The following is an 82,157-nucleotide window of genomic DNA, read 5'->3' on the forward strand; positions in this document are numbered from 1 at the left end:
GGCCCGCAGGGGCTCTGCCAGTTCCTCCACTCCGGGCTGTTCATCGGCGTCCTGCGCTACCTCGCCCCGCTGCTGGAGGCGCAGACCGGGCTGCCCGAGGCCGAGTTCTGGGCCCTGCTGCGGGCCGAGATCCGCCGCTACCAGGAGCGTTTCCCCGGCCTGGGCGAGCGCTTCGAGCTGTTCGACCTGTTCCGGCCGCGGATCGACCGGCTCTGCCTCAACCGCAACCGGCTGCTGCTCGACGGCTACCAGGACCGCCCGCACCGCCCGCACGCCGCCCGCTACGGGACCGTCCCCAACGCCCTGGTGACCCTGGAGGCGGATCTTCCCGGGCGACGGAGCCGGATTGTCACCCCCGCCCCGTAGGCTGGGAGGGTCATGACGAACGACTCCGAAACCCAGCTCCCCGGCGAGACCGAGCTCCCTGGCGAGGACGGCGGCGCCGCCGCCGACGTCGAGGAAGCCGTCGCCGTTCCGCGCTCCCGCATCCCTGACCTGCTGCACGCCGCGGTGGCGGCCGTCGGCGGCGTCGAGCGCCCCGGTCAGGTCCGGATGGCCGAGGCCGTCGCCGACGCCGTCGACAACGCCGAGCACCTGCTCGTCCAGGCCGGCACCGGCACCGGGAAGTCCCTCGCCTACCTGGTGCCCGCGCTCGCCCACGGGGACCGCGTGGTGGTCGCGACCGCCACCCTGGCGCTGCAACGCCAGCTCGTCGAACGGGACTTGCCGCGTACGGTCGAGGCGCTGCACCCGGTGCTGCGCCGCCGCCCGCTGTTCGCGATGCTCAAGGGCCGCTCCAACTACCTGTGCCTGCACCGGGCCAACGAGGGCACCCCGAGCGACGAGGGCGAGGGCCTGTTCGACGCGGCCGAGGCGCTCGGCGGGCCCGCCAGCAAGCTCGGGCAGGACGTGCTGCGGCTGCGCGAGTGGGCCGACGAGACCGACACCGGGGACCGGGACGACCTCAGCCCCGGCGTCTCCGACAAGGCCTGGGCCCAGCTGGCGGTCACCTCCAAGGAGTGCCTGGGCGCCACCCGCTGCGCGTACGGGCAGGAGTGCTTCGCCGAGAAGGCCCGGGAGCGGGCCAAGCTGGCCGACGTCGTGGTCACCAACCACGCGATGCTCGCGATCGACGCGATCGAGGGCGCGCCGGTGCTGCCCGAGCACGGGCTGCTGATCGTCGACGAGGCGCACGAACTGGTCAACCGGGTCACCGGCGCGGCCACCGCCGAGCTGACCGTCGGCGCGGTCAACCGGGCGGTCAAGCGGGCCGCCCGGCTCGCCAACGAGAAGGCCGTGGACGCCTTGCAGGCCGCCGCCGAGAACTACCACGGCCTGATGGAGACCGCCCAGCCCGGCCGGGTCGAGGAACTGCCCGAGTACCTGGCGTACGCGGTCACCTCGATCCGGGACGCCGCCCGCCAGGTGATCAGCTCGCTCGGCGAGACCCGCGACAAGGGGCTCAGCGACGAGGACGCCGTCCGCAAGCAGGCGATGGCCTCCGCCGAGTCGTTGCACGAGACCGCCGAGCGGCTGCTGGAGGACTCCGAGTACGACGTGGTCTGGATCGAGCGCAGCGACCGCTTCGGCATGGGCACCGGCTCGCTGCGGGTCGCGCCGCTCAGCGTGTCCGGGCTGCTGCGCGAGGGCCTCTACAAGGAGCGCTCGGTGGTGCTCACCTCGGCCACCCTCAAGCTCGGCGGGGACTTCAACGGCGTCGCCGCCTCCGTCGGCCTGCCCTCGGACTCCCGGCTGCCGGACCAGCGCACCCCCGGGGACAATCCTTCGGCCGGTTCCGGTTCCGGTTCCGGTTCCGGCTCCGGCTCCGGGTTCGGGTTCGGCGAGGACGCGGTGCCGCACTGGCGCGGCATCGACGTGGGCTCGCCGTTCAAGTACCCCAAGCAGGGCATCCTGTACGTCGCCCGGCATCTCACGGATCCCGGCCGCGACCCCGAACGGCCGGACATGCTGGACGAGTTGGCGGAGCTGATCGGCGCGGCCGGTGGGCGCACGCTGGGCCTGTTCTCCTCGATGCGCGGCGCCCAGACGGCCGCCGAGGCGCTGCGGGAGCGGCTGGACAACCGGATCCTGCTCCAGGGGGAGGACACCCTGGGCGAGTTGATCCGGGAGTTCGCCTCGGACGCGTCCACCTGCCTGTTCGGCACGCTCTCGCTCTGGCAGGGCGTGGACGTGCCCGGCTCGGCCTGCCAGCTGGTCGTGATGGACCGCATCCCGTTCCCCCGGCCGGACGACCCGCTGATGAGCGCCCGCCAGAAGGACGTCGAACAGCGCGGCGGGAACGGCTTCATGGCCGTCGCGGCGACGCACGCGGCGCTGCTGATGGCGCAGGGCGCCGGCCGGCTGGTGCGCGCGGCCGAGGACCGGGGCGTGGTCGCGGTGCTCGACCCGCGGGTGGAGACCAAGCGGTACGGGAGCTTCTTCCGCTCCTCGATGCCGGAGTTCTGGTACACCACGGACCGCAACCAGGTGCGCCGCTCGCTGGCGGCGATCGACGCCTCGGCGCCGCCGGTCAAGCCGGTGGTGAAGCGGGGCTGAGCGGTGCGGTGATCCGGGGTTCCGTCCGGCCCCCTGGGGCCGCCGGGGCGGGCCCGGAAGCCCCCCGGAGACGCCGGAGGGGCTCCCCGCGACCGCGCGGTGGAGCCCCTTCCCGCTGGGTGCGCGCGAGGCGTCAGAGGCGGCGCAGGACCGCGACGACCTTGCCCAGGATGGTGGCGTTGTCGCCGTTGATCGGCTCGTACGCCGGGTTGTGCGGCATCAGCCAGATCCGGCCGTCCTCGCGCTTGAGCCGCTTGACCGTGGCCTCGCCGTCGATCATCGCGGCCACGATGTCTCCGTTCTCGGCGACCGGCTGGCGGCGCACGGTGACCCAGTCGCCGTCGCAGATGGCCGCCTCGATCATCGAGTCGCCGCGCACGGTGAGCGCGAACAGCTCGCCCTCGCCGACCAGCTGGCGGGGCAGCGGGAAGACGTCCTCGACCGTCTGCTCGGCCAGGATCGGGCCGCCGGCGGCGATCCGACCGACCAGCGGCACGTACGAGGTGGACGGCCTGCCGGCCGTCTCGGCGGTGTTCGGGCGGGCGACCTCGACGCCGCGGACCTCGTAGGCGCGCGGGCGGTGCGGGTCGCGGCGCAGGAAGCCCTTGCGCTCCAGGGCCATCAGCTGGTGGGCGACCGAGGAGGTGCTGGACAGGCCGACGGCCTGGCCGATCTCGCGCATGGACGGCGGGTATCCGCGACGCTGGACGGAGTCCCGGATGACCTCGATCACGCGGCGCTGGCGCTCGGTGAGACCGGCCTCGTCGGTACGGATGCCGGGGGGGCGGCCGGGCAGTGCGCGGGTGGGCGCCTGGTGGGCGTCGTCGATCGCGGGGGAGTGTTCGATCGGCTGGTCGGGAACGCGGCCCGTGCTGGAAAGGGCCGGGCCGGAGAGGCGCTGGTCTTCGCTACGGTCCATGCTGATGTCCACGCTCTGCTGATTCGTGGTGCGCTGCCCCACCTTGAACTGGGAGTGTTCCTGCACCGGGATGGTGTTGCTTTCGATGGTGTTCACGGCGGCCCCTCTCGACGGCTGTCCTCTCCCCTTTTCCAGCCCAACGCCCCTCCTATCGAAAGGTTGCGCCAAACACACGTTCGAGTGAATTATTCGAGAGTTGGCTGACTCGATCAAGGCTTTGCTGTACATCGAGACCGTGCATCGAGTAAATGTTCGATCGGATCTCGACTCCGGCAGTCTAATCGGTGCCGACACGCCAGGGGTGTCGCTTCCCCCGGAGACCTACATCTAGTGGCTACAGTCCTCTCCGTGCCCAGTACTAGTGGTTACGGCGCATGATCAGCTTGCCGAGGCCGGGGTCGCATCGCATAGACTCAACAGGTCCGCACGTCCTGCCAGGGAGGGATCCTCAGGTGCACTGCCCCTTCTGCCGGCATTCCGACAGCCGTGTTGTCGACAGCCGGACCAATGAGGACGGCAGCTCGATCCGCCGTCGTCGGCAGTGCCCGGACTGCGGCCGCCGCTTCACCACCGTGGAGACGGCCGCGCTGATGGTCATCAAGCGCAGCGGGGTCACCGAGCCCTTCTCCCGGGAGAAGGTCATCACCGGCGTCCGCAAGGCCTGTCAGGGCCGCCCGGTCACCGAGGACGCCCTCGCCCAGCTCGGCCAGCGGGTCGAGGAGTGCGTGCGCGCCACCGGCAACGCCGAGCTGACCACCCACGACGTCGGGCTGGCCATACTCGGCCCGCTCAAGGAACTCGACGTGGTCGCCTTCCTGCGCTTCGCCAGCGTGTACCAGGCGTACGACGGACTGGAAGACTTCGAGGCCGCCATCGCGGAACTCCGCGCCGAACGGCCCGTCCCCGAGGCGGACGGCACCTGCGTGCCCGTCGCCGCCGCCGCGCCCTAGGAGGCGCCGGCACCCGGCCCCCTGGCGGGCCTTGCTGCACCACGGGTCCCACGGGGCCCACGCATGCCCGGAAAAAGGGCACAGAACACAACAAACCGTGCGCAAGCAGGCGAGGTCTCCGCCTGCCCGCACACCGGAAGAACGAACCAGCGGTGCCCGGACTTTTCAGGGCACTTCGGGCGTTTGCCCAGGAGGAGGAAGAAGTGACAGACACCACGAGCGGTTCCGCACGCGGGTCGAAGTCCGACAAGACCACGGCCAAGGGCGGCGGCAAGGCCCCCAAGGGCGGTCTGCCGATCGGGCGCATCTACACCACTCCTGGCGTGCACCCGTACGACGAGGTCCGCTGGGAGCGCCGCGACGTCGTCATGACCAACTGGCGTGACGGGTCCATCAACTTCGAGCAGCGCGGCGTCGAGTTCCCCGAGTTCTGGTCGGTCAACGCCGTCAACATCGTCACGTCCAAGTACTTCCGCGGCGCCGTCGGCACTCCCCAGCGCGAGTGGAGCCTCAAGCAGATCATCGACCGCGTGGTGCTCACCTACCGCGCCGCCGGCGAGAAGCACGGCTACTTCGCCACCAAGGACGACGCCGAGATCTTCGAGCACGAGCTGACGCACGCCCTCCTCCACCAGGTGTTCAGCTTCAACTCGCCGGTCTGGTTCAACGTCGGCACCAAGCAGCCCCAGCAGGTCAGCGCCTGCTTCATCCTGTCCGTCGACGACTCCATGGAGTCGATCCTCGACTGGTACAAGGAAGAGGGCATGATCTTCAAGGGCGGCTCCGGCGCCGGCCTCAACCTCTCCCGCATCCGCTCCTCGAAGGAACTGCTGTCCTCCGGCGGCAACGCCTCCGGTCCGGTCTCCTTCATGCGCGGCGCCGACGCCTCCGCCGGCACCATCAAGTCCGGTGGTGCCACCCGCCGCGCGGCCAAGATGGTCGTGCTCGACGTCGACCACCCCGACGTCGAGGCCTTCATCGAGACCAAGGTGAAGGAGGAGGAGAAGATCCGCGCCCTGCGCGACGCCGGCTTCGACATGGACCTCGGCGGCGACGACATCACCTCCGTCCAGTACCAGAACGCCAACAACTCCGTCCGCGTCTCCGACGAATTCATGACCGCCGTCGAGAACGGCACCGAATTCGGCCTGCGCGCCCGGATGACCGGCGAGGTCATCGAGACCGTCGACGCCAAGAAGCTGTTCCGCAAGATGGCCGAGGCCGCCTGGGCCTGCGCCGACCCGGGGATCCAGTACGACTCCACCATCAACCACTGGCACACCTGCCCGGAGTCCGGCCGCATCAACGCGTCCAACCCCTGCTCCGAGTACATGCACCTGGACAACTCCAGCTGCAACCTCGCCTCGCTGAACCTGATGAAGTTCCTGCGCGACGACGACTCGTTCGACGCGGAGACCTTCGCCAAGGTCGTCGAGCTGGTCATCACCGCGATGGACATCTCCATCTGCTTCGCCGACTTCCCCACCGAGAAGATCGGCGAGACCACCCGCGCCTACCGCCAGCTCGGCATCGGCTACGCCAACCTCGGCGCCCTGCTGATGGCCACCGGCCACGCCTACGACAGCGAGGGCGGCCGCGCCCTGGCCGGCGCCATCACCTCGCTGATGACCGGCACCGCCTACCGCCGCGGCGCCGAACTCGCCGGCGTCGTCGGCCCGTACGACGGCTACGCCCGCAACGCCGCCCCGCACCAGCTGGTCATGAAGCAGCACGCGGACGCCTCGCTCGCCGCCGTCTCGCTCGACGACCTGGACGCCCCGGTCTGGGCCGTGGCCAACGACACCTGGCAGGACGTCCTGCGGATCGGCGCGCAGAACGGCTTCCGCAACGCCCAGGCCTCGGTGCTCGCCCCCACCGGCACCATCGGCCTGATGATGGACTGCGACACCACCGGCGTCGAGCCGGACCTGGCGCTCGTCAAGTTCAAGAAGCTCGTCGGCGGCGGCTCGATGCAGATCGTCAACGGCACCGTCCCGCGCGCCCTCAAGCGCCTCGGCTACCAGGACGAGCAGATCGAGGCGGTCGTCGCCCACATCGCCGAGCACGGCAACGTGGTGGACGCCCCGGGCCTCAAGGCCGAGCACTACGAGGTCTTCGACTGCGCGATGGGCGAGCGGGTCATCTCGGCCATGGGCCACGTCCGGATGATGGCCGCGATCCAGCCCTGGATCTCCGGCGCGATCTCCAAGACCGTGAACATGCCCGAGTCCGCCACCGTCGAGGAGATCGAGGAGATCTACTTCGAGGCGTGGAAGATGGGCGTCAAGGCGCTCGCCATCTACCGCGACAACTGCAAGGTCGGCCAGCCGCTTTCGGCGAAGAAGAAGGACTCCGAGCCCAAGCTCGCCCCGGCCACCGCGACCTCCCCGGCCGCCGCGGTCGAGAAGGTCGTCGAGTACCGGCCGGTCCGCAAGCGCCTGCCCAAGGGCCGCCCGGGCATCACCACCTCCTTCACGGTCGGTGGCGCCGAGGGCTACATGACCGCCAACTCCTACCCGGACGACGGCCTCGGCGAGGTCTTCCTCAAGATGTCCAAGCAGGGCTCGACCCTCGCGGGCATGATGGACGCCTTCTCCATCGCCGTCTCGGTCGGCCTGCAGTACGGCGTGCCGCTGGAGACCTACGTCTCGAAGTTCACCAACATGCGCTTCGAGCCGGCCGGTCTGACCGACGACCCGGACGTGCGGATGGCGCAGTCGATCGTCGACTACATCTTCCGCCGCCTGGCGCTCGACTTCCTGCCGTTCGAGACCCGGTCGGCGCTCGGCATCCACTCCGTCGAGGAGCGCCAGCGCCACCTGGACACGGGCTCCTACGAGCCGCTGGAGGCCGAGGAGCTCGACACCGAGTCGCTCGCCCAGTCCGCCCCGGTGGTCGCCGCCCCGGCCCCCGCCGTGGAGGCGCCCAAGGCCCCCAAGGCCTCCCCGGCGCAGGCCCACAACTCCACGGAGCTGATCGAGATCCAGCTCGGCCTCAACGCCGACGCCCCGCTCTGCTTCTCCTGCGGCACCAAGATGCGCCGCGCCGGCAGCTGCTACCTCTGCGAGGGCTGCGGCTCCACCAGCGGCTGCAGCTGACCGCCGCTACTGACCCCGCGCGGGTGAGCCACCGCTGAGGCGGGGCGAGGACTTCACGTCCTCGCCCCGCCTCTTCTCGTTGTCCGGGCACTTCGCGGACGCCGATGTCACGGATGGGGGCGGTGGGCGGTCGGTAGGGGTGACGGTGTTCGGCGGGAGGAGTGGTGTGGTGATGGGGACGGTGCTGGTGACCGGGGCGACGGGGGTTCTGGGGCGGGAGGTGGTGCGGCTGCTGGTCGCGCGCGGGGTGGCGGTGCGGGGGTTGAGCCGGCGGGTGCGGAGCGGGGGCGAGGGGGTCGAGTGGGTGGTCGGGGACCTGGTGACCGGGGAGGGGATCGCCGGGGCGGTGGCGGGGGTCGAGGCGGTGGTGGACTGCGCGACCACGGTGGGGCGCAAGGACGTGGCCGCGGTCCGGACGCTGGTGGCGGAGGCCGGGAGGGCGGGGGTGCGGCACCTGCTGTACGTGTCGATCGTCGGGGTCGACCGGGTGCCGATCCCGTACTACCGGGCGAAGCTCGCCTGTGAGCGGGTGGTGCGGGAGTCGGGGCTCGGGTGGACGGTGCTGCGGGCGACGCAGTTCCACGACCTGCTGCTGAGGATCTTCGACGTGTCGGCGCGGCTGCCGGTGTTCCCGGTGCCGGGCGGGGCGCGGGTCCAGCCGGTGGACGTGCGGGAGGTGGCCGCGCGGGTGGCGGAGCTGGTGGGGGAGGGGCCGGCCGGGTACGCGCCGGAGGTGGGCGGGCCGCGGGTGCGGCCGTACCGGGAGCTGGCCGAGGCGTACCTGCGGGCGTCGGGTCGGCGGCGGGTGCTGCTGCCGGTGCGGGTGCCGGGGGCTTCGGGGCGGGCGCTGCGGGCGGGCGGGAACCTCGCGCCGGAGCGGGCGGTGGGCCGGGGGAGCTTCGAGGAGGTGCTGGCGGAGCGGTTCGGCGACCGCTGATGTCAACCAGGGTTGACGGCGCCGCAACTGTCAACCATAGTTGACAGCATGAGTGAGAGCGGAGAACTCGCGGCCGCGGCGAGCAGCCGTGACCCCGCGGTCGGGCTCCGGGCGGTCCGCGCGCTGCGCGACCTGGCGGACCGCCTGGAAGGCCTACAGGTGGGCAACGCCCGGTCGCAGGGCTGGTCCTGGCAGGACATCGCGGTTTGCCTCGGGGTCACCAGGCAGGCGGTGCACAAGAAGTACGCCCGGCGCGGGCCCGGCAAGGACCAGGACGGAGGCTGAACGATGTTCGAGCGTTTCACCGAGCCGGCACGGCAGGTGGTGGCCGGGGCCCAGCAGGAGGCCGGGGAACTGCGGCACGGCCACATCGGGACGGAGCACCTGCTGCTGGCGATCCTGGCCCGGTCGGACGACCCGGCCGCCGGCGTCCTGATCGGGCTGGGCCTGGACCACGGGGCCGCCCGGCGGGCAGTGGTCCGACTGCTCGGGCCGGGGGACGACGCACAGGCGCTGGCCTCGATCGGGGTGGACCTGGACGCCGTCCGGACCGCGGTCGAATCGGCCTTCGGCGAGGGCGCGCTGGACGCGCCGGCCGAGGAGGAACCGAAGCGGCGGGGCTGGTTCAGGCTGGAGTCGAGGGCGGGCCGCAACCCGTTCAGTGCCCGGGCGAAGAAGGCGCTGGAGCTGTCGCTGCGCGAATCGCTGCGGCTGAAGTCCGGCCAGATCGCGGTCGGGCACCTGCTGCTGGGGGTCCTCCGGGAGGGGGAAGGCTTCGGCGCCCGGGTGATCGTCGATCACGGGCTGGATCCGCAGGCCGTCCGGCGGGCCGTCGAGGAGGTGCTGGCGTGAACCGGCGGGTCCGGCGGGTCCGGCGGTGCGTCGGTTGCGTCGCTGATCGGTGTGGATGACGCAATGCGGCCCCGTCCGGGTTTCCGGGCGGGGCCGTCGTACCGCCGGGCGGAGGTCTCGGTCGGGGTGTCGACGGATGAAGGTCGACGTGGACCTTGGCGGCGGCTGGCGGCTGCGTTAACGTCATCGGATCGGTTCGTCCGTCGCCCGCTCGCGATCTCTGCAGGCCCGTCTCCGGTACAGCGCGATGTCGTTCAGCCCACCGTCGGCAGCACGCCCTGGCGAGGAGGACCGCATTGACCCTCAACCCGACCGCGCCGTCCAGGAGTTCCGGTCACCGCGGTTCCGGCCGCCGCTTGGCCGTCGTACCCGCCCTGCTCGCGGCGCTGGCCCTGACCGCGGCCTGTTCCAACAGCTCCGGCGGTTCGGGCGGCGGGGGTGACGCGGCGCCCCCGTCGCTGTCCGGCGACTGCGCCAAGTACCAGCCGTACGCCGGGCATTCGGGCACCACGGTGACGATGTTCGCCTCGATCCTCAGCCCGGAGTCGGACAACCTGGAGAAGTCCTGGGCCGAGTTCGCCAAGTGCACCGGCATCAAGATCAGTTACGAGGGCTCGAACGACTTCGAGTCCCAGCTGCCGGTCCGGGTGGCCGGCGGCAACGCCCCGGACTTCGCGATCATCCCGCAGCCGGGCCTGCTGGCGCAGATGGTGAAGAGCGGCAAGGTGGTGAAGCCGCCCGCCCAGACGGTCACCAACGAGGACCGGTGGAGTCCGATCTGGAAGACCTACGGCTCGGTCAACGGCACCTTCTACGCGGCGCCGATGAGCGCCAACATGAAGTCGCTGGTCTGGTACTCGCCGAAGGCCTTCAAGGCGGGCGGCTTCGAGGTGCCGAAGACCTGGGCGGACCTGATGGCGCTCAGCGACCGGATCGCCAAGTCCGGTGGCGCCAAGCCCTGGTGCGGCGGCATCGCCTCGGGCACGGCCACCGGCTGGCCGGCCACCGACTGGCTGGAGGAGGTGGTGCTCGGCACGTACGGCGGTGACGTGTACGACCAGTGGGTCGGCCACCAGGTGAAGTTCTCCGACGAGAAGATCACCACGGCGATGAAGACCGTCGCCGGCTGGATGCAGAACCCGGCCTGGGTCAACGGCGGTTACGGCGACGTCAAGTCGATCGCCACCACCACCTTCCAGGACGCGGGCGCGCCGATCCTCACCGGCAAGTGCGCCATGCTCCAGCAGGCGTCGTTCTACGAGGCGCAGTGGCCCAAGGGCACCACGGTCGGCCCGGACGGCGACGTGTTCGCCTTCCACCTGCCCGCGGTGAACCCGGCGATCCCCAACCCGGTCGAGGGCGGCGGCGAGTTCCTGGCCGCCTTCTCCGGCCGGCCCGAGGTGCAGGCGGTGCAGAACTACCTGTCCAGCTCGGACTGGGCGAGCAGCCGGGTGAAGACCGCGACGGGCTGGGTCTCGGCCAACCAGGGCGTGGACAAGAGCCTGTACACCGACCCGATCGACCGGCTGTCGGCGGACGCGCTGACCGACCCGGCGGCGACCTTCCGCTTCGACGGCTCCGACCTGATGCCGGCCGCCATCGGTTCCGGGCAGGAGTGGAAGTCGCTGACCGCCTGGTTCGCCGAGGGGCAGTCGATCCAGAAGACCGCCGCCGACATCGACGCCGCCTGGCCTCAGTAGCCGCACGCCCGCAGTAGCCGCACGCCCGCAGTGGGCGCCCGGCTGCAGTGGGCAGACGCCCGCAGTGGGCGGACGCCCGCAGCAGGCGCCCGGCCGTGGTGGGCGTCGGGCCGGACTCGGGCCGGGCCCGGCCGGGCGCCGTTCAGGACCACCTGTCGAGGGCGGTGCGGGGCCACCCACCCGCACCGCCCGCCCCTTCCCACCAGAACAGGAGGGACGCACCGTCATGTCCGTACCCGGGACCCCTTCACCGGTCACCGCGCTCGCCACCGGCTCCTGGGGTGACGCGGCGGTCAAGTTCGGCAACAGCCTCGGCGCCGTCGCGGGCTTCCTCGGCATCCTGCTGCTGGTCTTCTTCGCGGCGGGCCGGGCCCGGGGCCGGCTCTCCCGCCCGCTGTCGGTGGTGGTGTTCCTCGGCCCGGCCGCGGTGCTGCTGCTGGTGGGCCTGGTCGTGCCGCTGATCCGCACGGTTTATCTGAGCCTGCAGAACGCCGACGGCAGCGGGTTCGTCGGCGGCGAGAACTTCGGCTGGGCGTTCACCACCGACTCGGTGCAGAAGGTGCTGGTCAACACGTTGCTCTGGCTGGTGGTCGCGCCGTTGGCGGCGACCGGCCTGGGCCTGGTGCTGGCGCTGCTGGTGGACCGGATGCGCGGTCAGGCGGTGTACAAGTCGCTGATCTTCATGCCGATGGCGATCTCGCTGGTCGGCGCCTCGATCATCTTCAAGTTCGTCTACGAGTCGCGCGGACCGGGCCAGTCGCAGATCGGCCTGCTGAGCCAACTCGCCATCGCGGTGGGCTGGGACGACCCGCCGAACTGGATGCTCTCGCAGCCGCTGAACACCTTCCTGCTGATGGCGGTGATGGTCTGGGTGCAGACGGGCTTCGCGCTGGTGGTGCTGTCGGCGGCGATCAAGGCGATCCCCGACGAGGTCACCGAGGCGGCCCGGCTGGACGGCGCGCAGGGGGTGCGGCTGTTCTGGTACGTCACGGTGCCGATGATCCGCACCACGGTGGTGGTGGTGCTGACCACCATCATGATCATCACGCTGAAGGCCTTCGACATCGTCCGCACCATGACCGGCGGCAACTTCGGCACCCAGGTGCTGGCCAACGAGATGTACTCGCAGTCCTTCGTGCAGTTCGACACCGGGCGGGGCAGTGCCCTCGCGGTGATCCTCTTCCTCGCCGTGCTGCCGTTGGTGGCCTACAACATCGTCCAGCTGCGGAAGGAGCGTGGGGTCCGATGAGCGCACCGCACGACAGGCCGGCCCGCGCGATGAGCGCGCCGCACGGAAGCCCGGTCCGGAAGGCCTTCAGCAGCCCGCTGGCCTCGGTCTTCGTGATCGCGGTGACCGTCCTGTGGACGATCCCGACGGTGGGCCTGCTGGTGACCTCGCTGCGCCCCAAGCAGGACGTGACGGCGAACGGCTGGTGGAACGCCTTCCTCCACCCGGACCTGGGCCTGGGCAACTACCACACGGTGCTGTTCGAGGGCGGCTCCGGCGTCTCCACCGGGCTGATGCCGTTCCTGGTGAACTCGCTGGCGATCAGCGTCCCGGCCACCCTGTTCCCGCTGGTGCTGGCGGCGATGGCGGCGTACGGGCTGGCCTGGGTGCGGTTCCGGGGGAGCGACACGGTGTTCTTCGGGGTGTTCGCGCTCCAGGTGGTGCCGATCCAGATGGCGCTGATCCCGCTGCTGCGGCTCTTCTCCGGCGGCGCGCACCTGGGCTCGCTGACGCTGATCCCGGCGGTGGACCTGAAGGGCAGCTACGCGCCGGTGTGGCTGGCGCACACCATGTTCGCGCTGCCGCTGGCGGTGTTCCTGCTGCACAACTTCATCGCCCAGTTGCCGCGGGACCTGATGGAGGCGGCGGTGGTGGACGGGGCCTCGCACTTCAAGATCTTCCGTTCGATCGTGCTGCCGCTGTGCACCCCGGCGCTGGCCTCGTTCGCGATCTTCCAGTTCCTGTGGGTCTGGAACGACCTGCTGGTCGCGCTGACCTTCGCGGGCGGTACGCCGGAGGTGGCGCCGATGACGGTCCGGCTGGCGCAGCTGTCCGGGTCCTTCGGCGGACGGTGGGAGCTGCTGACGGCCGGGGCGTTCCTGTCGATCATCGTCCCGCTGATCGTCTTCTTCAGCTTGCAGCGGTACTTCGTCCGGGGCCTGCTGGCGGGGTCGGTGAAGGGGTGACGGAGGGGTGGTGGAGGGGCTGCGGGAGCGGTGCGGGAGGGCTGCGGGAGCGGTGGCGGGGAGGCGGGCCGAATTTTCTGAACTTGTTCAGAACTGATTTTTGAACCTGTTCAGAATGCTCTACAGTCGGCTGCAGCCGCGGCGCCGAGCGCGCCCGACGACGGACTGCCCCAAGGGCGGCTTCCGCATGCCCGCCGACCATCGAGGGGGACTCATGTCCGGCCCGTCCACGCCCGCCCCGGCCGACCTGCCACCGGCGCCCGGACCCGCGACGCCTTGGGGGTCCGGCGTGTCCGCGCCGCCGCCGCACGGGTGGCTGCGCCCGAGTGACCCCGAGCGCAGGGCGGCCGCCACGCCCCGGGTCCTCCTCCTGGCGCTACTCACCGGCCTGCTGACGGCCTGGCTGCTGTTCGACGGCGTGGGCGTCAACCTGCTGATCTGCGCCGGGGCCACCGCTGCCGCGGCCGGTCTCGCCGCCCGGTCGGCGGGCCGCCGGATCCGGCCCTGGACGGTGGTGTGGAGCCTGCTCGCCGTCGCCCTGCTCGCCGTCCCGGCGCTCTGGGAGGCGGGCTGGCCGGTGACGCTGTCCATCGGGTGCGCGCTCGGCCTGGCCTCGCTCGCGCTGCACGGCGGCCGCCGCTGGGCGGGCGTCCTCCTCCCCCTGCCCGCCGTCCTCTGGCAGCTGCCGCCCGGCGCGCTCTGGCTGAGGGACGGGCTGCGCGGCCGGAGCCTGCCCCACCGGGGCCGGATCGTCCCGGTGCTCAAGGCGCTCGCGGTCGCCGCCGTCCTGCTGACCGTCTTCGGCCTGCTGTTCGCCGGTGCGGACGCCGCCATGGCGGACCTGCTGGGCAGCCTCAGCCCCAGTCTCGACCTCGGCGGGCTCCCGCTGCGCGCGGTGCTGTTCGTCCTGGGGGCGTTCACCGCCCTGGGCTTCGCCCACATCGCAGCCGGGCCCCGGCGCTGGGACCGTACGGTCGTCCGGCCGGGCCGGGCCCGCCGCCGACTGGAGTGGGCGCTGCCGCTGGTCGCGCTCAACCTGATGTTCGGCGCCTTCGCGGTGATCCAGGCACTGGTGGTGCTCGGTGGTGCCGACGCCGTCCTGCGCAACACCGGGATGAGCCGCTCCGAGTACGCCCGGCAGGGCTTCTGGCAGCTGAGCGCGATCACCGCGCTCACCCTGGTCGTGGTGGCGGTCGCCAAGCGCTGGGCCCCGCGCAGCACGCCCGCCGACCGCCGGGTGGCGCGGACCCTGCTCGGTGCGCTCTGCGTGCTCGCCCTGGTCGTGGTCGCCTCGGCGCTCGGCCGGATGTGGTTCTACGTCGACGCCTCCGGACTGACCAGGCTGCGGCTCTGGGTGCTGGTGGTCGAGGGCTGGCTCGGCATCGTCCTGCTGCTGCTGATCACCGCCGGGCTGACCCGCTCGGCGGGCTGGCTGCCCCGCGTCGTCGTCCTCAGCGGCATGCTCACGGCGGCGGTGTACGGGCTGATGGGCCCGGACGCGATCATCGCCGAGCAGAACGTCGCCCGCTTCGAGCGGACCTCCCGGATCGACCTGCGCAACGTCCGGGACCTCTCGCCGGACGCCGCCCCCGCCCTGGACCGGCTCCCCGCCGCCCAGCGGACCTGCGCGCTGCAGCTGATCCGCGCCGGACTGGAGAGCCACCCGGGGCAGCCCTGGTACGCGACCAGCGCCTCCGCCGCCCGGGCCCGGGAGATCCTGGCGCAACGGCCGCTGGTGGACCAGCTGGAGGAGGGGCGCACCTCCTGTGAGCGGGCCGGGATGAGGTACCAGGACCTCTGGCCCTGACGCCGGGCCTGACGCCTGCGTCCGTCTCGGGGGCCTTCGTTCGGGGCGGGGCCGGTGCGGAGCCGGTGCGAGGCCGGTACGAGGCCGGTACGAGGCCGGTGCGAGGCCGGGAAACGCGGCCGGGCCGGCCGGGAGCGTGCTGCTCCCGGCCGGCCCGGTCTGGTGTGCCCTGGTCGGGCTCAGTGCATCGCGACGCCGGAGGCCCCGCTCGGCAGGTCGCTGGCCTTGGCCTTGATCACGAAGACCGAGACCACCAGGGCCAGCCCGGCGAGCACGGCGCCCACGATGAAGCCGTGCGAAATCCCCTGGGTGAGGACCGAGTTGGCGGCGTCGGTGCCCTTCGGGAACTCGTGGTGCTGCTGGAGGTAGGCCAGCTGGTCCGGAGTGGCCGACTGGAGGAACTTCGGCTGCTGGAGCTTGCCCTCGGCGGTGGCGTAGTGCGCGAAGACCGTGGTCAGGATCGACAGCCCGAGCGAACCACCGATCTGCTGCATGGAGTTCAGCAGGCCGGATGCGGCGCCGGTCTCCTGACCGGGGACGCCCGCGACCGCGAGCAGCATCACCGGGACGAAGATCAGGCCCATGCCGAAGCCGAAGATGACCGTGGGGCCGAGCACCCCGTCCAGGTAGCCGCTGTCCTTGCTCATCTGGGTCAGCCAGGTGAGGCCGACGGTGACCAGCAGGGCGCCGCCCGCCATGAACGGCTTCGGGCCGTACTTGGCCTGGAGGCTGGAGGCGAGCTGCGCGGCGATGATGATCGACACGCTGATCGGGAGGAAGGAGACGCCGGCCTTCAGCGGGCTGTAGCCGAGCGGGCCCTGCACGAAGAGCGTGATGTAGAAGAAGATGCCGAACATGGCCGCGGCCAGGCAGAGCATCATCACCAGGCCGCCGGTGCGGTTGCGGTTGGCGAGCAGGTGCAGCGGGGTGATCGGCTGGTCGGTGCGGTTCTCGATCACGACGAACGCGGCGAGCAGCAGCACACCGCCGGCGAAGGAACCGAGAGTGATGCTGTCCGACCAGCCGTCCGAGGCGGCCCGGATGAACCCGTAGACCAGGCCGACCAGGCCGAGCGTCGAGGTGAGTGCGCCCGGCAGGTCGAAGCGGCCCGCGTGGCGCTCGGACTCGGCGATGTAGCGCGGTGCGGCGAGCGCGATCAGCGCCGCGATCGGCACGTTGACGAAGAAGACCCAGCGCCAGTCCAGGTACTCGGTGAGCAGGCCGCCGGCCAGCAGGCCGATCGCGGCACCGGACCCGGCCACCGCCGAGAAGACGCCGAACGCCTTGTTGCGTTCCGGCCCTTCCTCGAAGTTGGTGGCGATCAGGGCGAATGCCGTCGGTGAGCAGATCGCGCCGCCGATGCCCTGGAGCGCGCGGGCGGCCAGCAACATCCCGCCGTCCTGGGCGAAGCCGCCCAGCAGGGAGGCGAAGCCGAACAGCAGGGTTCCGAAGATGAACACCCTGCGGCGGCCGAGGATGTCGCCCGCGCGCCCGCCGAGCAGCAGCAGCCCGCCGAAGGTCAGCGTGTAGGCGTTGATGACCCACGACAGGTTGGTGGTCGAGAAGTTCAGCGCGTCCCTGATCTGCGGCAACGCGATGTTCACGATGGTGGCGTCGAGCACCACCATCAACTGCGTGGCCGCGATGACGGTCAGGGTGATGCCCTTGCCCCGGCCCTTACTGCTCTGTGGTGGTGAGTTCTTGGTGATCGTGTCGGAGATAGCCACGATTGTGCCCCCTGCTGGCTATGTGCCTGGCTGCGTGCTTCGTACGCTGCGGACCGACTGGTCCGGCGTGAGCCCACGGTCTGGCGCGGGCTAGGAAGGAACGGGATCGTTCACTAATGTGGACGATATCCTGGGCCTGATTGTGAACGCAAGCGTTCCCTAAGGATGGTGGCGATGGATCGGTTGGTGCGGCGCCTCACGGCGGACCGGGCGGCCGGGCGGGCGGGCGCCCGACCGCTTGAGGCGGTGGACGTGCCCCCGTCACCCCCAGCGCCACCGGGGGCGGCGCCCGAGCCGGCGGCTCACTGCCCGATGCGGGTCGCCCGCGCGGCCCTCGCGCGGCCGGTGCGGCGCCGGGGGAAGGAACTGGAGGACGCGATCTTCGCGGCCACGATCGACCAGCTCACCTCCGGCGGATACGCGCGGCTCACGATGGAAGGCGTCGCCGGCGCGGCGCGGACCGGGAAGGCCGCGCTCTACCGGCGCTGGGCATCCAAGGACGAACTGGTCATCGACGCCCTGGACGCCACTCTCCCACGCCCCTACGACACCCCCGACCTCGGGTCCGCGGATCTCGAATTGCGGCAGCTCATCGAGCTGTTCATGGGCGCGATGAACTCCCCGACGGGCGCCGCGATCCAGACGCTGATGGGCGAGATCGACCATGAACGGGCCGAGGTGTTCAAGGACTTCATCGGCCAGCGGGTGATCGAGCCGACCAAGGAGACCATCCTGGCGATCCTGCGCCGCGGCGCCGACCGGGGCGATGTCCGGCCTGGCGCGGCCACCGCGCTGGTCGCGGACGTCGTCCCGGCGATGCTGCTGTACCAGGTGAAGATCTGCGGCCGGGAGAACATGGGGCCGGACTTCGGGGCCCGGCTGCTGGACGAGGTGCTGTACCCGCTGATCCGCGCCTGAGAGCGGCTGCGGCTGCGGTTGCGGCTCCGCAGGCGGGGCTGCCGGCGGCCGGCCCGGAAGGCTGGGCGGCGGGGCTTAGGCTGGATGCTGCCCGGCTGAACGGGCTGCCCCTCCGCCGAACGGAACTCGCGATGCCCATCGTCCCGCCGACGCACTCCGTCGAGCGCTCGCTCCGCCGGGCCGGCGCCAAGATCGTCGTCGGCCTGGACGAGGTCGGGCGCGGCGCCTGGGCCGGCCCGGTCACCGTGGGCGCGGCCGTCACCGGCCTGCGCAGGGCCCCGGAGGGGCTGACCGACTCCAAGCTGCTCACCGAACTGCGCCGCCGCGCGCTCGCCCCGCTCCTCGCCGACTGGGTCACCGCCTACGCGCTCGGCCATGCCTCGCCGCAGGAGTGCGACGAACTCGGCATGACGGCGGCGCTGCGGCTGGCCGCCGTCCGCGCGCTGGAGGCGCTGCCGGTCGAGCCCGACGCGGTGATCCTGGACGGCAAGCACGACTACCTGGGCGGCCCCTGGCGGGTGCGCACGGTGATCAAGGGCGACCAGTCCTGCATCTGCGTCTCCGCCGCCTCGGTGCTCGCCAAGGTCCACCGCGACGGGCTGATGGCCGAACTCGGCGAGGAATGCCCGGAATACGGCTTCGCGGACAACGCCGGCTACCCGTCCCCGGTGCACCGCGCCGCGCTGGAGGAGTTCGGACCCACCGGGCATCACCGGCTCTCCTGGGCATACCTGGACGCGCTGCCGAAGTGGCGGCACCTGAAGCGCGTCCGGGACGTCGCGGGTGCGGCCGAAGGCTCCGCCGACGAACAGTTGACGCTCGGTTTCTGACGGTCCGTCTGGAATTGCCTGGGTGGGGCGGTGGGTGTGCGGTGCCCAATGGGTGGGGTGCGCGTGCGTGTTCGAGCGGCATTTGATAGATATCCGGGTATGCCTGTCTTCCCCGAGGAGTCGGAGATTCACGAGAGCCTCCCGGGCCCCGGCGTTCCCTTCCCCCGCGAGTCGGACGCACAAGCCCTCCGCGCGCCTGCCAACGGCGGCGCTTCTTCCACCGCACCCACCACCGTCGCCGCCGCTCCGGTGCCCGGGCCCCGTCCGGCACCGCCGCGTCCGGCACCCCCGCGCGCCGACCGCTCCGGTCCGCCGCGCCTGATCCCCAAGCCCTCGCCGGCGCAGCGCCGTTCGGGCGGCGCCGAACCACAGGTCGAGATCCAGCGCCTCGCCGCCACCCCGGCGCAGGCGCTGGAACGCGCGGACGACGCGGTCGACCGGCTGCTGGACGCCGGCCGCAATCCGGGCGACATCCTGGTGCTGACGGTCGGCGAGGCGCACCCCTGGCAGCAGCACGAACTCTCCTTCGGTGAGGAGCGCTACTGGGCGCAGCTCGCCGAGGGCGGGGACGTGTTCTACGCGGACGTCGCGCTGACCCGCCCGGTGCGCCGGGAGGTGGTCGTCCTGGTGGTCAATGGCGGGACGGCCGCCCGGGCCGCCGAGGCCCACGCCAAGGCGCTCGGCCACACGACCGCGTTGCTCGTGGTCTGCGGCGACGCAGGCCCGGTCGTCACCGGGGCCGCCGGAACCACGCCCGGCCGTTCGATCGGCGCCTGACCACGACCGAGCCACCCCGGGCCCGGCGCCGCACGGTGCCGGGCCCGGGGTCCGTCGTACCCCGGTGGCGGCGAGAGCGTACGGTCCGGGGCGCGGGCCGGCCCGTGGGTGTCGGCGGGTTCAGCGGGTTCAGCGGGTGCCGGTGCGCCGGGCCGGCTGGACGGCGGCGACCCGCGCCGGGGGCCACGGGTGCTCGGACTGCCGGGCGTGCTGGGCCCGTTCGGCCGCCTGGTGCCGGGCGCGCTGGCCGCGCGGGGCGTCCAGCGCCGAGCGCGGTGGCAGTTCCGTGACGGTGTGCACCACCCCGTCCGCCCACGAGCCCGCGTGCGGATCGCGCCCGCTCCGGCCGTCCCCGAGGACGTGCCAGCCCGCCGGGGTGAGCCCGATGTACGAGCCGCAGCGCAGACCGTGCAGGCCGGCCGCGTCCCGCAGCGCCCACATCCAGGCGCCGTCCTGCTCGGTCCAGCCGGGCGCGCCCTCGCGGCAGCGCAACAGCACGGCCGTGCGGGTCGGTTCGGCCAGCCGCAGGTCGTGCGGGGTGATCTGGCGCAGGTGCGTGAGCAGGGCGTTGCGGTGCTGCCAGCCGTCGGTGTCGTGTGGCCAGGGCGTGAACGAGGCCGAGGCGGACACGTGGTGCAGCGCGTTGAGGACGGCGATCACGACCGTGCCCGGCTGGGGCAGGTGGCGCTGGTGCAGTTCCACGACGAACTCGCGCGGGTCGCGCAGCAACGGGATCCCCGAGGCGGTCCAGGTCTCCAGGTCCAGCAGCCGTCTGGGCGCCGAACTCCGGGCGAGGGGATGCTGACCTCGGCCGATACCGTTGATCACGATCCTCCTTCCTGACCCACTGGCACGCGGGTACGTGGGTACGCCGAAGGCCGGGTCCAGCGGACAGGGTTTCGGGTACGCGCCAATTCTCGCGGTATCCGGGGTGGAGCGGCAACGATGAAACGATGAACGCCACCCGAAAGCCCACGTTCCGCCGGATATGTTCCACCGCGCTCCGAGCGTCGTTCGGGCGGCGTCGGACCTTGATCCAGACCGTGTGCGGGGTCAGGTGAACCGCCATCGCCACGGTGACCACTCCTTTCCCCGCTCCGGCGTCCCGCGTGTTCGCGAGTGGGCTGCTTTCTCCCTTCGTTAGGCCATTCGAGTGATGGGTGGAATGGCGGCCCACTGCCGCCCGGTCACCCCTGCACGGCCAGCACCAGGGGCAACACCGCGCTCGCCCCGGCACGGCGCAGCAGCCTGGCGGCCACGGTGACCGTCCAGCCCGAGTCGACGAGGTCGTCCACCAGCAGCACCGGCCCGCCGGCCTCGGCCACCGCCTGCGCCACCTCCGGCGGCAGCGTCAGCGCGCCGGCCAGCGAGTGCAGTCGCTGGGCGCTGTTGCTGCGCGCGCCGTGCGGGGGCCGACCGTCGGCGTACTCGATCCGGCCGAGCAGCGGCAGCCGGCCGATCTCGGCGATCCGCGCACCGAGGCTGCCCACCAGCTGGGGGCGGGTCGAGGAGGCCATGGCCACCACGCCGACCGGCCGCTCCAGTCGGGCGCCGTCCGCCGTCGCGGGCCCGGCCCAGCCGCCGGGGCCGCGGGCCCAGTCGGCGAGCACCGCGACCAGGGCGTCCACGGCCTCGCCGGGGACCGGTACGTCCGGGGCCTGCTCGGCCAGCAGGGCGCGCAGCCGGTTGCCCCAGCCGATGTCGGACAGCCGGCCGAGCGCCCGCCCGTTCTCGGCCTGCTCGCCCGCCGGGATCCGGCCCTTGAGGGGCACGCCGAGGGAGTCCATCCCGGTGGGCCAGAGCCGGCGCGGCTCGAAGCTGATGCCCGGGCGGCCGAGGGCGGCCCGGGCCGCTTCCAGCGCCTCGGCGGAGACCTCGGCGGTGTGCAGCGGCCCCGCGCAGTTGTCGCACCGGCCGCACGGACGGGCCTGCTCGTCGTCCAGCTGGCGGCGCAGGAACTCCATCCGGCAGCCGGTGGTCGCCGCGTACTCGCGCATCGCCCGCTGCTCGGCCTCGCGGGAGGCCGCGACCTTGGCGTACCGGGCGGTGTCGTACGCCCAGCTCTGCCCGGTGGCCGTCCAGCCGCCCTTGACCCGGCGGACGGCGCCGTCCACGTCGAGCACCTTGAGCATGGTCTCCAGCCGGGTGCGGCGCAGGTCCACCCGGGGCTCCAGCGCGGCGGTGGACAGCGGGCGGCCGGCCTCGGCCAGCGCGTCGATGGTGCGGCGGACCTGCTCCTCCGGCGGGAAGGCCAGCGAGGCGAAGTAGCGCCAGATCGCCTCGTCCTCGCGCCCGGGCAGCAGCAGCACCTCGGCCCGGTCGACGCCGCGCCCGGCCCGGCCGACCTGCTGGTAGTAGGCGATCGGCGAGCTGGGCGAGCCGAGGTGCACGACGAAGCCCAGGTCGGGCTTGTCGAAGCCCATGCCCAGCGCGGAGGTGGCGACCAGCGCCTTGACCCGGTTGGCCAGCAGGTCGGCCTCGGCGGTGCGGCGCTCGGCGTCCTCGGTGCGGCCGGAGTAGGAGGCCACCGGGAAGCCCCGCTCGCGCAGGAAGGTCGTCACCTCCTCGGTGGCGGCCACCGTCAGGGTGTAGACGATGCCCGAGCCCGGCAGCCGGTCGAGGTGGTCGGCGAGCCAGGCCAGCCGGTGCGCCGGGTCGGGCAGGGGCAGCACGCCCAGGGTGAGGCTCTCCCGGTCGAGGGGCCCGCGCAGCACCAGGGCGTGCTCGTCGGTGCTGCCGGTGCCGAGTTGCTCGGCGACGTCCGCGGTGACCCGGGCGTTGGCGGTGGCGGTGGTGGCCAGCACCGGGACGCCGGGCGGGAGCTCGGCGAGCATTGTGCGCAGTCGGCGGTAGTCGGGGCGGAAGTCGTGGCCCCAGTCCGAGATGCAGTGGGCCTCGTCGACCACGAGCAGGCCGGTGGAGGCGGCGAGCTTGGGCAGCACCTGGTCGCGGAAGTCGGGGTTGTTCAGCCGCTCGGGGCTGACCAGCAGGACGTCGACCTTCCCGGCGGAGACCTCGGCCTGGATCTCGTCCCACTCGTCGGTGTTGGCCGAGTTGATGGTCCGGGCGTGGATGCCGGCCCGGGCCGCCGACTCGACCTGGTTGCGCATCAGGGCGAGCAGCGGGGAGACGATCACCGTCGGCCCGGCGCCCCGGGCCCGGAGCAGGGCGGTGGAGATGAAGTAGACCGCGGACTTCCCCCAGCCGGTGCGCTGCACGACCAGGGCGCGGCGGTGGTCGACCACGAGGGCCTCGATGGCCGTCCACTGGTCCTCGCGCAGGGCGGCACCTGGCCCGGCGAGCTCGCGCAGGACGGCCTCGGCCCGCGCCCGGACCTCGGCGCGGTCGGCGGTGGCGGTGGTGTGGTTCTCGGGCTGCTGCATGGCGTCCATGTAACCCCGAGCCGCTGACATGGGGCGAATGCCGGGGCTGCGGAGAGGTGGAGGCCGGATGTATTTCATCAGCTCCTCAGCTGAACGGCCGCCGACTAATCACCCGGAGGAGTGGGCACGGCGTGCTCCGAATGAGGGAAGCGGAAAACGAGGGCGGAGTTATCCACAGGAAAAGAGAAAAATCCGGTGCGTCTCTCGGATTGCGTCACGCTTCCGGTCATGAACGCCGCTGACAACCGGAGCGTCATGAACAACGGGAGCGTCATGAACCACGAGCGCGTCACCCTGTCCCTCGGCCCGTCCTCCGGCCACCGGCCGGTCACCATGCGCGGCCCGGCCGACATGGCCGAACTGCTGCCCTACCTCCTGGGGTTCTACCCGGACGACAGCATCGTCGCGGTCGGCCTCCAGGGCCCCGACCTGCACCAGGGCGGAGTGATCCGGGCGGACGTCCCGGAGTCGCCCGAACAGTGGCCGGCTGCGGCGGAGGAGACGGCCGCCCTGCTGGTCGCCCTCTCCGAGCGCCACGGCGAGCGGCCGGTCCAGGTGCTCCTCTACCTCTGCCAGGATCCGACCACGGCGCACGCCCCTCCGGTGGTGGACGGTCTGCGGCCGCTGGCGGGCGACCTCCGCACGGCCTTCGGGCGCAGGGGGGTGGCCGTCAAGGAGTCGCTCTGCGTCTCGGACGGCCACTGGTGGTCCTTCCTCTGCCGCCGCGCCGGGTGCTGCGATCCGGCGGGCAACCCGATCCGCCGTGCTCTCGGTCCGGGCCCGGCGGCCGCCGCCGCGGCGTTCGCCGGTCTCGCGCCGCGTGGCAGCCGGAAGGCGATCATCGGCGGGCTGGCCCCGATCGGCCCGCCGGGGGCGGACACCCAGCGTGCGGCGCTCGCCCGGGCCGAGGCGGCCGAGGCCGCCAACGGTGCTGACGGCTCCGGGGGCGCGGTCGTCCAGGAGCAGGGCGCCGACTTGCTCGACCAGGCCTTCGCCGAGTTCGCGGCCGGGGCCCGGGAGCTCGACGAGGAGCGGGCGGCCCGGCTGCTGGTCGCCCTGCGGGACCGCCTCACCCGGGATCGCGGAGTCGAGTACACCCGGCCCGCCGAGCTCGCGCCCGCCGAGCGGCTCTGGCGCTTCCTCGCCCGGCGCGCCGTGCCGCCCTACGAGGGCTGCGCGGTGGCCCCGCTCACCCTGCTGGCCTGGGCCTCCTGGGTGGCGGGGGACACTGCGACGGCCCGCGTCGTGCTGGGCCGCGTCCTCCGACTCGACCCGTCCTACCTGCTGGCCGAGCTGCTGTACGAGTCGTTGAACGACGGCATGACGCCCGACGCGCTGCTCGCGGCGGTCGAGGCGCAGCGTCGGCGGCGCGAGGCGGGCGGGCCCGTGCCGGCGCCCGGCGGCGAACCGGGTCCGGCGCCCACGGAGGGCCCGGGTGGCGGCCAGGCGGGCCGCGGTGGGCCGTCGGGGCTGCCCGGGCCGGCAGGGGCCTCACGCCGCCGCCGGCCCGCCCGTCGGAAGGCCTCGGAGGCGGCTCAGGCCACGGCGGCGGCCGAGCGAGGCCCGGTCGGCCCCGACGAGCCGGCGCCGCGTCCGGACGGTCCGGGCCCGCTCGCCCTGCTGCCGGTGCCCGGGTGCGCTCCGGTGCCCCGGCAGCGGTCCGCCCGGGGTCTGCGGCTCGGTCGGGCGGTGGTGTCCCGGGCCGCCGCCGCACCGTCGGCCGCCGGGCGCCACCGGTGCCGGGGCATCCGGCGGGCGGCGAGGGGAGCCCACCATGCGCGCTGACCTCTCCGGGCGTCCTCCAGGGGCCGTCCGGAGCCTCGCCGCCCGGCCCGGGCGGGCTTCGCTAGGCCTCGCCGTGCGCCAGCTTGATCAGGCGGTCGAGCACCTTGCCGCCGCTCGCCCGAACGCCGTCGTGCTCCCACTCGTTGGTGATCCAGGTCCGCAGACCGCGTACCGCGCGGGCGGTCGCCAGCGAGTCGGCGGTGTCCACGTACATGTCGTCGTGGTAGACCGCCGCCACGACGGGGACGGTGTTGGCGGCCAGTCGTGCCGGGTCGTACAGGTCGGGCCAGTCGGTGCGGGCGGCCAGCAGGTCCGCGGTCTCCTTCAGCGGACGCAGCGCCGGGTCGGTGTCGAACATCCAGGGGTAGATCATCTCCCCGGTGAACAGCACCGGTGCGTCGGAGTCCAGCGCCGCCCGGGCGTCGAACTGCGGGAACTCCTTGCGGACCCGCTCGGCCGACCAGGCGGTGCCGCCCTGGTCCACCGAGCGCTGGCCGTAGATCGACTCGTGCAGCACGGCGTACAGGGGGCCCTCCGCGAAGGAGAGCTTGGCCTGGACACCGGCCAGGAAGGTGTCGGACAGCTCGGGGCCGGCCGCGCCGTCCACCCAGGCCTCCTCCAGCAGGTAGTGCAGGGTGCCGGAGCCGCTGCCGCCGCCGAGCATCAGCCCGAGGGCCTGGAACGCCTCGACGGTCAGCAGTCCGCCGTCGGGCAGCGTCGCGGGGGCGGCGGCGAGGTGCGCGGCGATCCGCCGTACCGCCTCGACGTCCTGCGGGAACCTGGCGTAGTGGTCCTCGTTCTTGTGGACCACCCGCGGGTAGGCGGCGCGGTAGACGTCGTCCGCCGAGCTGCCGAGGCCGGACAGGCCTCCGGTGATGAAGGCCTCGGCCAGGCCCTCGGGGGCGAAGGAGAGGTAGGTGAGGGTGCAGAAGCCGCCGAAGCTCTGGCCGAGCACGCTCCAGCGTCGGTCCGCGCCGAGCAACTGGTGGCGGATCAGCTCGGCGTCCCGCACGATCGAGTCCGCACGGAAGTGCGCCAGGTAGTCAGCCTGCTCCTGGGCACCGCCGCGCCGGGCGAGGGTCTGCCGGGTCGCGGGTGTGGAGCGACCGGTGCCGCGCTGGTCGAGCAGGAGCACTCGGTAGTCGTCGAGGGCGCGTTCCAGCCAGGCGTCGCGGCCGAGCGGGCGGGCGGCCTTGCCGCCGGGCCCGCCCTGGAGGAAGACCAGCCAGGGCAGGTCGGCCTGCTCGCGGCCGGCGGCCACCACCTCGCGGGCGTACACCTCGATCTGCTCGCCCTGCGGGTCGGCGTGGTCGAGAGGGGCCTGGAAGACGTGGTCGGTCGTAACAATCCCGGGCAGCCGGCTGACGGTGGACATGCAACTCCTCGGTCTCTGCTGGTCACAGCGGTCAGGTCGCGGCTCACGGGGTCACCGGGTGCGGGCGCCGCGACCCCCGCACCGTATCCTGACCGCGGTCGGGCACCGGTTCGACGGCCACCGCCCACTCGACCAGGCATACGATGCCGGGCCGGGGCGGGTTGCACGGCAGGCCGCGGGCCGGGACGCAGCCGCCACCACCCGACGGCGAGACCGCGCCGCCCTGGTGGCAGCCCGGTGACGGCCCGACCGTGACGGCTCGACGGCTGCGGCACGACCGCCCGGCGGGCCGGGCTCGACGGGCCGCACCCGTCGCCGGGCGTGACCTGGAGGCGGTGCGCGGCGTTCACCCCGGGGGGCCGGCGACCGGCCGACGGCCGTCCGGCGGCAGGTTCCGGGCGGACCGTTCGCCGAGCGGGGTGGCCACAGCGCCGGGGCGCCGGAGCCTGCGGGGCCCGCCCGGGCCACCTGGCCCGGCCGCCGCCGCAGGCCCACGGGCCGGGCGTCACCGGCACTCAGGGCCACCGGACCTGACGACGTACCGGGCGCCGTGGCGGGCCCGACGCGAAGGCGCGGCGCGCCGGTACCGGCCCGGTACCGCGCACCGCATGGCACGGCCCGGCACCGGGTACGGCCAGACACGGCACACCCGCCGACGGGGCACCCCGCCGGCCCGGCACCATCAGCACGCGATCGAGCGTGCTCGCGGCCCACCGGCCTGACCAGGCCACCGGACCGCCGAGGGGAGGAGAGTCCGGTGACCGCCATGAGGCCACCACAGGCCATGCCGGCCGAGAGCGTGGTCGGCGCGCCGAGACCGGTCGGCCGTCCCGACCAGGTCCAGACGGCCGGACCGACGGGGGCGCCCGTCGGCCCGAGTCGGCTCGCGGCCCCGCCAAGGCCGCAGCCCCCCGCCGTCCACCACGCGGTGCTCTGCGTCAACGCCCCTGCGATGGCCGCTTCCGGACCGGACGGCCAGCTGCGCGGCCACGGCCTGCACGGCTTCTACCGCAACGGCGTCCGGGTGCTCGCCCGGATGGAACTGCGTCTGGGCGGCATGGAGCCGCTGCCGCTCCAGGGCGCCCTGACCAGCACCGCGCAGGCCCGCTTCCTCGGCGCCGTCCGGCTCCCCGGCGACCTCGACCCGGACCCGGCGCTCACCGTCGAGCGGCTGCGCCACGCGGACGGGGTGGAGACCGTCATCGTGCGCAACACCGGCGGCCGGCCCGCCCGGCTGCCGATGGAGATCGCCCTCGGTACCGACCTCGGCCCGGTCGCCGAGATCGCCGCCGGGCACCGCCCGGCCGACCTGCCGGGCCAGGTGCAGTCCGCCGGGCTGCGCTGGGCCGGCCCAGCGCACAGCGCGGTGGTCAGCGCCAAGCCCTCCCCGCACGCGGTGCTGGCCGGGGCCGGGGTGCTCCGGTGGGACCTGGAGGTGCAACCCGGCGCCCGCTGGTCGGTCGAGCTGCGCGCCGAACTGGAGGGCACCGCCCCCGGCCCGCGGCCGCCCGGCGGGCGGGGCACGGGCGTGCCGCTGCCCTGGGCCGAACCGGAGGTCCGCAGCGACGATGCCCGGGCCGCCCTGCTGGTCACCCGCTCCCTGGACGCCCTCGGCGGGCTGCTGTTCGCCGACCCGGACCGCCCGACCGACCTCTACCCGGCCTCCGGCGCGCCCTGGCGCTTCGGCCTCGCCCCGGCCGACGCGCTCTGGGCCGCCCGGCTCACCCTGCCGCTCGGCACCCGGCTCGCCGCCGGCACCCTGCGGGCGCTGGCCCGCCGTCAGCAGCCCGCCGCCGCCCCGGGCCGCACCGAGGGCCTGCTGCCGGGCGTCCTTCGGCACGGCGGCCCCGAGCTGCCGCCCACCTGCACCGCCACCGAGGCCACCCTGCTGTTCGTCACCGTGCTGGCCGAGGCCTGGCGCTGGGGCCTGCCCCGCACGGAGACCGCCGACCTGCTCCCGGCCGCCGAGCGGGCCCTGACCGCCCTCCGCGAGGGCCTGGTCGACGGTTTCGTCACCGACCTCAGCCGCCCGGCGGAGGACCGCGCCGCCCACCCGGTGGCCGCCCGGGCCGAGGTCCAGGCGCAGGCCCACCGCGCCGCCCTGCACGGCGCCGAACTGCTGGAGGCCTTCGGCCGCCCCGGCGCCGGGGAGTGGCGCGGCTGGGCCGCCGAACTGCGCGGGCGCTTCCGCGAGCGGTTCTGGATCGACGACCTCTCCGGCGGCCGCCCCGCCGCCGCGCTGGCGCCGGGCGGCCAGCCGTTGCCGGCCGTCGCCTCCTGCCTGGTGCACCTGCTGGACACCGGGCTCGCCGCCGACGGCGGTCGGCACGAGAGCCTGCTGGACCGGGAACAGACCCGGCTGCTGGCCCAGCGCCTGGCCGCGCCGGAGCTGGACAGCGGCTGGGGCCTGCGCACGCTCAGCGCCAAGTCCCCCCGATTCAACCCGCTGGGCCACCGCGGCGGCGCGGTACGCGTCCACGAGACCGCGCTGGCGATCGCCGGGCTGGCCGAAGCCGGCCACGAGAACGAGGCCGGCGCCCTGCTGGAGGGCCTGCTCGCCGCGGCCGCCCACTACGAGGGGCGGCTGCCGGAGATGTACGCGGGGGAGCAGCGCATCCCCGGCTGCCCGCCGGTGCCGCACCCGGCCGCCTGCCGCCCGGCGGCGGTCTCGGCGGCCGGCGCCGCGCACGCGGTGTTCGCGCTCGCCGGGGTCCGCCCCGACGTGCCGGGCGGCCGGGTCCTGGTCCGCCCGGCCAGCACCGCTCCGCTCGGCGAGCTGGAGCTGACCGGCCTGCGGGTCGCGGGCGAGCCCTTCTCGGTCCGGGTGAGCCGGATCGGCGTGGCGATGGTCGAGGAGGCCTCCGCGGAGCTGCAACTGGTCGCCCGCTGATACCCCTGCCCGGGCCCGCCCGGCTCCGGCGACACCTCAGGCGGGCCGTGCGCGGTCCGTGTACGGGCCTGTGCTTATCGTCAGAGAGACGACTATGATCGTCGCCATGTCGCGCTACGATCCGTCGGCCTTCCCCCCGTTCGCTGTCACGGTTGACCTGGTGGTGCTGACGGTGCGCGACCACGCGCTCTGCGCCCTGCTGGTCAGACGCGGTGAGCCGCCGTTCCAGGGGTACTGGGCACTGCCCGGCGGCTTCGTCCGCCCGGACGAGGGCCTGGCCGAGGCCGCCTCCCGGGAGCTGGCCGAGGAGACCGGCCTGCGCGCGCACTCCGCCCCGGGCCACGAGGCGGTCGGCCCCGGCGCGGCCGGTGCCCACCTGGAGCAGCTCGCCACCTACGGCCACCCGCAGCGCGACCCCCGGATGCGGGTGGTCAGCGTCGCCTACCTGGTCCTCGCCCCCGACCTGCCGACCCCCCGGGCCGGCGGCGACGCCAGCAGCGCCCGCTGGGCCCCGGTCGGCGAACTGCTCGGCCGGAGCCCGGTCGACGGCGTCCCGCTCGCCTTCGACCACGGGCTGATCCTCGCCGACGGCGTGGAACGCGCCCGCTCCAAGATCGAGTACTCCTCCCTCGCCACCGCCTTCTGCCCCACCGAGTTCACCGTCGGCGAGCTGCGCCGGGTCTACGAAGCGGTCTGGGGCGTGGTCCTGGACCCGCGGAACTTCCACCGCAAGGTCACCGGCACCCCCGGCTTCCTGCTGCCCTCCGGCGGCACGACGACCCGTCAGGGCGGCCGCCCCGCCCAGCTGTTCACCGCGGGCGGCGCGACCGTCCTCAACCCGCCCATGCTGCGCCCGGAGTCCTGACCCGGCCCCGGCCCGCCGCCGGCTCCCCCCGACCCGGGAATCGCAGGATCGGATTGTCCCCTGATCGGGTGAGGTGGGTGGCCGACGGGCCCGCGCCGCTCCCGTAATGCCCGGAATCTCCGTCACCGGCCCCTAATGTGCTGGCGCGGGGCCGTGTTGGCACGCGCCAACACACCAGGGGGCGCCCCGCGTCGGGCAGGTCGGCCGAGGGCATGGGAGCAGGCAGCGATGATCCAGATCACCGGACTGACCAAGGTCTACCGCAAGGGCGCGCCGCCCGCGGTGCTCGATCTGACCTTCGACGCCAGGCCCGGCATGGTGACCGCGCTGCTCGGCGCCGAGGGCGCAGGCAAGTCCACCGCGCTGCGGCTGATGCTCGAACTCGAACGCGGCCAGGGCATCACGCTCTTCGACGGCCGCACCTACCGCCGGCTGCGCCGCCCCGAGCGCGAGGTCGGCGTGCTGCTGCCCGGCCCCGGGCCGGGCGCGGCCGCCGTGGCGGGCCATCCGGGCCGCAAGGCTCACGGCCACCTGCGGATGCTGGCCGCAGCGGTCGGCGCCTCCGCACGGCGGGCCGACGAACTGCTGGAGCAGACCCGGCTGGCCGCCGTCGCCGGGCAGCGGCTGCGCAGCTTCTCGCCCGGCATGCACCGCCGGCTGGCCCTGGCCGCGGCCTTGCTCGGCGACCCCGGCACGCTGCTGCTGGACGCGCCGACCGAGGGACTGTCCCCGCGCAACGTCGAGTGGTTCCACTCCTTCCTGCACTCGTTCGGCGTCGCCGGCGGGACGGTCCTGGTGACCACCCGCACCCCGCAGGAGGCCGCGCAGCTCGCCGACCGGGTCATCACGCTGGACCGCGGCCGGCTGGTGGCGGACCAGCCGGTGGCGGAGTTCCGCCGGACCAGGCTCAGCCCCGAAGTGGCCGTCCGCGGGCCGCAGATGGCGCGGCTGGCCGACCTGCTGGTCGGTCAGGGCGCCGAGGTGCGGCGGGACGGCGGCGCGGGCCTCGCCGTGGCGGGCGTCGACCGTACCGAGATCGGTGAACTCGCCTATCGCCACGGCATCCTGCTGCACGAGCTGGCCGACCGGGTGGTCGAGCAGCCGGCGCCCCGGGTCGCCCTGCCGGTCGCTTCGGGCCGCTCCGGCCACCTCCGTGTCCAGTCGGGCCCCACCACCTCCGAACCGAGCCCCGAACGCGGCCCTGAACCCGGCCCTGAACCCGGCCCCGAGCCCGCTCAGGACCCGGCCGCCGACGTCCCGGTCGTCACCGTCCCGCGCCACCGGGGCGCCCGCCGCTCGGAGGCCCGGCCGCCGGCCGCCCACCACCGGGACGAGGCGGCGCTGCCCACCCGCGCCCTGCCGGCCGCCTCGGCCGCGACCGCCCTCTCCGCCCTCGGTGCCACCACCCGTCGGGCCGAGCCCGCCGAGCCCACCCCGACCGTCGTCGTGGAGCGGCTGTTCCGTGACGGCCCCGGCGCCCTGGCCGGATCCGCGTCGGCCCTCGCCCCGACCCCCGACCCCGCTGCCGGCGCCGGGAAGTCCGCGCCCGACCCGACCAGGGGCCGCGAGAGCGCCGCCGACCTGCTGACCGACGACACCGTCCGCCTCGGCCGCCCGGCCGGGGCCCGGGCCGCGACCCCGGCCCCCGGCGTTCCCGTCAGCCCCGCCACCCCCGACGACCACCGGAGCGAGTGAACCGTGCGTGTCCTGGCCTACGAGCTGCGCCGCCTGCGCGGCCTGCGTTCCACCTGGCTGCTGCTCGCCGCCGTGCTGCTGTGCGACGCCGTCACGGCCGCCGTCCTGGCGAGCCAGGCCCCGGCCGGCCCGCTGGCCACCCCGGCCGGGGTGCGGCTGCTGACCGCCGCCGTACCGCTGATCCCGCTGCCGTTCGCCGCGTTGGGGGCCGGTGTGCTGGGCGCGCTCTCGTACGGGCACGAGGTGCGGCACCCGGGACTGCCGGCCTCCCAGGTGTCGTACCCGCGGCGGGTGCGGCTGTTGCTGGCCAAGCTGCTGGTGGTCGGTCCCGTCGCAGGGCTGCTGGCGCTGGCGACCCTGCTCCTCGACGCGGTGGCGGTGCAGCTGGCGCTGCCGGGCGGGGTGACGGTGGCCGCCTGGGTGGAGCCCTCGGCCTTGTCGGACCAGGTGTCGAGGGCGCTGGCCGCCACCGGGCTGTCCGACCTGGCCGACCTGCCGGGCGTGTTCGCCCCGGTGGCGCTGGCGGCCGGCCACGGGGTGCCGGCGGCCCTGCTGGCCTTCGTCCTGCTGACCGTCGTGGCGGGCTGGACCGGGGTGCTGACGGCGTCGCTGACCCGCAGCGCCTCGGTCGGGGTGCTGCTGTTGTGTGCGCTGCCGCCGCTGCTGGAGTCCGGTGTGGCGCTGCTGCTGCGGGAGATCGGCAGGCCGTGGCCGACCCGTGCGGCCGAACTGCTGCCGTTCCAGTCCGGCGTCGAATGGGCCTACGGCTGGGTTTACCGAGGGGAGCACGAGGCCGCGGCCGGGAACGCGGCGCTGACGGATCCGGCTCTGCTCGCGGCGGTGGCGGCGCCCGCGGCCGTCCTGCTGCTCGCGGCGCTCCTGGTGCAGGTCCGGCGGCGCGCGCTCTGACGCCGGGCGCCGAAGGGGGCGGCCGCGCCGAAGCATCAAGATCGACCAGCAGTGACCGTAATGCGCGGTTCTTCCTGATAAGAAGTCAATTATCCAGTCGCGGTCGATCACCCTTTCGTGTGCTTTTCACGAGAATTCTCAAGCTGCGCCTGCCGATCGCCGACAAAGGAGCTGTGAGTACCCTTGCGCACCCCACCATGACCCCCGCCCGTTCCGCCGACGGCCCCATTCACGGCCCCGGCGATCTGGACCGCTTCTCGTACGCCGACCGGCCGACTCCGCCGACGCCCCGCTGGGAGGGCGCCGAGTCCGATCTCGCCCGGGTCGGTCGCAAGACCACCAGCAGCCGCGGCCGCGGTCTGCACGGCCAGCTGGTCCAGCAGCTCGGCCAGATGATCGTCTCCGGCGACCTGGGCGCCGACCGTCCGCTCGTGCCCGAGGAGATCGGCCAGCGGTTCGAGGTGTCCCGCACAGTCGTCCGCGAGTCGCTGCGCGTCCTGGAGGCCAAGGGCCTGGTCAGCGCCCGGCCGAACGTCGGCACCCGGGTCCGCCCGGTCGCCGACTGGAACCTGTTGGACCCGGACATCATCGAGTGGCGCGCCTTCGGCCCGCAGCGGGACGAGCAGCGCCGGGAGCTGTTCGAGCTCCGCTGGGCGATCGAGCCGCTGGCCGCCCGGCTCGCCGCCGGCCACGGCCGGGAGGACGTCCAGCAGCGGCTGGTCGAGCTGGTCGAGATCATGGGCCACGCCGCCGCCCAGGCCGACCTCTCCACCTACGCCCGGGCCGACGCCGAGCTGCACGGTCTGATCCTCCAGATGGCCGGCAACCGGATGCTGGAGCACCTGTCCGGGATCGTCGCCGGCGCGCTGCAGGTGTCGGGCGGCCCGGCCATCTCCTGCGAGCGAGCCTCCGAGTCCTCGGTCAGCCTGCACGCCCGGCTGGTGGACGCGCTGGGCACCGGCGACGGAACCGCGGGGGAGGCCGCGATGCGGGCGCTGCTCACCGTCCACCCCGAGATCGAGCCGTCCGTCCCCGCCCCTCGGGAGCACTGAGCGGGCCGTTCCGGTGAGCGGGCGTCCCGTCCGTCCTCCGTTCCTCCAGGGCCCTCCGGCCGCACCCGCGCGGCGCAGCCGGAGGGCTTCTGCACGCCGGCGGTCCGACCCGGACATGTGATGCCCAGTCCATGACAACAGGTTTCGGCGCGAGTGCGCGATGATGGATTCCGGCCCCGTGGCCGCGGGCGCCGAGTGGTGTGACCCGCGACACGAAGGCCATGCGTAACACTTGACGAGTAGCAGCGATGTCTCCTGAGCGGGAGCAGCTCCGGAATACTTCAACATGTCACAATGCTGTGTTGGTCCGCGGCGCTGCTGCCGTCCTGCAAACCCAGTCCTCAAGCCCGAGTCGGTCGGAATCGACACCGCGCGCCCGACGCGCGATTTCCTTCCCCGCCCGCTCGGGCGGCCGGTACGGGTTCGAGTCCACTCATCGTCCGAGAGGTTGTTCGTGTCGGCCAGCACATCCCGTTCGCTTCCCCCCGAGATCGCCGAGTCCGCAGCTCTGCTGGCGCTCATCGAGCGGGGCAAGGCCCAGGGGCAGATCGCCGGTGACGACGTGCGCCAGGCGTTCGAGGCGGACCAGATCCCGGTCACCAAGTGGAAGAACGTCATGCGCAGCCTCAACCAGGTGCTGATTGAGGAGGGGGTGGATCTCATGGTCAGCGCGGCCGAACCGGCCGGCGCCAAGCGCAAGAGCGTTGCTGCCAAGAGCCCCACCAAGCGCACCGCCACCAAGGCTGTCACCACCCGGAGCCCGGCCGCCCCCACGGCCCCGACCAAGCCGCCCGTGCGCATCGCGCCCGGTGCGCCCGTCGCGGCCCCGGCCGTGGCGGCCGCCACGGCGTCCGCCCCCACGGTGTCCGCCGAGATCACCTCGGAGACGACCGGGGTCGCCTCCGAGCTGAAGGCGGTCGCGAAGAAGGCCGCCCCGGCCAAGAAGGCCGCGGCCAAGAAGACCGCCGCGCCGGCCAAGAAGACCGCCGCCAAGAAGACCGCCGCCAAGGCGGGCAAGGGCGACGAGGAGCTCATCGGCGAGGAGGAGCTGCTCGAGGACGTCGCACTGCCCGGCGACAAGGCGGGCGAGGAGGCGGAGCCCGAGGAGGAGTCGCAGGGCTTCGTGCTCTCCGACGACGACGAGGACGACGCGCCGGCCCAGCAGGTCGCCGTCGCCGGTGCCACCGCCGACCCGGTCAAGGACTATCTGAAGCAGATCGGCAAGGTCCCGCTGCTCAACGCCGAGCAGGAGGTCGAGCTCGCCAAGCGCATCGAGGCCGGTCTGTTCGCCGAGGACAAGCTCTCGGCCGCCGACAAGCTCGCCCCCAAGCTCAAGCGCGAGCTGGAGATCATCGCCGAGGACGGCCGCCGCGCCAAGAACCACCTGCTGGAGGCCAACCTCCGCCTGGTGGTCTCGCTGGCCAAGCGCTACACCGGCCGCGGCATGCTCTTCCTGGACCTGATCCAGGAGGGCAACCTCGGTCTGATCCGTGCGGTCGAGAAGTTCGACTACACCAAGGGCTACAAGTTCTCCACCTACGCCACCTGGTGGATCCGCCAGGCGATCACCCGCGCCATGGCCGACCAGGCCCGCACCATCCGCATCCCGGTGCACATGGTCGAGGTCATCAACAAGCTGGCCCGCGTCCAGCGCCAGATGCTCCAGGACCTGGGCCGCGAGCCCACCCCGGAGGAGCTGGCCAAGGAACTCGACATGACCCCCGAGAAGGTCATCGAGGTCCAGAAGTACGGCCGTGAGCCGATCTCGCTGCACACCCCGCTCGGCGAGGACGGCGACAGCGAGTTCGGTGACCTGATCGAGGACTCCGAGGCGGTCGTCCCGGCCGACGCGGTCTCCTTCACCCTGCTCCAGGAGCAGCTGCACTCGGTTCTGGACACCCTCTCCGAGCGCGAGGCCGGCGTGGTCTCGATGCGCTTCGGCCTGACGGACGGTCAGCCGAAGACGCTCGACGAGATCGGCAAGGTGTACGGGGTCACCCGTGAGCGCATCCGCCAGATCGAGTCGAAGACCATGTCGAAGCTGCGCCACCCGTCGCGTTCCCAGGTGCTGCGCGACTACCTGGACTGATCCGGCCGGTACGGCCGCAGGCGTGTGACGAAGGCCCGGAGCCCCACGGCTCCGGGCCTTCGCCGCTGTCCGGGCGGGTCAGCGTCCGGGTGGCCGTTGTCCCTCGTCCGGGTGGCGGTGCGGCGGGAAGCGGTCGCACCGCGTAGTCGATCACCTACGCTGTGGCGGTTGCCTGCTGCCGAGCCGACTGGAGTCACGGTGCTGCCCAACCCGGACCGCGCTGCCCTGCCGACCCCCGCCCCGCCCCCGGCGAGCCCGGCGGCCGCCCGTGCGGGCCGCCGCCGACGGGCCGCCGTACTGGCGCTGCTGGCCGCCGTCCCCGTCCCGCTGGTCGCGCTCGGTACGGCCGGTCCGGCCGGGGCGCAGCGCCGGGTGGTCGGCGGCACCGCCGAGACCACCGTCGACCACCCGTGGGTGGTGGCGCTGTCCAGCCGCCAGCAGTTCGGCAGCGGCCGCTCCGGCCAGTTCTGCGGGGGAGCGCTGGTCACACCGACCAAGGTGGTGACGGCCGCGCACTGCTTCTACGACGAGTCCAGGGGCGCCAAGGTGGACCGGCCGGGCCTCAAGGCCGTCATCGGCCGGGACGACATGCGCAGCTCGGCCGGCCGCGAGGTGCCCGTCCGGTCGGTCTGGATCCACCCCGACTACTCGTTCACCGCCAACCTGAACGACGTCGCCGTGCTCACCCTCGCCGACCCCCAGGACTCCCGGCCGGTGATCGACCTGGTCGGCCAGGGCGAGACCGAGCCGTACGCGGCCGGGACCGCCGCGCGGGTCTTCGGCTGGGGCGACACCACCGGGCGCGGCGACTACTCGCCCACGCTGCGTGGCGTGGAGGTGCCGATCATCGCGGACCAGACCTGTGCGCAGGCCTACCCGGGCGGGCAGGACGGCAAGTTCGACGCCCGGGGCATGGTGTGCGCGGGGGAGGAGAAGGGCGGCAAGGACGCCTGCCAGGGCGACAGTGGCGGCCCGCTGGTCGTCGGCGGCCGACTGGTCGGCCTGGTCTCCTGGGGGACGGGCTGCGCCGAGGCGGCCCACCCGGGCGTCTACACCAGGGTGGCGTCCGTCGCGGACGCGGTGCGCTCGGTGCTGTGAGGGCCGCCGACGCTGTCGCCGGTGACCAACTGGTCACGTTCTGAAGCCTTATGGATGCGGATCGTGCCGGTCTCCGGGAACAGCAGAGCCGGGCGACCGGCCCCCGAGGGGACCTGTCGCCCGGCTCACCGGTCGCGCGGAGTGCGCGACCGGACACACAGCTCGACGCCGACTGCTGGTGTGGCGCCTTGGATCAGCGCTCTTCTTCGGCGGCCGTGGCGTTGGTGGTGCCGCTGAGACGGCCGCTCTCGTCCTGTATCTCCACGGCGATCTTCTTGAGCTCGGGCTCGAACTTCCGGCCGTGGTGGGCGCAGAAGAGCAGCTCTCCGCCGCTGGCGAGTACGACGCGCAGGTAGGCCTGGGCGCCGCAGCGGTCGCAGCGGTCAGCCGCGGTGAGCGGGCTCGCAGGTGTCAGAACAGTAGTCACGTCGCCTCTTCTCTAGCTCGACGAGCTGTCGTACCAGGGTCAACATCCAACCAGGCCGAAAACGTTCCCGCTCGTGGCTTTTCTTCTCTGAGGATTCTGCTGTGTTGATGAGGACGTGCCCCGGGGGCCGGTGGTTCATGCGTACCGAATCCCAGGATCCGCCCGTCCCTCGAACGCCCGATCGGGACCGGGTGCGAGGTCCGCGTAGCATAATCCTCTGCCGGGTTGGAGCATAAGCCCCGTCCCGGGCCCCGGTAGCCTGCATAACGGCAGTTCCGGAGCCTGTGCCAGGCCCCACGATCCGCCAGGACCGGTGGTACCGGGAGGAGATGGCGCCCCGGGGTCCGGACACCGGAGCGGTCCTTGTTCGCGCAGCGCGTACAAGCTGCGCGAGGGCGGCCCGCCGTGCTGTGCACCCAGCGGAGGGGTGCGAGCACACCGGGCGACGGCTGTCGGTGCGGCGTGCTGCACTGGCGGATGGTCCGGATGCGTCCCGATGTGACCGATGAGACAGAACTTCACCGAGGAGAGTGCCGCGTGAGTGCCGAAACGACCGTGCCGTCCGCACTGCTGGCCGGCGACGACGGTTCCAACTACACCGCTCGGCACCTGCTCGTCCTGGAGGGACTGGAGGCGGTCCGCAAGCGCCCCGGCATGTACATCGGCTCGACGGACAGTCGCGGCCTGATGCACTGCCTCTGGGAGATCATCGACAACTCCGTCGACGAGGCGCTGGGCGGTTACTGCGACCGCATCGAGGTCCTGCTGCACCCGGACTCCTCGGTCGAGGTCCGCGACAACGGGCGCGGCATCCCGGTCGACGTCGAGCCCAAGACCGGGCTGTCCGGCGTCGAGGTCGTGATGACCAAGCTGCACGCCGGCGGCAAGTTCGGCGGCGGCTCCTACGCGGCCTCCGGCGGCCTGCACGGCGTCGGCGCCTCCGTGGTCAACGCCCTCTCCGCCCGGCTGGACGTCGAGGTCGACCGCAGCGGGCACACCCACGCGATCAGCTTCCGCCGCGGCACCCCCGGCATCTTCACCGAGGCCAGCCCGGACGCGCCCTTCGAGCCCGCCAACGGCCTGACCAAGGCCCGCAAGGTGCCCAAGGCCCGCACCGGCACCAGGATCCGCTACTGGGCCGACCGGCAGATCTTCCTCAAGGACGCCCGGCTCTCCCTGGAGCACCTGCACAGCCGCGCCCGGCAGACGGCCTTCCTCGTCCCCGGCCTGACCATCGTCGTGCGTGACGAGCGCCTCACCGAGAGCGAGCAGGTCGAGGAGTCGGTCTTCCGCTTCGACGGCGGCATCGCCGAGTTCTGCGAGTTCCTGGCGCCCGACAAGCCGGTCTGCGACGTGCTGCGGCTGCGCGGCGAGGGCACCTTCAAGGAGACCGTGCCCGTCCTGGACGAGCTCGGCCACATGACCCCCACCGAGGTCACCCGGCAGCTCGGCGTGGACATCGCGCTGCGCTGGGGCGCCGGTTACGACACCACCCTGCGCTCCTTCGTCAACATCATCGCCACCCCCAAGGGCGGCACCCACATGACCGGCTTCGAGCGCTCGCTGGCCAAGACCGTCAACGAGGCGCTGCGCGCGGCCAAGCTGCTGCGCGTCGCCGAGGACGACATCACCAAGGACGACGCCACCGAGGGCCTCACCGCGGTGGTCACCGTCCGGCTCGCCGAGCCGCAGTTCGAGGGCCAGACCAAGGAGGTGCTCGGCACCTCGGCGGCCAACCGGATCGTCGCCGCCGTCGTCGCCAAGGAGCTCAAGGCCTTCCTCACCTCGGCCAAGAAGGACCAGAAGCTCCAGGCCCGGGCCGTGCTGGACAAGGTCGTCGCGGCCGCCCGCACCCGGGTCGCGGCCCGCCAGCACAAGGAGGCCCAGCGCCGCAAGACCGCGCTGGAGACCAGCTCGCTGCCGGCCAAGCTGGCCGACTGCCGCAGTGACGACGTCGACCGCAGCGAGCTCTTCATCGTCGAGGGAGACTCCGCGCTCGGCACCGCCAAGCTCGCCCGCAACTCCGAGTTCCAGGCGCTGCTGCCGATCCGCGGCAAGATCCTCAACGTGCAGAAGGCCTCGGTGAGCGACATGCTCAAGAACACCGAGTGCGCCGCGATCATCCAGGTGATAGGGGCCGGTTCGGGCCGCACCTTCGACATCGACCAGGCCCGCTACGGCCGGGTCATCTTCATGGCCGACGCCGACGTCGACGGCTCGCACATCCGCACCCTGCTGCTGACGCTGTTCCACCGCTACATGCGGCCGATGGTCGAGCAGGGCCGGGTCTTCGCCGCCGTGCCGCCGCTGCACCGGATCGAGCTCACCAACCCCAAGCGCGGCCAGGAGAAGTACCACTACACCTACTCCGACGCCGAACTGCGCTCCACCCTGCTGGAGTTCCAGCGCAAGGGGCAGCGCTGGAAGGAGCCGGTGCAGCGGTACAAGGGCCTGGGCGAGATGGACGCCGACCAGCTGGCCGAGACCACCATGGACCCGCGCCACCGCACGCTGCGCCGGATCAACCTGGGCGACCTGGAGCAGGCAGAGCGGATCTTCGACCTGCTGATGGGCAACGACGTCGCCCCGCGCAAGGAGTTCATCGTGGACTCGGCGGCCACCTTGGACCGCTCCCGCATCGACGCCTGAGGCCTTCGGAGTCCTCCGGCGCGAGGGCGTCCGGGGCCTTCGGATCCCTCCGGCGCGAGGGCCCTCCACCCGTGGGTGGAGGGCCCTCGCGCTGCCGGTTCCACCTGTGGTCCACCCCGGCGCCGATCAACCGGGGGCGCCGGATCCGTAGCGTCGGAGAGGTCAGTACAAGCCTCCTGTCGGGACGGAGAACTCCGATGACCGCCCTCGTCAACATCGTCGTGATCATCGCGGTGATGGTCCTCGTGGTCCAGCGCCAGATGCGCGCCCAGCGCCTGGACACCGAGCGCCGCTTCTGGCTGCTCCCGCTGATCCTCGGCGCGCTCGCGCTGCGCGACCCGCAACTCATCGACCACCAGCACACCGCGCTGTCCGCGACCCTGGTCGGGTGCGGCCTGGCGGCGGTGGTCGCGATGGGCTCCGTCTGGGGCTGGACCGTGCGGTTGTGGCGGGCCGGGGACGGCTCGGTCTGGGCCAAGGGCACCAAGGCCACGGTGGCCGCCTGGGTCGGCATGATCGCCATCCGGCTCGCCCTGTACGGCATCGGCGCGGCACTGCACGTCCACCAGGCGGGCAGCGCGCTGCTGCTGGGGCTGGCGGTCCTGCTGCTGACCCGCTCGTTCGTGGTGAACTGGCGGGCACGGGCCCTGGACCTGCCGCGACAGGCCGCCGTACCGCGCTGACCGCCCTGCCGGGGCCTGCCGGGCCCGCTGTCCGAGAACGTCGAGGAGGCACCTGTGGCCGAGTGGTACTGGACCCGCTGGCCGGCCCGCGAGGGGCTGGAGCGCGAGGCCGGGAGATGGCCGCGGCGGGCCCTCGCCCTGCTCGGCCGCACCGTCCTGCTGGTCGTCGTCTGCTGGGGGACGTTCTCCGGCGGCAAGTACACGGGCTGGGCGGTGGTGGTCGTGGCGGCCGGACTGCTCGGGGTCGCCGCCCTGGCCGCCGGCTACCTCCGCGCCACCCGGGAACAGCGCCTGGCGCTCTCGCTGGGCCTGGCCGTCGCCCTGCTCGGCAGCGCCTGGCTGGCCAACTGGGGGCAGGCCTACCTGCTGGCCGACTTCATCTGGTGCGGGCTGACCGTGATCGGGTTGGTCCGGCTGCCGGCCGCGCCCGGCCTGCTCACCGCGGCGGCCGCGCTGGGCTCGTACACCGCCGCCAGCTGGGCGAGCTGGGTGAGTGTCTTCGCCACCGTCGGCGGGCTCAGCCTGCTCGGCTACCTGCTGCGGCTGGACGTCGAGGCCCGGGGCACCGCCCGCCAGCTGCTCACCCAGGAGCGCGCCGCCCGGGCCGCCGAGGCGGAGAGCGCGGCGCTCGCCGAACGGGCCAGGATCGCCCGGGAGATCCACGACGTGCTCGCGCACAGCCTCTCCGCGCAGCTCGTCCACCTGGAGGCGGCCCGGCTGATGCTGGACGCCGGCACCGACCGCGGGCAGATCCGTGAACGGGTCGTCGCCGCCCGGCGGATGGCCCAGGACGGGCTGGTCGAGACCCGGCAGGCGCTGTCCGCGCTGCGCGGCGAGCTCACCCCGGTCGGCGAGTTCCTGGTGGAGCTGACCGCGCGGGAGCGGGCCGCGCTCACCGTCACCGGCACGCCCCGGCCGCTCGCCGCCGAGGCCGCCCTCGCGGTGCGGCGCACCGCGCAGGAGGCGGTGACCAACGTCCGCAAGCACGCGCCAGGCGCCCGGTGCACCGTCGAACTGCGCTACCTGCCGGAGGCGGTGGAACTGGAGGTGCGCAACTCCCGCCCTCCGCGCGGCGAACCGTCCGGGGAGCTGGCGGCCAGCGGCAGCGGGTACGGTCTGCTGGGGATGCGCGAACGCGCGGAACTGCTCGGCGGCACCCTGCTGGCGGGCCCCGAGGACGGAGGGTGGCGCGTGCTGCTGCAGGTGCCGGCATGAGCGAGCGCGGCGGGCTCATCATCAGCAGGTGCGGATTTCGCGAAGCGACTGCCGACCGGAGCGGGGCGGTCGCATGAGCGAGGCGGAAGTCACCAGGGTGCTGGTGGTGGACGACCAGACGGTGGTGCGCGAGGGCATCGTGATGCTGCTGGGGCTGCTGCCCGGCATCGAGGTGGTCGGCGCGGCGGCGGACGGGGAGGAGGCCGTCGCCCTGGTGGAGCGGTGTCACCCGGACGTGGTGCTGATGGATCTGCGGATGCCGCGCGTCGACGGCGTCGAGGCGACCCGGCGGATCCGGGCCGCGCACCCGCAGACCGAGGTGGTGGTGCTCACCACCTACGCCGACGACGACTCGCTGTTCCCCGCTCTGCAGGCCGGGGCGCGCGGCTACCTCACCAAGGACGCCGGCGGCGAGGAGATCGCCCGGGCGATCGCGGACGTCCGCGCGGGGGCGGCCGGGCTCTCGCCACAGATCCAACTCCGTTTGCTGGAAAGGCTTTCCGGGCCTTCGACCGGATCCGCGCCGGGGGCCGGGAAGCCGGTCGGGCGGCCGGGGGAGCTCCCGGACGGGCTGACCGCCCGGGAGGCGGAGGTGCTGGCGCTGATCGCCGAGGGGCTCTCCAACGCCGAGATCGCCCAGCGGCTGTTCGTCAGCCAGGCCACCGTGAAGACGCACATCAACAACCTGTTCGCCAAGACCGCGGTGCGGGACCGGGCACAGGCGGTCTCGTACGCCTTTCGACACGGGATCACCGGTACGCAGCAGTAGTCGGATGAGCGTCTGTCGGATGATCGATCACCTCATCGAGTGAAGGTATCGGCAATGGTCAGAGGGGCTGTCCGGCGGCCGCCATCATGGTTGGGGTCAGAGTGCCCGCCGGTCCAGGAGCAGTTGTGCCACAGCAGCAGACGAGCAGTCCCGGACAGGGGCAGCGATTTGACTGGTGGGCCGCTCCGGCCGCCGCCACCGCCTCCGACCGGCCGGACGTGCCCGGCCACCCGGCGGTACCGGCCCAGTCGGCCCCCAGCCGCGCGGTCCAGCCGGTACCGGCCGAGCGGGCGCCCGTCCGGGCCGCCGCCCCCGCCCAGCCCGCCGTCGAACCGGCGGCCGCCCCCCGGCCCCTGGTGCCCGCCACCGACAGCACCGAGGTGTACCGGGCCGTCCAGCGCAGCGACGCCTTCCAGGACATCCGCCGCAGCTACCGCTCGTTCGTCTTCCCGGTCAGCGGAGCCTTCCTCGGCTGGTTCCTGATGTACGTCGCCGCGCAGGCCGCCGCCCCCGGCCTGATGCGCAGCCAGGTGGCCGGCCCGCTCAACGTGGCCTGGCTGCTGGGCCTGCTGCAGTTCGCCTCGACCTTCCTGCTCACCTGGCTCTACGCCCGCAACGCCCGGACCAAGCGCGACCGCGCCGCCCTGGGCCTGCGCTGGGACACCCAGGACCAGCTGCGATGACGACCACGATCACGACCGCGGCGACGACCACGATGACGACCGCCACCCCGCCCCCCGTCGCCCCCACCGGCGACCACCACGACCTCGCGATCGCGCTGTTCGCCGTCGTCGTCCTGGTCACCCTGGCGATCACCCTCTGGGTCGGCCGCCGGGGCAGCGCCACCGAGGACTTCTACGCCGGCGGCCGCGACTTCACCCCGCTGCAGAACGGCTTCGCGCTCTCCGGCGACTACCTCTCCGCCGCCTCCTTCCTCGGCGTCGCCGGGCTGATCGCGCTGTACGGCTACGACGGCGTGCTCTACAGCATCGGCTTCCTGGTCGCCTGGCTGGTGGTGCTGATGCTGGTCGCCGAACTGGTCCGCAACGCCGGCCGGTACACCCTCGCCGACGTGCTCGCGCTGCGGCTGCGCCGCCGCAAGGTCCGGGCCGCGGCCGGTGGCGCCAGCGTCGTCGTCACCCTGCTCTACCTGGTCGCCCAGATGGTCGGCGCGGGCTCGCTGGTCGCCCTGCTGCTCGGCACCAACAGCGCCCAGGCCCGGACCTGGACCATCGTCGCCGTCGGCGGACTGATGATCGTCTACGTCACGATCGGCGGGATGCGGGCTACCACCTGGATCCAGATCGTCAAGGCCTTCCTGCTGATCGCCGGCTCGGTGCTGCTCACCGTGCTGCTGATGGTCCGCTTCCACGGCGACGTCGGCGAGCTGATGCGCCAGGCCGCCCAGCACAGCGGCGCCGGGCGGCGCTACCTCGAACCCGGCCTCAAGTACGGCGCCACCTTCACCAGTCGGCTCGACTTCTTCAGCCTGGGCCTCGCCCTGGTGCTCGGCACCGCCGGACTGCCGCACATCCTGTCCCGCTTCTACACCGTGCCCACCGCGCGGGCCGCCCGTCGTTCCACGATGTGGGCGATCGGCCTGGTCGGCGGCTTCTACCTGATGGCCATCGCGCTCGGCCTGGGCGCGACCGCGCTGGTCGGCTCGGCGGAGGTGCGGCACGCCAACTCGGCCGGGAACACCGCCGTCCCGCTGCTCGCCCTGGTGCTCGGCGGCGGCAACGGCAGCACCGGCGGGGTGGTGCTGTTCGCGCTGATCTCGGCGATCGCCTTCGCCACCATCCTCGCCGTGGTCGCCGGGCTCACCCTGGCCTCCTCGGCGGCCTTCGCCCACGACATCTGGGCCGGCGCCTGGCGCGGCCGGCCGCGGCGGCGCCCCTTCCGGCGGCGCGCCGCCGTCCCGGCCTCCCGGCCGGGGGCCGCGGCGGAGACCGAGCCGACGGGCGAGGCCAGCGAGCGCCAGGAGGTCTGGGTGGCACGGTTCGCGGCCGTCGGGATCGGCGCGGCCGCGATCGCGATCAGCCTCTACGCCCAGCAGCTGAACGTCGCCTTCCTGGTCGGCCTGGCCTTCGCGGTGGCGGCCTCCAGCAACCTGCCCGTCCTGCTGTACAGCCTGTTCTGGTCGCGGTTCACCACCCGCGGCGCGGTCTGGTCGGTGTACGGCGGACTGGTCCCGGCGATCGTGCTGGTCGTCTTCTCCCCGGTGGTCTCCGGCACCAAGGTGGCGCTCTTCCCCGGCGTCGACTTCCACTGGTTCCCGCTGGAGAACCCCGGCATCATCTCCATCCCGCTCGGCTTCCTGGCCGGCTGGATCGGGACGATCACCTCGCCCGAGCCGGCCGACGCGGACCGCTTCGCCGAGCTGGAGGTACGCGCCCTCACCGGTGCGGGCGCGGCCTGAGCGCCGCGCCCCGGGGAACCCCGGCGGGCCTGGGGCCGCCGGGGTTCCCCCACGTCCGGGCGCGGTGTCAGGCCCGGACCGCCAGGCCGTAGCGGTGCTCGGGGCGGCCGGTGTCGCCGTAGCGCAGGGTCAGCCGCAGCCGGCTGTCCCGCTCCAGCTGCTTGAGGTAGCGCTGCGCCGTCGAGCGGCTGAGCCCGGTGGCGTCCGCGACCTCCTGCGCGGACAGCGGGCGGCCCGCCTGGCGCAGCACCCCCAGCACCAGGTCGGTGGTGGGCGCCGAGTGCCCCTTCGGCAGCGGGCCGGCCGGGGCGGCGGCGCTGCGCAGGGTGGCGAACAGCCGGTCCACCTCGTCCTGGCCGGCCTCCCGGGCCGCCGGGCCGGCCAGCGCGTGCCGCAGCTGCGCGTACGCGACCAGCTTGTCCCGCAGGCCGGCGAAGGTGAACGGCTTGACCAGGTACTGCAGCGCGCCGTGCTGCATCGCGGCGTGCACCGTCGACACGTCCCGGGCGGCCGTCACCATCATCACGTCGCAGGCCACCTGCCGATCCCGCAGCCGGCGCACCAGCGCCAGGCCGGTCTCGTCCGGCAGGTGGTGGTCGAGCAGCAGCAGGTCCACCGGGCGGCGCTCCAGCGCGGCCAGCGCCTCCCCGGCCGAGTGCGCGGTGCCGGTCACCCGGAAGCCCGGCACCTTGGCCACGTACGCGGCGTGCACGTCCGCGACCCGGAAGTCGTCGTCCACCACGAGTACGTCGATCATCAGGCCTCCACGAGCTGAGTGGTGAGCAGGGCCTCGGGCAGCTCGACCGTGAACCGGGCGCCGCCGAGCGGTCCCGCGTCGAGCACGATCCGGCCGCCGGTCCGTTCGACCAGCCGCCGCACCATCGCCAGCCCCAGCCCGCGCGGACGGTGCGCGGGCGCGTCCTTGCTGGTCCACCCCTCCTCGAAGACCTGCTCGCGCAGCTCCTCCGGCACGCCCGGGCCGCTGTCCGCGACCTGGAGCAGCAGCGTGGAGCCGGCCGCCGCCAGCGTCACCTCCAGCCGCCCGCCCCCACCCGCCGCGAGCGCGTCCACCGCGTTGTCGATCAGATTGCCGAGCACCGTCACCAGCGCCCGCGCGTCCACCACCGCGTCCGGCAGGTGCGCCGCCGGGGCCAGCGCCAGCCGCACCCCGCGTTCGCCCGCCACCGCCGTCTTGCCCGCCAGCAGCGCCGCGACGTGCGGATCCTGCACCTGCTCGGCGATCCGCGCCGCGACCACCGCGTGCGAACCGGACTGCTCCGAGATGAACGCCACCGCCTGCTCGTGGCGGCCCAGCTCCAGCAGGCCCAGCAGGGTGTGCATCCGGTTGGCGTGCTCGTGGTCCTGGGCGCGCAGTGCCTCGGTCAGGCTTCGGGTGGTGTCCAACTCGCGGACCAGCGACTCCAGTTCGGTCCGGTCGCGAAGCGTCACGACCGCGCCGCCCTCGGCTGTGCTCATCCGGTTGACCACCAGCACCCGGTCGTCCCGGACCGCGGGCAGGTCGGCGCCGGTGATCCGCCCGGTCAGCACGTCCGCCAGCCGGCCCGGCGGCAGCACCGCGTGGATCGGCCGCCCGGTGCAGTCCTCCGGCAGACCGAGCAGCCGCACCGCCTCGTCGTTGGCCAGCCGGATCCGACCGTGCTCGTCCAGCGCCACCATGCCCTCGCGGATGCCGTGCAGCATCGCCTCCCGCTCGACCAGCAGCGCCGAGATGTCGGCCAGCGCGATGTTGTGGGTGCGGCGCTTCAGCCGCCGGGCCAGCGCCAGCGTGGCGACCGTCCCCGCGGCCAGGCCCGCGCCCGCGCACAGCAGGATCCCGGTGAGCATCTTCAGCAGCCGGCGGCGGATCGAGTCGTCGCTGATGCCGACCGACACCTCGCCGACGATCCGGCCGTCCGCGACCCGCAGCGGCACCTTGCCGCGCGCGGTGCGGCCCAGCGTGCCCTGCTGCATCGCGGTGACGCTGAGCCCGCTGAGCGCCGGCTCCGGATCGGTGCTGACCCGGTGGCCGATCCGCCCCGGGTCGGTGTGCGAGAGCCGGATCCCGTCCAGGTCGGTGACCACCACGAAGCTCGCGCCGGTGGCCAGCCGGATCTGCTCGGCGTTGCGCTGCGCGGTCGCCGAGTCCCGGGCGTCGGCCGCTCGGGCGATCGCCTCGTCGGTGGCGGTGGCCTGGGCGATCGACAGCGCCCGCTGCATCGCGTCGTGGTCCAGCTCGCTGCTGACCGGGGCCAGGAACAGGCCGGCGGTCACGGTGGTGACACCGACGGTGACGACGGTCTGGCTCAGCAGCAGTTGCGCGAAGACCCGGCGGGGCCAGCGGGGCAGCTTCATCCGGGCCTCCTCTCGGCGGCTGTGGGGGCGGGTACGCCAGGGTCGGGACACCCTACGTTTCCGGCGTGTTTCTGTCAGCCGCGTCCCCGCAGTTGTAGCGGAAGCAAAAGGAGCAGAACACCCCTCAATGCGGAGAAACCGCAGTACGCCGAGAAGGCTCCCGCCCGGGCCGGGCCCGCTCCTACCTTTCCGGGGCAAGCACAGACCCGGGAGGATCGAATGAGCACAACCCCGGCGATCGAGCTGACTGGCGCGACGAAACGGTTCCGCACCCCGTCCGGGGCCCTGCACACCGCCGTCCGCGATCTCGATCTGACCGTCGCCCAAGGCGAGTTCGTCGCCGTCGTCGGGCCCACCGGCTGCGGCAAGTCCACCACGCTGACGCTGGTCAGCGGCCTGGAGGAGCCCACCGAGGGCGAGGTCCGGGTGGACGGCGAGCCGGTCCGCGGGATCCACCCCAAGGTCGGTTTCGTCTTCCAGCAGGACGCCGTCTTCCCCTGGCGCACCGTCCTGTCCAACGTGATGGCCGGGCCGCGCTTCCGCGGGGTGCCCACCGCCGAGGCCAGGGAACGGGCCCGGGACTGGCTGGGCCGCGTCGGCCTCGCCGCCTTCGAGGACCGCTACCCGCACCAGCTGTCCGGCGGCATGCGCAAGCGCGTCGCGCTCGCCCAGACCTTCGTCAACGACCCGGACATCCTGCTGATGGACGAGCCGTTCTCGGCGCTGGACGTGCAGACCCGCGCCCTGATGTCCGACCAGCTGCTGGAGCTGTGGGCCGGGACCAGGTCCTCCGGGAACGCCGCGTCGGTCGTCTTCGTCACCCACGACCTGGACGAGGCCATCGCGCTCGCCGACCGGGTCGTCGTCATGACGGCCGGACCGGCCACCGTCAAGGAGATCTTCACCGTCGACCTGCCACGACCGCGCACCGTGGAGGCCGTCCGGCTGGAACCGAGGTTCGTCGAGCTGTACCGCGAGATCTGGGCCTCGCTCGGCGAAGAGGTACGCATCACCCGGGAGAGAGGAGCGGGTCGTGCCGCTTGAGACCGCGTCGGCCGTCACCGACAAGCCCCCGGCGGCCGCCCCCGCCAGCCGTACCGAGGCCCGCGAACGGGCCGCCCGCAACCGGAGGCTGACCGTCTACGGGGCCCGGGTCGCCGTCCTGGTCGCCTTCCTCGGACTGTGGGAGATCTGCGCCCGCACCGACGTCATCGACCCGTTCAACTTCTCGCAGCCGTCGAAGATCTGGAACCAGATCTGGCAGTGGATCACCCACGGCACCGCGCAGGGCTCGCTCGGCGAACAGATCGGCTACACCCTCTACGAGGCCCTCACCGGCTGGGTGATCGGCGTCATCTGCGGTGTGCTGCTCGGCATCGCGCTCGGCCGGGTCCGCTTCCTGGCCGACGTGTTCGGGCCCTACATCAAGGTGCTCAACGCCATCCCGCGGATCGTGCTCGCCCCGATCTTCCTGATCTGGTTCGGCCTCGGCCCGGCCTCCAAGGTCGCCTCCGCCGTCGTCCTGGTGTTCTTCCCGGTGTTCTTCAACGCCTTCCAGGGCGCCCGCGAGGTGGACCGAAACCTCGTCTCCAACGCCCGCATCCTCGGCGCCGACGGCCGCAAGGTCACCCTCCAGGTGGTCATCCCCGCCGCCACCACCTGGATCTTCACCAGCCTGCACGTCAGCTTCGGCTTCGCCCTGATCGGGGCCATCGTCGGCGAGTACATCGGCGCCACCAAGGGGCTCGGCCTGCTCGTCGCCGCCGCCCAGGGCACCTTCAACGCGGCCGGCGTGTACGCCGCCATGACCATCCTCGCCGTCGTGGCGCTGCTCACCGAGGGGCTGCTGACCTTCGCCGAGAAGAAGCTGTTCCGCTGGAAGCCCGCCGACGCGGGCGACGGCCGCTGAATCCCACCCCCTGCGCCGTGAACCCCCTGCGCCGTGAACCCCCCCCGCGCGGCTGACCCCCCTGCGCCGCTGATCCCCCTCGCAGAGAGAGGCACCCCCACCCATGCGCCCGAACCCGATCGGCAGACCCGCCGCGGCCGCCCTCGCCGCCGTCCTGCTCCTCCCGCTCTCCGCCTGCGCCAACGACGCCGCCACGACCACCCACGGCGCCGCCGCCCCGGCCGGCCGGCAGGTCGACGGACCCAAGGTCAAGATCATGGTCGGTGGCCTGGACAAGGTCATCTACCTGCCCGCGATGCTCACCCAGCGGCTCGGCTTCTTCGCCGACGCCGGCGTCAACGTCGAGCTGATGAGCGAGCCCGCCGGCGTCAACGCCACCACGGCGCTGCTCGCCGGCGACGTCCAGGGCGCCGTGGGCTTCTACGACCACACCATCGACCTCCAGGCCAAGGGCAAGATCGTCGAGTCCGTGGTGCAGTTCTCCCAGGCCCCCGGCGAGGTCGAACTCGTCTCCACCAAGCAGGCCGACGCCATCAGGTCCGGCGCCGATTTCAAGGGCAAGAAGCTCGGCGTCACCAGCATCGGTTCCTCCACCGACTTCCTCACCAAGTACCTCGCCGTCAAGAACGGCACGGCCGTCAGCGAGTTCAGCCCGATCGCGGTCGGCGCCGGCCAGACCTTCATCGCCGCGCTCCAACAGGGCAGCATCGACGGTGGGATGACCACCGACCCGACCGTCGCCAACGTCCTCGACAAGGGCCTCGGCAAGATCCTCTACGACATGCGCACCCCCGAGGGCTCCCGCGAGGCCCTCGGCGGCCTCTACCCGTCGTCCTCGCTCTACATGAACACCGACTGGGTGGAGAAGAACAAGGACACCACCCAGAAGCTCGCCAACGCCTTCGTCAAGACCCTCAAGTGGATGTCCACGCACAGCCCCGAGGAGATCGCCGCGAAGATGCCCGCCGACTACGCGCAGGGCGGCGCCGAGCAGTACGCGGCCGCGATCAAGGCGACCCTGCCGATGTTCACCACCGACGGCGTGATGCCGGCCGACGGCCCCAAGACCGTCCTCGCCGTGCTCGCCGCCTTCCACCCGGACGTCAAGGGCAAGGAGGGCACCATCGACCTCTCCCGCACCTACACCACCGAGTTCGTCGGCAAGGCCGTCACCGGCTGAGCCGACCCCCGACGTGACGGCCCCGCGCACCTCCGTGGACAGCAGGCGCGGGGCCGCCCACGCGCTCCGGTCCCGCGCTCACCCCCACGGGCGCGGGGCCGCCCGCGCCCCCGACCCGCTGAAGACCCTGCCGGCGCGCTGCCGTCCCGCTACCGGCCCCGCACCGAGAGCACGTCCATCCGCGACGGCGTCCCAGCCGCCTTGCCGCAGCTCTCCGGACGCGCCGGCTCGCTCACCGCCTCGATCACGTCCACCTCCCAGGCCCGGCCGTCCTCGTGCAGCACCGAGACCAGCCAACGGCCCGCGCCGTCCGGCCGCTGGGTCAGCGTCAGCGCGCCCACCCCGGTCTCCCCGGTCGCCAGCCGCACCGCGTGCTCGGCCGCCTGACCCGGACGCTCCCAGCCCGAACAGCCCCGCGACCAGGCCGGCACCATGTGCCCGGCCGCCGTCGCCGCCAGCACCTCCTTGGCCGCCTCCGCCGTCAGCCGCCCGTACGCGTAGCCGTACGGCAGCACCAGCATCGTGGGGGAGAAGCGGTGCCCGCCCAGGTGCGTCACCTCCCACACCTCGCTGTGCCCGGCCGCCGCCAGCTCCGCCGCCAACGGGCGGCCCAGCAGCGCGCAGCAGCGGTCCCGCCGCCCGTTGGTGCACACCAGCGCCAACGGGCCGCCGACGTGCTCCACCCCGAAACCGCCGTGGTCGCCGCCGCCCAGCGCCGCGAAGTCCAGCTCCAGCAACTCCGCCGGATCGGCCACCTCCGCCCGGCGCACCCAGCCGCGACCCGGCACCGTGTGCGCCACGACCACCTCGTGCCGCGCCGTCGGCAGGCAGTCCGCGTGCCGCCCCGGCCGCCGGATCAGCGCCACCCGCACCCCGGTGCCCGCCGCGGCCGCGTCCAGCGCCCGCCCCGTCGCCCGGTCCAGATGGCTCTCCCCGAGAGCCTTCGCGCCCCACGGCCCGTTCTGCTCCACCAGCAGCCAGGTGGTCGCCACCGCGGCGGTGGCGGTCAGCGGCTCCGACAGTTCACGCGACAGCGTCGTACAGGTGCTCACCCGGGCAAGGCTACCCTCGGCACCCGCCGCGCCCCGGAACGACGAAGGAGGGGCGCCGGACGGCTCCGGCACCCCTCCTCCACTGCGTCCGCGCCCTACGCCGGGCCGGCCACCACCGCGATCGGCGCCGTCACCGGCGTGCCCGAACCGTCACGGCGCGGGTCGCGCTCCGGCAGGTCCACCGGTGCGCCCTTGTCGGACGCCGCCCGGGCCGGGGCCACGCCCGCCCAGGCGAACGTCAGACCGTCCTCGCCGCGCAGGAAGCGCTGGCAGCGCACGCCGCCCGTCGCCCTGCCCTTGCGCGGGTACTGCTCGAACGGCGTCACCTTCCACGACGTCTGCTCCTCGCCGGTCAGCGTCCCCGACGCCCCCGCCACCGAGACCACCACCGCGTCCGCCGCCGGATCCACCGCCGTGAACGACAGCACCCGCGCCCCGTCGGAGAGCTTGATCCCCGCCATGCCGCCCGCCGGACGGCCCTGCGGGCGCACCTGCCCCGCCGGGTAGCGCAGCAACTGCGCGTCCGAAGCGATGAAGACCAAGTCCTCCTCGCCGGTGCGCAGTTCGACCGCGCCCACCAGCTCGTCACCCTCCTTGAGGGCGATCACCTCGAACTCGTCCTTGTTCGCCGGCCATTCCGGCACCACCCGCTTCACCACGCCCTGCGCCGTGCCCAGCGCCAGCCCCGGAGAGGACTCGTCCAGCGTGGTCAGCGCCAGCGCCCGCTCCCCGGCCTCCAACCGCAGGAACTCGCCCACCGCCGCCCCGCCGGCCAGCGTCGGCGACGGCGTCGGCGGCAGCGCCGGCAGATCGATCACCGGCAGCCGCAGCACCCGGCCCGCCGACGTCACCACACCCACATCCGCCCGCGCCGTCGCCGGCACCGCCGACACGATCACATCGTGCTTCGACCGCTTCTCCGACAGCTCGAACGGCTCCCCGTCCGCCGTCCGCGCCAGCAGGCCCGTCGACGACAGCAGCACCCGGCACGGGTCGTCCGCCACCTCCAGCGGCACCGACAGCGCCGCCGACGGCGCCGCTCCCGCCTCCAGCAGCACCGTGCGCCGCTCCGTCCCGAACTGCTTCGCCACCGCGGCGAGTTCGGACGACACCACACTGCGCAGCCGGGAGTCCGAGTCCAGGATCTCGGTCAGCTCCGCGATCTCCGCGTTCAGCTTCGCCTTCTCCTGCTCCAGCTCCACCCGGTCGAACCGGGTCAGCCGCCGCAGCGGAGTGTCCAGGATGTACGCCGTCTGCGTCTCCGACAGCGAGAAGCGCTCCATCAGGCGCTCCTTCGCCTGCCCCGCGTTGTCACTCGACCGGATGATCGCGATGACCTCGTCGATGTCGAGCAGCGCGACCAGCAGACCATCGACCAGGTGCAGCCGCTCCTCCCGCTTGCGCCGGCGGAAGTCACTGCGCCGCCGCACCACGGTGAACCGGTGGTCGACGTAGACCTCCAGCAGCTCCTTCAGCCCCAGCGTCAGCGGCTGGCCGTCCACCAGCGCCACGTTGTTGATGCCGAAGGTCTCCTCCATCGGCGTCAGCTTGTACAGCTGCTCCAGCAGCGCCTCCGGCACGAAGCCGTTCTTCACCTCGATCACCAGCCGCAGCCCGTGCTCGCGGTCGGTCAGGTCCTTGACGTCCGCGATGCCCTGCAGCTTCTTCGCGTTGACCAGGTCCTTGATCTTCGAAATGACCTTCTCCGGGCCGACGTTGTACGGCAGCTCGGTCACCACGATGCCCTTGCGGCGCGCCGTCACCGCCTCCACCGTCGTCGTCGCCCGGATCTTGAACGTGCCGCGGCCCGACTCGTACGCGTCCCGGATCCCCGACAGGCCCACGATCCGCCCGCCCGTCGGCAGGTCCGGACCGGGCACGAACCGCATCAGCGTGTCCAGGTCCGCGGTCGGGTGCTTGATCAGGTGCCGGGCCGCCGCCACCACCTCGGACAGGTTGTGCGGCGGCATGTTCGTCGCCATGCCGACCGCGATGCCCGTCGCGCCGTTCACCAGCAGGTTCGGGAACGCCGCCGGCAGCGCCAACGGCTCCTGCTCGCTGCCGTCGTAGTTCGGACCGAAGTCGACGGTGTCCTCGTGGATCGACTCCACCATCGCCATCGACGCCGCCGTCAGCCGCGACTCCGTGTAGCGCATCGCCGCCGGCGGGTCGTCGTTGCCCAGCGAACCGAAGTTCCCGTGCCCGTCGATCAGCGGCAGCCGCATCGAGAACGGCTGCGCCATCCGGACGACCGAGTCGTAGATCGACGCGTCGCCGTGCGGGTGCAGCCGGCCCATCACCTCGCCCACCACACGGGCGCACTTCACGTGCGCGCGGTCCGGCCGCAGGCCCATCTCGTTGGCCTGGTACAGGATCCGGCGGTGCACCGGCTTCAGACCGTCCCGCGCGTCCGGAAGCGCACGCGAGTAGATCACCGAGTAGGCGTACTCCAGGAAGGAGCCCTGCATCTCGTCCACGACGTCGACATCGAGGATCCGCTCCTCGAAGTCTCCGGGCGGCGGGGTCTGCGAACTGCGGCGGGCCATCGCGGCGGGGCTCCCTTACGTCTCGCTTGCTGTGTCTCGGTCAGTCTCTGACGTCCATCCGCCGACCCCCGTCAACAGGGCTCGGCGCCCCCATTGTGGACCCTCGCGCCGACACTCCCGGCCAGCGCCCCTCTTCCGCCCCTGGCGAACGCCCTGTCTGCGCGGGACACGAACACGCCCCCCGCGCGTTGCACCACAATGGGGGACGCCACACGAACCCCGACATCGACGACGGGAAGGACCCGAGCGCATGGCCAACCCGGCCCCCGCATCCGCCTCCACCGGAGGACATGGCGCTGCCATCGCCATCACCGAGCACCGCCTGGCCAACGGCCTGCGCGTCGTCCTCTCCGAGGACCACCTCACCCCGGTCGCCGCGGTCTGCCTCTGGTACGACGTGGGCTCCCGCCACGAGGTCAAGGGCCGCACCGGCCTCGCCCACCTCTTCGAGCACCTCATGTTCCAGGGCTCCGCCAACGTCTCCAACAACGGGCACTTCGAGCTCGTCCAGGGCGCCGGCGGCTCGCTCAACGGCACCACCAGCTTCGAGCGCACCAACTACTTCGAGACCATGCCCGCCCACCAGCTGGAGCTCGCCCTCTGGCTGGAGGCCGACCGCATGGGCTCGCTGCTCGCCGCCCTCGACGAGACGTCCATGGAGAACCAGCGCGACGTCGTCAAGAACGAGCGCCGCCAGCGCTACGACAACGTCCCCTACGGCACCGCCTTCGAGAAGCTCACCGCGCTCTCGTTCCCCGACGGCCACCCGTACCACCACACCCCGATCGGCTCCATGGCCGACCTCGACGCCGCCACCCTCGACGACGCCCGCGCGTTCTTCCGCACCTACTACGCGCCCAACAACGCCGTCCTCACCGTCGTCGGCGACATCGACCCCGAGCAGACCATCGCCTGGGTCGAGAAGTACTTCGGCAGCATCCCCGCCCACGACGGCAAGCAGCCGCCGCGCTCCGGCGAACTCCCCGACACCATCGGCAGCGAACTGCGCGAGCACGTCCACGAGGACGTCCCCTCCCGCGCCCTGATGGCCGCCTACCGCCTCCCGCACGACGGCACCCGCGACGCCGACGCCGCCGACCTGGCCCTCACCATCCTCGGCAGCGGCGAGTCCAGCCGCCTCTACAACCGGCTCGTCCGCCGCGACCGCACCGCCGTCGCCGCCGGCTTCGGCCTGCTCCGCCTCGCCGGCGCCCCCAGCCTCGGCTGGCTCGACGTCAAGACCTCCGGCGACGCCACCATCGAGCAGATCGACGCCGCCGTCGACGACGAACTCGCCCGCTTCGCCGCCGAAGGCCCCACCCCCGAGGAACTCGAACGGGCCCAGGCCCAGATCGAGCGCGAATGGCTCGACCGGCTCACCACCGTCGCCGGCCGCGCCGACGAACTCTGCCGCTACGCCGTCCTGTTCGGCGACCCCAAGCTCCTCAACGACGCCCTCCCCAAGGTCCTCGACATCACCGCCGAGGAGGTCCAGGCCGTCGCCAAGGCCCGGCTCCACCCCGACAACCGGGCCGTCCTCGTCTACGAGCCCACCACGGCCGACGACACCGACGCCCCCGCCGCCACCGATGAGGAGGGTGCCGCCGCATGAGCACCGACTACGTCCCCGCCATGACGTTCCACCCCCAGCCCGAGCCCGGCACCCCCGGCCCCTGGGCCTTCCCCGCCCCCGAGCGCGCCGCTCTCGGCAACGGCATCACCGTCCTGCACTGCCACCGGCCCGGCCAGCAGCTCGTCGCCGTCGAGGTCCTCCTCGACGCCCCGCTCGCCGCCGAACCCGACGGCCTCGACGGCATCGCCGCCATCCTCGCCCGTGCGCTCAGCGAAGGCACCGACACCCTCACCGCCGAGGAGTACGCCGCCGAACTCGAACGCGCCGGCGCCACCCTCGACGCCCACGCCGACCACCCCTGCATCCGCGTCTCCCTGGAGGTCCCCGCCTCCCGCCTGCAGCGCGGCCTCTCCCTGCTCGCCGACGCCCTGCGCGCCCCCGCCCTCCCCGAGGACGAGATCGAGCGCCTCGTCGCCAACCGCCTCGACGAGATCGTCCACGAGCAGGCCAACCCCGCCCGGCGCGCCGCCAAGGCCCTCTACGCCGAGCTCTTCGACGGCGCCGACCGCCTCTCCCGGCCCCGCAGCGGCACCGCCGACACGGTCAAGGCCATCGACCGGGCCGCCGTCAAGGCCTTCTACGACGCCCACGTGCGCCCCGCCACCGCCACCGTCGTCGTGGTCGGCGACCTCACCGGCACCGACCTGCCCGCCCTCCTGGAGAGCACCCTGGGCACCTGGACCGGCAACACCGCCGAAGCCTCCGCCCACGCCCCGGTCACCGCCGACGACCGCGGCCGCGTCGTCATCGTCGACCGCCCCGGCTCCGTCCAGACCCAACTCCTCATCGGCCGCATCGGCCCCGACCGCCACGACCCCGTCTGGGCCGCCCAGATCCTCGGCACCTACTGCCTCGGCGGCACTCTCACCTCCCGCCTCGACCGCGTCCTGCGCGAGGAGAAGGGCTACACCTACGGCGTCCGCTCCTTCGCCCAGCCGCTGCGCTCCGCCGCCGACGGCAGCGGTCGCTCGCTGCTCGCCATCAGCGGCTCGGTGGACACCGCCTCCACCGCCCCGGCGCTCGCCGACACCTGGACCATCCTGCGCACCCTCGCCGCCGAGGGCCTCACCGACGCCGAGCGCGACGAGGCCGTGCAGTTCCTGGTCGGCGTCGCCCCGCTGAAGTACGAGACCGCGGGCTCGGTCGCCGGCACCCTGGCCGACCAGGTCGAGCAGTACCTCGCGGACGACTACCAGGCCGAGGTCTACCGGCAGCTCGCCGAACTGCCCACCGCCGCCGCCACCGAGGCCGTCGTCGCCGCCTTCCCGCCGGACCGCCTGGTCACCGTGCTGGTCGGCGACGCCGCCGTCATCGCCGACGACGTGCGGGCCCTCGGCATCGGCGAGGTCACCGTCGTCAGCTGACCCGGCGTTTCCCGTGCGGCCCGGTGGAGCACCCGCTCCGCCGGGCCGTCGCGTTGTTAAATCCGTTGCGGGCCAGCGGCGTTCCGTGGATAGATATCCCCGGCACACACGGACGAACGACGACGAACGAAGGGAGGCGGTCACCATGCGGGTCGAGCGAGCCATACGCCGACGCTCCCCGAGGCCGTCCTCCCTCTGTGCCCAGGGCGTCTGAGCCCCACCCCCGAACTTCCCCGAGCCGCACCGGGCTTCTGCGCGCGGCACCCCCTTGCCCGAACCACCTGACCGCTGGAGGTCGTTCAACCATGACGTACACCGAGGTGCCCGGAATCCGGGTCCCGATCCGGATGTGGACCGACCCGGCCACCGTCGAGGGCCAGGCCCTGCAGCAGCTGCGCAACATCAGCTCCCTGCCCTGGCTGCACGGCCTCGCCGTGATGCCCGACGTCCACCTGGGCAAGGGCGCGACCGTCGGTTCCGTCATCGCCATGAAGGGCGCCGTCTGCCCGGCGGCGGTCGGCGTCGACATCGGCTGCGGAATGAGCGCGGTGAAGACCTCCCTCACCGCCGAGGACCTCCCCGACGACCTGTCCCGCCTCCGTTCCAAGATCGAGCAGGCCATCCCGGTCGGCCGCGGCCTCCACACCGACCCCGTCGACCCGACCAAGCTGCACGGCCTCCGGACGGCGGGCTGGGACGACTTCTGGCACCGCTTCGACGGCGTGGCCGGGGAGGTCAAGTGGCGCCGCGAGCGGGCGATGCAGCAGATGGGGACGCTCGGGGGAGGGAATCACCACATTGAACTATGTGTCGATGATAAGAAAAGTGTTTGGCTGACGCTGCATTCCGGTTCTCGTGGAATCGGCAAGGAACTGGCCGAGTACCACATGGGTGTGGCCCGGTCGCTGCCGCACAACCAGGGGCTGATCGACCGTGACCTCGCGGTGTTCATCTCGGAGACCCCGCAGATGGCGGCCTACCGGCAGGACCTGTTCTGGGCGCAGGAATACGCGCTGCACAACCGCTCGATCATGATGGCGCTCCTCAAGGACGTCGTACGCCGCGAGCTCCCGAAGACGAAGGTGACCTTCGAGGACGAGATCAGCTGCCACCACAACTACGTGGCGGAGGAGCGGTACGACGGCCAGGACCTGCTGGTGACCCGCAAGGGCGCGATTCGCGCCCGGACCGGCGACTACGGCATCATCCCGGGCTCCATGGCGACCGGTTCGTACATCGTGCGCGGGCTGGGCAACGAGGCGTCGTTCAACTCGGCCTCGCACGGTGCCGGCCGCAAGATGAGCCGCAGTGCGGCGAAGAAGCGGTTCTCCACGCAGGACCTGGTGGAGCAGACCAAGGGCGTGGAGTGCCGCAAGGACAGTGGTGTCGTGGACGAGATCCCGGGTGCGTACAAGTCGATCGAGAAGGTCATGGCGCAGCAGACCGATCTCGTCGAGCCGATCGCCCACCTCATGCAGGTCGTCTGCGTGAAGGGTTGATCGAACGAGGCGGCCCCCGGCGAAGCCGGGGGCCGCCGTCACCGCTGCGGAAAGACTCTCGGACGTTTGGGGCCGACAAGTCGCCAGTGACGGATCTTGCAGCTCTTGAGCGTTCGTCCCAGGTGCGCGGAGGCCGTCTCCATGCTTGGTGCCGTGAGGATCACCTCGTCCTCCTCCGGGGTCCAGCTGCGCCGAGGGGGTGCGAATCCCATGGTCGGTGGACGAACCCACCCGCTGACCCGATCGGCACCGGCCTGCTTGCGGGGCAGCGCCAGGCAGCCCGGGTAGTAGAGGTCGGTAGCCAGGGCCACGGCGGCCTCGTTGAGGAAGATGATGTTGTAGATGTTGTCGCGTTTGTTGCGGTTGAGCTTGCGCCGGGCCCCGCAGAGGCGTTCTGCATAGAGGGCAGTGAAGACGGCCGCCGCGTCGCTCTTGGTGGCCAGGCTGATGAAGGGCAGATCCCTGGACGTGAGGCCGACCGAGCCGTCGGCGTCGATGAGGCCGCGCAGGTAGTCGCGCTCGGAGAACGGCACGCTCGGCGGCGCGACGATCTCGGACTTCCGCCCCACCGGCAGGCCGAGGCCCTGCAACTCCTCGCGGAACTCCCGGGCGCAGACGGTCCACATCACCGACGTGTGGTCCGCCTTGAAGTTCGTGCTGCGCGTCCGATAGCGGATGCTGCTGTTGTGCGGGCAGAGCCGCTGGAACTCCTCCAGGATGGGCGCGTCGCGCGCGGAGAGTTCCACGGAGAGCCGGCCGCGGTTGCGGGACTGCTCGGTGAGGTGTCCGTCCGCCTGGAGGAAGGCGAACATGTAGGCGTGCTCGGGTCGTTCGAGGTCGAAGAACGTCATGCGGCGAGCATTTGTGCGATCGATCGCCGAAGGAGCGCGATCGCTCACCAGTTCGCTCGATGGTGTGGATGCGATCGATTCCGCGTACAGAAGCGCCCGGCAGTGTTAGGACTGCCGGGCGCTTCCGTCGGTCGAGTCGGCTCAGGCCGCGGCCGGGAGCTCGTCGAGGCCTTCCTGGACGAGCTTGGCGAGGCGGTCGAGGGCGTCGTCGGCGTTGTCGGCGTCGGAGGCGAGGACGACCTCGTCGCCGCCCTGGGCGCCGAGGGCGAGCAGGCCGAGCATGGAGGCGGCGTTGACGGGGTTGCCGCCGGGCTTGGCGATGGTGATCGGCACGCCGGTGGCCGTGACGGCCCGGACGAAGACGGAGGCGGGACGGGCGTGCAGGCCCTCGGCCCAACCGATGGTGACGCGGCGCTCAGCCATGAGACGTGCCTTTCCGGTGAAGCTGGTTACGGCCGTGCTCGGGTAAGCGGCCATGTTGTCTAGACCAGTGTTGCATGCAGGCGGTCCCTGCGAGCCGCTGCGTTCGGGACTTGTGATTGTTTCTTTTCGGGGCATAAGGCCCAGCCGGTGGCCCTGCCCACCCTGCTGCCAGTGTGCACCCGGCGCCATTCGGCTCACTGCCGGATAACCTGACGAATGTGGACGACTCCGCAGTGGCGCAGCCCGAGCAGGACCCCGGTGACCGGCGGGAATCCGGACCTGATTACCCCCAGCACTGGGAGGCCGACATCCTGCTGCGGGACGGCGGCACGGCCCGCATCCGGCCGATCACGCCGGAGGACGCGGAGCGTCTGGTGGAGTTCTACGCACAGGTGTCGGACCAGTCCAAGTACTTCCGTTTCTTCGCCCCCTACCCCCGGTTGTCGGAGAAGGACGTCCGCCGTTTCACCCACCACGACTTCGTGGACCGGGTGGCGCTGGCGGTGGTGGTCCGGGACCGTTTCATCGCGACCGTCCGCTACGACCGGATCGACGCACAGGGCCGTCCGTCCGAGGCCGGGACGGACGCCGAGGTGGCGTTCCTGGTGCAGGACGCCCATCAGGGCCGCGGGGTGGCGTCGGCGCTGCTGGAGCACATCGCGGCGGTGGCGCAGGAGCGCGGGATCCGCCGGTTCCAGGCGGAGGTGCTGCCGGAGAACCGGAAGATGGTGAAGGTCTTCACCGATGCCGGGTACACGCAGCGCCGCAGCTTCACCGACGGTGTGGTGCACCTGGAGTTCGATCTTGAGCAGACGGACCGTTCGCTGGCGGTGATGCGGGCGCGCGAGCACCGGGCGGAGGCGAAGTCGGTGCAGCGGCTGCTGACCCCGCGGTCGGTGGCGGTGATCGGGGTGTCGCGCAATCCGCAGACGGTGGGCCGGGCGATCCTGCGGGACCTGCTGGGCAGTGCCGACGACACGCGCCCGGTGTACGCGGTGAACCGCAACGCCCCGCCGGGCACCGAGCTGGACGGCGTGCCGGTGCACCGTTCGGTTCTGGACATTCCCGGGCCGGTGGATCTCGCGGTGATCGCCGTTCCGGAGGGGGCCGTCCCGGCGGCGGTCGCCGAGTGCGGCGCGCACGGGGTGCAGGGCCTGGTGGTGGTGACCGCCGGGTACGCGGAGACCGGTCCGGAGGGCCGGGACCGCCAGCGCGCGCTGGTGCGCCAAGCGCGGGCGGCGGGGATGCGGGTGATCGGGCCGAACGCCTTCGGCCTGATCAACACCGATCCGGACCGCCCGTTGAACGCCTCGCTGGCTCCGCAGCTGCCGGGCCGGGGCGGGTTCGGGATCTTCTGCCAGTCCGGCGCGATCGGGGTGGCCCTGCTGGAGTCGGCGCACCGCCGGGGCCTGGGGGTGTCCTCCTTCGCCTCGGTGGGCAACCGGTCGGACGTCTCCGGGAACGACTTCCTGCAGTACTGGGCGGAGGACGAGGCCACCGAGGTGGTGCTGCTCTACCTGGAGTCCTTCGGCAACCCGCGCAAGTTCACCCGGATCGCGCGCCGGCTGGCCGCGGTGAAGCCGGTCGTGGTGGTGAAGGGCGCCCGGCACACCGGCAGCCTGCCGCCGGGCCACGCGGTGCCGGCGACCGCGACGGGGCTGCGCGACGCGACGGTGGGCGCGCTGTTCGAGCAGGCGGGCGTGATCAGGGTGGAGACGATCACCGAGCTGTACGACACCGGGGAGCTGCTGGCCCTGCAGCCGTTGCCGCCCGGGGACCGGGTCGCGGTGGTCGGGAACTCGGACTCGCTGGGCCTGCTGACCTACGACGCCTGCCTGAGCGCGGGCCTGCGGCCGCGCACCCCGGTGGACCTGACCACGGCCGCGACGGGCGAGAACTTCCGGATCGCGCTGGACGTGGCGCTGGCCGATCCGGCGGTGGACGCGGTGATCGCGGTGGCGATCCCGCCGATCGGCACGTCCGCGCACGCCTTCATGGGTGGCCGGCTGACCGGCCCGGACGATCCGGAGATGGGTTCGGACGATCCGGAGATCGCCGACGCACTGCTCGAAGCCAGCCGAAGGGCAAGGGAGTTGGGCAAGCCTCTGGTGCTCGCCCATCTGGCGTTGACCGACCTGCCGGTCCGGCTGCGCCCGGGGGGCGTGCCGGCGTTCGCGGCGCCGGAGCGGGCGGTGCGGGCGCTGGCGCACGCGGTGCACTACGCGCAGTGGCGGCGCCGGACGGCCGTCGCGGAGGAGACGGCCCGGGTGCCCGAGCTGGACCGGATCGACGAGCCGGGCGCCCGCGCGCTGGTCGAGGCGGCGTTGAGCACCCGGACGGCGGTCGCCGCGCGGACGCAGCCGGGCGGCGCCCGGATCACCCTGCCGGACGCCGGGGCCCGGGAGCTGCTGGCCCGCTACGGCATCGACGTCTTCCCGGCGCTGCCGGCCCCGGACGAGGAGGCGGCCGTGCGGGCCGCGGCGACGCTCGGCTACCCGGTGGCGCTGAAGGCCACCGCCCCGCATCTGCGCCACCGCCCGGACCTGGGCAGCGTGCGGCTGGACCTGACCGGCGAGCCCGGGCTGCGCCGGGCGCACCGCGAGCTGGACGCGCTGCTGGGCGGTGCGGCGCAGGCGGAGCTGGTGGTGCAGCGGATGGCGCCGCGCGGGGTGGACACCGTGATCGGGGCCACGGTGGATCCGGCGGTCGGCGCGATCCTGTCGTTCGGCCTGGCGGGGGCGCCCGCCGAGCTGCTGGGCGATGTGGCGCACCGGTTGGTCCCGGCGACCGACCAGGAGGTGGCCGGGCTGGTCCGGGAGGTGCGGGCGGCGCCCCTGCTGTTCGGTTGGCGGGGCGCGGAGGCGGTGGACACCGACGCGCTGGAGGAGTTGCTGCTGCGGGTGTCGCAGTTGGTGGACGACGTGCCGGAGATCGCCTCGGTGGATCTCGAACCGGTGGTCGTCGCCCCGTACGGGCTGGCGATCCTGGGGGCGCGGGTGCGGATCGCGCCGCTGCCCGTCCGTAGCGATCTGGGCCCGCGCGCGATGAGCACCCTGTAACCTTCCTTGGTTGCGCCTGCCTGTGGGCGCTGTTGTCCGAAGCTCGGCGCCGTGCCGCCCGCTTCGTCGGCGGACCATGCCAGGATGGAGTTATGGCGAAGACCGGTACCACCAGCACTCAGGACCTGCGCTCGGCGATCGAGCGCAGCGGTTACTACCCGGCCCTGGTGTCCGAGGCGGTCGAGGCCGCGGTGGGCCCGGAGCCGATCAGCTCCTACCTGGTGCACCAGGAGACGACCTTCGACGCCAACGAGGTGCGTCGGCACGTGACGGTGCTGGTGCTGACCCCGACGCGGTTCGTGGTGAGCCACACCGACGAGCAGTCGGGGGACGCGGGCAGCCCGGCGGTGCCGTTCGCGACGACGTCGACGGAGAGTGTCCGGCTGGACCGGATCGGTTCGGTCGTGCTGAGCCGGATGGTCGCGAACCCGGAGACGTACACGCCGGGGACGCTGCCGCGCGAGGTGGTGCTGACGATCGGCTGGGGTGCGGTGCAGCGGCTGGACCTGGAGCCGGCGGGCTGTTCGGATCCGAACTGCGAGGCTGACCACGGCTACACCGGTTCGGCGACGGCTGACGACCTTTCACTGCGGGTGAGCGAGGCCGGTGACGGCCCGGAGACGGTGGCCCAGGCGCTGGTGTTCGCCCGCGCGCTCTCCGACGCGACGATCAGCAACGGCCCGCGGGTCTGAGCGCCGCTGCCTTCGACTGCTACGAATCCGGTTTCATGTCCTTCGCACCCTCCGGCGGCTTCGACGCCTTCGAGATCCTCGACCCGGCCGCGGCTCCCGCGCCCCCGTACGGCAGCGGTTCGCTCTGCGATCTGTTGCCCTCGGTGGCGGCGGGCCTGGGCGTTCCGGGCTTCACCGCGACCCTGCCGATCGCCCCGGCGGACCGGGTGGTGGTGTTCCTGGTGGACGGCCTGGGCTGGGAGCTGCTGCTGCGGCACCCGGAGTACGCGCCGTTCCTGTCCTCGCTGGCCGGGAGCTCGATGGGTGGTTCGGGCCGCCCGCTGACCGCTGGTTTCCCGTCGACCACGGCGACTTCGCTGGCCTCGGTCGGCACCGGTACGCCGCCGGGGCTGCACGGCCTGGCCGGGTACACGGTCGCGGTGCCGGGCGCCGGTTATCTGATGAACCAGTTGCGTTGGCAGCCGCACACCGATCCGCACGTGTGGCAGCCGTACCCGACGGTCTTCGAGCGGACGGACGCCGCCGGGGTGGCGACCGCGCAGGTGTCCTCCCCGCTGTTCTCGCAGACGCCGCTGACCAGGGTGGCGCTGTCCGGCGGCACCTTCCTGGGCCGGACGACGGGCGAGGAGCGGATGGACCTGGCGGCCTCCTGGCTGGCCGAGCACGACCGGGCGCTGGTCTACACGTACGTCAGCGAGCTGGACGGCGCGGGCCACCGCTTCGGGGTGGACTCGGACGAGTGGCGGATGACCCTGGACGCGGTGGACCGGCTGGCCCGCCGGCTGGCCGAGCGGCTGCCGCCGCGTTCGGCGATGTACGTGACCGCCGACCACGGCATGATCGACATCGCGCCGGAGGACCGGATCGACTTCGACGAGGACTGGGAGCTGGGCGCCGGCGTGGCCCTGCTGGGCGGCGAGGGCCGGGCCCGGCACGTGTACGCGGTGCCCGGTGCGGCGGCCGACGTGTTCACGGTCTGGAGCGAGGTGCTGGGCGACCGGATGTGGGTGGCCACCCGGGACCAGGCGATCGCGGCGGGCTGGTTCGGTCCGGCCGTGGACGAGCGGGTGTACGGGCGGATCGGCGACGTGGTGGCCGCGGCGCGGGACGACATCGCGATCACCGCCTCCCGCAACGAGCCGGGCGAGTCCGCGATGATCGGTCTGCACGGTTCGATGACCCCGGTCGAGCAGTTCGTGCCGCTGCTCGAAGTTCGCGGCTGAGCCCGGTCCTTGACTCTTCTGTGCCCGAACTCCCCTGATGTGAAAGGCCTTTGCTCCACCCATGGCTGAACTGGTGTTCTTCTCGGGCACGATGGACTGCGGCAAGTCGACGCTGGCGCTGCAGATGGACCACAACCACTCCGCCCGCGGCCGGCAGGGCCTCATCCTGACCCGCCACGACCGGGCCGGTGCGGCGACCATCTCCAGCCGGCTGGGCCTGCGGGCGGACGCGGTCGAGGTGACGGACGACTTCGACTTCCACGCGTACGTGGTGCACCGGCTCTCGGCGGGCGGCCGGGTGGACTACCTGATCTGCGACGAGGCGCAGTTCTTCGCCGCCGAGCAGGTCGACCAGTTGGCCCGGGTGGTGGACGAACTCGACATCGACGCCTACACGTTCGGGATCACCACGGACTTCCGCACCCGGCTGTTCCCCGGCTCCCAGCGGCTGATCGAGCTGGCCGACCGGGTGGAGGTGCTCCAGGTCGAGGCGCTGTGCTGGTGCGGTGCGCGGGCGACGCACAACGCCCGGACGGTGGGCGGGGTGATGGTGGTCGAGGGCGCCCAGGTGGTGGTCGGCGACATCTCGGTGAACGAGGACGAGGTCGGGTACGAGGTGCTCTGCCGCCGGCACCACCGCCGCCGGCTGACCGCGGCGACGGCCCGCGCCTCGGTGCTCTCGCCGGACGTGCTGCCCTTCGAGCAGCAGGTCTGAGTCCTGTCCCGGGCGCGCTAACGGAGTTCCAGCACCGAGAAGTGCCCGCCCTGCGGGTCGGACAGCCGGGCGGCGCGGCCGCGGGCGGTTTCGTGCGGTTCGACCAGGACGCGGCCGCCGAGTCCGACGGCGTGCCGGGTAGTGGCGTCGGCGTCGCGGACGGCGAAGTGGACCCGCCAGCGGGGCGGATGGCCGCGTAGTTCGGCGCGGTGCCGGATACCGGCGACCGGCCGGCCGTGCACGAGTAGCGCGGACTCGTCGTCGGCGTGCCGGACGGGGCGGTCGAGTACCGCGGTGTAGAAGGCGACGGCGCCGTCGGTGTCTGGGGTGAGCAGTTCGGTCCAGGCCGGTCCGCCGGGTTCGGGCCCGGCCTCCCGGCCGGTGTGCTCCTCGCCCTGCCAGAGTCCGAAGACGGCGCCGGCGACGTCGGCGGCGATGGCCATCCGCCCGGCGCGCTCGGCCTGGAGCGGCCCGACGGCCACGGTTCCGCCGCAGGCGCGCACCAGTTGGGCGGTGTGGTCGGCGTCGTCGACGGCGAAGTAGCTGGTCCACTGCACCGGGAAGCCGGTGGCGGTGGAGACGCCGAGGCCGGCGACCGGTGCCCCGTCGAGTTCGGCGCGGACGTAGGCGCCGAGTTGGCCGGGGCCCGGGGTGTAGGTCCAGCCGAGCAGGTCGGCGTAGAACGCGCGGGCGCCGGCCAGGTCGTCGGTCAGCAGGCTGACCCAGCAGGGGGTGCCCTGGGCCAGTCGGAGTTCCACCGCGGGCAATGCGGGCCTCCTCATGGGTGGTTGGCGCAATGGGTGGTTGGCGCAATGGCTGGTCGGCGCACGGAAATCCTCGCGCGCGAGGGTGATGCTTCCACTCTGGCGCGCGTCGAACCCTCGGGCCGCGCGGAAATTCCGGCAAAGAGCGCACAAAGAGCGGCGGGGCCGCGGCGCTGCGCGACAATGGCCGCCATGACCACCTACAACGACGGTTCCCCGCTGATCTCCGCGGCCGGGCTGGCGCGGGCGCTCGCCTCCGCGCGCCCGCCGGTGCTGTTGGACGTGCGCTACCGGCTGGTCGGTGCCGCGCAGTCCGGCCCGACCGCTGTCGAGGAATACCGGGCCGGGCACCTGCCCGGCGCCCGCTTCGTCGATCTGGACCGTGACCTCGCGGCCCCGCCGGGCGCCCCCGGCCGGGGCGGCCGCCACCCGCTGCCGGAGCCGGAGGAGTTCGGCGCGGCGATGCGCCGCCTGGGGGTGGACTCCGACCGCCCGGTGGTGGTGTACGACGGCGCGGCCTCGCTGGCGGCGGCCCGCGCCTGGTGGCTGCTGCGGTGGGCCGGGCACCGGGACGTCCGGGTGCTGGACGGCGGGTACGCGGCCTGGTCGGCGGCCGGGCTGCCGGTGACGGCGGAGGTCCCGGCGCCGGCGGAGGGTGATTTCAAACCGGTCCCGGGGCAGTTGCCCGTGGTGGACGCGGACGGTGCGGCGGCCTGGGCGCGCGGTGCGCTGCTGCTGGACGCCCGGGCGGGGGACCGCTACCGGGGCGAGAGCGAGCCGGTGGACCCGCGCGCCGGGCACATCCCGGGTGCGGTGTCGGCGCCGACGGCCGAGAACGTGGCGGCCGACGGGCGGTTCAGGCCGGCCGAGGAACTGGCGGAGCGGTTCCGCGCGCTGGGCGCGGGTGAGCGGGAGACGGCGGTGTACTGCGGCTCGGGGGTGACGGCGGCGCACCAGATCCTGGCGCTGGAGGTGGCGGGCCTGCCGGCGACGCTGTACCCGGGGTCGTGGAGCGAGTGGTCGAGCGACGAGGCCCGCCCGGTGGCGGTGACCGACCAGCCGGGCTGAGCCGGGGCGTGCGTCAGGGGCGGGAGGCCGAGCCTCCCGCCCCTGACGCATGGGCTGTTACTCCTGCTTCTTGCGCCGGCTGCCGAAGACGATCTCGTCCCAGCTGGGCACGGTGGCCCGGCGGCCGGGCCGGACGCCGTCCGCCTCGGCCTGGCGGTCGGTGGTGCCGACCAGGCGCTCGCGGTGCGGGGCGACGGCCCGCGGCATCAGGATGTCGGCGTAGGCCGAGCCCGCGCCGACCGCCGGTGCGGCGGCCGCGGCCGCCTCCTCGCTCTCCTCGGCGACCTCTGCGGGCACCGGTTCGATCGGGGCGGGGCCGACGGCGAGGTCGCCGCGGAAGGCGGGGACCACGTCGAGCAGGCTGGTCAGGGAGTCCCTGGACTCGGCGGTGGCCTCGCGGGACTCGCGGACCTCACGGGCGGACATGATGCGGTCGGCGGAGGGCCGGTCGATCATCGGGCGGGGCGGCCGGTCCTGGGGGAGCCGGGCGATCCGCGGGATGAACGGGAAGACCGACTCCTCCTCGCGCTCGACGTTCTCGCCGATCAGCGCGCGGGCCTCGTCGTCGTTGGGCTGGACCAGGCGCCGGGGCGGGTCGTACGTCCAGGAGGCGCTGCGGCCCTCGTCGTCGGCACGGTAGGCGAGGATGACCTCCCAGGTGCCGTCGTCGCGCCGCCAGGAGTCCCAGCGTTCGGTGTCCTTCTCGGCGCCGCGCAGCGCGAGCCGCTCGGCGACGGCCTCGCCGAGCTGGGGCCCGGTGGATTCGCCGTTGCGGCGGATGGCGGTCTTGCGGGCGCGTTCGGCCATGAAGGCGCGCTCGGCGAGGACCGGACCCTCGAAGCGGCGGACCCGGTCGACGGAGATGCCGGCGGCCTGGGCGACCTCCTCGGCGGAGGCGCCGGCTCGTATCCGGGCCTGGATGTCCCGGGGCCGCAGATGGCTCTCGACCTCGATCTCGATCTGGCCGAGGCGCGGACGATCCCCACGGATGGCGGCGCGTAGCCGCTCGTCGATGGGAAGGGTGTACTCCGTGCTGTCGGCAGCCTTGAGCACCAGCCGTGTGCCGTCGTTGCTGACGGCCACAACCCGCAGTTCGGGCACGGTTACCTCCCGGGTGGTGCCTGCCGACGTCACCTGCGTCGCTGCTCCCGTACTGAGTGTGGCCTGCCCAATCGCGACTGGCCACAACCTTGCTGAGTTCCCCGGCGTGTCGGGCATACGCCCGGTCACGCCGCTGTGGCACGGTTGCCTTTTTGCCACGCCATCCGTCGACGTCGCGCCTGGGTGCCCCGGCCGTCCTCGCACGCGGAGTGTTCGCGACGGTCCGGGACGGGCGTCGCCGTGCGTGCCTGTTCCGTGGCTCTTCGTCAATCTGCCGGTGTGGGCGCAGTCGACAAGTCGACCCAAGGCTCAGGCTTTACGAACAGTACTCCATTCGTGGCATCCGAAGGGGCGGCTCGCCGCTCAAGTCTCCCGCGATTCACGGGAATCTCAAGAGCGCATGCCCCCAACGGCGGACCACCGGCGAGTGAACGGTGATCATCTTCACATATATCGGAGCCGGAGAACCGCATTTTCGCCCCTTGTGTCCTTCTTTGGGCAAGATGGAGTGACTTGTTCGAGGAACAGTCGTACGGACCGAGGGATGTTGATGCCGGAGCGGAGCCCCGCCGAGGAGGGCGGCAAGAAGGAGCGCAAGCGGATCGATCTGAGTGTGGCTCAGGTCGCGGCGAGTGCGCTGGCCACGGTGGTGGGGGCGCTGCTCGCCTCCGAACTCGGCGTGTACGGAACGATCCTGGGTGCGGCGGTGGTCAGTGTCGGGGCCACCACCGGCGGTGCGGTGTTCCAGCACATCTTCCGGCGCACCGGCGAGCAGCTGCGCGAGGCGGTGGTGGACCGGGGGCCCGGCCATGCCGTGAACGGGCTGCGCCAGGTGTCGGAGCATCCGGTGGAGCCCGCGCCTTCGGCGATCTCCTCGGAGTGGAACGAGCCGCAGGTGGTCCGGGCGCGTCGGCGGTGGACCTGGAAGACCTACGCGGCGGTGTCGGGGCTGGTGTTCGTGGTGGCGATGGTGCCGATCCTGGCGTTCGAACTGGCCACCGGTCAGCCGGTGTCGGCGACGGTGAAGGGCGAGTCGGGCAACGGCACCTCCTTCGGCGGCGTGGTGAGCCCGAAGTCCTCCGCCCCGCGGGAGACGCCGCCGGCGGAGCGGCCCTCCACCGGCGGCGGGCGCGGCTCGGAGCCCTCGCCGTCCGGCGGCGCCTCGGCCCCGCCGACGACGCGGCCGAGCCGGGAACCGAGCACCGGCCCGGGCGCGGGCCCGAGCGGTGGGGCCGGTGAGCACGGCGGCGGTACGGCCTCGCCCTCGGCGGGTCCGAGCGCGACGCCGTCGGCCGGTTCGTCGCCGACCGCGGACGGCGGGAAGCCCTCCGGTACCGGCGGCGGGGCGAGCCCGCAGCCGCCGGTGCCGAGCAACGCCCCCGCCTCCGTGGCCCCGTCGCAGCCCGGGGCGCCGACCCGGGGCGCCACCCCGTGATCAGGCGCCGAGGACCCGGCGCAGGTAGTCGTTGCCGAACACGCGCTGCGGGTCGACCTCGTCGCGCAGGGCGGTGAAGTCGCCGAAGTGCGGGTAGGCGCCGGACAGGTACTCGGCGTCCCGGGTGTGCAGCTTGCCCCAGTGCGGGCGGCCCTGGTGGGCGCACATCAGCTGTTCGACGCCGGTGAAGTAGCCCTGGTCGGCGGTGCCCCGGTAGAGGTGGACGGCGATGTAGGCGCTGTCCCGGCCGGAGGCGGTGGAGAGCCAGAGGTCGTCGGCGGGGGCGAAGCGCACCTCCACCGGGAAGCCGACCTTCCAGTCGGAGCGCTCGACCAGGGCCTTCAGCTCGCGCAGCACTCCGGCGACGGCCGCGCGCGGCACCGCGTACTCCATCTCCACGAAGCGCACCTTGCGCGGGCTGGTGAACACCCGGTGCGCCGTGTCGGTGTAGCTGCGGTCGGACCAGGCGCGGCTGGCCAGCGAGGCGATGGCGGGAATGCTGGCGGGGAAGCGCCGGCCGACCCGGCAGGCGCCCTCCCAGACGGTGTTGGAGAGGAAGTCGTCCTCCAGCCACTCCTTGAACCGGGGCAGCGGGGCGGCCGGGCCCTGGCTGCGGTTGTTGCGCTTGGTGGCGCAGCGGTCGGTGTGCGGGAACCAGTAGAACTCGAAGTGCTCGTTGACCGCGGTGAGGTCGTCCAGCCGTTCCAGCACCTCGTCGAAGGCCATCGGCTGCTCGTGCGCGGTGAGCAGGAAGGCCGGTTCGACGGCGAAGGTCAGGGCGGTGATCACGCCGAGGGCGCCGAGGCCGAGCCGGGCGCCCTGGAAGAGCCGGGGGTGCTCGGTGGGGGAGCAGCGCCGGACGCTGCCGTCGGCGAGGACGATCTCCAGGGCGCGGATCTGGGCGGCGAGCGAGCCGGAGTCGCGGCCGGTGCCGTGGGTGCCGGTGCTGGTGGCGCCGGCCACGGTCTGCACCTCGATGTCGCCCATGTTGGTGAGGGAGAGGCCCTCGGCGGCGAGGATCCGGTTGAGCCGGGCGAGCGGGAGGCCGGACTCGACGGTGATGGTGCCGGCCTCGCGGTCGATCTCGCGGACGGCGGTGAGCGCGTGCGGGCGGAGCAGGACGCCGTCGCCGGCGGAGGCGATCGAGGTGAAGGAGTGGCCGGAGCCGACGGCCTTGACGGTGCGGCCCTGTTCGGCGGCGCGCAGGATCTCCTTGGCCAGTTCCTCCGCGGTGCCGGGGGTGGCGGCCCGGGCGGGCCGGGCGCTCTGGTTCCCGGCCCAGTTGGTCCACCGGGTGGGGGTCGCGGTAGTGGCCTGGGGCATGGCGCCGCCTCCTGCTCCGTGGCCGACCGGGGTCGGCGCGGTCCGGGGCGGTGGGGGCCGCCCTACCCGCGGGTAGGCCCGCGGGTAGGGAGAGATTAGTCAGTTCACCGTCCGAGGTCTACGGTCTGTCCGGCCGCTTCTGCGGGCTCGTCGGCGGCCTGCTCGGAGGCGAGCCCGGCGCGCAGGCGGCCGAGGCCGGCGAGCGCGGTGACCACGCCGAAGACCCCGGCGGTCAGCGGCACCCAGTAGCCCGCGGCGGAGCCGGCGGCGTCCACCACCCAGCCGCCGGCGGAGGAGCCGACGGCGACGCCGAGGGCGAGCCCGGTGGTCGTCCAGGTCATGCCCTCGGTCAGCTGGGCGGCCGGGACGAGCCGTTCGACCAGGGCCATCGCGGTGATCAGGGTGGGGGAGATGGCGATGCCCGCGATCAGCAGCGCGCCGCCGACCGCGATCAGGCCGCCGACTCCGTGCACCGACTCGGCGACCAGCAGCAGCGGCGCCATGCTGAGCGCCATGAACAGGACGCCGGCGAAGAAGCGGCCCGCCATCGAGCCGGTGAGCTTGAGGGTGCCGAACACCACGCCGGCCAGGCAGGAGCCGAGCGCCCACAGCGCGAGGATCACGCTGGCGAGGGACTTGTGCCCCTGGGTCTCGGAGTAGGCGACGGTGACGACCTCGACCGAGCCGAAGATCGCGCCGGTGGCGACGAAGGTGAGGATCAGCACCTGGAGGCCGCGGTTGAGGATCACCGAGCCGCCGACGTGCCGGGCGCCCGGGTGGACCGGTGGTTCGGTGGCGCGCTGCCCGGCGAACAGCAGGACGCCGACGGCGAGGAAGACTCCGGCGAGCAGGACGCCGGCCTCGGGGAAGACGGAGGTGGCCAGGCCGATGGAGAGGATCGGGCCGACGATGAAGCAGACCTCGTCGACGACGGCCTCGAAGGAGTACGCGGTGTGCAGCTTGGGGGCGTCGTCGCGGTACAGGTGGGCCCAGCGGGCGCGGACCATCGCGCCGGTGCTCGGCATGACGCCCATCCCGGCCGCGAAGACGAAGAGCGTCCAGTCCGGCGCCTTGAGCCGGGCGCACAGCAGCAGGCCGACCACGGCGACGATGGTGAGCGCCATGGCCGGGACGATTATTCGGCGCTGCCCGTGCCGGTCCACCAGCCGGGAGACCTGCGGGCCGAGCAGCGCGGCGGAGATCGCCAGGGTCGCCGACACCAGGCCCGCCACCCCGTAGGAGCCTCTGAGCTGGGAGAGCATGGTCACGATGCCGATGCCGGTCATGGAGATCGGCAGCCGGGAGACGAAGCCGGTGGTGGAGAAGGCCAGACTGCCGGGGGAGGCGAATATCTGGCGGTAGCTGGACAGCACGGGAGCTCCGCGGGGGTAAGGAACGAGGCTGGTCAACACAGCTTACGTACCTTGGCAAACAGTATTTTCCGGACACCCTCGCGGCCCCGACGGGGCGCTCCGGCCCCTCAATGGCAGGATCGGTGCCATGTCCGACGCGCGCAAACCCTCACCGTCCGGCGCCGCCCCGGCAGCGCCGCAGCCGTACGACGCCCTGCTGCTGCTCTCCTTCGGCGGGCCCGAGGCCCCCGAGGACGTCGTCCCGTTCCTGGAGAACGTGACCCGGGGCCGCGGCATCCCCAAGGAGCGGCTGAAGGAGGTCGGCAAGCACTACTTCCTGTTCGGCGGGGTCAGCCCGATCAACGAGCAGAACCGCGAACTGCTCGCCGCGCTGCGCAAGGACTTCGCCGAGCACGGCCTGGACCTGCCGGTCTACTGGGGCAACCGGAACTGGGCGCCCTACCTGGTGGACACCCTGCGCGAACTGGCCGCCGACGGCCACCGCCGCGTCGCCGTCCTCGCCACCAGCGCCTACGCCGGCTTCTCGGGCTGCCGCCAGTACCGGGAGAACCTGGCCGACGCGCTGGCCGCCCTCGCCGCGGAGGGCCTGCCCGAGCTGCGGGTCGACAAGCTGCGGCACTTCTACAACCACCCCGGTTTCGTCGAGCCGATGGTCGACGCCACCCTGGCCGCCCTGGCGCGGCTGCCCGAGGACGTCCGGGCCGGCGCCCGGCTGGCGTTCACCACCCACTCCATCCCGGACGCCATGGCCGAGGCCTCCGGCGCCCCGGACGACCCGGCCCGCGGCCGCCCCGGCGGCGCGTACGTCGCCCAGCACCTGGACGTCGCCCGGCTGATCGCCGGGGCCGTCGCCGAACGCACCGGCGTCGCGGACCGGCCTTGGGAGCTGGTGTTCCAGAGCCGCAGCGGCGCTCCGCACACGCCGTGGCTGGAACCCGACATCTGCGACCACCTGGAGGCCCAGCACGCCGACGGCGCGCCCGCCGTGGTGATGGTCCCGATCGGCTTCGTCTCCGACCACATGGAGGTCAAGTACGACCTCGACACCGAGGCCGTCGCCAAGGCCGCCGAACTCGGCCTGCCGGTGGCCCGCGCCGCCACCGTCGGCGCCGACCCGCGGTTCACCGCCGCGGTGCGCGAACTCGTCCTGGAGCGGGCCGCCGCCGAGCGCGGCGAGCCGGTGACCCGCTGCGCCCTCGGCGCGCTCGGCCCCAGCCACGACGTGTGCGCGGTGGCCTGCTGCCCCAACCCGCGAGCCCCCCGCCCGGCCGCCGCCGAGCGCTGACCGCCCGTCCCGCTTTCCCGGAGGAGAGACCCGTGCCCACTCCCGCCCTGCCCGACGACCGGCTCCTCGACGACCTGCTGGAGGTCGCCCTGGACGCGGCCCGGCAGGCCGGCGCCCTGCTGCGCGACGGCCGGCCCGCCGACCTCGGCGTGGCCGGCACCAAGAGCAGCCCGGTCGACGTGGTGACCGAGATGGACCTCGCCTCCGAGAAGCTCGTCCTGGAACTGATCACAGAGCGCCGCCCCGAGGACGGCTACCTCGGCGAGGAGGGCGCCGAGCGGCCCGGCACCAGCGGGGTGCGCTGGGTCGTCGACCCGCTCGACGGCACGGTCAACTACCTGTACGGGCTGCCCTCCTGGGCGGTCAGCGTGGCCGCCGAGCTGGACGGCCGGGCGGTCGTCGGCGTGGTGTACGCGCCGGCCCGCGGCGAGCTGTTCCACGCCGTCCTCGGGCGCGGCGCCCGGCTCGACGGCCGGCCGCTCTCCACCCGCCCGGCCCCGCCGTGGGGCCAGGCGCTGATCGGCACCGGCTTCAACTACGTCCAGTCGGTGCGGACCCGCCAGGCCGAGGTGCTGCTGTCCCTGATGCCCGAGGTGCGGGACATCCGCCGGGGCGGGGCCGCCGCGGTGGACCTGTGCGACGTCGCCGCCGGGCGGCTGGACGGCTACTACGAGCGCGGCCTCGCCCCCTGGGACCGCGCGGCCGGCTGCCTGATCGCGGCCGAGGCCGGGGCCCTGGTCGGCGGACGCCCCGGGCACGGCCCGGACGGCGAGCTGACCGTGGCCGCCGCGCCGGGCGTGTACCAGCCGCTGCAGGAGCGGCTGGCCGCGCTGCGCGCCTGGGCCGACTGAGGACACGCCCTGGGCCCCTGGACGGCCCTGGACAGCGAAGAGCCCTGGCATACGGGGGATGCCAGGGCCTGGGTTTTTCGCACGACCCCCGCAGGGCCGCTGGTGCCGGAGGTCCGGCGTCGGGTCGGAAGGTCGGGTGGATCAGGCGGCGGTGCGGTGGCGCTCCAGCACGGTGTCCACGCCGTGCTCGGCGGCGAGCCGGCGGAGGTCGTCCAGCTCGGACTGCTCCACCTCGGCGAGGAACTCGTCCCCGGCCTCGATCGCGCGGTGCAGATCCTGCTCGGCGTTGGCTATGCGCTGCAGGATTCCGGCCTTGAAGGCGTCCATACGGGCCCCCTTACTGTGTCGGACGTGCACGGTCGTACGTTCTCCGCCCCGAGGAGGTGTGGCCAGCGGCAGCGCCCCGTCCGGCAGGTCGTGAATCTCCGGTCGAGCGCGGAGACGGCCTTCGGCCGCTCCCGGTGACGTCCCAGCCCCAGGGCCGGCGCGGATGAACGCACGGCGGGTGGGTGCGATCGGCCAAGAGCCAGATCGCGGGTGTGAAGCTGTCCTCCCCGCCGGGGGGATGGGGAAACCTTCCGGCCCGAGAAAGTTGCCTGTGTCACAGTCCAACCGGACTGGTCCCGGCACGAACGGTCACCACCCGCCGCCAACGCTCCGTGCCTGAGCGGCAGCTTATCGCTGCTTTACCGGCGGACCAGGCAGGATGGAGGCACCGTCGGAGCCGCGCGTCCGCTTCCGGGGCCGGCCTGGAGAAGGGACAACGATCGTGCGGGTTCTCGTCGTCGAGGACGAGCAGCTGCTCGCCGAGGCTGTCGCCACCGGCCTGCGCCGCGAGGCGATGGCCGTCGACGTGGTGTACGACGGGGAGGCCGCGCTCCAGCGCATCGCGGTCAACGACTACGACGTCGTGGTCCTGGACCGCGACCTCCCACTGGTCCACGGTGACGACGTCTGCCGCAAGGTGGTCGAACAGGGACTGGCCACCCGGGTGATCATGCTGACCGCCTCCGGCGACATCAGCGACCGGGTCGAGGGCCTGGAGATCGGCGCGGACGACTACCTTCCGAAGCCGTTCGCCTTCAGCGAACTCGTCGCCCGGGTAAGGGCGCTGGGCCGCCGCGCGACCGTTCCGCTGCCCCCGGTGCTGGAGCGGGCCGGCATCTCGCTCGACCCGGGCCGCCGCGAGGTGATCCGCGAGGGCCGCACCGTCCAGCTCGCCCCCAAGGAGTTCGCCGTCCTGGAGGTGCTGATGCGGGCCGGCGGCGCCGTCGTCTCCGCCGAGCAACTGCTGGAGAAGGCCTGGGACGAGCACACCGACCCGTTCACCAACGTCGTGCGCGTCACCGTGATGACGCTGCGCCGCAAGCTCGGTGACCCGCCGGTGATCGTCACCGTCCCGGGCTCCGGCTACCGGATCTGACTACCGGATCTGACCGGACCCGCCGGACCACCTGACCGGATCCGAGCGGACCGCACCGGATCCGGCCGCCGGACCCGGTCGGACCACCCCCACCCCGCGCCCGCCCCGGCGGACGCCCCGAGAGGACCATCATGACCACCCCGCCCCCGGCCGGCGGGCCCTCCGGCGCGCCCGCCGGCGGCCCGCGCGCCGTACCGCCCAAGCCCCAGCACCCCCCGCGCGCGCCCCAGTCCGGCCGCTACACCCCCGGCGACGGCATGCTCGCCTGGCTGCCCTTCCGGCCGACCATCCGGATGCGGCTCACCCTGCTCTACGGCGGCATGTTCCTGATGGCCGGCGTGGTCCTGCTGCTGCTGATGTACGTGTTCTTCCAGGACGCCGTGAACAACCTGGCGCCGCGCACGTTCCAGTTCGACGGCAGCCTGCGGGTCAACGGCGTCCCGATGAACAGCGCGCAGTTCAACCAGGAGCAGGCCGGCGACTACCTGCTGCGCTCCAACTCGGCGCTCAACACCCTGCTGCGCAAGTCGCTCACGATGCTGGTCTGCCTCGCCGTGATCGCCTTCGCGGCCGGCTACGCGCTGGCCGGCCGGGTGCTGCGCCCGCTCGGCCGGATCACCCGCACCGCCCGCGACGTCGCCTCCTCCGACCTGCACCGGCGGATCGAGCTGGACGGGCCGGACGACGAGCTCAAGGAACTCGCCGACACCTTCGACGACATGCTGGACCGGCTGGACCGGTCCTTCGACTCCCAGCGCCGCTTCGTCGCCAACGCCTCGCACGAACTGCGCACCCCGCTGGCGATCAACCGCACCCTGCTGGAGGTCCAGCTCTCCGACCCGGCCGCCTCGCCCGACCTCCAGCAGCTCGGCAAGACCCTGCTGGCCACCAACGAGCGCAGCGAACAGCTGGTGGAGGGCCTGCTGCTGCTCGCCCGCAGCGAGAACGAGCTGACCGACCGCCGCCCGGTGGAACTCTCCGAGGTGGCCACCCGCGCCCTGGAGCAGACCAGGGCCGAGGCGGACCGGCGCGAGGTCGAGCTGCGCTCCAAGCTCGCTCCGGCCGTGGTCGCGGGCAACGGCGTGCTGCTGGAGCGGCTGGCGCTCAACCTGCTGCAGAACGCCGTCCGGTACAACACCGCCGGCGGCTGGGTCGAGCTGGCCACTGCCGAGGTGCCCGGCGGCGGCGAGCTGGTGGTGTCCAACACCGGCCCGGTGGTGCCCGGCTACGAGCTGGAGCACATCTTCGAGCCGTTCCGCCGGGTCAAGGGCGCCGACCGCACCCGCAGCGACAAGGGGGTCGGGCTCGGCCTGTCCATCGTCCGCTCGGTGGTGCGCGCCCACGGTGGCACCATCGAGGCCACTGCGCGCGCCGGTGGCGGCCTCACCATGCGGGTCCGGATCCCCAACCCCTGACCCCGCCCGCCGGGCTCCTCCCGGGCCCGCCGCGCCCTCCCCGCCGCCGCGCTCCGTAAGCGACCGTTCACCGCCGCCCCCGTCAGGCCCGTCAAGACGACATAAGGCCTGGCGGGGGCGGCTTGTCATTTCCTGCCCGGGCAACTTACGGTGTCGTAACCTACGGAACCGTAAGTGCGTCGCAGACGTGCCCGCCCAACGCGCCCGTCCCGCGCGTGCCGTCCCCCAGGAGCAAGACCGTGACCATCGCCCCTGTGCAGAGCAGCGCCTCCCTCGGATCGACCGGCTGGACCGACGCCCGGCTGATCCTGGCCCTCGAAGAGGTCGTGGAGAAGGAGCTCAACCGCCACCTCGGCGTGGCCAAGGAGTGGATGCCGCACGAGTTCGTGCCGTGGAGCCAGGGCCGTGACTTCGACGGCGTGCTGGGCGGCGACGCCTGGGCCGTCGAGCAGTCCCAGGTGACACCGCTCGGCCGGGTGTCGCTGGTGGTGAACCTGCTGACCGAGGACAACCTCCCCAGCTACCACCACGAGATCGCCAGCATGTTCGGCCGCGAGGGCGCCTGGGGCACCTGGGTGCACCGCTGGACCGCCGAGGAGGGCCGGCACGGGATAGCCATTCGCGACTTCCTGCTCGCCACCCGGGCCGTCGACCCGGTGGAGCTGGAGCGGGCCCGGATGAGCCACATGTCCGAGGGCTTCGAGTCCGACAACGCGCACAGCATGCTGCAGTCGGTCGCGTACGTGGCCTTCCAGGAGCTCGCCACCCGCATCTCGCACCGCAACACCGGCAAGTACGCCGGCGACCCGCTCTGCGACCAGCTGCTGGCGAAGATCGCCAACGACGAGAACCTCCACATGGTCTTCTACCGGAACCTGCTGAAGGCCGCCCTGGAGATCGCCCCCGACCAGGCCATGCGGGCCGTGGCCGACGTGGTCACCGACTTCCGGATGCCCGGCCACGGCATCCCCGGCTTCGAGCGGGCCGCCGCGCAGATCGCCCTCGGCGGGGTCTACAACCTGCGCATCCACCACGACGACGTGCTGCAGCCGGTGCTGCGCCACCTGCGCGTGATGGAGATCGGCGGCCTCGGCCCGGAGGGTCTGATGGCGCAGAACGAGCTCGGCGTCTTCCTGGACGGGCTGGACGGTCAGGCACGCAAGTTCGAGGAGCGCCAGGCCGCGATCCTGGCCCGTCGGGCCGCGCGCCGGAGCGCCGACTAGGGTGTTCGGCGGAGCAGCCGAAGTGGGTGGATTTTCCGTGGTTTGCCCTGGAAGATTCTGAACGTGACCAAGCTCACATCGTGTCGCTCCGTGGTTTCACCCGACCTCGGAGAGTGATCACCCGAACGGGGGTGCCGATCGCAGTCCGTGACCGGATTTCGGGTCCGCACCCGGCCGGATGATTGGTCGGTACCCCAGGTGGGCAAGGGAACGGACGAGCATCAGTGCGGCCCGTGCTCACTGTGAGTGGCCGCCGAGCGGATGCTGGAGGAGGCTGGCGATGGCCCAGCGTGAGGCCTCCCACAGCCTGGTGGATCACCCCAACGGACCCCTGGCTGAGTGTCGATTGAGTAACAGGGCTTGAAGTAAGGCAAAATCTCCGCCTCGGGTCGGGCACAAGACCGACCCCCCATGCGTTACGTGCGCTGGAGATACCGCACACACCGCACAAACCCGGAGGGGGAGAGCGAACAATGGCAACGGACTACGACACCCCACGCAAGACCGACGACGAGCTCAACGAAGACAGCATCGAGGAACTCAAGGCTCGGCGGAACGACAAGGGCGGCGGCTCTGTCGACGTCGACGAGTTCGACGCGGCCGAGGGCATGGAGCTCCCGGGCGCAGACCTCTCGAACGAGGAGCTCGCGGTCCGGGTGCTGCCGAAGCAGGCCGACGAGTTCACCTGCATGAGCTGCTTCCTGGTGCACCACCGCAGTCAGCTGTACAGCGAGAAGAACGGCAACCCGATCTGCCGGGACTGCGGCGCCTGAGCACCGCGGCGGACAGGGCCCGGCACCCGCGGCTTCCGCGGGGCCGGCACAGCGCCCCTTCCGGCCCCGGGCAGCGGGGCCGGACGGCAGGTCCGGGAGCCGTCCTGACGGACGGCACCGGGAGGACGGAGTCGGCCATGAGCACGTCGGCCGGCACAAAGTCGTAGGGACGGTCCCGCATCAGCGGAACCGTCCCTCTCCGTTTTTCGGGCCTGTGCGCGTTTCGGGGCTGCCCCCGGGCGTGCGCGGGCCCTCCGCCAGGTGCTGGCCGGCAGGATCCGGCGCCCTAGGTGCGGGCGCCGCGACGGGCCTCCTCCAGCGCCTCCGCCAGCTTCATCGGCGAGCGGGTCGACAGGTAGAGGTAGGGCGTCGGGTCGGACGGGTCGGTCACCTCGATCCGCAGCGCCGTCGGGACGTAGCTGCGCAGCAGCATGAAGGCGCGCGGGTTGGCCTTCGGCCCGCGCCAGGCCACCGCCTCGGCGGGGCTCAGCGGGTGCGCGGCGCCCAGGGCGTCCACCGGGATCCGGGCCGGCCCGGCCACCAGTGAGCCCTGCACCACGCGGATCCGGACCGAGCCGTAGCTGCTGATCGCGACCGCGCCGGCGGCGATGCCGACCACCAGCCCGACCAGCGCGGCCAGACCGCTGACCCGCAGCAGGATCAGGGCGAGCGTGAGCCCGGTCGCGACCGGGAGCAGCCACCAGGAGCGCGGCACCGTGAGGCGTTCGTCGTACATGCCCCCATTGTGGGCGTCCTGACGTCGGTGCCGGGACGCCACCCCCACCGGCCGCGCGCCTACCCCTGGGTAGGCTGGGGCCCCGTGACCGGTTCGACCACCCCCACCGCCCCCGCCGACCGGCCGGCGCCCGCGCTGCCGCCGTCCCCGACCACCCCGCCGCCGGACGCCGTACTGCCGCCGCGCGCCCCCGAGGCGCCCGCCCCCGGCACCCGGCTCGGCTCCCACTACGAGCACTGCTTCGGCTGCGGACCGCAACACCCCGGCGGGCTGCGGATCGACGCGGTCGCCGGCGAGGGACTCGACGTCACCGCCGAGTTCGCCGTCCGGGACGTCCACCAGGGCGGCCCGGGCCTGGCCCACGGCGGAGTGCTGACCACCGCCATGGACGAGACCCTCGGCACGCTCAACTGGCTGCTGCACGCCCCCGCCGTCACCGGCCGGCTGGAGACCGACTTCCTCTGCCCCGTCCCGGTCGACTCGGTGCTGCACCTGCGCGCCTGGGTCACCGGCGTCCACGGCCGCAAGATCTACAGCGCCGCCGAGGCGCGCATCGGCGGCCCCGACGGACCGGTCGCGGTGCGTGCGCAGGCGCTCTTCATCCAGGTGAAGCTGGAACACTTCACCACGCACGGTCGTCCCGAGGACATCGAGAAGGTCCTCGACGACCCGGATCTGATGAAGCGCGCACGAGCCTTTGAGGTGAACCCTTGAGCAACACCCCCCGCCCGCCGCTGGACGTCCTGATCAGGCGCATCGACCCCGAGTTGCCGCTGCCCGCCTACGCGCAGCCCGGCGACGCGGGAGCCGATCTGCGCACCACCGTGGACGCCGAGCTGGCCCCCGGTGAGCGGGCCGTCCTGCCCACCGGCATCGCGATCGCCCTCCCGGACGGCTACGCGGCCTTCGTCCACCCCCGGTCCGGGCTGGCAGCTCGTTGCGGAGTTGCTCTCGTGAACGCCCCGGGGACGGTCGATGCCGGGTACCGTGGAGAGATCAAGGTGATCGTCGTCAATCTGGACCCGCGCGAGGGGGTCAGCTTCCGCCGAGGGGACCGGATCGCCCAGCTGGTGATCCAGCAGGTCGAGAAGGCCCGCTTCCACGAGGTGGCCGAGCTGCCTGGGTCGGCACGTGCCGAGGGCGGGTTCGGGTCGACCGGCGGCCACGCCGCGGTCTAGCATTCCCGCGGCCTCGCAGGAAGCCGAGCAGGTATTCGCATCGGTCTTGGACCGGGAAGGACAGTGACCGTGTTCCGTCGTCGCCAGAAGAGCGAGGACGCTGTCGAGCAGCTCGCCGACGACGCCATCAGCGCCGACGAGACGGCCGATGACGTCGAAGGTTCCGCCGAGAGCGAGAACGTGACCGAGCTGGACCCGTCCGACAAGGTCGGCCTGCCGCCGGCCCCGCGGCCGGACGGTCCGTGGGACCACTCCGAGCTGGAGAACCCCGAGGAGGGGCGAGTGGACCTCGGGGGTCTGCTGGTCCCCGGTGTCGAGGGCATGGAGCTGCGGGTGGAGGTCGCCGGTGACGCGATCGTCGCCGCGACCCTCGTCCTCGGCAACAGCGCCATCCAGCTGCAGGCCTTCGCCGCTCCCAAGTCGGAGGGCATCTGGGGGGAGGTCCGGGAGGAGATCGCCAACGGCATCACCGCGCAGGGCGGCCTCATCGAGGAGGAGGAGGGCCCGCTCGGCTGGCACCTCCGTGCGCAGGTCCCGGTGCAGCTGCCGGACGGCACCCAGGGCGTACAGCTGGTGCGCTTCGTCGGTTGCGACGGCCCGCGCTGGTTCCTGCGCGGTGTGATCTCGGGCCAGGCCGCCGTGCAGCCGGAAATGGCCGGGATCCTGGAGCAGGTCTTCCAGCAGACGGTCGTCGTCCGGGGCGAGAGCCCGATGGCGCCCCGCGACCCGATCGTGCTGAAGCTGCCCGAGGACGCCCAGATGGTCGCCGACGGCGGCGGTGCGGCTGCGGCGGCCGGGGAGGGCGACAACCGTTTCGGCAGCGCGGCCCTCGACCCGTTCGCCCGCGGTCCGGAGATCACCGAGGTCCGCTGACCTGGTCCGCGTCGCACTGATCGCCCCTGCCCGGGACCCTGGGCAGGGGCGATTTGCATGTGGCGGTCCTGTCCCCGTACAGTTCCGGAGTCGCCGCGAGAGAGCGGGGGCAAGCGGAAAGCGAATTCCGATGAATGAAACTCCGGAAAACGGAGCGGAAAACATCTGATAAGCTTGAAACACGAAAGAACGAAGCGCCCGGAGGGCCCGCTGGAAGGCGGTCCGAAGGAAGTGTCCGTTCCTTGAGAACTCAACAGCGTGCCAAAAGTCA

At 73.0% G+C, this 82,157-nt stretch carries 67 protein-coding genes (1 of these 67 only partly in view); 49 read left to right on the forward strand and 18 right to left on the reverse strand.

All coding sequences use genetic code 11. The annotated features are described in order from the left end of the window. Both ACIQVZ_RS26385 and ACIQVZ_RS26390 read left to right on the forward strand, forming a co-directional pair. Positions 1-366 carry the 3' end of an IucA/IucC family protein gene (locus tag ACIQVZ_RS26385; protein ID WP_402453258.1) on the forward strand. 1,458 nt of this gene lie to the left of the window's left edge, so 366 of the gene's 1,824 nt are visible here — the last part of the coding sequence; the start codon falls outside the window, past its left edge; the stop codon is at positions 364-366. 12 nt (positions 367-378) lie between these two features. Continuing rightward, positions 379-2,556, forward strand: a complete 2,178-nt coding sequence (locus tag ACIQVZ_RS26390) for an ATP-dependent DNA helicase (protein WP_402453259.1) — start codon at positions 379-381, stop codon at positions 2,554-2,556. Positions 2,557-2,689: 133 nt separating this feature from the next. Here ACIQVZ_RS26390 and lexA read toward each other — a convergent pair whose 3' ends face one another. Continuing rightward, a complete protein-coding gene (gene lexA, locus ACIQVZ_RS26395; RefSeq protein WP_380336391.1) occupies positions 2,690-3,571 on the reverse strand; it encodes a transcriptional repressor LexA in 882 nt (293 codons plus the stop codon). A gap of 356 nt (positions 3,572-3,927) precedes the next feature. On the opposite strand from lexA, the gene nrdR reads away from it, so the two are divergent. The 9 genes from nrdR to ACIQVZ_RS26440 all read left to right on the forward strand — a co-directional run bounded on the left by nrdR (position 3,928) and on the right by ACIQVZ_RS26440 (position 15,012). Further along, the gene (gene nrdR, locus ACIQVZ_RS26400) at positions 3,928-4,425 is read left to right on the forward strand and encodes a transcriptional regulator NrdR (protein WP_063349343.1); all 498 of its coding nucleotides are present in this window, start codon (positions 3,928-3,930) and stop codon (positions 4,423-4,425) included. Between the two features lie 203 nt (positions 4,426-4,628). Then, entirely contained in the window at positions 4,629-7,523 is a 2,895-nt protein-coding gene (locus ACIQVZ_RS26405; protein ID WP_350880143.1) for a vitamin B12-dependent ribonucleotide reductase, read from the forward strand. 172 nt (positions 7,524-7,695) lie between these two features. Beyond that, positions 7,696-8,460, forward strand: coding sequence for an SDR family oxidoreductase (locus tag ACIQVZ_RS26410; protein ID WP_402453261.1), 765 nt, complete (start codon positions 7,696-7,698; stop codon positions 8,458-8,460). 48 nt (positions 8,461-8,508) lie between these two features. After that, a complete protein-coding gene (locus ACIQVZ_RS26415; RefSeq protein ID WP_350880139.1) occupies positions 8,509-8,745 on the forward strand; it encodes an RNA polymerase subunit sigma-70 in 237 nt (78 codons plus the stop codon). Positions 8,746-8,748: 3 nt separating this feature from the next. After that, a complete protein-coding gene (locus ACIQVZ_RS26420) occupies positions 8,749-9,312 on the forward strand; it encodes a Clp protease N-terminal domain-containing protein (RefSeq protein ID WP_350880137.1) in 564 nt (187 codons plus the stop codon). Positions 9,313-9,608: 296 nt separating this feature from the next. Further along, entirely contained in the window at positions 9,609-11,012 is a 1,404-nt protein-coding gene (locus tag ACIQVZ_RS26425; RefSeq protein ID WP_402453262.1) for an ABC transporter substrate-binding protein, read from the forward strand. Between the two features lie 226 nt (positions 11,013-11,238). Beyond that, entirely contained in the window at positions 11,239-12,261 is a 1,023-nt protein-coding gene (locus ACIQVZ_RS26430; protein WP_363623218.1) for a sugar ABC transporter permease, read from the forward strand. Continuing rightward, positions 12,258-13,205, forward strand: a complete 948-nt coding sequence (locus ACIQVZ_RS26435; protein WP_350880131.1) for a carbohydrate ABC transporter permease — start codon at positions 12,258-12,260, stop codon at positions 13,203-13,205. The genes ACIQVZ_RS26430 and ACIQVZ_RS26435 overlap by 4 nt, the downstream gene beginning before the upstream one ends. A 289-nt stretch (positions 13,206-13,494) precedes the next feature. Continuing rightward, positions 13,495-15,012 carry a DUF4153 domain-containing protein gene (locus ACIQVZ_RS26440; protein ID WP_402453263.1) on the forward strand — a complete coding sequence of 506 codons (1,518 nt, stop codon included), beginning with the start codon at positions 13,495-13,497 and terminating at the stop codon, positions 15,010-15,012. 179 nt (positions 15,013-15,191) lie between these two features. On the opposite strand, the gene ACIQVZ_RS26445 is transcribed toward ACIQVZ_RS26440, so the two are convergent. Then, the gene (locus ACIQVZ_RS26445; protein ID WP_402453264.1) at positions 15,192-16,739 is read right to left on the reverse strand and encodes an MFS transporter; all 1,548 of its coding nucleotides are present in this window, start codon (positions 16,737-16,739) and stop codon (positions 15,192-15,194) included. 312 nt (positions 16,740-17,051) lie between these two features. On the opposite strand from ACIQVZ_RS26445, the gene ACIQVZ_RS26450 reads away from it, so the two are divergent. The 3 genes from ACIQVZ_RS26450 (at position 17,052) to ACIQVZ_RS26460 (ending at position 19,264) form a co-directional block, all read left to right on the forward strand. Beyond that, positions 17,052-17,657: a TetR/AcrR family transcriptional regulator gene (locus ACIQVZ_RS26450; RefSeq protein WP_350880127.1), complete on the forward strand. Its 606-nt coding sequence runs from the start codon at positions 17,052-17,054 to the stop codon at positions 17,655-17,657. Between the two features lie 131 nt (positions 17,658-17,788). Next, a complete protein-coding gene (locus ACIQVZ_RS26455; RefSeq protein WP_350880125.1) occupies positions 17,789-18,487 on the forward strand; it encodes a ribonuclease HII in 699 nt (232 codons plus the stop codon). A 99-nt stretch (positions 18,488-18,586) separates the two neighbouring features. Then, positions 18,587-19,264: a hypothetical protein gene (locus ACIQVZ_RS26460; protein WP_402453266.1), complete on the forward strand. Its 678-nt coding sequence runs from the start codon at positions 18,587-18,589 to the stop codon at positions 19,262-19,264. 129 nt (positions 19,265-19,393) lie between these two features. Here the strand turns inward: ACIQVZ_RS26460 and ACIQVZ_RS26465 are convergent, their stop codons facing one another. Both ACIQVZ_RS26465 and ACIQVZ_RS26470 read right to left on the reverse strand, forming a co-directional pair. Beyond that, positions 19,394-20,032 carry a hypothetical protein gene (locus ACIQVZ_RS26465; protein ID WP_402453293.1) on the reverse strand — a complete coding sequence of 213 codons (639 nt, stop codon included), beginning with the start codon at positions 20,030-20,032 and terminating at the stop codon, positions 19,394-19,396. A 419-nt stretch (positions 20,033-20,451) separates the two neighbouring features. After that, positions 20,452-22,647, reverse strand: coding sequence for a RecQ family ATP-dependent DNA helicase (locus ACIQVZ_RS26470; protein ID WP_350880119.1), 2,196 nt, complete (start codon positions 22,645-22,647; stop codon positions 20,452-20,454). A gap of 228 nt (positions 22,648-22,875) precedes the next feature. On the opposite strand from ACIQVZ_RS26470, the gene ACIQVZ_RS26475 reads away from it, so the two are divergent. Continuing rightward, positions 22,876-24,432 carry a DUF4192 domain-containing protein gene (locus ACIQVZ_RS26475; protein WP_402453267.1) on the forward strand — a complete coding sequence of 519 codons (1,557 nt, stop codon included), beginning with the start codon at positions 22,876-22,878 and terminating at the stop codon, positions 24,430-24,432. A gap of 61 nt (positions 24,433-24,493) precedes the next feature. Here the strand turns inward: ACIQVZ_RS26475 and ACIQVZ_RS26480 are convergent, their stop codons facing one another. Next, a complete protein-coding gene (locus tag ACIQVZ_RS26480) occupies positions 24,494-25,807 on the reverse strand; it encodes an alpha/beta fold hydrolase (RefSeq protein WP_350880115.1) in 1,314 nt (437 codons plus the stop codon). A gap of 766 nt (positions 25,808-26,573) precedes the next feature. Between ACIQVZ_RS26480 and ACIQVZ_RS26485 the strand changes: the two genes are divergently transcribed. The 7 genes from ACIQVZ_RS26485 (at position 26,574) to ACIQVZ_RS26515 (ending at position 36,405) form a co-directional block, all read left to right on the forward strand. Beyond that, positions 26,574-28,697, forward strand: coding sequence for a glycogen debranching N-terminal domain-containing protein (locus ACIQVZ_RS26485; RefSeq protein ID WP_402453294.1), 2,124 nt, complete (start codon positions 26,574-26,576; stop codon positions 28,695-28,697). A gap of 106 nt (positions 28,698-28,803) precedes the next feature. Continuing rightward, positions 28,804-29,562, forward strand: coding sequence for an NUDIX domain-containing protein (locus ACIQVZ_RS26490; RefSeq protein ID WP_350880113.1), 759 nt, complete (start codon positions 28,804-28,806; stop codon positions 29,560-29,562). A gap of 228 nt (positions 29,563-29,790) precedes the next feature. Beyond that, positions 29,791-31,257: an ATP-binding cassette domain-containing protein gene (locus ACIQVZ_RS26495; RefSeq protein WP_402453269.1), complete on the forward strand. Its 1,467-nt coding sequence runs from the start codon at positions 29,791-29,793 to the stop codon at positions 31,255-31,257. A 3-nt stretch (positions 31,258-31,260) separates the two neighbouring features. Then, entirely contained in the window at positions 31,261-32,166 is a 906-nt protein-coding gene (locus ACIQVZ_RS26500) for a hypothetical protein (RefSeq protein ID WP_402453270.1), read from the forward strand. Positions 32,167-32,285: 119 nt separating this feature from the next. Beyond that, entirely contained in the window at positions 32,286-33,218 is a 933-nt protein-coding gene (locus ACIQVZ_RS26505) for a FadR/GntR family transcriptional regulator (protein WP_402453272.1), read from the forward strand. A gap of 454 nt (positions 33,219-33,672) precedes the next feature. Next, complete coding sequence (locus tag ACIQVZ_RS26510) at positions 33,673-35,307, forward strand: RNA polymerase sigma factor (protein WP_350880107.1); 1,635 nt, start codon at positions 33,673-33,675, stop codon at positions 35,305-35,307. 297 nt (positions 35,308-35,604) lie between these two features. Beyond that, positions 35,605-36,405, forward strand: coding sequence for a S1 family peptidase (locus ACIQVZ_RS26515; RefSeq protein ID WP_402453295.1), 801 nt, complete (start codon positions 35,605-35,607; stop codon positions 36,403-36,405). 193 nt (positions 36,406-36,598) lie between these two features. Here ACIQVZ_RS26515 and ACIQVZ_RS26520 read toward each other — a convergent pair whose 3' ends face one another. Beyond that, positions 36,599-36,832, reverse strand: a complete 234-nt coding sequence (locus tag ACIQVZ_RS26520) for a hypothetical protein (protein ID WP_063349359.1) — start codon at positions 36,830-36,832, stop codon at positions 36,599-36,601. Positions 36,833-37,369: 537 nt separating this feature from the next. On the opposite strand from ACIQVZ_RS26520, the gene ACIQVZ_RS26525 reads away from it, so the two are divergent. The 6 genes from ACIQVZ_RS26525 (at position 37,370) to ACIQVZ_RS26550 (ending at position 44,567) form a co-directional block, all read left to right on the forward strand. Further along, on the forward strand, positions 37,370-39,481 hold the full coding sequence (locus tag ACIQVZ_RS26525; protein WP_402453274.1) for a type IIA DNA topoisomerase subunit B: 2,112 nt from the start codon (positions 37,370-37,372) through the stop codon (positions 39,479-39,481). Between the two features lie 197 nt (positions 39,482-39,678). Next, positions 39,679-40,164: a CcdC protein domain-containing protein gene (locus ACIQVZ_RS26530; protein WP_350880100.1), complete on the forward strand. Its 486-nt coding sequence runs from the start codon at positions 39,679-39,681 to the stop codon at positions 40,162-40,164. A gap of 54 nt (positions 40,165-40,218) precedes the next feature. Continuing rightward, the gene (locus ACIQVZ_RS26535) at positions 40,219-41,379 is read left to right on the forward strand and encodes a histidine kinase (RefSeq protein ID WP_350880098.1); all 1,161 of its coding nucleotides are present in this window, start codon (positions 40,219-40,221) and stop codon (positions 41,377-41,379) included. A gap of 73 nt (positions 41,380-41,452) precedes the next feature. Then, positions 41,453-42,148 carry a response regulator gene (locus ACIQVZ_RS26540; protein ID WP_402453275.1) on the forward strand — a complete coding sequence of 232 codons (696 nt, stop codon included), beginning with the start codon at positions 41,453-41,455 and terminating at the stop codon, positions 42,146-42,148. 125 nt (positions 42,149-42,273) lie between these two features. Further along, the gene (locus tag ACIQVZ_RS26545) at positions 42,274-42,831 is read left to right on the forward strand and encodes a DUF485 domain-containing protein (RefSeq protein WP_350880094.1); all 558 of its coding nucleotides are present in this window, start codon (positions 42,274-42,276) and stop codon (positions 42,829-42,831) included. Between the two features lie 32 nt (positions 42,832-42,863). Then, entirely contained in the window at positions 42,864-44,567 is a 1,704-nt protein-coding gene (locus tag ACIQVZ_RS26550; protein ID WP_402453296.1) for a cation acetate symporter, read from the forward strand. A gap of 67 nt (positions 44,568-44,634) precedes the next feature. Here the strand turns inward: ACIQVZ_RS26550 and ACIQVZ_RS26555 are convergent, their stop codons facing one another. Next, complete coding sequence (locus tag ACIQVZ_RS26555) at positions 44,635-45,324, reverse strand: response regulator (protein WP_402453276.1); 690 nt, start codon at positions 45,322-45,324, stop codon at positions 44,635-44,637. Further along, the gene (locus tag ACIQVZ_RS26560) at positions 45,324-46,919 is read right to left on the reverse strand and encodes a sensor histidine kinase (RefSeq protein ID WP_350880090.1); all 1,596 of its coding nucleotides are present in this window, start codon (positions 46,917-46,919) and stop codon (positions 45,324-45,326) included. The genes ACIQVZ_RS26555 and ACIQVZ_RS26560 overlap by 1 nt, the downstream gene beginning before the upstream one ends. A 219-nt stretch (positions 46,920-47,138) precedes the next feature. Between ACIQVZ_RS26560 and ACIQVZ_RS26565 the strand changes: the two genes are divergently transcribed. From ACIQVZ_RS26565 to ACIQVZ_RS26575, 3 genes are all read left to right on the forward strand, one after another. Beyond that, on the forward strand, positions 47,139-47,963 hold the full coding sequence (locus tag ACIQVZ_RS26565) for an ABC transporter ATP-binding protein (protein WP_063349366.1): 825 nt from the start codon (positions 47,139-47,141) through the stop codon (positions 47,961-47,963). Beyond that, on the forward strand, positions 47,953-48,828 hold the full coding sequence (locus tag ACIQVZ_RS26570; protein ID WP_350880088.1) for an ABC transporter permease: 876 nt from the start codon (positions 47,953-47,955) through the stop codon (positions 48,826-48,828). The genes ACIQVZ_RS26565 and ACIQVZ_RS26570 overlap by 11 nt, the downstream gene beginning before the upstream one ends. Positions 48,829-48,931: 103 nt before the next feature. Next, a complete protein-coding gene (locus ACIQVZ_RS26575; RefSeq protein WP_350880086.1) occupies positions 48,932-50,008 on the forward strand; it encodes an ABC transporter substrate-binding protein in 1,077 nt (358 codons plus the stop codon). A 149-nt stretch (positions 50,009-50,157) separates the two neighbouring features. On the opposite strand, the gene ACIQVZ_RS26580 is transcribed toward ACIQVZ_RS26575, so the two are convergent. Together ACIQVZ_RS26580 and ACIQVZ_RS26585 are read right to left on the reverse strand one after the other, a co-directional pair. Continuing rightward, positions 50,158-51,060 carry a sucrase ferredoxin gene (locus ACIQVZ_RS26580; RefSeq protein ID WP_402453277.1) on the reverse strand — a complete coding sequence of 301 codons (903 nt, stop codon included), beginning with the start codon at positions 51,058-51,060 and terminating at the stop codon, positions 50,158-50,160. A gap of 95 nt (positions 51,061-51,155) precedes the next feature. Further along, the gene (locus tag ACIQVZ_RS26585; protein ID WP_350880082.1) at positions 51,156-53,606 is read right to left on the reverse strand and encodes a DNA topoisomerase IV subunit A; all 2,451 of its coding nucleotides are present in this window, start codon (positions 53,604-53,606) and stop codon (positions 51,156-51,158) included. Positions 53,607-53,856: 250 nt separating this feature from the next. Between ACIQVZ_RS26585 and ACIQVZ_RS26590 the strand changes: the two genes are divergently transcribed. The 3 genes from ACIQVZ_RS26590 to ACIQVZ_RS26600 all read left to right on the forward strand — a co-directional run bounded on the left by ACIQVZ_RS26590 (position 53,857) and on the right by ACIQVZ_RS26600 (position 58,102). Further along, positions 53,857-55,218: a pitrilysin family protein gene (locus ACIQVZ_RS26590; RefSeq protein ID WP_350880080.1), complete on the forward strand. Its 1,362-nt coding sequence runs from the start codon at positions 53,857-53,859 to the stop codon at positions 55,216-55,218. A 20-nt stretch (positions 55,219-55,238) separates the two neighbouring features. Next, positions 55,239-56,603 (forward strand): pitrilysin family protein, encoded by a 1,365-nt coding sequence (locus ACIQVZ_RS26595; protein ID WP_350880226.1) that lies wholly within the window; start codon positions 55,239-55,241, stop codon positions 56,601-56,603. A 305-nt stretch (positions 56,604-56,908) separates the two neighbouring features. Continuing rightward, positions 56,909-58,102: an RtcB family protein gene (locus ACIQVZ_RS26600; protein WP_350880078.1), complete on the forward strand. Its 1,194-nt coding sequence runs from the start codon at positions 56,909-56,911 to the stop codon at positions 58,100-58,102. Positions 58,103-58,140: 38 nt separating this feature from the next. Here ACIQVZ_RS26600 and ACIQVZ_RS26605 read toward each other — a convergent pair whose 3' ends face one another. Together ACIQVZ_RS26605 and ACIQVZ_RS26610 are read right to left on the reverse strand one after the other, a co-directional pair. After that, entirely contained in the window at positions 58,141-58,953 is an 813-nt protein-coding gene (locus tag ACIQVZ_RS26605) for an LAGLIDADG family homing endonuclease (RefSeq protein ID WP_402453279.1), read from the reverse strand. 141 nt (positions 58,954-59,094) lie between these two features. Further along, positions 59,095-59,376 (reverse strand): HPr family phosphocarrier protein, encoded by a 282-nt coding sequence (locus ACIQVZ_RS26610; RefSeq protein WP_350880074.1) that lies wholly within the window; start codon positions 59,374-59,376, stop codon positions 59,095-59,097. Between the two features lie 218 nt (positions 59,377-59,594). Here ACIQVZ_RS26610 and ACIQVZ_RS26615 point away from each other — a divergent pair, with 218 nt between their 5' ends. The 4 genes from ACIQVZ_RS26615 (at position 59,595) to ACIQVZ_RS26630 (ending at position 65,065) form a co-directional block, all read left to right on the forward strand. Beyond that, positions 59,595-62,435: a GNAT family N-acetyltransferase gene (locus ACIQVZ_RS26615; RefSeq protein WP_402453281.1), complete on the forward strand. Its 2,841-nt coding sequence runs from the start codon at positions 59,595-59,597 to the stop codon at positions 62,433-62,435. Positions 62,436-62,527: 92 nt separating this feature from the next. Next, positions 62,528-63,127 (forward strand): DUF5998 family protein, encoded by a 600-nt coding sequence (locus tag ACIQVZ_RS26620; protein ID WP_063349374.1) that lies wholly within the window; start codon positions 62,528-62,530, stop codon positions 63,125-63,127. 35 nt (positions 63,128-63,162) lie between these two features. Then, entirely contained in the window at positions 63,163-64,350 is a 1,188-nt protein-coding gene (locus ACIQVZ_RS26625; RefSeq protein ID WP_350880071.1) for a nucleotide pyrophosphatase/phosphodiesterase family protein, read from the forward strand. 61 nt (positions 64,351-64,411) lie between these two features. After that, on the forward strand, positions 64,412-65,065 hold the full coding sequence (locus tag ACIQVZ_RS26630) for a thymidine kinase (RefSeq protein WP_063349376.1): 654 nt from the start codon (positions 64,412-64,414) through the stop codon (positions 65,063-65,065). Positions 65,066-65,082: 17 nt separating this feature from the next. On the opposite strand, the gene ACIQVZ_RS26635 is transcribed toward ACIQVZ_RS26630, so the two are convergent. Then, positions 65,083-65,823, reverse strand: coding sequence for a VOC family protein (locus tag ACIQVZ_RS26635; RefSeq protein ID WP_402453297.1), 741 nt, complete (start codon positions 65,821-65,823; stop codon positions 65,083-65,085). Positions 65,824-66,021: 198 nt separating this feature from the next. On the opposite strand from ACIQVZ_RS26635, the gene ACIQVZ_RS26640 reads away from it, so the two are divergent. Continuing rightward, complete coding sequence (locus tag ACIQVZ_RS26640) at positions 66,022-66,897, forward strand: sulfurtransferase (protein WP_402453283.1); 876 nt, start codon at positions 66,022-66,024, stop codon at positions 66,895-66,897. Positions 66,898-66,954: 57 nt separating this feature from the next. Here ACIQVZ_RS26640 and sepH read toward each other — a convergent pair whose 3' ends face one another. Further along, positions 66,955-68,031, reverse strand: a complete 1,077-nt coding sequence (sepH, locus tag ACIQVZ_RS26645; RefSeq protein WP_079135886.1) for a septation protein SepH — start codon at positions 68,029-68,031, stop codon at positions 66,955-66,957. A gap of 517 nt (positions 68,032-68,548) precedes the next feature. Between sepH and ACIQVZ_RS26650 the strand changes: the two genes are divergently transcribed. After that, entirely contained in the window at positions 68,549-69,433 is an 885-nt protein-coding gene (locus ACIQVZ_RS26650; RefSeq protein WP_402453284.1) for a hypothetical protein, read from the forward strand. Here the strand turns inward: ACIQVZ_RS26650 and ACIQVZ_RS26655 are convergent, their stop codons facing one another. Next, a complete protein-coding gene (locus ACIQVZ_RS26655) occupies positions 69,434-70,756 on the reverse strand; it encodes a D-arabinono-1,4-lactone oxidase (protein ID WP_402453285.1) in 1,323 nt (440 codons plus the stop codon). It lies immediately after the preceding gene. Positions 70,757-70,860: 104 nt separating this feature from the next. Next, entirely contained in the window at positions 70,861-72,129 is a 1,269-nt protein-coding gene (locus ACIQVZ_RS26660) for an MFS transporter (protein WP_350880062.1), read from the reverse strand. 127 nt (positions 72,130-72,256) lie between these two features. Here ACIQVZ_RS26660 and ACIQVZ_RS26665 point away from each other — a divergent pair, with 127 nt between their 5' ends. Beyond that, on the forward strand, positions 72,257-73,414 hold the full coding sequence (locus ACIQVZ_RS26665) for a ferrochelatase (protein ID WP_402453286.1): 1,158 nt from the start codon (positions 72,257-72,259) through the stop codon (positions 73,412-73,414). A 32-nt stretch (positions 73,415-73,446) separates the two neighbouring features. Further along, the gene (locus ACIQVZ_RS26670; RefSeq protein ID WP_063349383.1) at positions 73,447-74,265 is read left to right on the forward strand and encodes an inositol monophosphatase family protein; all 819 of its coding nucleotides are present in this window, start codon (positions 73,447-73,449) and stop codon (positions 74,263-74,265) included. Between the two features lie 141 nt (positions 74,266-74,406). Here ACIQVZ_RS26670 and ACIQVZ_RS26675 read toward each other — a convergent pair whose 3' ends face one another. Continuing rightward, on the reverse strand, positions 74,407-74,592 hold the full coding sequence (locus ACIQVZ_RS26675; protein ID WP_030057688.1) for a hypothetical protein: 186 nt from the start codon (positions 74,590-74,592) through the stop codon (positions 74,407-74,409). Positions 74,593-75,034: 442 nt separating this feature from the next. On the opposite strand from ACIQVZ_RS26675, the gene ACIQVZ_RS26680 reads away from it, so the two are divergent. The 4 genes from ACIQVZ_RS26680 (at position 75,035) to ACIQVZ_RS26695 (ending at position 79,099) form a co-directional block, all read left to right on the forward strand. Beyond that, positions 75,035-75,688 carry a response regulator transcription factor gene (locus ACIQVZ_RS26680; RefSeq protein WP_063349384.1) on the forward strand — a complete coding sequence of 218 codons (654 nt, stop codon included), beginning with the start codon at positions 75,035-75,037 and terminating at the stop codon, positions 75,686-75,688. Positions 75,689-75,819: 131 nt separating this feature from the next. Continuing rightward, a complete protein-coding gene (locus tag ACIQVZ_RS26685; protein WP_350880055.1) occupies positions 75,820-77,103 on the forward strand; it encodes a HAMP domain-containing sensor histidine kinase in 1,284 nt (427 codons plus the stop codon). A 239-nt stretch (positions 77,104-77,342) separates the two neighbouring features. Next, on the forward strand, positions 77,343-78,326 hold the full coding sequence (locus ACIQVZ_RS26690) for an acyl-ACP desaturase (protein ID WP_402453288.1): 984 nt from the start codon (positions 77,343-77,345) through the stop codon (positions 78,324-78,326). Between the two features lie 473 nt (positions 78,327-78,799). Then, positions 78,800-79,099, forward strand: a complete 300-nt coding sequence (locus ACIQVZ_RS26695) for a DUF4193 domain-containing protein (RefSeq protein WP_030057692.1) — start codon at positions 78,800-78,802, stop codon at positions 79,097-79,099. A 286-nt stretch (positions 79,100-79,385) separates the two neighbouring features. On the opposite strand, the gene ACIQVZ_RS26700 is transcribed toward ACIQVZ_RS26695, so the two are convergent. Continuing rightward, positions 79,386-79,835: a DUF3093 domain-containing protein gene (locus tag ACIQVZ_RS26700; RefSeq protein WP_402453289.1), complete on the reverse strand. Its 450-nt coding sequence runs from the start codon at positions 79,833-79,835 to the stop codon at positions 79,386-79,388. Positions 79,836-79,970: 135 nt separating this feature from the next. On the opposite strand from ACIQVZ_RS26700, the gene ACIQVZ_RS26705 reads away from it, so the two are divergent. The 3 genes from ACIQVZ_RS26705 (at position 79,971) to ACIQVZ_RS26715 (ending at position 81,886) form a co-directional block, all read left to right on the forward strand. Beyond that, the gene (locus ACIQVZ_RS26705) at positions 79,971-80,549 is read left to right on the forward strand and encodes a PaaI family thioesterase (protein WP_063351415.1); all 579 of its coding nucleotides are present in this window, start codon (positions 79,971-79,973) and stop codon (positions 80,547-80,549) included. After that, positions 80,546-81,013: a dUTP diphosphatase gene (gene dut, locus ACIQVZ_RS26710; RefSeq protein ID WP_350880049.1), complete on the forward strand. Its 468-nt coding sequence runs from the start codon at positions 80,546-80,548 to the stop codon at positions 81,011-81,013. The genes ACIQVZ_RS26705 and dut overlap by 4 nt, the downstream gene beginning before the upstream one ends. 69 nt (positions 81,014-81,082) lie before the next feature. After that, on the forward strand, positions 81,083-81,886 hold the full coding sequence (locus tag ACIQVZ_RS26715) for a DUF3710 domain-containing protein (RefSeq protein ID WP_350880047.1): 804 nt from the start codon (positions 81,083-81,085) through the stop codon (positions 81,884-81,886). Positions 81,887-82,157: the final 271 nt, after the last annotated feature.

The sequence above is a fragment of the Kitasatospora sp. NPDC098663 genome, from assembly GCF_044760075.1.
Taxonomy (GTDB): Bacteria; Actinomycetota; Actinomycetes; order Streptomycetales; family Streptomycetaceae; genus Kitasatospora.

Excerpts from the sequence above, each read along its gene's own strand:
- ACIQVZ_RS26625 (WP_350880071.1), top strand. The coding sequence starts at position 63,163 with ATGTCCTTCGCACCCTCCGGCGGCTTCGACGCCTTCGAGATCCTCGAC.
- ACIQVZ_RS26410 (WP_402453261.1), top strand. The coding sequence starts at position 7,696 with ATGGGGACGGTGCTGGTGACCGGGGCGACGGGGGTTCTGGGGCGGGAG.
- ACIQVZ_RS26595 (WP_350880226.1), top strand. The coding sequence starts at position 55,239 with ATGACGTTCCACCCCCAGCCCGAGCCCGGCACCCCCGGCCCCTGGGCC.
- ACIQVZ_RS26655 (WP_402453285.1), bottom strand. The coding sequence starts at position 70,756 with ATGCCCCAGGCCACTACCGCGACCCCCACCCGGTGGACCAACTGGGCC.
- ACIQVZ_RS26620 (WP_063349374.1), top strand. The coding sequence starts at position 62,528 with ATGGCGAAGACCGGTACCACCAGCACTCAGGACCTGCGCTCGGCGATC.
- ACIQVZ_RS26575 (WP_350880086.1), top strand. The coding sequence starts at position 48,932 with ATGCGCCCGAACCCGATCGGCAGACCCGCCGCGGCCGCCCTCGCCGCC.
- ACIQVZ_RS26605 (WP_402453279.1), bottom strand. The coding sequence starts at position 58,953 with ATGACGTTCTTCGACCTCGAACGACCCGAGCACGCCTACATGTTCGCC.
- ACIQVZ_RS26480 (WP_350880115.1), bottom strand. The coding sequence starts at position 25,807 with ATGTCCACCGTCAGCCGGCTGCCCGGGATTGTTACGACCGACCACGTC.
- ACIQVZ_RS26610 (WP_350880074.1), bottom strand. The coding sequence starts at position 59,376 with ATGGCTGAGCGCCGCGTCACCATCGGTTGGGCCGAGGGCCTGCACGCC.
- ACIQVZ_RS26460 (WP_402453266.1), top strand. The coding sequence starts at position 18,587 with ATGCCTGTCTTCCCCGAGGAGTCGGAGATTCACGAGAGCCTCCCGGGC.
- ACIQVZ_RS26485 (WP_402453294.1), top strand. The coding sequence starts at position 26,574 with ATGAGGCCACCACAGGCCATGCCGGCCGAGAGCGTGGTCGGCGCGCCG.
- ACIQVZ_RS26390 (WP_402453259.1), top strand. The coding sequence starts at position 379 with ATGACGAACGACTCCGAAACCCAGCTCCCCGGCGAGACCGAGCTCCCT.
- ACIQVZ_RS26675 (WP_030057688.1), bottom strand. The coding sequence starts at position 74,592 with ATGGACGCCTTCAAGGCCGGAATCCTGCAGCGCATAGCCAACGCCGAG.
- ACIQVZ_RS26490 (WP_350880113.1), top strand. The coding sequence starts at position 28,804 with ATGTCGCGCTACGATCCGTCGGCCTTCCCCCCGTTCGCTGTCACGGTT.
- ACIQVZ_RS26650 (WP_402453284.1), top strand. The coding sequence starts at position 68,549 with ATGCCGGAGCGGAGCCCCGCCGAGGAGGGCGGCAAGAAGGAGCGCAAG.
- ACIQVZ_RS26700 (WP_402453289.1), bottom strand. The coding sequence starts at position 79,835 with ATGTACGACGAACGCCTCACGGTGCCGCGCTCCTGGTGGCTGCTCCCG.
- ACIQVZ_RS26415 (WP_350880139.1), top strand. The coding sequence starts at position 8,509 with ATGAGTGAGAGCGGAGAACTCGCGGCCGCGGCGAGCAGCCGTGACCCC.
- ACIQVZ_RS26560 (WP_350880090.1), bottom strand. The coding sequence starts at position 46,919 with ATGAAGCTGCCCCGCTGGCCCCGCCGGGTCTTCGCGCAACTGCTGCTG.
- ACIQVZ_RS26590 (WP_350880080.1), top strand. The coding sequence starts at position 53,857 with ATGGCCAACCCGGCCCCCGCATCCGCCTCCACCGGAGGACATGGCGCT.
- ACIQVZ_RS26555 (WP_402453276.1), bottom strand. The coding sequence starts at position 45,324 with ATGATCGACGTACTCGTGGTGGACGACGACTTCCGGGTCGCGGACGTG.
- ACIQVZ_RS26695 (WP_030057692.1), top strand. The coding sequence starts at position 78,800 with ATGGCAACGGACTACGACACCCCACGCAAGACCGACGACGAGCTCAAC.
- ACIQVZ_RS26475 (WP_402453267.1), top strand. The coding sequence starts at position 22,876 with ATGAACGCCGCTGACAACCGGAGCGTCATGAACAACGGGAGCGTCATG.
- ACIQVZ_RS26455 (WP_350880125.1), top strand. The coding sequence starts at position 17,789 with ATGCCCATCGTCCCGCCGACGCACTCCGTCGAGCGCTCGCTCCGCCGG.
- ACIQVZ_RS26685 (WP_350880055.1), top strand. The coding sequence starts at position 75,820 with ATGACCACCCCGCCCCCGGCCGGCGGGCCCTCCGGCGCGCCCGCCGGC.
- ACIQVZ_RS26540 (WP_402453275.1), top strand. The coding sequence starts at position 41,453 with ATGAGCGAGGCGGAAGTCACCAGGGTGCTGGTGGTGGACGACCAGACG.
- ACIQVZ_RS26420 (WP_350880137.1), top strand. The coding sequence starts at position 8,749 with ATGTTCGAGCGTTTCACCGAGCCGGCACGGCAGGTGGTGGCCGGGGCC.
- ACIQVZ_RS26450 (WP_350880127.1), top strand. The coding sequence starts at position 17,052 with ATGCGGGTCGCCCGCGCGGCCCTCGCGCGGCCGGTGCGGCGCCGGGGG.
- ACIQVZ_RS26600 (WP_350880078.1), top strand. The coding sequence starts at position 56,909 with ATGACGTACACCGAGGTGCCCGGAATCCGGGTCCCGATCCGGATGTGG.
- ACIQVZ_RS26495 (WP_402453269.1), top strand. The coding sequence starts at position 29,791 with ATGATCCAGATCACCGGACTGACCAAGGTCTACCGCAAGGGCGCGCCG.
- ACIQVZ_RS26435 (WP_350880131.1), top strand. The coding sequence starts at position 12,258 with ATGAGCGCACCGCACGACAGGCCGGCCCGCGCGATGAGCGCGCCGCAC.
- ACIQVZ_RS26430 (WP_363623218.1), top strand. The coding sequence starts at position 11,239 with ATGTCCGTACCCGGGACCCCTTCACCGGTCACCGCGCTCGCCACCGGC.
- ACIQVZ_RS26585 (WP_350880082.1), bottom strand. The coding sequence starts at position 53,606 with ATGGCCCGCCGCAGTTCGCAGACCCCGCCGCCCGGAGACTTCGAGGAG.
- ACIQVZ_RS26630 (WP_063349376.1), top strand. The coding sequence starts at position 64,412 with ATGGCTGAACTGGTGTTCTTCTCGGGCACGATGGACTGCGGCAAGTCG.
- ACIQVZ_RS26530 (WP_350880100.1), top strand. The coding sequence starts at position 39,679 with ATGACCGCCCTCGTCAACATCGTCGTGATCATCGCGGTGATGGTCCTC.
- ACIQVZ_RS26665 (WP_402453286.1), top strand. The coding sequence starts at position 72,257 with ATGTCCGACGCGCGCAAACCCTCACCGTCCGGCGCCGCCCCGGCAGCG.
- ACIQVZ_RS26470 (WP_350880119.1), bottom strand. The coding sequence starts at position 22,647 with ATGCAGCAGCCCGAGAACCACACCACCGCCACCGCCGACCGCGCCGAG.
- ACIQVZ_RS26640 (WP_402453283.1), top strand. The coding sequence starts at position 66,022 with ATGACCACCTACAACGACGGTTCCCCGCTGATCTCCGCGGCCGGGCTG.
- ACIQVZ_RS26550 (WP_402453296.1), top strand. The coding sequence starts at position 42,864 with ATGACGACCGCCACCCCGCCCCCCGTCGCCCCCACCGGCGACCACCAC.
- ACIQVZ_RS26565 (WP_063349366.1), top strand. The coding sequence starts at position 47,139 with ATGAGCACAACCCCGGCGATCGAGCTGACTGGCGCGACGAAACGGTTC.